Source organism: Microbispora sp. KK1-11 (genome assembly GCF_006874435.1).
Lineage (GTDB): Bacteria > Actinomycetota > Actinomycetes > Streptosporangiales > Streptosporangiaceae > Microbispora > Microbispora catharanthi.
In genome coordinates this window covers 57672-171813 of record NZ_VIRJ01000013.1, presented here as the reverse complement: position 1 = coordinate 171813, position 114142 = coordinate 57672, and the positions used below count along the sequence as shown (strand labels likewise).

The 114142-nt window shown below is 72.3% G+C and carries 102 protein-coding genes (2 of these 102 only partly in view); 61 read left to right on the top strand and 41 right to left on the bottom strand.

The window, feature by feature from the left end:
- The 3 genes in view from FLW16_RS20320 to eccCa are tightly spaced (at most 20 nt apart) and all read right to left on the bottom strand, a layout consistent with a single transcriptional unit that may run on beyond the window.
- Positions 1 to 527, bottom strand: partial view of a WXG100 family type VII secretion target gene (locus tag FLW16_RS20320; RefSeq protein WP_142561672.1) — the 5' end (the start) only. It extends 601 nt beyond the left edge of the window; 527 of the gene's 1128 nt are visible here — the first part of the coding sequence; it begins with the start codon at positions 525 to 527; its stop codon lies off the left edge, out of view.
- On the bottom strand, positions 524 to 829 hold the full coding sequence (locus tag FLW16_RS20315; protein ID WP_142561671.1) for a hypothetical protein: 306 nt from the start codon (positions 827 to 829) through the stop codon (positions 524 to 526). The genes FLW16_RS20320 and FLW16_RS20315 overlap by 4 nt, the downstream gene beginning before the upstream one ends.
- 20 nt (positions 830 to 849) lie before the next feature.
- The gene (gene eccCa / locus FLW16_RS20310) at positions 850 to 4830 is read right to left on the bottom strand and encodes a type VII secretion protein EccCa (protein WP_142561670.1); all 3981 of its coding nucleotides are present in this window, start codon (positions 4828 to 4830) and stop codon (positions 850 to 852) included.
- 109 nt (positions 4831 to 4939) lie between these two features.
- On the opposite strand from eccCa, the gene eccD reads away from it, so the two are divergent.
- Entirely contained in the window at positions 4940 to 6382 is a 1443-nt protein-coding gene (gene eccD / locus FLW16_RS20305) for a type VII secretion integral membrane protein EccD (protein ID WP_142561669.1), read from the top strand.
- 48 nt (positions 6383 to 6430) lie between these two features.
- On the opposite strand, the gene FLW16_RS20300 is transcribed toward eccD, so the two are convergent.
- The 6 genes from FLW16_RS20300 to FLW16_RS43830 form a co-directional block, all read right to left on the bottom strand.
- On the bottom strand, positions 6431 to 7210 hold the full coding sequence (locus FLW16_RS20300) for an SGNH/GDSL hydrolase family protein (RefSeq protein WP_142561668.1): 780 nt from the start codon (positions 7208 to 7210) through the stop codon (positions 6431 to 6433).
- Entirely contained in the window at positions 7197 to 7838 is a 642-nt protein-coding gene (locus FLW16_RS20295) for a PadR family transcriptional regulator (RefSeq protein ID WP_142561667.1), read from the bottom strand. The genes FLW16_RS20300 and FLW16_RS20295 overlap by 14 nt, the downstream gene beginning before the upstream one ends.
- Before the next feature lie 142 nt (positions 7839 to 7980).
- Positions 7981 to 8358, bottom strand: a complete 378-nt coding sequence (locus FLW16_RS20290) for a YbaB/EbfC family nucleoid-associated protein (protein ID WP_260615423.1) — start codon at positions 8356 to 8358, stop codon at positions 7981 to 7983.
- Between the two features lie 11 nt (positions 8359 to 8369).
- On the bottom strand, positions 8370 to 8747 hold the full coding sequence (locus FLW16_RS20285) for a YbaB/EbfC family nucleoid-associated protein (RefSeq protein ID WP_185949513.1): 378 nt from the start codon (positions 8745 to 8747) through the stop codon (positions 8370 to 8372).
- The gene (locus FLW16_RS20280; protein WP_142561664.1) at positions 8744 to 9625 is read right to left on the bottom strand and encodes a hypothetical protein; all 882 of its coding nucleotides are present in this window, start codon (positions 9623 to 9625) and stop codon (positions 8744 to 8746) included. Before FLW16_RS20280 ends, FLW16_RS20285 begins: the two co-directional genes overlap by 4 nt.
- 10 nt (positions 9626 to 9635) lie before the next feature.
- The gene (locus FLW16_RS43830; protein ID WP_185949512.1) at positions 9636 to 9938 is read right to left on the bottom strand and encodes a hypothetical protein; all 303 of its coding nucleotides are present in this window, start codon (positions 9936 to 9938) and stop codon (positions 9636 to 9638) included.
- Between the two features lie 49 nt (positions 9939 to 9987).
- On the opposite strand from FLW16_RS43830, the gene FLW16_RS43825 reads away from it, so the two are divergent.
- Together FLW16_RS43825 and FLW16_RS20265 are read left to right on the top strand one after the other, a co-directional pair.
- Positions 9988 to 10338, top strand: a complete 351-nt coding sequence (locus FLW16_RS43825) for a hypothetical protein (RefSeq protein ID WP_185949511.1) — start codon at positions 9988 to 9990, stop codon at positions 10336 to 10338.
- Between the two features lie 182 nt (positions 10339 to 10520).
- Positions 10521 to 10961 (top strand): YbaB/EbfC family nucleoid-associated protein, encoded by a 441-nt coding sequence (locus FLW16_RS20265; RefSeq protein ID WP_142561661.1) that lies wholly within the window; start codon positions 10521 to 10523, stop codon positions 10959 to 10961.
- Positions 10962 to 11282: 321 nt separating this feature from the next.
- Here FLW16_RS20265 and FLW16_RS20260 read toward each other — a convergent pair whose 3' ends face one another.
- From FLW16_RS20260 to FLW16_RS20235, 6 genes are all read right to left on the bottom strand, one after another.
- Positions 11283 to 12629 (bottom strand): hypothetical protein, encoded by a 1347-nt coding sequence (locus FLW16_RS20260; RefSeq protein ID WP_142561660.1) that lies wholly within the window; start codon positions 12627 to 12629, stop codon positions 11283 to 11285.
- A gap of 26 nt (positions 12630 to 12655) precedes the next feature.
- Positions 12656 to 13081: a hypothetical protein gene (locus tag FLW16_RS20255; RefSeq protein WP_142561659.1), complete on the bottom strand. Its 426-nt coding sequence runs from the start codon at positions 13079 to 13081 to the stop codon at positions 12656 to 12658.
- A gap of 16 nt (positions 13082 to 13097) precedes the next feature.
- Positions 13098 to 14546 (bottom strand): WXG100 family type VII secretion target, encoded by a 1449-nt coding sequence (locus FLW16_RS20250; protein WP_142561658.1) that lies wholly within the window; start codon positions 14544 to 14546, stop codon positions 13098 to 13100.
- 30 nt (positions 14547 to 14576) lie between these two features.
- On the bottom strand, positions 14577 to 14933 hold the full coding sequence (locus FLW16_RS20245) for a hypothetical protein (RefSeq protein ID WP_142561657.1): 357 nt from the start codon (positions 14931 to 14933) through the stop codon (positions 14577 to 14579).
- A gap of 80 nt (positions 14934 to 15013) precedes the next feature.
- Positions 15014 to 15313 (bottom strand): WXG100 family type VII secretion target, encoded by a 300-nt coding sequence (locus tag FLW16_RS20240; RefSeq protein WP_079320191.1) that lies wholly within the window; start codon positions 15311 to 15313, stop codon positions 15014 to 15016.
- Between the two features lie 39 nt (positions 15314 to 15352).
- The gene (locus FLW16_RS20235; protein WP_142561656.1) at positions 15353 to 15703 is read right to left on the bottom strand and encodes a WXG100 family type VII secretion target; all 351 of its coding nucleotides are present in this window, start codon (positions 15701 to 15703) and stop codon (positions 15353 to 15355) included.
- Between the two features lie 239 nt (positions 15704 to 15942).
- On the opposite strand from FLW16_RS20235, the gene FLW16_RS43820 reads away from it, so the two are divergent.
- From FLW16_RS43820 to FLW16_RS20190, 9 genes are all read left to right on the top strand, one after another.
- Positions 15943 to 17070, top strand: a complete 1128-nt coding sequence (locus FLW16_RS43820) for a hypothetical protein (RefSeq protein WP_185949510.1) — start codon at positions 15943 to 15945, stop codon at positions 17068 to 17070.
- A 3-nt stretch (positions 17071 to 17073) separates the two neighbouring features.
- Positions 17074 to 17844 (top strand): hypothetical protein, encoded by a 771-nt coding sequence (locus FLW16_RS20225; protein ID WP_142561655.1) that lies wholly within the window; start codon positions 17074 to 17076, stop codon positions 17842 to 17844.
- The gene (locus FLW16_RS20220) at positions 17844 to 19115 is read left to right on the top strand and encodes an SseB family protein (RefSeq protein ID WP_260615416.1); all 1272 of its coding nucleotides are present in this window, start codon (positions 17844 to 17846) and stop codon (positions 19113 to 19115) included. Before FLW16_RS20225 ends, FLW16_RS20220 begins: the two co-directional genes overlap by 1 nt.
- A 35-nt stretch (positions 19116 to 19150) precedes the next feature.
- Positions 19151 to 19486 (top strand): hypothetical protein, encoded by a 336-nt coding sequence (locus FLW16_RS20215; RefSeq protein ID WP_142561654.1) that lies wholly within the window; start codon positions 19151 to 19153, stop codon positions 19484 to 19486.
- A 134-nt stretch (positions 19487 to 19620) separates the two neighbouring features.
- Positions 19621 to 20043 (top strand): YbaB/EbfC family nucleoid-associated protein, encoded by a 423-nt coding sequence (locus FLW16_RS20210; RefSeq protein ID WP_142561653.1) that lies wholly within the window; start codon positions 19621 to 19623, stop codon positions 20041 to 20043.
- Positions 20040 to 20390, top strand: a complete 351-nt coding sequence (locus tag FLW16_RS20205; protein WP_142561652.1) for a hypothetical protein — start codon at positions 20040 to 20042, stop codon at positions 20388 to 20390. The genes FLW16_RS20210 and FLW16_RS20205 overlap by 4 nt, the downstream gene beginning before the upstream one ends.
- Positions 20391 to 20392: 2 nt before the next feature.
- Complete coding sequence (locus tag FLW16_RS20200) at positions 20393 to 30166, top strand: hypothetical protein (RefSeq protein ID WP_142561651.1); 9774 nt, start codon at positions 20393 to 20395, stop codon at positions 30164 to 30166.
- The gene (locus tag FLW16_RS20195; RefSeq protein WP_079320180.1) at positions 30166 to 30675 is read left to right on the top strand and encodes a hypothetical protein; all 510 of its coding nucleotides are present in this window, start codon (positions 30166 to 30168) and stop codon (positions 30673 to 30675) included. Before FLW16_RS20200 ends, FLW16_RS20195 begins: the two co-directional genes overlap by 1 nt.
- Before the next feature lie 10 nt (positions 30676 to 30685).
- Entirely contained in the window at positions 30686 to 31228 is a 543-nt protein-coding gene (locus FLW16_RS20190; protein ID WP_221891176.1) for a hypothetical protein, read from the top strand.
- A 1-nt stretch (position 31229) separates the two neighbouring features.
- Here the strand turns inward: FLW16_RS20190 and eccB are convergent, their stop codons facing one another.
- Positions 31230 to 32642, bottom strand: coding sequence for a type VII secretion protein EccB (gene eccB, locus FLW16_RS20185; protein ID WP_142561650.1), 1413 nt, complete (start codon positions 32640 to 32642; stop codon positions 31230 to 31232).
- A 173-nt stretch (positions 32643 to 32815) separates the two neighbouring features.
- On the opposite strand from eccB, the gene FLW16_RS20180 reads away from it, so the two are divergent.
- Positions 32816 to 33565 carry an SDR family oxidoreductase gene (locus FLW16_RS20180; RefSeq protein WP_142561649.1) on the top strand — a complete coding sequence of 250 codons (750 nt, stop codon included), beginning with the start codon at positions 32816 to 32818 and terminating at the stop codon, positions 33563 to 33565.
- A 95-nt stretch (positions 33566 to 33660) separates the two neighbouring features.
- Here the strand turns inward: FLW16_RS20180 and FLW16_RS20175 are convergent, their stop codons facing one another.
- On the bottom strand, positions 33661 to 34098 hold the full coding sequence (locus FLW16_RS20175; protein WP_142561648.1) for an Rrf2 family transcriptional regulator: 438 nt from the start codon (positions 34096 to 34098) through the stop codon (positions 33661 to 33663).
- Between the two features lie 74 nt (positions 34099 to 34172).
- On the bottom strand, positions 34173 to 34841 hold the full coding sequence (locus FLW16_RS20170) for a TetR/AcrR family transcriptional regulator (protein ID WP_142561647.1): 669 nt from the start codon (positions 34839 to 34841) through the stop codon (positions 34173 to 34175).
- Positions 34842 to 34997: 156 nt separating this feature from the next.
- Between FLW16_RS20170 and FLW16_RS20165 the strand changes: the two genes are divergently transcribed.
- The 3 genes from FLW16_RS20165 (at position 34998) to FLW16_RS20155 (ending at position 37713) form a co-directional block, all read left to right on the top strand.
- Positions 34998 to 36560, top strand: a complete 1563-nt coding sequence (locus FLW16_RS20165; protein WP_142561646.1) for an FAD-dependent monooxygenase — start codon at positions 34998 to 35000, stop codon at positions 36558 to 36560.
- Between the two features lie 94 nt (positions 36561 to 36654).
- Entirely contained in the window at positions 36655 to 37287 is a 633-nt protein-coding gene (locus FLW16_RS20160; RefSeq protein WP_142561645.1) for a LysE family translocator, read from the top strand.
- A 153-nt stretch (positions 37288 to 37440) separates the two neighbouring features.
- Entirely contained in the window at positions 37441 to 37713 is a 273-nt protein-coding gene (locus tag FLW16_RS20155; protein ID WP_079320176.1) for a WXG100 family type VII secretion target, read from the top strand.
- Between the two features lie 63 nt (positions 37714 to 37776).
- Here FLW16_RS20155 and FLW16_RS20150 read toward each other — a convergent pair whose 3' ends face one another.
- Together FLW16_RS20150 and FLW16_RS20145 are read right to left on the bottom strand one after the other, a co-directional pair.
- On the bottom strand, positions 37777 to 38397 hold the full coding sequence (locus FLW16_RS20150) for a GNAT family N-acetyltransferase (protein ID WP_142561644.1): 621 nt from the start codon (positions 38395 to 38397) through the stop codon (positions 37777 to 37779).
- A 47-nt stretch (positions 38398 to 38444) separates the two neighbouring features.
- Positions 38445 to 43220, bottom strand: coding sequence for an FtsK/SpoIIIE domain-containing protein (locus tag FLW16_RS20145; protein WP_142561643.1), 4776 nt, complete (start codon positions 43218 to 43220; stop codon positions 38445 to 38447).
- Positions 43221 to 43724: 504 nt separating this feature from the next.
- On the opposite strand from FLW16_RS20145, the gene FLW16_RS20140 reads away from it, so the two are divergent.
- The 12 genes from FLW16_RS20140 (at position 43725) to FLW16_RS20085 (ending at position 55120) form a co-directional block, all read left to right on the top strand.
- On the top strand, positions 43725 to 44408 hold the full coding sequence (locus FLW16_RS20140; protein ID WP_142561642.1) for a hypothetical protein: 684 nt from the start codon (positions 43725 to 43727) through the stop codon (positions 44406 to 44408).
- Position 44409: 1 nt separating this feature from the next.
- A complete protein-coding gene (locus FLW16_RS20135) occupies positions 44410 to 45201 on the top strand; it encodes a hypothetical protein (protein ID WP_142561641.1) in 792 nt (263 codons plus the stop codon).
- Entirely contained in the window at positions 45198 to 46517 is a 1320-nt protein-coding gene (locus FLW16_RS20130; protein WP_142561640.1) for a CpaF family protein, read from the top strand. Before FLW16_RS20135 ends, FLW16_RS20130 begins: the two co-directional genes overlap by 4 nt.
- Positions 46514 to 47449: a type II secretion system F family protein gene (locus FLW16_RS20125; RefSeq protein ID WP_142561639.1), complete on the top strand. Its 936-nt coding sequence runs from the start codon at positions 46514 to 46516 to the stop codon at positions 47447 to 47449. The genes FLW16_RS20130 and FLW16_RS20125 overlap by 4 nt, the downstream gene beginning before the upstream one ends.
- Complete coding sequence (locus tag FLW16_RS20120) at positions 47446 to 48468, top strand: type II secretion system protein (RefSeq protein ID WP_142561638.1); 1023 nt, start codon at positions 47446 to 47448, stop codon at positions 48466 to 48468. The genes FLW16_RS20125 and FLW16_RS20120 overlap by 4 nt, the downstream gene beginning before the upstream one ends.
- A complete protein-coding gene (locus FLW16_RS20115; protein ID WP_142561637.1) occupies positions 48468 to 48710 on the top strand; it encodes a hypothetical protein in 243 nt (80 codons plus the stop codon). The genes FLW16_RS20120 and FLW16_RS20115 overlap by 1 nt, the downstream gene beginning before the upstream one ends.
- Positions 48711 to 48721: 11 nt before the next feature.
- Positions 48722 to 49156 (top strand): TadE/TadG family type IV pilus assembly protein, encoded by a 435-nt coding sequence (locus FLW16_RS20110; protein WP_260615413.1) that lies wholly within the window; start codon positions 48722 to 48724, stop codon positions 49154 to 49156.
- 20 nt (positions 49157 to 49176) lie between these two features.
- Positions 49177 to 49542, top strand: coding sequence for a TadE/TadG family type IV pilus assembly protein (locus FLW16_RS20105; protein WP_185949509.1), 366 nt, complete (start codon positions 49177 to 49179; stop codon positions 49540 to 49542).
- 143 nt (positions 49543 to 49685) lie between these two features.
- Entirely contained in the window at positions 49686 to 50087 is a 402-nt protein-coding gene (locus tag FLW16_RS20100; RefSeq protein ID WP_142561635.1) for a pilus assembly protein TadG-related protein, read from the top strand.
- Positions 50084 to 53374: a bacterial transcriptional activator domain-containing protein gene (locus tag FLW16_RS20095; RefSeq protein ID WP_260615412.1), complete on the top strand. Its 3291-nt coding sequence runs from the start codon at positions 50084 to 50086 to the stop codon at positions 53372 to 53374. The genes FLW16_RS20100 and FLW16_RS20095 overlap by 4 nt, the downstream gene beginning before the upstream one ends.
- 127 nt (positions 53375 to 53501) lie before the next feature.
- Positions 53502 to 54161 (top strand): hypothetical protein, encoded by a 660-nt coding sequence (locus FLW16_RS20090; RefSeq protein ID WP_142561634.1) that lies wholly within the window; start codon positions 53502 to 53504, stop codon positions 54159 to 54161.
- Positions 54158 to 55120, top strand: coding sequence for a hypothetical protein (locus FLW16_RS20085; protein ID WP_142561633.1), 963 nt, complete (start codon positions 54158 to 54160; stop codon positions 55118 to 55120). Before FLW16_RS20090 ends, FLW16_RS20085 begins: the two co-directional genes overlap by 4 nt.
- 96 nt (positions 55121 to 55216) lie before the next feature.
- On the opposite strand, the gene FLW16_RS20080 is transcribed toward FLW16_RS20085, so the two are convergent.
- The 5 genes from FLW16_RS20080 to FLW16_RS20060 all read right to left on the bottom strand — a co-directional run bounded on the left by FLW16_RS20080 (position 55217) and on the right by FLW16_RS20060 (position 60293).
- Complete coding sequence (locus tag FLW16_RS20080; RefSeq protein ID WP_142561632.1) at positions 55217 to 55711, bottom strand: methylated-DNA--[protein]-cysteine S-methyltransferase; 495 nt, start codon at positions 55709 to 55711, stop codon at positions 55217 to 55219.
- Positions 55708 to 57231 carry a DNA-3-methyladenine glycosylase 2 family protein gene (locus FLW16_RS20075; RefSeq protein WP_142561631.1) on the bottom strand — a complete coding sequence of 508 codons (1524 nt, stop codon included), beginning with the start codon at positions 57229 to 57231 and terminating at the stop codon, positions 55708 to 55710. The genes FLW16_RS20080 and FLW16_RS20075 overlap by 4 nt, the downstream gene beginning before the upstream one ends.
- Positions 57232 to 57400: 169 nt before the next feature.
- Complete coding sequence (locus FLW16_RS20070; protein WP_240808809.1) at positions 57401 to 58285, bottom strand: NYN domain-containing protein; 885 nt, start codon at positions 58283 to 58285, stop codon at positions 57401 to 57403.
- Positions 58286 to 58482: 197 nt separating this feature from the next.
- A complete protein-coding gene (locus FLW16_RS20065) occupies positions 58483 to 58707 on the bottom strand; it encodes an acyl-CoA carboxylase epsilon subunit (RefSeq protein ID WP_142561630.1) in 225 nt (74 codons plus the stop codon).
- Positions 58704 to 60293: an acyl-CoA carboxylase subunit beta gene (locus FLW16_RS20060; protein WP_142561629.1), complete on the bottom strand. Its 1590-nt coding sequence runs from the start codon at positions 60291 to 60293 to the stop codon at positions 58704 to 58706. The genes FLW16_RS20065 and FLW16_RS20060 overlap by 4 nt, the downstream gene beginning before the upstream one ends.
- Before the next feature lie 223 nt (positions 60294 to 60516).
- Here FLW16_RS20060 and FLW16_RS20055 point away from each other — a divergent pair, with 223 nt between their 5' ends.
- From FLW16_RS20055 to FLW16_RS20035, 4 genes are all read left to right on the top strand, one after another.
- A complete protein-coding gene (locus FLW16_RS20055; protein WP_142561628.1) occupies positions 60517 to 61278 on the top strand; it encodes an ABC transporter ATP-binding protein in 762 nt (253 codons plus the stop codon).
- Positions 61257 to 62840, top strand: coding sequence for a hypothetical protein (locus FLW16_RS20050; RefSeq protein WP_260615410.1), 1584 nt, complete (start codon positions 61257 to 61259; stop codon positions 62838 to 62840). The genes FLW16_RS20055 and FLW16_RS20050 overlap by 22 nt, the downstream gene beginning before the upstream one ends.
- Positions 62841 to 63091: 251 nt before the next feature.
- Entirely contained in the window at positions 63092 to 63565 is a 474-nt protein-coding gene (locus tag FLW16_RS20040) for a hypothetical protein (protein ID WP_142561627.1), read from the top strand.
- Positions 63566 to 63643: 78 nt separating this feature from the next.
- Positions 63644 to 66280, top strand: a complete 2637-nt coding sequence (locus tag FLW16_RS20035; protein WP_142561626.1) for a phosphoenolpyruvate carboxylase — start codon at positions 63644 to 63646, stop codon at positions 66278 to 66280.
- A gap of 44 nt (positions 66281 to 66324) precedes the next feature.
- Here FLW16_RS20035 and fdhD read toward each other — a convergent pair whose 3' ends face one another.
- The 3 genes from fdhD to FLW16_RS20020 form a co-directional block, all read right to left on the bottom strand.
- Positions 66325 to 67227 (bottom strand): formate dehydrogenase accessory sulfurtransferase FdhD, encoded by a 903-nt coding sequence (gene fdhD / locus FLW16_RS20030; RefSeq protein ID WP_142561625.1) that lies wholly within the window; start codon positions 67225 to 67227, stop codon positions 66325 to 66327.
- An 80-nt stretch (positions 67228 to 67307) separates the two neighbouring features.
- Positions 67308 to 68426 (bottom strand): glycosyltransferase family 9 protein, encoded by a 1119-nt coding sequence (locus FLW16_RS20025; RefSeq protein ID WP_142561624.1) that lies wholly within the window; start codon positions 68424 to 68426, stop codon positions 67308 to 67310.
- Positions 68419 to 69630, bottom strand: coding sequence for a glycosyltransferase family 4 protein (locus FLW16_RS20020; RefSeq protein WP_185949508.1), 1212 nt, complete (start codon positions 69628 to 69630; stop codon positions 68419 to 68421). Before FLW16_RS20020 ends, FLW16_RS20025 begins: the two co-directional genes overlap by 8 nt.
- A gap of 107 nt (positions 69631 to 69737) precedes the next feature.
- Between FLW16_RS20020 and FLW16_RS20015 the strand changes: the two genes are divergently transcribed.
- The 9 genes from FLW16_RS20015 (at position 69738) to FLW16_RS19975 (ending at position 77614) form a co-directional block, all read left to right on the top strand.
- Positions 69738 to 70910 carry a glycosyltransferase family 9 protein gene (locus FLW16_RS20015; protein ID WP_142561622.1) on the top strand — a complete coding sequence of 391 codons (1173 nt, stop codon included), beginning with the start codon at positions 69738 to 69740 and terminating at the stop codon, positions 70908 to 70910.
- Between the two features lie 106 nt (positions 70911 to 71016).
- Positions 71017 to 71862, top strand: coding sequence for a biotin--[acetyl-CoA-carboxylase] ligase (locus FLW16_RS20010; RefSeq protein WP_142561621.1), 846 nt, complete (start codon positions 71017 to 71019; stop codon positions 71860 to 71862).
- Positions 71863 to 71906: 44 nt separating this feature from the next.
- On the top strand, positions 71907 to 72419 hold the full coding sequence (locus FLW16_RS20005; protein WP_142561620.1) for a PH domain-containing protein: 513 nt from the start codon (positions 71907 to 71909) through the stop codon (positions 72417 to 72419).
- Positions 72420 to 72457: 38 nt separating this feature from the next.
- Positions 72458 to 73459: an adenylate/guanylate cyclase domain-containing protein gene (locus tag FLW16_RS20000; RefSeq protein ID WP_260615408.1), complete on the top strand. Its 1002-nt coding sequence runs from the start codon at positions 72458 to 72460 to the stop codon at positions 73457 to 73459.
- A gap of 10 nt (positions 73460 to 73469) precedes the next feature.
- Complete coding sequence (locus tag FLW16_RS19995; protein WP_142561619.1) at positions 73470 to 74555, top strand: S-(hydroxymethyl)mycothiol dehydrogenase; 1086 nt, start codon at positions 73470 to 73472, stop codon at positions 74553 to 74555.
- A gap of 118 nt (positions 74556 to 74673) precedes the next feature.
- Positions 74674 to 74874: a bacterioferritin-associated ferredoxin gene (locus FLW16_RS19990; protein WP_306291692.1), complete on the top strand. Its 201-nt coding sequence runs from the start codon at positions 74674 to 74676 to the stop codon at positions 74872 to 74874.
- A gap of 13 nt (positions 74875 to 74887) precedes the next feature.
- Positions 74888 to 75370, top strand: a complete 483-nt coding sequence (gene bfr, locus FLW16_RS19985; RefSeq protein ID WP_142561618.1) for a bacterioferritin — start codon at positions 74888 to 74890, stop codon at positions 75368 to 75370.
- 271 nt (positions 75371 to 75641) lie between these two features.
- Positions 75642 to 76310, top strand: coding sequence for a response regulator transcription factor (locus FLW16_RS19980; RefSeq protein ID WP_030451323.1), 669 nt, complete (start codon positions 75642 to 75644; stop codon positions 76308 to 76310).
- A 35-nt stretch (positions 76311 to 76345) separates the two neighbouring features.
- Positions 76346 to 77614 (top strand): HAMP domain-containing histidine kinase, encoded by a 1269-nt coding sequence (locus FLW16_RS19975; RefSeq protein WP_185949506.1) that lies wholly within the window; start codon positions 76346 to 76348, stop codon positions 77612 to 77614.
- A 16-nt stretch (positions 77615 to 77630) separates the two neighbouring features.
- On the opposite strand, the gene FLW16_RS19970 is transcribed toward FLW16_RS19975, so the two are convergent.
- Positions 77631 to 78194 (bottom strand): GtrA family protein, encoded by a 564-nt coding sequence (locus tag FLW16_RS19970; RefSeq protein ID WP_260615407.1) that lies wholly within the window; start codon positions 78192 to 78194, stop codon positions 77631 to 77633.
- A gap of 233 nt (positions 78195 to 78427) precedes the next feature.
- Here FLW16_RS19970 and FLW16_RS19965 point away from each other — a divergent pair, with 233 nt between their 5' ends.
- Genes FLW16_RS19965 through purE form a run of 3 tightly spaced genes read left to right on the top strand, consistent with a single transcriptional unit; the run spans position 78428 to position 81100 of the window.
- Positions 78428 to 79402, top strand: coding sequence for a hypothetical protein (locus FLW16_RS19965; protein ID WP_142561617.1), 975 nt, complete (start codon positions 78428 to 78430; stop codon positions 79400 to 79402).
- 35 nt (positions 79403 to 79437) lie between these two features.
- Positions 79438 to 80604: a 5-(carboxyamino)imidazole ribonucleotide synthase gene (locus FLW16_RS19960; protein ID WP_142561616.1), complete on the top strand. Its 1167-nt coding sequence runs from the start codon at positions 79438 to 79440 to the stop codon at positions 80602 to 80604.
- Positions 80597 to 81100, top strand: coding sequence for a 5-(carboxyamino)imidazole ribonucleotide mutase (gene purE, locus FLW16_RS19955; protein ID WP_142561615.1), 504 nt, complete (start codon positions 80597 to 80599; stop codon positions 81098 to 81100). The genes FLW16_RS19960 and purE overlap by 8 nt, the downstream gene beginning before the upstream one ends.
- A gap of 27 nt (positions 81101 to 81127) precedes the next feature.
- Here the strand turns inward: purE and FLW16_RS19950 are convergent, their stop codons facing one another.
- Positions 81128 to 82555, bottom strand: a complete 1428-nt coding sequence (locus tag FLW16_RS19950) for an MDR family MFS transporter (protein WP_221891175.1) — start codon at positions 82553 to 82555, stop codon at positions 81128 to 81130.
- A 96-nt stretch (positions 82556 to 82651) separates the two neighbouring features.
- Between FLW16_RS19950 and FLW16_RS19945 the strand changes: the two genes are divergently transcribed.
- The gene (locus FLW16_RS19945) at positions 82652 to 83251 is read left to right on the top strand and encodes a TetR/AcrR family transcriptional regulator (RefSeq protein ID WP_142561614.1); all 600 of its coding nucleotides are present in this window, start codon (positions 82652 to 82654) and stop codon (positions 83249 to 83251) included.
- Between the two features lie 63 nt (positions 83252 to 83314).
- Here the strand turns inward: FLW16_RS19945 and FLW16_RS19940 are convergent, their stop codons facing one another.
- Positions 83315 to 84628 carry a UDP-glucose/GDP-mannose dehydrogenase family protein gene (locus FLW16_RS19940; protein ID WP_142561613.1) on the bottom strand — a complete coding sequence of 438 codons (1314 nt, stop codon included), beginning with the start codon at positions 84626 to 84628 and terminating at the stop codon, positions 83315 to 83317.
- Between the two features lie 226 nt (positions 84629 to 84854).
- Here FLW16_RS19940 and FLW16_RS19935 point away from each other — a divergent pair, with 226 nt between their 5' ends.
- Both FLW16_RS19935 and FLW16_RS19930 read left to right on the top strand, forming a co-directional pair.
- Positions 84855 to 86018: an acyl-CoA dehydrogenase family protein gene (locus FLW16_RS19935; protein WP_142561612.1), complete on the top strand. Its 1164-nt coding sequence runs from the start codon at positions 84855 to 84857 to the stop codon at positions 86016 to 86018.
- Positions 86019 to 86474: 456 nt separating this feature from the next.
- The gene (locus FLW16_RS19930) at positions 86475 to 88067 is read left to right on the top strand and encodes a glycoside hydrolase family 44 protein (RefSeq protein WP_221891173.1); all 1593 of its coding nucleotides are present in this window, start codon (positions 86475 to 86477) and stop codon (positions 88065 to 88067) included.
- On the opposite strand, the gene FLW16_RS44545 is transcribed toward FLW16_RS19930, so the two are convergent.
- The 3 genes from FLW16_RS44545 to FLW16_RS19920 all read right to left on the bottom strand — a co-directional run bounded on the left by FLW16_RS44545 (position 88033) and on the right by FLW16_RS19920 (position 89363).
- The gene (locus FLW16_RS44545; RefSeq protein WP_221891172.1) at positions 88033 to 88380 is read right to left on the bottom strand and encodes a hypothetical protein; all 348 of its coding nucleotides are present in this window, start codon (positions 88378 to 88380) and stop codon (positions 88033 to 88035) included. The two genes, FLW16_RS19930 and FLW16_RS44545, sit on opposite strands and share 35 nt — an antisense overlap.
- A complete protein-coding gene (locus FLW16_RS19925; RefSeq protein WP_221891171.1) occupies positions 88352 to 88642 on the bottom strand; it encodes an alcohol dehydrogenase catalytic domain-containing protein in 291 nt (96 codons plus the stop codon). Before FLW16_RS19925 ends, FLW16_RS44545 begins: the two co-directional genes overlap by 29 nt.
- 82 nt (positions 88643 to 88724) lie before the next feature.
- Complete coding sequence (locus tag FLW16_RS19920) at positions 88725 to 89363, bottom strand: HD domain-containing protein (protein ID WP_142561611.1); 639 nt, start codon at positions 89361 to 89363, stop codon at positions 88725 to 88727.
- A 355-nt stretch (positions 89364 to 89718) separates the two neighbouring features.
- Here FLW16_RS19920 and FLW16_RS19915 point away from each other — a divergent pair, with 355 nt between their 5' ends.
- Together FLW16_RS19915 and FLW16_RS19910 are read left to right on the top strand one after the other, a co-directional pair.
- Positions 89719 to 90696, top strand: a complete 978-nt coding sequence (locus FLW16_RS19915) for a GlxA family transcriptional regulator (protein ID WP_185949505.1) — start codon at positions 89719 to 89721, stop codon at positions 90694 to 90696.
- 162 nt (positions 90697 to 90858) lie between these two features.
- A complete protein-coding gene (locus FLW16_RS19910) occupies positions 90859 to 91932 on the top strand; it encodes an aromatic acid exporter family protein (RefSeq protein WP_260615406.1) in 1074 nt (357 codons plus the stop codon).
- Between the two features lie 263 nt (positions 91933 to 92195).
- On the opposite strand, the gene FLW16_RS19905 is transcribed toward FLW16_RS19910, so the two are convergent.
- Together FLW16_RS19905 and FLW16_RS19900 are read right to left on the bottom strand one after the other, a co-directional pair.
- Entirely contained in the window at positions 92196 to 93803 is a 1608-nt protein-coding gene (locus FLW16_RS19905; RefSeq protein ID WP_142561609.1) for an ABC-F family ATP-binding cassette domain-containing protein, read from the bottom strand.
- Positions 93804 to 94442: 639 nt separating this feature from the next.
- The gene (locus FLW16_RS19900; RefSeq protein WP_142561608.1) at positions 94443 to 95780 is read right to left on the bottom strand and encodes a hypothetical protein; all 1338 of its coding nucleotides are present in this window, start codon (positions 95778 to 95780) and stop codon (positions 94443 to 94445) included.
- A gap of 491 nt (positions 95781 to 96271) precedes the next feature.
- On the opposite strand from FLW16_RS19900, the gene FLW16_RS19895 reads away from it, so the two are divergent.
- The 5 genes from FLW16_RS19895 to FLW16_RS43810 all read left to right on the top strand — a co-directional run bounded on the left by FLW16_RS19895 (position 96272) and on the right by FLW16_RS43810 (position 100001).
- Positions 96272 to 96802 carry a MauE/DoxX family redox-associated membrane protein gene (locus FLW16_RS19895; RefSeq protein WP_185949504.1) on the top strand — a complete coding sequence of 177 codons (531 nt, stop codon included), beginning with the start codon at positions 96272 to 96274 and terminating at the stop codon, positions 96800 to 96802.
- A gap of 15 nt (positions 96803 to 96817) precedes the next feature.
- On the top strand, positions 96818 to 97360 hold the full coding sequence (locus FLW16_RS19890) for a hypothetical protein (protein WP_142561606.1): 543 nt from the start codon (positions 96818 to 96820) through the stop codon (positions 97358 to 97360).
- Complete coding sequence (locus FLW16_RS19885) at positions 97357 to 99273, top strand: ABC transporter ATP-binding protein (protein WP_260615403.1); 1917 nt, start codon at positions 97357 to 97359, stop codon at positions 99271 to 99273. The genes FLW16_RS19890 and FLW16_RS19885 overlap by 4 nt, the downstream gene beginning before the upstream one ends.
- Positions 99270 to 99716 carry a S26 family signal peptidase gene (locus tag FLW16_RS19880; RefSeq protein WP_142561605.1) on the top strand — a complete coding sequence of 149 codons (447 nt, stop codon included), beginning with the start codon at positions 99270 to 99272 and terminating at the stop codon, positions 99714 to 99716. Before FLW16_RS19885 ends, FLW16_RS19880 begins: the two co-directional genes overlap by 4 nt.
- Before the next feature lie 108 nt (positions 99717 to 99824).
- Positions 99825 to 100001 (top strand): hypothetical protein, encoded by a 177-nt coding sequence (locus FLW16_RS43810; protein ID WP_156081009.1) that lies wholly within the window; start codon positions 99825 to 99827, stop codon positions 99999 to 100001.
- 58 nt (positions 100002 to 100059) lie between these two features.
- Here FLW16_RS43810 and FLW16_RS19875 read toward each other — a convergent pair whose 3' ends face one another.
- Positions 100060 to 101928: a BTAD domain-containing putative transcriptional regulator gene (locus tag FLW16_RS19875; RefSeq protein ID WP_185949503.1), complete on the bottom strand. Its 1869-nt coding sequence runs from the start codon at positions 101926 to 101928 to the stop codon at positions 100060 to 100062.
- Positions 101929 to 102139: 211 nt separating this feature from the next.
- Here FLW16_RS19875 and FLW16_RS19870 point away from each other — a divergent pair, with 211 nt between their 5' ends.
- From FLW16_RS19870 to FLW16_RS19860, 3 genes are all read left to right on the top strand, one after another.
- Positions 102140 to 102793 (top strand): TetR/AcrR family transcriptional regulator, encoded by a 654-nt coding sequence (locus FLW16_RS19870; RefSeq protein WP_142561603.1) that lies wholly within the window; start codon positions 102140 to 102142, stop codon positions 102791 to 102793.
- 168 nt (positions 102794 to 102961) lie between these two features.
- The gene (locus FLW16_RS19865) at positions 102962 to 103339 is read left to right on the top strand and encodes a hypothetical protein (protein ID WP_142561602.1); all 378 of its coding nucleotides are present in this window, start codon (positions 102962 to 102964) and stop codon (positions 103337 to 103339) included.
- A 39-nt stretch (positions 103340 to 103378) separates the two neighbouring features.
- A complete protein-coding gene (locus FLW16_RS19860; protein ID WP_142561601.1) occupies positions 103379 to 104563 on the top strand; it encodes a serine hydrolase domain-containing protein in 1185 nt (394 codons plus the stop codon).
- A 34-nt stretch (positions 104564 to 104597) separates the two neighbouring features.
- Here the strand turns inward: FLW16_RS19860 and FLW16_RS19855 are convergent, their stop codons facing one another.
- A complete protein-coding gene (locus FLW16_RS19855; RefSeq protein WP_142561600.1) occupies positions 104598 to 106118 on the bottom strand; it encodes an LCP family protein in 1521 nt (506 codons plus the stop codon).
- Between the two features lie 54 nt (positions 106119 to 106172).
- On the opposite strand from FLW16_RS19855, the gene FLW16_RS19850 reads away from it, so the two are divergent.
- Entirely contained in the window at positions 106173 to 107231 is a 1059-nt protein-coding gene (locus FLW16_RS19850; RefSeq protein ID WP_142561599.1) for a glycosyltransferase family 2 protein, read from the top strand.
- Here FLW16_RS19850 and FLW16_RS19845 read toward each other — a convergent pair.
- From FLW16_RS19845 to FLW16_RS19835, 3 genes are read right to left on the bottom strand one after another with little or no spacing between them, the layout of a single operon-like run.
- Positions 107208 to 107819 (bottom strand): Uma2 family endonuclease, encoded by a 612-nt coding sequence (locus FLW16_RS19845; protein WP_142561598.1) that lies wholly within the window; start codon positions 107817 to 107819, stop codon positions 107208 to 107210. The two genes, FLW16_RS19850 and FLW16_RS19845, sit on opposite strands and share 24 nt — an antisense overlap.
- A gap of 19 nt (positions 107820 to 107838) precedes the next feature.
- Positions 107839 to 109689: a CDP-glycerol glycerophosphotransferase family protein gene (locus FLW16_RS19840; protein ID WP_142561597.1), complete on the bottom strand. Its 1851-nt coding sequence runs from the start codon at positions 109687 to 109689 to the stop codon at positions 107839 to 107841.
- 58 nt (positions 109690 to 109747) lie between these two features.
- Positions 109748 to 111154 (bottom strand): bifunctional cytidylyltransferase/SDR family oxidoreductase, encoded by a 1407-nt coding sequence (locus FLW16_RS19835; RefSeq protein WP_142561596.1) that lies wholly within the window; start codon positions 111152 to 111154, stop codon positions 109748 to 109750.
- A 169-nt stretch (positions 111155 to 111323) separates the two neighbouring features.
- Here FLW16_RS19835 and FLW16_RS19830 point away from each other — a divergent pair, with 169 nt between their 5' ends.
- The 3 genes from FLW16_RS19830 to FLW16_RS19820 form a co-directional block, all read left to right on the top strand.
- The gene (locus tag FLW16_RS19830; RefSeq protein WP_260615402.1) at positions 111324 to 112832 is read left to right on the top strand and encodes a CDP-alcohol phosphatidyltransferase family protein; all 1509 of its coding nucleotides are present in this window, start codon (positions 111324 to 111326) and stop codon (positions 112830 to 112832) included.
- A 200-nt stretch (positions 112833 to 113032) separates the two neighbouring features.
- The gene (locus tag FLW16_RS19825) at positions 113033 to 113698 is read left to right on the top strand and encodes a DUF5941 domain-containing protein (RefSeq protein WP_142561594.1); all 666 of its coding nucleotides are present in this window, start codon (positions 113033 to 113035) and stop codon (positions 113696 to 113698) included.
- Positions 113699 to 113791: 93 nt separating this feature from the next.
- On the top strand, positions 113792 to 114142 hold the start of the coding sequence (locus FLW16_RS19820) for a sugar phosphate nucleotidyltransferase (RefSeq protein WP_142561593.1). 381 nt of this gene lie beyond the right edge of the window; the window shows 351 of its 732 coding nt (coding positions 1–351); its start codon is at positions 113792 to 113794; the stop codon falls past the right edge of the window.

Genomic DNA, 114142 nt, shown 5'->3' with positions numbered 1-114142 from the left:
CCGTCGCGGTAGTCGGCGCCCAGCTGGGAGCCCAGCGTCTTCGCGGCGTCGCCGACGGCCGTGGTCACCTGCTCCAGGTGCGGCCGGGCGTCCTCGACGCCCCGGGAGACGATGGCCCGCAGCCCGTTTTCCAGCTCCGTGTCCGTGGCATCCCGGTTCCGGCTGCGGTAGGCCGCCGCCTCGGCGACCACATTGCCGCAGATGCCGTCGATCTTCGACTTGGCGCTCTCCAGCGCGGTGGCGACCTTCTCCAGCGCGCCCGCGCACGCGACCAGGGCGTCGTGAAGGCCGTCGGCCGCCTTGCCGTACCTGTTCATGTAGGTGACGAAGGCATCGGCGGAGCGGCCCTGCCACGCGGCGTCCACGGTGCGCACGGCCCGGCCCACACCGCCCGCGTAGTCCTGCGCGTCGCCGGCCGCGCCGCGCCACTTGCCGGCGATGCCACGGATCGCGCCGGGATCGCCGCTCACCTTCTCCGCCATGGCGGCCAGCTCGGCGCCACCCGGCAGGTCGGCGAGGCCACTCATACCTGCATCGAGGTGGACGTGGCCTTGTGGGCCGTCCGGACGTTGTCCTGCACGCTCTCCAGCGCCCGCTCCACGCCCTTCAGCTTGGTCCTCGCGTCGGCCGCCTCGGCGGTCAGCGCCGCGTAGGCCGTGTCGACGGCCGCCGCCAGCGCCGACGCGCCGTCCACGTGCCCGAAGGCGGCCGCCCGGGTGCCGGGCGTCTCGGGCAGGCCGCCATGCAGGCTCTCGTACTGGCCCCAGGCCTTGCTCACCGCCGTACGGCAGCTTTCGAGCGCCTGGAAGTGGATGTCGAAACCGGCCACGTACCGCTCCTCTCCGCCTGTCACTCTTCCCCGGGAGGAGGCAGGAACGCGGTCTGGGCGAGCCGCGCGCCGAACCTCCTGTCGACGTGGTAGCCCCGGCCGGGCGGCAGCGGATGCGCCCGGACGTTGCCGAACAGGTAGCCCTCGTCCTTGTTGCCGGACAGGATGACTGCGGGGCTGGCCATGTCTTTCAACTTCTGGATGACCGGGTCGTACATGGCCCGGCCGGCGCCGCCCATCTGACGCGACAGGACCAGGTGCAGCCCGATGTCCCGTGCCTGCGGCAACAGGTCCACCAGCGGCAGCAGCGGGTTGGACGAGGTGGCGACCAGGTCGTAGTCGTCCACGACGACGTAGACGTCCGAACCCTGCCACCAGCTCCTGTCCCGCAGCTGCTCGGGTGTCAGGTCCGCCGGAGGCAGCCGCTTGAGCAGGGCCCCGCGCACGTTGTTGATCAGCTCCTGGGCGGCGGTGCTCGACGCCGCGTAGCCGATGCGGTGGGCGGTGGCGGCCGAGTCGAGCAGCGACCTGCGGTAGTCGATCACGATCATCATCGCCTCGTGCGGCTGCCGCCTGGCCACCAGCCCCTCGGCGACGAGCCGCAGCAGGTTCGACTTGCCGCTCTCGGTGTCGCCCAGGACGACGAAGTGCGGGTCGGCGTCGAAGTCGAGGAGCACGGGCGAGAGCGTCGCCTCGTCGATGCCGATCGGGATCTTCGGTCCCGTCTCCTCGATGCCGGGCAGCGAGGCCGCGGGCAGCACCGGCGGCAGCAGCCGGATCGCCGGCGCGGGCGGCCCCTGCCAGGCGTCCCTGACCGCGTGCACCAGCCCGCGGACGCCCGCGGCGAGGTCCTCGGAGCTCTGTACGCCGTCGATCCGCGGCAGCGCGGACAGGAAGTGCAGCCCCTCCTTGGTGAGGCCGCGTCCCGGCACGCCCTCGGGGACCGCCAGCGACGCCTTCCTGTTCACCTCGGACTCGTAGGCGTCGCCGAGCTTGAGCTCGACCCTGGTGCCGAACAGGTCGCGGATGCTCGCCCGGAACTCCGACCACTTGTTGGTGGCCGCCACCACGTGGATGCCGTATCCGAGACCCCGGGCGGCGATGTCGGTGACGACGGGTTCGAGCGACTCGAACTCCTGCCTGAGCGTCAGCCAGCCGTCCACGATGAGGAACACGTCGCCCCAGCCGTCGCCGTCGCGGCCGGACTCGGCCCGCATCCGACGGTAGGCCGCGACCGACTCGATGCCGTGCTCGGCGAAGTCCGCCTCACGCCGCTCGAGGATCGTGGAGATCTCGGCGACCGTACGGCGGACGCGGTCGGCGTCGAGGCGGCTCGCGACGCCGCCCACGTGTGGCAGCGCCTCCAGCGAGGCCAGGGAGCCGCCGCCGAAGTCCAGGCAGTAGAACTGCACCTCGCGCGGCGTGTGCATCAGGGCCATGCTCGCGATCAGCGTGCGCAGCACCGTGCTCTTGCCGCTCTGCGTGCCGCCCGCGACGCCGACGTGGCCCGCGCCTCCCGACAGGTCCAGCCAGTAGGGGTCGCGGCGCTGCTCGAACGGCCGGTCGACGATGCCGACGACCGCGTGGAGCATCCCCCGGCCGCCCCAGCCCGCGGTGGTCAGGCCGAGTTCGGGGGTGACGGACAGTGGCGGCAGCAGGTGGGCCAGCGTCGGCGGCTCGGCCAGCGGGGGCAGCCAGATCCGGTGCGCCGGCGGGCCGTGGCCGGTGAGCCGGCCGACGACGACGTCGAGCAGGCTGTGCCGCGGGCCCCCGGGCTCCTCCGCGGGCGCCAGCTCCCTGGGCGTCTCGGTCACCTCCACGGGCGCGAAGGCGGTGCCGTACTCCACCACGTCGCGCACCGGCCGCCCGGCCTCGCCGGACGCGGACCGCGCGGGGTCGGCATGGTGCGGGCCGGACACGTAGGCGGCCTTGAACCGGGTCATCCCCGTGGTGTCGTACTTCAGGTAGCCGTTGCCCGGCGCGGGCGGCAGCTCGTAGGCGTCGGCGACGCCGAGCACGACCCGGCTCTCCATGGCCGAGAACGTGCGCAGGCCGATCCGGTACGACAGGTGGGTGTCGAGGCCGCGCAGCCGGCCCTCCTCCAGGCGCTGGGAGGCCAGCAGGAGGTGCACGCCGAGCGAGCGGCCGAGCCGTCCGATCATCACGAACAGGTCGATGAACTCGGGCTTGGCGGTGAGCAGCTCGCTGAACTCGTCGATCACGACGAACAGGGTCGGCATCGGCGTGAGATCCGCGCCCTGCTCCCTGGCCCGCTCGTAGTCGCGCAGCGAGGCGTAGTTGCCCGCGGCGCGCAGCAGCTCCTGGCGGCGCACCATCTCGCCGTGCAGCGCGTCGTGCATGCGGTCGACGAGCGGCAGCTCGTCCTCCAGGTTGGTGATGACCGCCGACACGTGGGAGAGGGACTCCAGGCCGAGGAACGTGGCGCCGCCCTTGAAGTCGACCAGCACGAAGTTGAGGATCTCGGAGGAGTGCGTGATGGCGAGGCCGAGCACCAGCGTGCGCAGCAGCTCGCTCTTGCCGGAGCCGGTCGCCCCGATGACCAGGCCGTGCGGCCCCATGCCGCCCTGCGCCGACTCCTTGATGTCGAGCTCGACCATCCGCCCGTCGGCGCCCAGGCCGATCGGCACCCGCAGCCGGTTGCGTCCGGCGCGGGGCTGCCAGATCACCGCGGGATCGAGATGGACGGGGTCGCCCACGCCGAGCAGGTCGGTGAGCGAGGTGTTGACGTTGAGCACGTCCTGCGCCTCGCCCTGGGAGCCCGCGGAGGCGCGCAGCGGCGCGAGCTGCCGGGCCAGCCCCTCCGCCTGGGCATAGCCGAGCCGGTCGGGGTCGCCGAGCCGGTTGCTCGACCGCCGTCCCGCGTGGTCGATCTTGACCATGTGGAAGCCGTCGGGCTGGACGTCCAGCCGGAGCGTGATCGCCTCGGGGGCCGGTCCGGTCACGCCGGACAGGTCGATCACGGTCACGCCCTGGATGGCGTCGGAGCCGAGCTGGCTGTCGTGCGGCACGTGCCCGCCGTCCACGATCACCACGTGGTACGGCAGGGCCTCGGCGGAGGCGCCGGGCCGGAACCTGGCCCGCTCCCTGAGCTCCTCCCCGACCAGCGCGTCGAGGTGGGTGAGGTTCTCCGCCATGAGCCTGACCTGGCCCGCGGCGTCGGCCTGCTCGGGGTGCAGGGCGTGCGGCAGCCACTTCACCCACTCCCAGTGGGGCATCCACTCCTTGCTCGCGCAGATCATGATCCGCATGTCGTCGGGGGAGTGGAAGACGACGAGCTGCGCGATCACGGCCCGGACCAGCTCGCGCACCGCGGTGGGGTCGCCGGTGAGGTGGATGCGGGCGAAGGAGTGCAGGGCGACCGCGACGGGCAGCTCCGACACCGTGGCATGCGCCCGGACGAACCGGCGCAGCGCCCCGGCCGACAGGGCGTCGAGGTCCTCCACCGGCTTGGTGTCCGGCGGGACGAGCTGGATGGCCAGCTTCTGCACGCCGGTGCCGAGCCGTACGGTCGCGAAGTCGTCGTCGCGCGGCCTGCGCTCCCACAGGCGCGGCCCCATCGCGATCCACCACAGCGAGTCGGGCGGCGGCCCGCTCCACTCCAGCGCCTCCCGCTGCTGCACCGCGGCCCTGCGGACCTTCTTGCGGATCTGCGACAGGTAGCGGAAGTAGTCGCGGCGCAGCCCGTTGAGCCGGTTCCTGCGCTCACCGGCGTTGCGGCCGAGCTGGCCGACGCTCATGCCGACCATGGAGACGGCGAACAGCCCGCTGGCCACGTACATGAGGGGGTTGCCGGTGCCGCCCGCCGTGAACATCAGCGCCATCGCGGCGCCGCCGGCCAGCATCGGCACGTACGTGAGCACGGACATCAGACCCTGCGGCTGGACCTCGGGAATCTCCGGCGGGGATTCCAGGAGGATCTCGCCACGGGGTGGCTTGGGGCCCGGGCGGCGCTCGGGACGCGAGACCACGACAATGCTCATCTGACTGACTTTTCTATCAGGTTTGCCGATATTTTCGGGCTGTCAGAGAGATCTTCGGGAGAGGATTCCCGCTGTGTCATCGCCGGCCCCCCTTCACGTCCAGCAGGGCATGGTTCAGCATGGCCCCGGTCAGCATGGCCCCGCTCAGCAGGGCGCGTTGCCACAGGCGACCGTGCCGCTGCCGCCCCTGTGCCACGTCACCGTGGTCGCCCCGCGCAGGAAGGCGGACCTCGCGCTGCCGTCGGACATCCCGTTGCCGCACGTCATGCCTGGACTGCTCCGGGCGGTCGGCGAGGCGGGAGGCGACGCGGCCGCGGCCCCCGGCTGGGTGCTCCAGCGTCTCGGCGGCCCGCCGCTCGACCTCGGCCAGAGCCTGGGCGCGCTGGGCGTCCTGGACGGGGAGGTCCTCTACCTGCGCCCGCGCGACGCGGTGCTGCCGCCCGCGGTGTACGACGACGTGGCCGACGTCGTCGCCACCGGGACCAAGGAAGGCGGCGGCAGGTGGGAGCCGCGGCACACGAGGCTGCTCGGCATGGGCGTGGCCGCCGGGCTGCTCGCGCTCGGCGCCGTCGTCCTCGCGCTGGCGGCGGCCCCGCCGCGGCTCACCGCCGGAGTGGCCGGAGCCGTCGCGGTGCTGCTCGTCGCCGCCGGTGCCGTGGTGTCCAGGGCCGTCGGCCGGCCCACCGCCGGCGCCCTCGTCGGCTACGCGGCCCTGCCGCACGCCTTCCTCGCCGGGCTGTTCACGCCCGGCGCGTCGGGCGCCGTGCTGGTGCTCGGGGCGCCGAACCTGCTGGCCGGGCTCGCGTACACCGCGCTGGTGGCGACCGTCGGCGGCGTGCTGATCGCCGACGGCGTGGCCGGCTTCCTCGGCGTCGCGGTCGCGTCCGTCGCCGGGGCCGTCGGAGCCGGGTGCGTGATGGTGTTCGGGGGATCGGGCGCCGGGGTGGCGGCCGTGGTCGCGACGGCCCTGCTGGCGCTGAGCCCGCTCATCCCCACGCTGTCGTTCCGGATGGCCAGGGTGCCGCTGCCGCCGCTGCCCACCAGCGCCGAGGAGCTGCGCAGCGACAACCAGCGGATCGACGGCCCGCTGGTGCTCCAGCGGACCGCGCAGGCCCACCGGTACGCCACCGGCATGGTCATCGCGATCGCGCTCGCCGGTGTCGCGGGGGAGCTGCTGCTCGTCCAGCACGGCGGCTGGGTCGCCCGCGCGACGGCGGCGACGCTGGCGCTGGCGCTGGCCATGCGGGCGAGGGTCTTCGCGGGGGTCGCCCAGCGGCTGTGGATGGTCCTCGCCGCCGCGGCCGGGGCCGCCGCCCTGGCGGTCGCGCTGGGCACGGGCGCCGACGCCGTCGCCGAGGTGGCCGTGACGATCGGGGTGCTGTGGACGGCCCTGCTCGTGCTCGGCCTCGGTCTCTGGCTGCCCACGGGCAGGCCCTCGCCGTTCTGGGGGCGGGCGGCCGACATCCTCGACGCGCTGCTGATCGTCGCGCTGGTCCCGCTCACGCTGGGCGTGCTCGACCTGTACGCCTGGGTGCGCGGCCTGTCGGGCTGACCCCCGGATCCCGTGACGGCACTTCCCGCATGCAGTGGTCGCCAGAGGTCACCCGGTCGGCCGCACGGGCAGCAGCGCGGGGCGCTTGGCGGTGCGACCGTCGCCGGACGACCTGCCGAGGAGGCGCCGCACCAGCCACGGGCCGAGGAACGTGCCCGCCCAGCGCAGCTCGGCGCCCAGAATCCGCCACCCTGCCGGATCCACGGGGGGATGCAGGGGCAGCGTCCAGCCGTCGTCGCTGCCGGGCAGGCCGAGGGCGTGGGCCACGGCCGCGGCGATGCGCTCGTGGCCGAGCGGACTCGCGTGCAGCCGGTCGGCGCTCCACAGCCGGGGGTCGGTGCAGACGGCATGAGGCGCCGTCTCGGCGACCACGACTCCATGGCGTGCCGCCGCCGCCCGGATGCGGTCGTTGAGTTCGAACACCCGTGACCGGAGCGGCCGGGCGATCGGCGCGATCTTCCCGACGTCCGGGAACGTGAGGGTCGCGACGCGGGCCCCTGTGGCCGTGAGAGCGGCGAACATCGCCTCCAGGTGCCCGGCCACCTCGGCGGCGTCGAAGCGGGGCCTGATCAGGTCGTTGACGCCCGCGACGACGGTGACCAGATGGGGGCGCAGGGCCAGGGCCGGCGCGAGCTGCTCGCCCCGCACCTCCCCGGCGAGCCGCCCGCGCACCGCCAGGTTGGCGTACGTCACCTCCGGGTCCACGGCCGTGAGCAGCTCGGCGAGCCGGTCGGCCCAGCCCCGCGGGTGGGCGGGGTCGCCGTCGCCGAGCCCTTCGGTCTGGCTGTCGCCGAGGGCGACGTAACGCAGGCGCTCACCGCTCGGCATGGGCCACCTCCGGGCTCCTGGGGGCCGCCGCGGTCCCCTCTCGTGTCATGGCCGCGGTTCCTTCGCCCGGCCCGGCCGCGGTCCTCTCCCGCAGGATCGCCGCGGTCCGCAGGCACCAGTCGCGGTTGCCCTCCTCGAAGGCCAGACCGCGCAGGCAGGTCAGATAGGGCCCCACGCGCCCGCCCGTGCGGAGGAACTCCTCCTCGCCCAGGCCGCCGCGCATCTTCCGCAGGATCCGCCGGAACAGGTCGATCTTGGCTTCGGCGATGGCGGCCCTCTCCTCGACCTGCCGGATCAGCGGCCCGGCGTCGACGTGGTCGGCCGCCTGCACCTTGACGAGCAGGTCGTCGCGGATGAACGACGGCTTCGACGCTGCCGCCGCGAACCGCTCCAGCTCGGCGAGCCCGGCGTCCGTGACGTGGAAGAGGCGCTTGGTGGGCCGGGTCTCCTGGACCACCTGCCGCCCCGCGACCAGCCCCTCCCGCTCCAGCCTGGTCAGCTCGGCGTACAGCTGCTGGGGCAGGGCGTGCCAGAAGTTCGCCACACCGACGTCGAACGCCTTGGCCAGCTGATAGCCGCTGAGCTCCCCGTCGAGCAGTGCCGCGAGGACGGCGTGCCGTAAGGCCATGGAACCGCTCCCTCCGCTCTTTCATAGTCAAGAATATGACTATTCAAGAAACTGAGCATCGGGAGACCTTCGAAGCGGGGTCCACGGCCGGGGCCTGGATTCGGCGAGGGGCCGCCGAGGGGGGAACCGGCGGTGTTCCCGGCTAGAGCCGATCGGCGCCTTCGGGCGACACCCGCTCGTCGAACGTGCGGCGGGCGTCGCCGAGGAGACCGGCCACGTGCGGCACCCCCGCGGCCTCCAGCCCGCCGCGCAGCATCTCCTCCTTCGCGGCCTCCGCGGCCGCCTCGGCCCGCCGTACGGCCTTCAGGACGGCCTCGGCGAGCGCGCGGCTGTCGAGCCTGCGCATGCTGAGCGGGTGGATGTCGACGGCGCGAAGCGTGCCGACGGCGTCGACGGTCGCCGTGATCCGGCCCTCGTCGGCCCTGCCGGCGTACTCCCGTGTGCTCCATTCGGTCGCGAGCTCGTCCATCAAGGCGGCCGCGGCCGCGAGCCGCTCCATGCGCGCCCGGAGCTCACGCATCTCGTCCACGGTCACTCCTCCCGCAGCAGGGCCTCGACATAGGGGGCGAGCGGGTCGCCGTGCGGGGGCGATTCCGCGAACTCCTCCATGGCCCTCGCCAGCCGCTCGCCCGTCTCGCCCCGCGCGGCGCCGACCGCGCCCTGGATCGCGGCGGACATCGCGACGTGGTCGAGGTCGCGCATCGCCCGCGGGTCGATGGTGAGCCCGAGCAGGCGGCCCGCTCCGGACACCCTGGCCACCACGACGCCCGTGGCGTCGGTCCCCTCGACCACCTCCTCGTTCAGCCCGTGGAGCAGGTCGGCGAGCGCGCCGACACGGCCCTGGACCTCCCGCACCAGGCCGGCGACGTCGCCTTCCCTGCCCTCGTTGAACGCGGCCGTGTTCTTCACTGATGGTCCTTGCTCGCCGGCTGCCAGTAGTCCAGGACGTGCGCTCGGTCCGCCACGTCGGGGGTGAGCGTGAGGTCGCGGCGGCCCCGCGCCGGGTCGCCCCCCTGGAAGAAGGCGGCCCGCAGGTCGTTGAGCTTCTGCTCCGCCTTGTTGAGGTCGCCCTCGGAGGCCATGTAGATGTCGGCGAACTGCTTGACGAGGTTGCCCAGCGCGCTCGCGAACACGCCCACCTGCGATATCAGCGCGACCCGCCCGGCCGGGTGCGCGCTCATCGCCGCCAGCGTACGGAGGATCGGCGCCGTGGCCGCGTAGAGGCCGAACACCGACAGGTCGTACTCCAGGACCTCCTTGAACTGGCTGTGCATCGCGCTGCTCATCTCGCCGGTGACCCCGTGGAGCTTCTCGTACAGGACCGTGGTGTTGAAGCGGACCCGCCGCCCGAGCAGGTCCGCCGCGTGGCCCTTCCAGTTGGGGCTGACGTCCTGGAAGTAGGAGAACCAGATGTCGGACCTGCCGCTCTCCAGCCGGCCTCCCATCTCCTTCCAGAGCTCCCGCCGGTCGTAGAAAAGGAAGGGGTTGCCGAGGTTCAGCGTGGCCGCCACGTCCAGGGCGAGGGCCGCGACTCCCAGCCCGGACATGGCCGCCGCCGTGCGCGTCTGCTGCCGCAGCGGGTTCAACCCCTTGACCAGGTTCCTGAAGAAGCCGGGATCGGTGCGGGTGGCGGCGGAGGCGGCGGCCGTGTCGGCCGTCTCGGCCGGTGCCACGGAAACGGCTCGCTGGACGTTGCCGCTCGAGTCCGTGACGTAGAACTCCTTGGGACCCGAGGTGGGCCGGCCGGGAACGAACAGCGTGCCCGGCTCGCTGGGCGGGGTCGACATGCGGATCCTCTCAGATGCGCGTCTTCTGGATGGCCGCCGTGCCGGCCTTCTCCGCCGCGACGTAGTTGTCGGCGGCCCTGACCAGCGTCTCGCCGTCCGTGTGGAGGGCGTCGCCGAGGACGCCGGCGGCGTTCGACCAGGTTTCGGAGACGGAGTTGAACCGGTGGACGAAGGTGAGCCCGACGATGGGGACCCCGGCGAGCGGAGCGAGGTTCCAGCCCTGGAAGCGGGGCGTGGCGTCCCTCAGCCGCCGGACGCCGTCTGCGGAGCCGCCCACCGCGCCGGCGAACTTCCTGATGAAGCTCGTGGCCACCTCGTAACCGGGCAGGCCGGACGACCCGCCGCCCGGGTCGGCGGAGTGCGTGGCCGGGGTCGCGGTCGGCTTCGAGGGCTGCGGCGTTCCCGGCTGCCGCCGCAGCGAGTCCGGGAGGCACGCGGGCGGTGGGCAGGGCGGGGTGTGCGGGCACGGGCTGACCATCGAGGGCACGGACGGAGCCGGGGAAGCGGGGGACGTCGCCGTCGCCGTGGGCACGCCGCTAGGCGACCCGGCGGAGGGCGCCGGGGAGGTGGGGTCGGACGTCGGCGGGGCGGTCGAGGCCGGCGGAGACGAAGAGGCCGACACGCTTGGCGCCGCGGTCACCGAGCCGGTCGGCGTCGCCGTCGCGGAGGTCGCCGGTGACTGGCTTGGCGAGGGTTCACCGTATGACACGTGATCTTCCCTATCACCGGGCTTCGCGCCCCTGCCACGCGCCAAGGCGACGTTTCCGCAGGTGGAAAGCGGAAATTAGACGGATGTTCACTGATATGTAACGGCTGAGCCCGTAGACCCCGTACGCCCCGGTTTGAATGCGTTAACTTGCCGGTGTTCCGGAAATCGCGGGGAAAAGGGGCTCAGATGGACGGCAGCGGATTCGACGACTTCGACATGGAGCGATTCAGGGAGCGCGCCGACGCCAGGATCGCGGCCGTCGAACGGCTCCAGGGCACCCTGTCCTCGCTCGTCGGCCGGGCGCGGGACGAGGACGGGCTGGTCAGTGTGGAGTTCTCCAGCAGGGGGCTGAGCGAGCTGGAGCTTCATCCCAAGGCGATGCGGCTGAGCTCGGGCGAACTGGCCGATCGGATCAAGGACACGATGCGCGCCGCGTCCGACGATCTGTACCGGCAGATGAACCGGGCCATGGCCGAGGTGCTCGGGGAGGACGGCGACCAGACGAGGTTCCTGGACGACCCGGAGGCCGTGCTCGCCCAGGTCAAAGAGGCGGAGTCCGCCTTCGACCGGACCGCGGAGGACGTGCTGGGAGAGCTCGACCGCATCAGCCGCAGGCTGGGCCTCTGACCCGCGGTCCGTTCCTGCGAACACGCGGCGTGAGGATGCCCGAGTCGCCCTGAGGGCCCGCGTGCCGCCGGGCGCGCGAACCGGCTCGATCAGGATGCCCGAGTCGCCCTGAGGGTCCGCGTGCCGCCGGGCGCGCGAACCGGCTCGATCAGGATGCCCGAAAGGGTCTGCGACCAGCCGTGAGCCCGCGCGGTGGAGATCCGCGGGCTCGCCGGAGTCCGGACCCCGTCTCGCTCGCCCGGCGGCGACGAGCCGCGTCAGCCGATCCGGCCCGCCATGGTGAGCCCTCGTCAGGGGATGTCGCCTGCGGACGGGCCTTCGTCAGCCGATGCGGTCGGGGCTGATGGTGTTCGTCACCCGCCAGACGTCCGGCTCGGGGTCGTAGATCTCCCGCTCGCGCTCCTCCCGGCCCTCCGATCCGGCAGCGCCTCCCGGGGCGTAGGGCATGAAAGAGGAGCCCGCACCGCCCTGTCCCGGCCGCAGCCCGCCGAGGACGGATTCACCCGCCTGGGCGCCGCCGACGCCGAATCCGGTCCCGAATCCGCCGCGCTGCCCGCCGTACGTGCCGATCACCCCGCCGGGCGGCAGCGTGGTGCCGGGCCCGGCCGTCGCGACGGGCATCCGCACGTCAGGGGAGGCGCCGGTGAGCGTGTACGGGCTCGTGCCGCCGGGGGCGTTGGTCACGGGATGCGTGTTCGCCAGGCTGGTCCGGTCGTCGGCGCCGATCACGGGCGGAGCCGTACCCTGTCCGTCGCCGGAGCCGTGCCCGCCGCCCGAAGCGCCGCCGGGATCCGTGGACGGTGGTGCCGTGCCGGGGGCGCCGGTTCCGCCGGACCCGTTCGAGCCGCCCGGATCGCCCGAGCCGCCGGAGCCGTTGGAGCCGTCCGAGCCGTTGGACCCGTTCGGCCCATTCGACCCGTCGGAGCCGCCGGACCCCGAGTGGCCGCCTCCCGTCGAGCCTGAGCCGCCGGTCGAGCCCGAGCCGCCTGTGGTGGACCCCGAACCGGTGTCGCCGCCGTGCCACACTCCGCCGGGATGGGTCGTGGGCGCGTTCGTGCCGCCTGGGTGGATGCGCGGCGACTGGGTGAGGTCGATGGTCATCGGCTCGATGGCGGGCAGTTCGAAGGCCAGCCCGTCGGCGAAGGCGTTGTTCGCCTGCTGGATGTCCTCGTTGAGCTTGCGGAAGTGGTTGCGCGCGGCCTCGTCCGCGTCGGTGGGCGGGCTTCCCGTGGTGCCGCCCCCGGCGCCCTCGCCGCTCGTGTCCGTGGCGGCGGGGAAGTTGGCCTGCGCCTCCTTCACCACGCTCGCGTACCAGGACATGGCGGCCCCGCTGGACGCCATGGCGTCGCCCAGCGCGCCCGCCGTGGCGTACAGCGCGCGCAGCGCCGACTGCACCTCGACCGCGGCCGGGCCGCGCCACACCTGGGCGAGCTCCTTGGCGGTCCTGCTCAGCGCGGCCTGGATGCCGGCCTCGGACGGGCCGTTGCCGCCGATCGTCCCGCCCACCAGGTTGGCGGCGTCGAGGAACGCCTGGCCGGCCTTGCCCACGTCGTCCGGCTTGGCGGCGTCGAGCTTCTGCTTGATCTGCTCCCGGGTCAGGTTGCCCGGGTCGAGCCCGTACAGGGTCTCGTAGATCTTGATCAGCTCCCAGCCGGAGTCGGATCCCATCGCGGTCTATCTCCCTGCCCTCTGGCTCACGCGCTGCTGCTCTTGTGGCCTTTTTCGTAGTTGGCGACCGCCCGCTCGACGGCGGTGACCAGCGCTTCGACCCGGTCGATCAGCAGCTGGTACTTGCCGCTGAGCACCTCGTGGGCTTGTTCGGCGTTCAGCCCGAAGTATCTGGCCGCGTTCCAGGGGCCGGCCTCGGCCGGGCCGACGTTGGTCAGGCCCTGGACCTCACCCGCGGTGCCCGGGCCGCTCCAGGTGGCGCTCATGCTCGCCGGAGCGCGACCGCGCAGGCTCCCGAGCTCCTCCCGCAGCCCCTTGAGGACCTGCAGGACCCGGGTGTGTTCGATGTACGGCCCGCCCGCCGCGCCGTCCGGGCTCCCGTCGAGACCCGGCCAGCCCTCGGGCAGCCGCAGCTTCGGCGGCGGCGAACCGCCGCCCGCGTCACGGGTCACGTCACACCTTTCTCGATCATGCCCTGTCGATGCGGGGGGAGGTGGTCGGCTGGTCGCTCATGAAGAAGTCCTCGTCCTCCAGCAACCAGGTGGTCCGCTCGCGCTCCTCGCGTTCTTCGCCCTTGCCCGCGCCGTGCGGCGCGACCGGCAGCATCGAGCCTCCGGCGGAGGGCCGCAGACCCGCCGCGTTCACGCCGGTGACGCCGCCGCTCCCGGACCCGGCGCCGCCGCCCGCTCCGGCTCCGTACCCGCCGCCGGCGCCGAAGCCGGTGCCGTAGCCCGTGCCCGGCCCACCGCTGCCGAGGCCGCCGGGTCCGCCGGGCTGCGGGGTATGGGCGGCCAGGCTGGTGCCCTGACCCGCGCCGTTCAGCCCGTCGCCGTTGCCGCCGAGGCCCGTGCCGTTCAGGCCGTTTCCGTTCAGCCCGGTCCCGTTCAGCCCCGAGCCGTCGAGTCCGTTAAGGCCCGTCCCGTTCGATCCGCCGTCGTCGAGTCCGTTCCCGTTGGGCCCGTCGCCGCCCAGCCCCGATCCGGCTCCGTCACCGATTCCGTACGGGGGGTAGCCGCCGTACCCGCCGACGTCGAAGCCGAGCCCGTCGCCCGAGGGGCCGGTCCCGAGGTCGCCGAGCGACTTGAGATCTCCCGGGCCGCCCACACCGGTGGGGACGCTACCGCTCGGGAGGCTCCCTCCTGGACCGGTGATCGGGTCGAACTTGGGCGGCGTCGTGTCGAACTTCGGCACGTCGGTGTCGAGCGAGGCGGGGAACAGGTCGTTGGCGGCCTGCGTCGCCTGGGTGAGCTTCTTGAGATGCTCCTCGGCCGCCTTCATGTCCTTCTCCTCCTTCGACTCTCCGAAGAGGTTGAGGAAGGGGCCGTCGCCGAAGATCGAGCCGATCGCGCCGCCGATGCCGCCGACGATGAACCCGCCCACGCCGCCGATGACCGCGCCGGGGATGGCTCCGACGCCCGCGAAGGGAGAGCCCGCGATGGCGCCGCCCGCGGCGCCGACCGCTCCGGCCTCCAGAGCCGCGTCGTACCAGTCGATGTCGCTCTTGGTGGGCTTCGGGACGTTCTCGCCCCTGAACTGGTTGAGCGAGCTGGCGTACACGTCCAGCGCGGGAACCACGCCGCCCGGTGTGGAGGGCGGTCCGGAGCGGCCGCCGGGGAGGGAGGTCTCCACGATCGCGTTCATCACCGCGACCGTGGAGGTCCTGAGCCGGCGGAGTTGCTCCTTCACCTGCTTGGCGTCGTCGCCCGTGGTCCAGTGCTTGTCGAGCGCGTCCAGATGCTTGTCGAGGGTGTCGACCACGGACTTCAGCTTGTCGTGCACACCCTTGAACTCACCCGACGCCGCTCTGATCAGCTCGGGGTCGGTCTTCCCGAGCGCGGTGCGCAGTGTGTCCAACATGACGACGCCCGGGTCGGACGCGTCGAACGCCGCCCTGATCGGCATCTTCCTCTCGGCCAAGACGCCTCCTTAACCGCTCCCCGTAAACGGCTAGACCTCCGCCGTGCCGGCCTGCTGCACGCCCGCCTGCTCGCCGGCGTCGAGGTTCCTGATCGCCAGCTCCAGACGCTCGGCGGCGATGCCCAGGGTCGCGGCGATCTCCGCGTAGATGGCGGTGACCGCGCCCTCCGCGCTGGTCAGGCTCGTGTGGAAACCGATGGCCGCGGGCCAGAACCCGCCGACCGCGTCACGCTGCGAGATCAGCTTCTTCACCGCGCCGCCCTCGGCGAAGGCGACCGGAGTCACCTCGCGCTTGGACGCCCCGGGCGCCAGCAGCTCGAGCGCCTCCTCGAAGTCCTTGCGGGCGTTCCTGAGGGCCGTACGGCTGACCTCCACGCCTCCGGACATGCGTCACCCTCCCGTTCACGGCCGAGGACGGCGCCGGCGGAGATCACCGGTGCCGCCGGCCGTACCGTCGGACGTCCGCTCTACTTGCCGTCGAACATGGCGGCGTTGATCCGCTCGACGTCCTGCATGTTCATGTTGGTGATGTTGATGTTCTTGGCGAGCAGGGACACGATGTCCGCCAGGCCCTTGGCCTCCTGCTGCCAGATCCGCCTGGTCTGGTCGTAGGCGTCCTTGGCGCTGCCCTGCCAGATCGCGGTCTTGGTGTTGAGCTTGTTCTCCAGGTTCTCCAGCTCCGTGACCAGCCTGTTGAAGGCGTTCTGGAACTCGGTCTCGCCCGTGTCGAGACCACTGAAGTTGACCTTTGTGATGTCGAAGTCCACCGTCGCGCTCTCCGTCCGTTCCTGGTGGTCGTCTCGGGCTCAGCGGCTGTACGAGGCGGGCGGGGCCTGGTTGATGAGCGCCTCGATCTTGTTGATCTCGGCGGTCGCGTGGGCGTTGAACTCGGCGTAGTTCTTGTTGTTCGCCTTGATGCTCTCCGCGAGGGTCTGCAGGCTGCCCAGGATGACGTCCATGCGCTCGTGCCACAGCAGGTGCACCTTGTCGAACGCGTGGTGCGACTCACCCTGCCAGTGGACCTTGAGGTTCTCGCCGGAGCTGTCCAGGTAGCGCTGGATGCCGCGGATGTTCTCGGCCGCGTCGCCGATCCAGGTGATCGCCTCGTCCAGGTCGTGCCGGCTCACTTGGGCCTGGCTTGCGCCAGAGTGCGACATGGTCACCTCCACTGATCCTGTCGAATTCCCCCGACCAGGAGGGTCGGGTGATGACCCAAAAGTCACAGTAATGGATCAGCGGGGGGCTTGCCGGGGCTGTCCGAGATTAAGATTTTGTCACGTCTCTTGTGATTTTGTCAGGCGGCCGGTTAGAGGATTTGTACGATTTGCGAACTTTGTGGCGACTCGGCCGTAAGTAGTTGAAAATCCAATCTGCCGGGAATCTGCTGGAGGGTGTTGTGACCGATACGAGCGGAGGCGCGACGAATCCTTTCGCCGGCCTCGCGACCTCGATGGGAGCAGGCGGCGCGGTGGACCCCCGCCTGGCGGATCCAGAGTTCAAGATGGACTACGGCGAGGTCGCGAAGTTCGGCAACGACGTGGCCGGCCGGGGGCAGGTCCTGGCGGACACGAGCGGCCGGGTCAAGAACATCCACCTTCCGATGCTGACCTTCGGAGTGATCGGCGGCAGCCTGAACGGCGTGCACAGCCAGGTGCGGAACACGACGGCCGACGCCGTGGCGAAGGGCAAGGAGGTCCTGGAGTCCTGGAAGACGGCCATCGACCAGGCGGTCAAGAACGCCAAGGAGGCCGAGAAGCAGAGCTCCGGCGGCCACGGGAAGGTCGACGTGCCGGGCGGACCGAAGGGCCCCGGGTTCGACCCCAAGAAGCTGGGACTCGGCGGCGGGGTGCCGAAGGTCGGCGCCGGTTCCGACCTCGGAAACGGCTGGAAGCTCCCGAAGGACAAGCTGGGCACCGACCTCGACGACAGTCTGAAGCACCCGGACCTGCCCGATCCGAGCAACCTGCCCGATCCCGGCGGGAACGGCACCGGCCTCGACCCGAGCGGCACCGGGCTCGACCCGAACGGCACCGGGCTCGACCCGAGCGGCACCGGGCTCGACCCGAGCGGCGCCGGGCTCGGCAAGACCGGCCTCGACGGGCTCGACCAGAACGGCCTGAACACCCAGGGGCTGACCGGCCCAGGCGGCACCTCTCTCTCGTCCTACAACCCGAACCCCGCGCCCGTCCCGACGGTCCCCAACCTCGGTACGACCGGCTACGGCCCGGGCGACTTCACCACGGGGAACTGGCCCGGCACCGGCGGCACCGGCACCGGCACGGGCGGGTACGGCTCCGGCGGGTACGGCACGGCCGGAGCCGCCGGCTCCGGGACCGCCGGCCGCACCGGCGTGGGGGCCGGCGGGATGGCCGGCATGCCGTACGCCCCGATGGCGGGCGCGGGCGCGGGAGGCAACGACGACAAGGAACGCACGCGGGGCCCGGCGGTGCCGGAGGACGAGAGCACCTGGTTCGGTGACGAGGACGTGGCACCTCCCGTCCTCGGGATGCAGGAGGACGTCTAGGCCATGTCGGACATCTGGAATGCGCGCAGCAACTTCATCACCGGCGCCGGCCTGGCGGCCATGGCCGCGACACTTGAGCCGAGCGCGCTGACGCTGGCGGCGCTGCTGGCCACGATGATCGCCGATCCCGACTCCATGTCGCGGGGCGCGCGAGAGTGGCGCAACGAGGGAGGCGAGAACGGCCAGGCACCCGCCGACATCGGACAGCTGCGCAAGGATCTGAACGGGCAGCTCGCCGCGCTCGAGTCGAACGAGCATCTGAAGGGGCGGATGCTGACCACGGTGAAGCAGAAGTTCGCCGAGCTGGACACTCAGCTCGACGGGCTGGACAAGGGGATGAAAGGCGTCGGCGACAGCCTCGACTCCGCGGCTCAGATCTACACCGTGGCGAGCTACATCTCGCTGTCGATCGGCGGGGCGGCGATGACGCTGGCGAGTGCCAGCGCCGCTGCCAAGGCCAACCCGGTCACGTTGGCCGCGATCCAGCCCGTTGTGACAGGGGCGATGGCCTCCCTGTCGAGGGTCGCGCAGAAGGTGTTCACGGTCCTGGGGAAGGTGAGCTGGAAGGTCGCCGCCATCTTCGCGGGGGTCGCCTACCTCACGGGCGGCGCCCAGCAGAAGTTCCCCGGCATGCAGGCGATCGCGATCCAGGCGCCCGACTTCACCAAGGCCAAGGTCGCCTTCGACGGGACCACCGGCGGTCTCACCGATCCCCTTCCGGACGTGAACGACATGCCGAAGACGCCGTCCTTCATGCCTCCGATGACCCTCTGATGGAGTGGGCCGCGAGCGCGTTCGAACGGCGGCTCGGGGCGGCGTACGAGGCGGGGGACCTCGCGGCCTGCCTTGGCATGCTCAGGGACACCGAGCTGGCGCTGCCCGCGCCGCCGGACGGCGAGGCCGCCTGGCCGACGATCACCGCGCCCGACCGGGTGTGGCTGCCCGCCTACACGTCGGTCGAGGCGATGCGGGCGGCCACGGGACTGCCGAGGGTCAGGATCACCTCGCTGGTCGAGCTGGCCGCCGGCTGGCCCGATCCCCGGTGGGGCCTCGCCGTCAACCCCGGCCTGCCGGTGCGCTTCCTGCTCGAACCGGGGACCGTCGCCAGGCTCGCGGTCCCCACCCTCGCGCAGGATCGCAGGGCGGAGCCCGAGCCCGCGCTGCCGGTCGTGCAGAAGCCGCTGACGCCGCACGACCTGCGGACCCACCTCGGCGAGGGGGAGTCGCGCGTCTCCGGCTACTGCCACCACGCCCTCGACGTCGCGCACGTGGCGACGCCGGCCGTGCTCGCCGACGCCCTCGGCCGGGGCGCCGACGACGGCCTGCTCAGCGGTGACGGCTCGCTGTTCCTGCTGCGGTGGCGCACGGTCGGGCTGAACCTCTACCGCACGCCGTACGGCGGGACCGACGAGGCGGGCATGGCGGCGATGGCGGGCTGGGTCATCGAGGAGCCGCCGTTCGCCGGCATGGGCCTCGCGCCGAACGTCGACTCCCTGGTCCGCGAGTACAAGGTGGACGCCGTACGGCTGCCGCACGGCTCGGAGATCGTCGAGCTGACCGCGGCGGGGACCGAGGTCGTGCGCGCGGTCTACGACGGCGACCTCGGCCGCTGGATGCCCGGCGAGCACCCGGCGCAGGCCCCGGCGAGCTCCTACCGGGCGCGCTGGCGGGGAGCCGACTTCCCGGCCAATCCTGATCCGGGACACGACGGGCTGCTGATCCGGCTGCTCGGCGACGGGCCGGCCGACGGGTTCGCGGAGCGGGCTCCGGGCCGCTTCGTGCGGCCGGTGCCCGCCGAGGAGTGCGAGGCCGTCTTCCACGTCACGCGGGTGTGCGAGTGGCGCGGCGCCCCCTGTCTCGTACGGGACGAGCGCGAAGGTGAGCTGCTGCTCGAATACACCGGCGGGCGGCTGCCGGTGGCACGGGCGCTCGGCATGGAGCGGATCGAGCGGGGCGTCCACCGGCGCTGGGTGGCCCGGGCCGAGGTGAGCGAGTTGCGCGAGCACGCCGAGCCCCTCGACCTGGGGCTCGGCGAACTAGCCTGATTCCGGGACGAGCCGGATCGAAGGGGCGGACGCAGATGAGCGAGACCGATGCGCACATCCACGTCGAGCAGAAGGTGGTGCAGGCCGGTGCCGCCTACCGCAATCTGATCGCCTCGTCGTTGGGGCGCGCGCCCGACGCGCCGAATGTCGTCACCGCCGGTTGCGGGCTCCGGGTGCCCTACGCGATGACCTCGACCCGTCCGGAAAGCGTCACCTGCCTCGCCTGCCGGGAACACGCGCACCGGGAGTACCTGCGCTACGCCGAGCAGGTGGAGCGCCTGAGCCGGATGCCCGGGTCGCCCGTCACCGGCGACCAGGGGGCGGAGGCCGCGCGACGGGCCCGGGACCTCGCGAAGAGGTTCTCCGGGTAGAGCGGTGACCCCGTGTCCGATCGGTGTCTCCGCCGCCTCTGCCGGCCATCACTAGCCGGATGTCAAAGCGAGGTGTGATAATCCCGCATATTGGACATAGATCATCATCGAGGTGAACGCGCTCGATCGGGGTGATGAACACGACCGGGGGAGAAGCGCCGGACGCCGCGGGGCTGCGGGCGTACGCCGAGGAACTGCGGGCCACGTTCATGCGCCTGCAGGAGGAGGCGCCCGCGCTGCACGAGAAGGCGCGTGCGGTGCAGGTGACGGAGAAGTCGCGTGACGGGCTCGTGGCGGCCACCGTCGGCGCGAACGGCGACCTCATCAGGCTCGACCTCGACCCGCGCATCTACCGGCGGCAGGACGCGCGCGGCCTGGCCGACGCCATCACGCGGACCATCCACGCCGCCGTGGCCAAGGCCCAGGACCGGGTCGTCGAGATCTTCGCGCCGCTCATCCCCGCCGAGCAGATGAGGGCGCACATCCACGGTGACCTCGACGCCGTGCTCGAACAGATGTCGTTGCAGATGCCGAAGCGGACACCGGAGAGCCAATGAGTGAGCTGTTCGAGGTGAACTACGTCGACATCCGCCCGCAGCAGCTCGCGAAGGGCCTGTCGCAGTGGCACGCAGCGTCGTCCGACGCGGAGAGCGGCTACGCCGCCAGCCTGCGGGAGATCCGGCGGCTCAACGCCGCCGAGCCGTGGGGGCACGACACGGCCGGGGCCGCCTTCCGCTCCGCCTACCTGCAGGGCGACGGGCCCGACACGCTGATGAAGCAGGGTGAGGAGCTCGCCGCGAAGGTGGTCGAGCTCGGCCCGACCGTACGGCGCAGCGCCGAGAACGCCCGGGGGATGGACGCCGAACGGGCCAGAGAGGTGCGCGAGATCCTGAAGCGGGTCTGACGATGACGCACTCCTCCACAACCGGTACGGGCTCCGGCGCCAAGCCGGCCACGACGACGAACGGCGACGTCAACTCGACCGGCGACGGGCTGCCCGAGTTCGCCGACGGCGGCGGCTCGGTCGTCGACGTCACCCCCGCTTGGAGCGAGTCACTGCCCGCCTGGGCAGACGACCTCATCGCCCTGCTCACGGCGGGCCAGACCTGGCCCGAGGCGAGCGAGAGCCTGCTGTGGCAGCTCGCCCGGGCCCACCGGTCCGCGACCGTGAGCGTCGTCCAGTCGATCGACCCGGTGGGAGCCGCGGCCTTCGCCGTGCTCAGCGGGATGCAGGGCCCGTCGACGCAGGCGTTCCTGGCGCGGCTCGGCGAGCACTACTCGGAACAGTCGGGCCTGCTCGGGGTGGCGAACAACCACTTCGCCTACGCCGTGCAGGCCGACAACTATGCCCGCGGGACCCAGCATTCGAAGTTGTCCAACAACGCGATGTTCTGGATCGCGCTGATCGCCACGTTCATCGCGCTCCTGGCGGCCTTCTACTCCGCCGGGGCCTCCACCCGGTTCGTCGGGCCGATCGCCGCCCGGGCCCGCGCCGAGATGGAGAAGATCCTCGAACAGCTCGCCCTCATCGCAGGCCGTCCCGCCGCGGCCCAGGCGCTCGCCAGAGGGACCGTGCTGGCCTCGGCCAGGGCAGGCCTGCTCGGCCGCATCCTCGCCAACCCCCTGGGCAGGGAGCTCGTCGAGGAGATCGGCGAGGAGGTCGTCGGCGACGGCATCGCCCAGCTCCAGCAGCGCAAGATGGGCACCCGGGACGGCTGGGACTTGAAGATGACGGGCGCCGCCGCCCTGGGCGCGGCGGGCGGCGCGGCCGTCGGCATGCGGGCCGCGCACCCTGTCAGCAACCTGGTCAACAGGACGCCCCTGCTCAGAAGGCTGAACACCGACGCCCCCGGCTTCGGCAACGCGTTCAAGCGCTTCCCCGGGCGGGCGCTGACGACCGGCCTGACCAACGTGATCGCCTCCCCGGCCGGAAGCGTCCTCGCCAACGGGCTCGTGTACGGCCAGTGGGAGATGCCCGACGGGGAGTCGCTGGTCGGGGCCGCTCTGTCGGGCGCCGCCCGTACGAACACGATCAGCCCGTTCAATCCGGACGTGATCGAGGCGGGCCTCAGCCCGCGTACGGCCCTGGCCTCGGCGTACGACACGAGCCTGCGCACCGACCTGGCCCGCGCCCTCTCCAGCACGTCACCGGCTCCCGCCGCCGGACAGCCTTCGGGCGGCGATCCGGGTTCCGCGAACGTGAATACGACCGGCGGCGGCCAGGCCGCGGGCAACGGCGGCAGCACGAGCACCGCGTTCGTCACAGGGCAGCCCTCCGGATCCACCCAGGCGGCGAGCACCGTGCCGTCCGGCCAGACGGCGGCCGCGACGCCGAGCGGATCCACCCAGGCAGCGAGCACCGCGCCGTCCGGCCAGGTGACGGCCGCCCCACCCGGCGGCTCCGGCCAGTCCGCCACCACCGGCCAGCCCACCACCGGGCCGTCTCCCGCACAGTCCGGCGCGATCACGACGAACCCCGGCACAGCCAGTACCGCCAACGCGGGCGGTGCCAACCCCGGCGCGTCCGGCAGTGCGTCGAACGCGGGCAACACGGCCAACACGGCCAACGCGACCGGCACGGCCAACGCGAACGCGGCGGGCTCGTCCGCCGCGAATCCCGGTCAGGCACAGGCGGCAGCGCAGAGCGCGTCCCCGTCGGCCACCGCCAATCCCGCCCCGGCGACGGCCGCGAGCGGCACCAACCCCGGCGCGGCCGGCTCAAGCACCACGGCTGGCACGGCGACCACGGGCGGCGCGGCGAACGCGACTGGTGCGAGCAGCGCGGCGGCGGCCACCCCCGCTGCTGCCGGCTCCGCGAACACGTCGGCCGCGTCCACAGGGACGTCGTCCGCCGCGGCGTCACCGGCCGCCTCGGCACCGGCGGCGTCCTCGGGGACGACCGGCGGCACCACTTCCGGCGGCGTCGCCGCGGCGCACGCTTCGGCTCGTACGGCGGTCTCCGACGTGCTGTTCACGATCGCGCCCGACGTGCTCTTCCTGCGCGACGGCCGGGGCGCCAGGATGACCGGTCCTGACGGAAGGCCGATGCAGCTGTCGGGCGAGGACATGAAGGCCCTCGCGGATCGGCTGACGACGCGTGCCGCCGAGGGTGTGGACACCCCTCGGCTTCGCGCGGAGGCGGCCGCCCTGCTGGGGGCGAGGATCGCCGAGGAGAGTCTGGGGCTCCCGGTCGAGGGGGCCCTCGACGCGCTCGCCCGGCTCGCCGACGCGACGCCGGACAGCCGCGCCGCCGCCGTCGAGGTGGCGGGCGAGGTGCTGGAGGACAACCCGCGCGGATGGCGGCCCGACCGGCTGAGCGACGTGGGGGCCGGACTGGTGGAGGAAGTGGCGGCGGTCCCGCCGCACGGACCCGACCACGCCCTTCGCGTCGGCCGCTCCTCCGACACCGCCGCGGACATCGTCCGGCGCGCCGAGAGCCTCGCCGGGATTCCGTCCACCTCCGGCACGAGCGGGACGGCCAATCCGGCGAGCGGAGGCCAGGCCGCCGCGGCCTCCTCCAGCACCGCGACCTCCTCCAACACGGGGCCTGCTCCGGCGACGAACTCCGCTCGGACGGCCAACCCGGCGCGGCCGGGACCGCGTACGACCCGGGGACGTGGGCAGGTGACCGCCCGGCCCATCGCGCGGAGCCTGTTCGTCGCCGACGGCAGGCCGCCGCACCTGGCCGACGTGTCGTCGCAGGAGGCGGAGCAGGGCTTCCTGTCGCTTCACGCGTCCGACGTGGGCCCGGACGTGACGGGACTGAGCACAGCCGGCGAGCGGACGGTCGTCGTGGACACGGGCCGGCTCGGCGCGCAGCACTTCCGGTTCGAGATCGGCCGGGTGCCCGACGGCCGTCTCGCCAGGACCAGGGTCCGCTCGGGCACGGCCGCGGACCCCCACGTCGTACGGCTGTCGCCGCGCCTGGCGAACGACATCCTGCCCCGGGTGTGGCTGCACGAGATCAGCGACGTCTTCCAGCGGATGTCCGGCCCCCGGCAGGGCGTGATCCGCTCCTTCCTGAGCCGTACGGCCGAGCCGGACGCCACGGCCTGCGTGACGGCCCGCTATCGCGAGCACGCGCTCCTGGACAGGCAGTGGAGGGCGGCCCCGGCGCAGGAACGCGCCGCCATCGCGCACGAGATCGAGCAACTGGGGCGTGAGATCGAGAGGCTCGGGCACGTCGCCCCGGAGACCCCCTGGTCGGCGCCCCGGCCACCCACCGCATCCCAGCCGGCGCCCGGCCCCGCGACACAGACCTCAACCGCCTCCACCGCGCAGAGCCCCACGGCGCCCGATCCGGTGGCGGACCTGCTCGGGCTGGCCCGCACCCAGCGGGAGACGCTGGCGAACGCCGCCGACGAACTGCTCACGGCGGTCAAGGAGAAGATCGGCAGCGCCAGGGCGGCCACGGCCGACGCGAAGAAGGCCGAGGAGGCCGCCGAGAAGGCGTCGCGGGAGGAGGACCTCGGCGCCGAGGAACGCCGCCGCAAGGCGCTGGCGGACCGCGAGGACCACCGGGCGACCGCCGAGCGCGCCCGCCGGAGCAAGGAGGCGTACGCGCGGGCGGTGCGGCAGGCGGTCGAGGCGCGCACGGCGTACGAGACGCTGGAGAACGCCCTGAACGCCCTCCCCACGGGCCGGAAGGGCCCGCTGCCGGCGGAGATCGCCCAGCTGGCCAGGGAGGCGGAGGCCGCCCACACCGCGTACAAGAAGGCGTTCGCGGACGCCCTGCCGTCGTCCGAGGTCCTGCCGGAGGCGACGCCCGCGGGCCGGCTGCCCCACCTCGAACGGCTCACCCAGGTCGTCAACGACATGCTCGAACGCGCCGGGATCGACCACCGCTACGCGCCCGACGAGCTGTCGCACGTGTTGCGGTCGAACTTCCGATGGCTCGTGTCGCAGGACGGGGTGGTGCTGCGGGTGGGCCGCGGCACGCGGGCCGAGCTGCGGTTGCGGCTGAAGGTCACGGACCTGGTCGAGGTCTTCGGCCATCCGGTGCGGCACTCCCAGTCGATGCTCGGCCAGCTGCCGCAGGGCGGCCGCTCGGCCTCCGCCACCGCCAACCGCGCGGTGCGCCTGGCGCCCAATCTCGACCTGAACGCCCTGACCAAGCCGTGGCAGGACACCCACTGGCTCGGGATGCTGATGAAGTTCGGCGTGTTCAAGGGCGGCGCCACCTTCGGCAGGAGCGAGTCGTTCAACGGCAACGCGTCGGATTTCGCGCTGGCCGGTGCGGTGCAGGACAACGCGGGCGAGGCGCTGGTGCTCGACGGGCTGGCCTCGGCGGAAGTCGAGCTGCGCACCGCGACCGGCACCGAGACGGCGCGCGTGGACAGCGGCACGGCCGGCGACGCCCGGAGCCTGCAGGTGTATCTGCCGCACACGCACGCGCAGCGGGGGCCGGCCGAGGTCACCCGGCTTCCGCGAAAGGAGCGGCAGCGCACGCCGTTCCCCGAGCACGCGGTCACCGGGCTGACCGGGCTGCAGGACCTCGCCGAGCGCACCGCGGAGCGGATCGGCCGCCCCGAGGTCGGAGGCATGACCCGCGACCAGATCCTCACGATCCTGACGAAGGAGCTGCCGGCCCGGCTCGGTGAGGCGATCAACGATCCCGAGGGGCTGCGCCGCCCGATCACGGTGAATGGGCGGGTGGTCGGCTATGTGCGGGTCAATACCCGGGTCGTGATGGACACGGCGCGGCCGGTCGGCACGCCGAGCAGGAAGCACCGCCTGGAACGGCTGCGCGTGGGGTTCTCGGGCGCGTCGGGCTCGCGCTCGGCCGGCCGGTCCTTCGAGATCAAGGGCACCGCGGGAGTCCAGCTTCCCGTCGGTGATCAGCACATGCTCGGCGCGGCCGGTCTCGACGGTTACAAGACCGCCACACCGCGCCTCACGGGCGGGCTCGGCCGCTCCTGGTCGCGGTCGCGGTCGATGAGCGCGGGCGGGACCGCCATCCGGCCGAGCGTGCAGCGCTGGGCGGGCCACACCCAGGCGTACGCGCTGGAGCTCGAGCACACGGTGACCGTGCAGCTGAACACCGACGACGCCCCGCATGCCCCTGTGAGCGGCCGGAGCACGGGCCTGTTCCGCATGCCGGAGCCCCACGCGTACCGCTACGGCCTTCCCGTCGACCGGTCGGCCGTACGGAAGGACGGCAGCCTCAGGGACGACCCGAAGCCCGGTGTGCCGAAGGGCCGCCTGCCCAGGCTGCCCGGCTGGTCGCACACCGGGGCCGGGCCGGCGCTCGTCCAGGCGAGCGAGCGGCCGGAGAGTGCCAGGAACTTCGACGAGGTGCGCGCGAAGGTCGAGGCGGCGTTGCGCGCGCGCGGCCTGCTGCCGGGCGAGAACGGCCGGCTGTCGCGTGACCCGCTGACCCGGGCGAGCCAGATCGCCAACATGATCGAGATTGCCGAGCAGTTCTCCCCGGCCCGTCTGCAAACCGCGTATGACCAGGCCATGCAGGATGGGATCTTCCTCGACCTGGTGACGCAGGGCATCGGCCGGGCCAGCCGGCATCTCACCGTGCGCATCCGGTTGAAGCAGTCCGGACAGGAGGAGTTCAGGGGCACCAGCGCCGCCGACGTCGTGACCGACCTCGACATCTCGTCGGAGACCTCCGGCCGCTCGACCGGCCGGTCGAGCGGTGGGGCCCGGGACATCGGCCCCGGCCTCGGCCTGGAGACGAAGCCGGGCGAGGCCGGCTCGACCGGCGGCGACGGGGGCTTCCACTGGAGCAAGGGGCGCACGGCAGGCACGACCCTCAACGACACGGGCAACCTGGTCACGCTGGCGGAGGGCACCACTCCGGCGGCGGTCTTCGAGGTTCCGCACACGCTGACCGTGGACCTGATCGAAAACGGGAAGGTCACGCCGCTGGCCCAGAGCGACGACGTGTGGATGCGGGTGCTGCTGCCCTCCGACCTCCTGCCCGAGGACCGGGCCGGGCTCTCGCCCAGCCACCCGACGTCCCCGGAGGCGCTGAGCCTGGCCACCCTGCTGCACGTGGACGGGACCGGCGTGCTCGACGCCCTCCGATCGGTGCTGCCGAAGGCGATGCGGCCGGGCTCGGTGTCGTTCCATCACCTCGCCGAGGCGTTCAACATGCGCAACCTCATCTCCCACCCGGAATGGCTGCTCGCCGACCCCGCCAGACCCGCCACGACGTACGGCACCGCCCTGGCCGTTCGCCCGCGCGGCCTGCGTGCGCACCGGGCGTCGGCGTGGATCACGGCCAAGCCGGGCGAGTCGGCGTTCGTGACCGCGGCCGAGCTGGTGATCGGCGACATCAACTTCACGATGGGCGCGCACACCACGCGGATGGAGACGCGCGGCGGACGGTCGGTGGACGCCTCGACCGGCGCGAACGAGGCCCTGCCCGGCCCGCTCGGGGGCAAGGAGGGGGTCGGCCTGTCCGGGGCGGGGAGCAAATCGTCCTCGATCTCCGACACGGCGATCTGGGGCAGGGAACGGCTGGCCATCGACACCGGCAAGCACTACGTGTTCGCGATGAAGACGGACATCACGGTTTCCGGTGACGAGGCGGGCAACCGGCGAGCCGACGCCGAGCCGCTGCGGGACAGGACGGTCGTCTACTCCCTCCCCGAGCGCGACGCGCTCGACCTCTACGGCAGGGGCGAGCTCAAGCTGCCTCTCGACCAGGTGGCCGACGCGGTGACGCGACTGCTGGACGGCAACCTCCAGCTCGACCCGCGTACGGCGGTGCCGCTGGTCCGCAGATACCTGGTCGACCGGGCGGTGGCGCGGAGGAACGCCCACCCCCGGCCCGACCTGGAGCAGAAGCACCCTCGCGACATGCTCACCGAACGGCTCGCCAAGGACTTCCCGATGAACCTGGCCACCGGGGGGAACCGGCTCAAGCTGATGCACGACAAGCTGCCGGACCTGGCCAGCCGTGTGGACGTCCCCGATCTGTACGAGGACTCCCTCGGCGAGAGCACCGTGAAGTCGGTTCAGCTCACGGCCCCGGGCGGCAAGCGGACGAAGCTGCTCGACCAGGTGCTCGACCAGATCGGCAAGGTGGCGCCCGGCGCGCTGAAGCGTGACCCGGTCCTGCTGCGCAGCCTGTTCGGCGACTTCGCCGGCAAACGCTGGTGGGGCAAGATCGACGACATGAGCGGGCCGGAGGGCTTCGTCAAGACGTACTCGCTCAAGATCGGTCCGCACCTCACCGAGGACGTGACGGTCAGGATCACGGCGGAGCTCCACGGCGACCAGGCGACGTATGGCGGAAACGTCCACAACTTCGGCCAGATCCTGCAGGACTACACGTACACGCAGGAGGACCGCGCCGAGTCGTCCGGCAAGACGTTCGGTGGCAACGCGAACGCCGGAGCGGGGCAGGACACCGGCAGCGGCGGCCGCGCGGCCGCCACCGACCGCTCGCACACCGGCACGGCCTTCACCAGCACCCAGCGGACCCGCATCCAGCGTGCGGCGGCGTTCCGCGGCGGGCAGCTCGTCGAGCATCCGGTGACCATCACGATCGAGGTCGAACGCACGTCGAGCCGCCTGCGCGGAGCCGTCGCCAGGACCACCGGCGTCCCCCGGACCAGCCACATCACGCTGCGCGGCACCATGACCCGGGTGCTGCCGGACGGCATGGTGGCGAAGGAGGGCACGGTGTCCGCGCGGCCGCCCGCCCGGCCCGACGTGCGGCGGGTCGTGCCGCCGGAGGTCTTCGTGACCGAGCGGCTCAAGGCCGACGACCTGCTGCGTGCCGTGTTCAACCGGCTCTCCCGGGAGGACCTGCTCGGCGGGGCCGCCACCATGGAGCACTACGCCGAGCTGGCCAAGGCGCTCACCGGGAACGGCCTCACGACCCGGCTGGAGCGGATGACCGGCCCCGACGGGCACCGGCTCATCCGGCTGCCCATGTCGGGCAGACCCGGCCAGGTGGTGGACGTGCGGATACACGCCGACCTCTCCGAGCCCGACCCGGTGGCCCTGGGCCTGAACGACACCGAGCTGGGGCAGGTCGACCGCGAGCAGAACACGGCCGGCACGGCCACCGACCGGGGGCAGATGGCGCCGCTCGGCCGCACGTACAGCGGGGGGCACGCCGCGGGCGTCGGCACCGACCTCGGCGCCGGCGACCAGACCGCGCAGTCGAGCTCGGGCAGCGGCGGCAACCGCGACGAGACCAGCGTCTTCGAGAAGGGCACCGGCGCCAAGGTGCGGTTCCGGGCCGACTTCGACCTCCGGTTCGAGGTGCGCCAGGTGGCGCGCGACGGCGCGGAGACGGTGCTGCGGACCGTGGACATCCCGCACGGCGCGACCGGTACGGCCCACCTGATCATGTTCCAGCACGCGCTGGAGGAGATGCTGGCACGCCGCGACGCCGGCGCCGCCCGGCCGCTGTGGGACTTCCACCGGCAGCGGGCGGCCGCGCCCGGCGTCTTCTTCTCCCACGACAGGGTGCGCGCGCTGGCCGAGAGGCAGCCGTCGTACGACCCGGCGGCACCCAGCAGAGCGGTGGCCGAGGTGCTCAGAGGACGGACGGGGACGCTGCCGGTGGGCATCGTCGCCGACATCGGCCAAGCGAGTGCGACGGCGCCGGGGCCGATGGCGCTCGTGGAGGAGGCGAGGCTGGTCGCCCGCGACCTCGGCGCCGACGTCCACCTCCACCTCAGGCGGCCCGACGGCACCGTCGAGCGCTACCATGCCACGCCCGCGGGCGAGCTGTCCGGCGAGTCCTTCGCCGAGGCGCTCGGCACGGTGCCGCCCGACCTGGTGGCGCTGGCCGAGGGGCACGGCCTCGACCTGCGTGACCTGTACGGCGGGCGGTCCGACGGGTTCGCCGACCGGATCGGCGAACGGCTCGACGCCCTCGGCGTCGCCCGGCCCGCGCCGGCCGACCCGGGCTGGCCGGTGCCCGAGACGGCCGCGGACGGCACCTGGGGCGGCACCCCCCTCGTCACCGCGGCCGGCAACGTGACGGCCGAACCCATCCCCAAAACCGCCTTCGTGGCCGACGGCCGGGCCCCGCACCTGCCCGACCTGTCGAACGCCGAGATCCCCGCGGCCGTCGCCGACCTGCGCCCGGCGGACTTCGGCCGTGGCGTCCACGCCGTGACCGCGACGCCGGACGGCAGGGTCGTCACCGTCGAGACCGCCAGGTTCGGCACGCAGCGCTTCGTCGTGCTGCCCGAGGACCCCGGCGGCGGACGCCCGGGCCGTACGGAGGTCAGCGCGGGCACCGGCCCGCATGTGATCCGGCTGGCGCCGAGGCTGGCCCCCGACGTGGTGGCCCGGGTGCTGCTGCACGAGATCAGCGACACGCTGCAGAAGCGGTCGGCGGCGGAGCAGGGGACGGTGCGCCGGTTCCTGAACGCCCTCGATCCCGGCTACGACGCCTGTGCCTCCGCCCGCTACAACGAGCACGCCTACCTGTCGCGCCGATGGAGGGCGACGACCTCGGACGAGGAGCGGGCGCGGCTGCGGCACGAGATCGAGGCGGTCGCCCGCGACCTCGGCGCGCGGGGCCAGGCGGCGCCCCCGCCGCCGTGGGTCACCGTGCCGCCCCAGGCGCCGGTCCCCGACCTGTGGGAGCGGATGCGCAGGCTCAGCAACACCTCCGGCTGGGAGCCGCCCGACGACGAGGACGAGACCGTCCCCGCACCGAAGGACACCGGACCGCGGAAGGTGAGGAACGTGTGATGCCCTATTCGATCGCCAGGAGCAGGGACGAGGCGCACCTCTATCTCGACCTGAACCCCTGCGCCTGCGGCTCGGCGGACACCGACTGGGACAGCGGCCTGGCGAGCGTCGAGGGGGAGCTGGTCACCTGTTACGAGGGGCGGTGCGCGGCGTGCGGCGCCGAGCGGGAGCACCTGTTCGGGCTCCCGGAACGGGAGGTGACGCCCACGGGCTTCCCGACGTTCGGCGGCGCGGAGCCGTCCGAGCTGCTGGACCCCGGCGAGTGGCTGTGGGTGGCCGACCTGACGGCGGGCAACGTCCCGGAGGGTGGGGAGCGGCAGGCGCTGTCGATCGCGCGGGCCGCGGTCGAGGAAGTGATCAAATTCGTCCCGCCCGGGCAGGACGAGGTGCCCGAGGACGCGTTCTGGTCGGAGCGGGGACGCGCCGTGCGCGCCGCCGAGCCGGGGCGGTTCCGCCTCGACCGGCTGCTCGTCGTACGCGACACCTACCGGGAGCTTGCCGGGGCCTAAAGTGACTGGAATGGAGCAGGCAGTGCCGATCCCGTACGCGCGGACGCTCGCGGAGGCCCGGTTGTATCTCGCGCTCACCGTGGACGAGGCCGCGCGCGAGGAGCCGCCGGTCGAGGGACCCGAGGCGTGGACGGTCCGGTCCGGCGGGGTCGAGGTGCTCGTGCCGTACGCGAGCGAGGCGGAGGCCAGGGACGAGGGGGAGCGGTTCGGCGTCGGCCTGTCCGAGCTGATCGACCCCGGCCAGTGGCGGCTCGCCGGTGCGGGGTACGCGCGCCGCGCGCTCGCCGACGACCTCGAATACACCGAGGAGCCGGGGGACGAGAGGCTCTTCCAGCGGGTGGTGAGCGGCTGGGAGACGGCCAGGGACGCGCTCGGGGAGGCGCTCAAGTTCATCCCGCCCGGTGAGGACGAGGTGCCCGCCGAGGCGTTCTGGACCGAGGAGGGGCTGGCCGCCCGCGAGGCGGAGCCCGACTGCTTCCTGCGCGACCGGCTGGCCGAGGACATCGCCTTCTACCAGCAGAATCTGGACGACTTCCGCCACCTCAACGGTTGACCTACTTGCCGAGCGGCACCGGCACGCGGGCGGCGGCCGGGTCGAGCGCCGGGCCCTCCGGGATGAGATGCAGCAGGTGTGCGGGCACCGGCGTCGCGTCGGAGGCGTCGTAGCCGAGCTTCGGCAGCAGGTCGGGCGAGGCGACGGCGAACCTGCGGCCCTGGTCCGTCACGAGGAAGTAGTTCGTGATCGACCCCAGTTGCCCCTCGCCCGGCAGCAGCCCGGCGACCGCCGCCATCCCTGGCGGGAGCAGCACCTGGTCGAAGGTCTCCTGGCCGCCCGGGGTCCTGGGCGTGGGGATCGCGATCGAGGCGCCGACGGTCAGGGTCGCCCGTGTCGAGCCGCCGCGGGTGCCGGAGTAGACCGCGCACAGCGGCGTGGTGGAGGCGGGGGAGGTCACCGCGGGCATCGTCTCGGGCATCCCGCCGCCCAGCACGCTCTGCTTGGAGAGTGAGGCGTTGGCCGTGGCCGCGTCGATCGTGACGGCCCGCGGGGGGCGCCTGCCGTACGCCGCCTTGATGGCCGGGTCGGCCAGCATGAGCGTGGCCTGGGTGAGGGTGATCGGCGCGAGGCCGTCGGACAGCAGGACATACCAGCGGGCGGGGGCACCCCCGATGCCGGGCACGGTGAAGACCTGTCCGACCGCCGCCGTGACCTTGCCGTCGGGCCCCCGGACCCTCCTGCCGAGGTTCCGCACCTTCGGGCCGCTGAAGTCGGTGCCTTCGGGGATGGCGTTGAGCCAGGTCGCGGGCACCTTCCTGGGCTGGGCGTTCAGGGCGCTCACCACACTGGAGCTGGCCCGCATCCGCCGGTCGCCCCAGACGACCCACTTCTGCCGGCCGTCGTCCACGACCATGGCGCCGCCGCCGAGGGGCCTGCCGCCGACGTCCACACCGCCCACCAAGGTGACGTACGGCCGCGGCGCCCCCGTGGCGTCGGGGCCGTCCACCACGCACACCGACCATGGCCCGTGCACCAGCTTGTCCTTGGCCGGCAGCGAGTCGGGCGCGCCGGGGATGCCCACGAGCGGCCCGCGCGGCAACTCGGCCAGGGAGGCGGCGGAGACGTCGCGCACCGTCACGTCGGCGGTGTCGAGCAGCAGCCGGGCGGAGACGTAGTTCGCCACGGGAAGCAGCACGCGCTCCTGCTGGCTGTAGACGTAGGTCGCGCCGGTGTCCTGCTCGACGAGGAGCTGGCCGGGCTCGGTGAGCTTGGTGGCGCCGCCCGGCTTGATCACACCCCAGATGCCGAAGACGGCGAGCAGGAGCACCGACAGCAGGACCCCGCAGAACGTGGCCAGGGTGTGCCGCCGCATGGGCGACTCCGCGACGTCCGGCTCGCCCTGCAGCAGCGCCTGGCCCAGACGCTGCTGCATCAGCCGGTATGCCTGGTAGAGGTCCTTCCGGGTCTGCACGTCACCTCTCCTCGGTCAGAGGGCACGGTGGTCAGCATATTGATCCGGCGGCCTCCCTGTGATCTCCAGTGTCCCGGCGGTCCCGCTTTGACGTAGGTCGTTGAAACTTGTACGGTTACAGCCATCGATGTAACACGAATGGTTACATCGGCCGGAATCGATGGAGGATCGACATGGGTCAGCTCTCGGGCAAGGTCGCGATCGTCACCGGCGGCACCACGGGCATCGGCCTCGCCGCCGCCAAGCGCTTCGCGGCCGAGGGCGCACAGGTGTACATCACCGGCCGCCGTAAACCGGAACTCGACAGCGCCGTCGAGGAGATCGGCTCGAACGTCATCGGGATTCAGGGGGACGTGGCCGACCTCGCCGACCTCGACCGGCTCTACGCGGCCGTCGCCCGGCACGGCGACCGGATCGACGTGCTGTTCGCCAACGCGGGCGGCGGCGAGTTCGCCCGGCTGGAGGAGGTCACGGAGGAGCACTTCGATCGGACCTTCGCCGTCAACGTCCGCGGTCTGTTCTTCACCGTCCAGAAGGCGCTGCCGCTGCTCAACGAGGGCGCTTCGGTGATCCTGACGGGTTCCACGGCCGCGACGACCGGAGCCGAGGCGTTCGGCGTGTACAGCTCGACCAAGGCCGCCGTCCGGTCCTTCGCCCGGACATGGGCCAACGAGCTCAAGGGGCGCGGCATCCGGGTCAACGTCATCGTCCCCGGGCCGGTCGACACCCCCGGAATCACCGGTCTGGCTCCGGACGAGGAGCGGGCCGGACAGCTCAAGGGCGCCCTGGCGAGCCAGGTGCCGCTGGGCCGCATGGGGCGGCCGGAGGAGATCGCCGGCGCGGTGCTCTTCCTGGCCTCGGACCAGAGCAGCTTCACCAACGGCGCCGAGCTCTACGCCGACGGCGGCATGAACCAGGTCTGAGCCGGCCTCCCGCTCCTGGCGCGAACCGCCGGGGCTCCTCCACCCGCCTCACCCCCCGGTGGCGGGGGGAGGGCGGCGGGCTCGTCGCCCGCCGCCTACCTCCTCTGCCGCGCCAGCACGTCCCGCAGCACGTCGGCGATGGTGGTGCCCGCCAGTTGCTTCCTCATGGCGTCTTCCAGGCCGTCGTACACCTGCTGCAGCGTCGGCTGGATTCCGAAGCCGACCGGGCACGACTGGTTCGGCTGCGCGTTGTGCATGCCGAACAGGGCGCCCTCGTCCAGGGCCTCGTACACGTCCAGCAACGTGATCGACTCGGGGTCGCGCGTGACGACCCAGCCCGCTCCGGTGCCCCGTCTGGCCTCCACGAGGCCCGCCTTCCGCAGGTCGCCCAGGCATCGCCGGATCACGACCGGATTCGTGTTGACGCTGCCGGCGATGCGTTCCGAGGTGGCCACTTCGCGCCCCTCCCGGCGGTCGAGCACCATCCACGTCAGCACGTGCACCGCGACCGTCAGCCTGCTGTTCGCACTCATCCGCTCGTCCTTCTCCTCCGTGTAACTCGTAAGGTTACAACGCTCATGCGAGGCCGGTCCGTCGCACGGACGGTTCACTGAGAGGGGCGGTGGCCCGCTTGTCTCTCGGCGGCTTGTCTCTCGGCGGCGTCGAGTGCGGGCGTGAGCGGTGCGAGCGTGCTGCGCAGCAGGTCCGGCAGGGATCCGGCCGGGAGGACGAGCCCGCTGGTCGTGGAGGACGCGACCGTCGTGTGCAGCCATTGCCGGAGAGCGAGGCGAACTGCGGCGGCCACGCTCGCCGCGAGCACGCGGGCGGTGTGCGGGTCGGTCTGGCCCAGGCGTCGGGCGATCGCGTCGCCGAGGGGATGTTCGATCGCGGCGGCGGCGTCGACGAACTCGTCGCGCAGTGCGGGGCGGGTTGTGATCAGCAGGAGCGCGTCGCGACCGGGTTCGCCGGGGTCGGTGTACTGGTCGACGATCGCGTCGACGACAGCCTCGGCGAGGGCGACGTCGGCGGGCCGTTCGGCCACGGCCGCCGCGACCCGTGCTTCCCGTTCGCCGGTGATGGCGGCCACGATCGCCTGTTCCCGGCTGGAGAAGTAGTTGTTGTAGGTCCGGGGGGAGACGCCGGCGGCCTCGGCGATGTCGTCCACGCGCACGTTGTCCGGTCCGCGCTCGAGAGCCAGCCGCAGTGCCGCCGTGCGCAATGCCTCTCGTGTGGCCTGTTTCTTCTGCTCGCGCAACCCGGTCGGTCGTGTCTCCACCGTCCCAGCCTCCCAGACTCGTTGCGTGGGCGCAAACTTGCGTGCGCGCAAGTTTTCTCCTTAGGCTGCCTCGCGGCAGGGAGGATGTCCCAGCGGCCAGACGCGCTTCAGCGCTCCATCCGTCCTGCTCTCGTCCGCGTGAGCAAGGGAGAACACGTGATCACAGATGTCGTCATCGCCGGCGGCGGCCCGAACGGGCTGATGCTGGCCTGCGAGCTGAGCCTGGCAGGGGCTCGGCCGGTCGTGCTGGAGCGGCTGCCGGAGACGAGCGAGGAACCGAAAGCCAACGGATTGCTCGGCCAGGTCGTGAGAATGCTCGACCACCGGGGGCTGCACGAACGTCTCAGCGACAGCCCCGCACCGCCGCGGCCGAACTCCGCATACTTCATGTTCGGCGCGCTGGGCCTGGACCTGAGCCTGCTGGAGGACAGTCCCGTCTACGCCCTGCCGGTGCCGCAGCGGCGCATCGTGCAGGTCCTGCAGGAGCGCGCCGTCGAACTGGGCGTGGAGATCCGGCGGGAGCACGAGGTCGTCGGCATGTCCCAGGACGACGACGCGGTCACCGTCGATGTCGCGACCCCCGGTGGGGCATACCGACTGCGGGCCCGGTACCTCGTCGGCGCGGACGGAGCACACAGCGCCACCCGCAAGCTCTCCGGCATCGGGTTCCCCGGCGTCACCTATGACCGGATGACCGTCTGCTCGGCGCACGTGAACCTTCCGGCGGACTGGGTCGATCCCGCGACCGGCGCACTGAACGTGCCCGGCTACGGCGCTGTTCTGCCGTTCCTGCCCCACCGCACGGAGCACGGCGGGTTCTCCTACGCGCCGATGCCCGGTCACCCGCCGCTGGTCAGCACCACAGAGTGGGACCTGCCCAGGACCGACGCCCCGATGACCCTTGAAGCGTTGCGGGCGAGCGTCCGCCGCGTGCTCGGCGTCGATGTGCCACTGGGTGCGCCCGACGGCCCAGGGCCGCACGTGCTGCGTCGCCTGACCGGCGGCAACACCCGAGTCGCCGACCGGTTCGCCGACGGCCGGGTATTCCTGATCGGTGACGCCGCTCACGTGTACGCCGCCACCGGGGGAGGACCCGGGCTCAACCTCGGCCTGCAGGACGCGGTCAACCTCGGCTGGAAACTTGCCGCCGTGATCGGCGGCAGCGCCCCGCCCGGACTGCTGAACAGCTACGAGGCCGAGCGGCGGCCCGCCGCCCACCGCATGATCGTGAACGCGCAGGCACAGTCGGCCCTGATCGCCCCCGGCGGCGACGTCACCGGACTGCGCGAACTGTTCACCGAGCTGCTCCGCGACCAGAGCACCGTGCAGCGCCTCGCCGAACTCATCGCAGGCGCCGACGTCCGCTACGACATGGGCGAACCCGAGGCGCATCCGCTGACCGGCCGGTTCGCGCCGGACATGGAACTGCACACCCCCGCCGGGCCGGTCCGGCTGGCCGAGCTGACCAGAACCGCACGCCCCCTGCTGCTCGACCTGACCGAACGAAATTCGCTGGCGCGGACGCTCGGCCTGCGGCACGACTACCTCGACATCGTCACCGCGCGCCCTCAGGTCGCGGCGCCCACCGCACTGCTCCTTCGCCCGGACTGCTACGTGGCCTGGGCGTCCGCATCACCCGAACCAGATCCCACGGAGATCGAAGCGCTTCTGGCAGCCGTGCGGCGGTGGTTCGGCGGCGACGATCCCGCCCGCGTCTGACGCCCCAGCCGCAGATCCTGATCACGGCTCGTGAAGGGCTTGCCGCCGGCAATCGCTGATCCGGGGCTCATGAAGCCGAGCATAGGGTGGCCCCATGGTCGTTGATCCCCACATCGTCGTCACGTTCTGCCTGGCGGCTCTCGTCGTCTCCCTCGTGCCCGGCCCCGACATGCTGTTCATCGCCGCCACCGGCCTGGCATCGGGGCCCCGGGCGGGCGTGCTCGCGGCGGTCGGCATGTCCACGGGATTGGCCGTGCACACGACGCTGGCGGCGCTGGGCCTGGGGGCGCTGCTGAGCGCCTTTCCCACGGTCTTCGACGTCATCCGCGTCGCCGGAGCCGCGTACCTGGTCTACCTGGCCGTCACGTCGTTCCTCGCCGCCCGCCGCGACCAGGACGTCCCCGGGCAGGAGCCCAGGGCGCCGCTGGGACGCGTGTACGGCAAGGCCGTGCTGACGAACCTCGCCAACCCCAAGGTGATCGCCTTCTACCTGGCGTTCTTCCCGCAGTTCGTCGACCCGGCCCGGGGCAGCGTGACCGCGCAGTTCTTCTTCCTCGGCGCGCTGTTCATCGTCGTGGGCCTGTCGGTCGACGCCTCCGCCGGATTGCTGGCCGGCCGCCTGGGCGACCTCGTCCGCGGGCGCCCTGCCGTCCAGAGGTGGCTTCACCGGATCTCCGGCACCGTCTTCGCCGCGCTCGCGGTGCGCCTGGCCACGGACGGCCGATAGTCGCCTTTCCGGGCGTTAGGAAAAAGGGGAATGGAGTGGCAGAAAAGCCAGATTCTCCCGGCCTTCGATATAACCGCTCGGCATAAGGGGTTCACAAGATTGACAAACGATTTACGGTGAGGGCGGCCCCTTTGTCGATGAAGGAGTGACTGAATGGGTAACAGCTTGCTCGGCGGCGACCCCGCGGAGATGCAGAGCATGGCCGCGCAGTTCAGCCAGCAGGCGGACCAGGTCCGCGCCACGATGGCCAACCTCGACCGTGAGGCGGCCAAGGTCGGCACCGCCTGGACCGGCCCCGGCGCGCAGCGCTTCCACGACGCCTGGCAGAGCTACCGGGCGGCGTTCCAGCGCATGGCGGAAGAGCTCAACGAGGCTTCCCGGGTCATCACGACCTACCGCGGCAACATCGAGTCCGCCACCCGCTGACCGGCACCCGCAGATCGCCGGCCGCCGGACCGCCATGAGTGCCATGGCGGTCCGGCGGTGTTCTCATGTCACCGGCGACTCGGTCGAGCGGCCGAGATAGGTGACCGGGCCGGGGTCGGGCACCGGGATCTCGTGGAAGCCCAGCCGGTCGTAGAAGGCGCGGGCGCGGGTGTTGACGGTGAGCATGCTCAGGTGCACGGCGGGCACGCCCTTCGCCGCGAGGGCGTGGAGGAAGGCCGTCATCAGGGCCCGCCCGTGCCCGGCGCGCTGGTAGCCGGGGAGCAGGTCGATGTGCAGGTGGGCGGGGTAGCCGGCCAGTTCGGGGAGGACCATCCGCTCGGGATCGTGCATCAGGGCGACCATCTCCTCCGTGGGCGAGGCCGGAGGGCGCCGCGGCGCCGGATAGCGGCCGGCCAGCGTCGGCAGCCACTCGTCGCGGTACGCCTTGACGAAGGCGGGCGTGTCGGCGGTGCCGACGATGTAGCCGACCGCCCGTTCGCCGTCGTCGGCGACGAAGGCCAGGTCCGGTTCCAGCCGGACGTACGGCGCGGCGAAGATGCTGGGCATCAAATCGAGATCGGGATAGATGTGGCGGGAGTCCTCACCCGCGTCGGCGGTGCGGACGCAGATGTCGTAGAGGTCGTCCCTGTCCGTGTCCTGGTAGGGCCTGATGCGCACGGTCATGCCGAGCAGGCTGGCAGGGTGGGAGCGCTCCCAACAAGCCCCGCGGCTCAATCCGGCACCGCGGCCTGGATCGGGGTCGCGGTGCCCGAGACGACCAGCAGGCCCCGCCCGGGAGGCCCGCCGACGGCGCCGCGCGGCAGCCGTACGGTGAACAGGTCCCCGTCGGCGGGGCTCTGCACGTTGAGCAGCAGGCCGGTCCTGCCCTTGCGCGCCTCGGCGGCGAATCCCCGGTAGGCCGTCGCCAGGTCGCCCGTGGCCCCCGCGACGAGCAGGCCGTGCTCGCCGTCCCGCCCGGTGCGCAGGATCTCGTCCAGGGCCAGGCCGAGGGCGGAGTCGGGGGAGATGAGCTCCGCGTCGTCCACGGCCACCACGTAGCGCTCGTGCCCGGCGACCAGGGCGAGCGGATCGAGGGCGCCCGGCAGGCCGCCGAAGTCGTCGGCGCCGCCCCCGGTCACGCTTCTGGCGTTGCCGTCCAGCACGGCGAGCACCCCCGGAGCCCCGGCGAGGTCGCGCAGCGGGCTGCGGCGCGGGGTCACGACGAGCACGGGCGTGCCCCGGTCGAGCAGCGAGCGCGCCGCCGTGACCAGCGCGGACGACCGTCCCGAGCGCGGCGGCCCGGCGATGACCGCGGCCGGTCCCTGGCCCTGCAGGTCCACGCCCATCGGGGTGAGGGCGTCGCCGCCCGCGCCGAGCAGCGCCCACAGGGCCGACGGCGGCTGGTGCGACGGCGCCAGGTCGAGCGCCTGGCTCGCCGTGATCCGCATCGGCAGCGCGTCCACCCGCAGCGGCGGCTCCGACGGCCAGGCCCACGTCCCGAGGGTGTCCGAGCCGCCGAACCGTGCCGCCGCCGTACGGGCGAGCTCCTGCAGGACGGCCACCTGCGCGGGGCCGGAGGGATCGTCGCACAGCAGCGCGATCTGGCTCTCCACCAGGCCGTGCTCGCCGACGGCCAGGGCCCTGCCCGGGGGCATGGCGCTCGGCAGGTCGCGCATCGGCAGCCCGGCGAGCCCGTAGTCGGCGGGATCGGCGAGCCGCAGCACGAGCCGGTCCTCGAAGACGGTGGAGATCTGCCCGAGCATGCCCGACCGGTCGGAGGTGACCACGGCCCGCAGCCCCACGGCCGGCCCCTCCCTCAGCAGTTGCAGCATGGCGTCGACCAGCCGCCCGTAGTCGTAGTTCTCGAACGCGGCGACGTACCCCTCCCAGCGGTCCACGAGCAGCACCAGCCAGGGCAGCGCGCCCACGCCGCTGCGGTCGCGGGCGGCCCGCGACCGGGCGGCGGCGCGGGCCTCTGCCAGTGAGGCGTACCCTGCCTCGGCCAGCAGGTGCTGACGGCGCCCGACCTCCGCGCGCAGGCGGGTCAGCAGGCGCTCCACCCGGTCGAGCTGGTCGCGGGTGACGACCGCCCCGCAGTGCGGCAGCGCGACCAGCGGCAGCAGCGCGCCCGACCCGCAGTCGACGGCGTGGACGTGGACGTCCTCGGGGGAGGCGCCGGCCGCGATCGAGCCCGCGATCGTCCGCAGCGCGCTGGACCTGCCGCTGCGTGCGCCGCCCGCGATCAGCAGGTGGCCGCCGTGCCGCGGGTCGAGCGTGAGCGGGCGCCGGCCCTGCTCCCACGGCAGGTCCGTCACGCCGAACGGCAGCGGCGGCACCTCCTCGGCCCCCGGCCGGTACGGCGCGGCGCCCGCGAGCAGGCCGCCGGGGGAGTCCGCGGCACCGACGTCGAGGACGACCTGATCGGGCAGCGGCGGCAGCCACGGGCTCGGCTGCCGGGGCATGTCGCTCCCGGCCTCCCGCAGCGCGTCCACGAGCAGGGCCAGGTCGGTGCCGCTCGCCGCCTGGGCGGGCGGGGCGGGCAGCGGGTGGCCGAGCGCCTGCCAGGGCAGGTCGAGGACGCGCACGTCCTCTCCCGCGTCGGCCGCCCGCGCGTCGCCCATCCTCGATGTGGGAGTGCGGCCGCCGATCCTGGCCGTCTGCACCGCCACGGGCGCTCCGGAGCCGGCCCGCACATAGCAGCGGCCGGGCGTCGTCCGCGAGATGTGGGCGGCGTCCGGCACGTCGATGACGTCGGCCGACTCGTTGGCGTCGGTGACACGCAGGGCGATCCTGAGCGAGGTGTTGGCCTGGATGTCGGCGGTCACCACGCCGCCGGGCCGCTGGGTGGCGAGGATCAGGTGGATGCCGAGCGAGCGGCCCCTTCGCGCGATGTCGACCAGCCCCTCGACGAAGTCGGGCAGTTCGGCGACCAGGGCGGCGAACTCGTCGATGATCAGCACGAGCCGGGGCAGCGGCGGCAGGTCCTTGCTCCCCGCGGTCTCCGGCACCGGGGCGGCGAAGATGCCGCCGCCGCGCGCCCGCCGGACGCCGCCCGCGCCGAGCACCCAGGTGGCGCCGCGCGCCCGCTGGTAGTCCTCGATGTCCTTGGCCCCCGCGTCCAGCAGCAGGCGCTCCCTGCGCCGGATCTCGGCGGCCAGCGACGACAGGGCCCGCTGGGTCAGGTGGCCGTCGAGGTCGCTCACCATGCCGACCGTGTGCGGGAGCCGTACGCACTCCTTGAAGGCCGCGCCGCCCTTGTAGTCGATGAGCACGAACGTCATCTCGTCGGGCCGGTTGGCCACCGCGAGCGAGCAGATCAGCGTCTGGAGCAGCTCCGACTTGCCCGCGCCGGTCGTGCCCGCGACCAGGGCGTGCGGCCCGTCCCTGCTCAGGTCGACCTCGAACGGGCCCTCGGGTCCCACGCCGATCAGCGCCCGGGTCGTACGGCCCTGCCGCTCGGCGAGCGCGGCGGGGTCGAGGGACACCTCCAGCAGATCGAGCAGGCGGACCGCGTCGGGCAGGGCGGCCGAGGGGTCGTCGCGGCTCACGTCGCGCAGCGGGGCCAGCGCGCGGGCCAGACGTTCGGCCCAGGACGGCGAGACCCGGTCGGCGCGGATGCCGGTGATCGGGTCGAGCCCGCCGCCGTGGAGGCGCACCCCGCCCTCGCGGCCGCAGGACACGACCGTCGCGCACTCCTCGGGCAGCAGCCGTTCGTCGTCGTCGATGGCGATCGTGTAGACCCCGGCGCGCGGGCCCTGCCGCAGCACCTGCGGCATGCCGGGCAGGCCGCGCAGCACCTGCGCGCCGTCGAGCACGACGAGCACGTCGAACGGCCGCTCGTCGTAGGTGGCGAAGGCCGGCTCGGCGGGCCGGTTGCCGCCCGCGCGCCCCAGGTCGTCCCAGCCGGCCGGGCCGCCGGACAGGCGGGTGCCGCGCGGCACCCCCGGATATGGCCCCGAGCCGTTCTCGGTGTCGAGCCGCTCGGTCACCAGGGCGGCGAGTTCGGCGACCCGGCGGGCGGCGGCCTCGGGGTCGGCGCCGACGAGCGCGGCGCAGTCGGACGACAGGGCGCCGCCACGGGCCGCGGCGTCGGGCGCGCAGTGCGGCAGCCAGCGCACCCAACCCCACTGCCCGGCGCCGTCCGCGTTGGCGGACAGCACCACGATGGCCAGGTCGCGCGGGCTGTGCAGGGCGGCGGCCTGCCCGACGAGCCAGCGGGCGCAGCCGAGCGCCACGTCTCTGGGACCGGTGAGCCCGGCCACGCCGAGACGCCGCATGACCAGCGCGACCGGGACGTCGTGGCAGGTGGGCGGCTCCCGGCGGGGCGCGTCCTGGGGCGTGCCGCTCTCGGGCTCGAACTCCAGGTCGGCGGGCAGGTCGGCCAGCCCCACGCGCAGCCGCAGCGCGTCGCGGTCGTGCACGCGGCGCTCCCACAGCCGGCGGCGCGGCCCGGTCGCGGTGAGCAGCACCTCGGCGGGATCGGGCGCGCCGCCGCGCCTGGCCTCCTCGTCCTGCCGCACCGCGCGGGCCACCTCCTCCTCGAAGGCGGCCATCCGCTCGCGGTACGCCTTGACCGCCCGGCGGTGCTTCTTCCTGCCGTGCCTGCGGTCGCTCACCCACTGGCCGATCATGATCAGCGGCGTCATGAACGCGATCAGCAGGTAGTACCACGTGTGGGTGACGGCGGCCATGACCACGCCGAGCACGGCGGGCAGCAGCGCGGCCAGCAACTGCAGCCGCATCCCCTCGCCCCGCTTGGGCTCGGCGGGGACGGTGAACCGCCGCTGCCGCTCGGGCCGCTGGAGGCGGGGCGGGCGGTTGTAGGCGAGCCCGCCGTCCGGCAGCGGGTCGAGGTGGGCGTCCGGCGGCAGGACCGGCCCCAGAGCGAACACCGAGCCGCCGCAGGTGAGCATGTCCCCGGCCGCCCACGGCGCCGCCTCCGTGAGCGGCTCGCCCGCAAGCCGGGCCACCGGCTCGCCCCCGGGGGCCGCCGGCTCCACGGTGGCCGTGCCGGGGGCCAGCCGCACCACCAGCGCGACCGGCGGCATCCCCGGGTCGGGTACGGAGACCGCGCACGCGGGGTCGGCGCCGATCGTGTGCGCGCCGAGCCCGATCCTGTGGACGGCCCCCGCGCCGGGGCCGCCCACGACGCGCAGCTCCGCCGGCCCGCCGGGCTCCTCGGTCACCGTCGCCGCGGCGGCGTGACCGTCCACGGCCACCAGGTCACCATCCCTGAGCAGGCCGAACACGGGCGCGTCCGGGTCGACGGGCCGGCCGTCGACCCACAGCTTCACCTCACCGGACGGCCGGGCCTGCCGGTCCCCACGATCCCCCCGGTCCAGGTCGTACGGCGCGCGGGCGTGCGGGAGCCGTACGACGTTGGCCGGGCGGGCGGCGGCGCCGCCGTCGAGCGCGGTGGCGAGGGCGGCGACCGTGGTGCTCTCGTCGCCCTCGACCAGCACGTCGCGGCGGCCGTCCTCGCCGACCACGGTGAGCGTTATCCGCATGCGCGAACTCCCAGAAGGCGGTTGTGCGGCGGCCTCGCGGAAAGCGTTTCATCCCGGGGCGTCCCCGTGAAGATCTCCGGGTATGCGGGCCGTGCGGCCCGAGGGGACACGCTAGCCGCGACTCCCGCGCTCATCCGGGCGTTACCCGAAATAGGTAAAGGCGCCTGTCATCCGTCCTTCGGCGACGCCGTCGTCACCGCCTTCCGCGTATGCCCGCCGTCCGCCCTGGCGCTAACAGTGTGAATGGTGTGACAACCGGGAAAGAAGTGTAAACGTACTATCACGAAATTTCGTGTCAGTAAAGCCTTGTATGGATATGGAGATAGATCCACTCCCGTTGACAGGCGTATTCCTAACGGATAAGCATGGGTCGCCGCTTCGCGGCACTTATGGCGGCGCAAGCTGGCCATAATGGAGTGAATTCGCAACAAAGGGCAAGACCGTAAACAGATTCGAGCGGCCCGAAAACAGATGGGCGCCCTCATCCCTGGGAGTCCCCCACCCATGAGGACCAGCGAGAAGACGTCGCAGGACGGCCGGGCACCCGCACGGCCGGGCCTGTCCGGGCCGGCCGCGCGCAAGCTGCCCGTTCCGCCGAGGGAGCGCAAGCCCGCGCTCGCCGCGCTCGCCGTCCTCCTCATCCTGGGCGGCGCGCTGGCCACCACGCTGCTGGTCATGCGCAGCGGTGACCGCGTCTCTGCCGTGCAGATCACCCAGCAGGTGGGGGCCGGGCAGCTCATCCCGCAGTCCGCGATGCGGGAGGTGCAGATCGCCGACACCGGCGTCGACTACGTCCCCTGGCGGTTCAAGGACCAGGTGGCCACGACGTACGCCGCGGTGACGCTGCTGCCGGGCACGCTGCTCACCCAGCGCATGACCGCCACGACGACCGACCAGGTCGGGCCGGGCAAGGCCAAGGTGGGCCTGTCGCTCAAGGCCGGCCAGATGCCCACCGACCTCAAATGGAGCGACATCGTCCAGGTGATCTACGTGCCGTCGGCGGGCCGGGGGTCGGGCACCGCCCAGCAGAAGGTGCTGGCGACCGCCGCCCGCGTCGAGAGCGCGTCCTCAGGGCGGTCTGGAGGCGGGCTGGTCACGATCGTCGTCGACACGTCGATCGCGCCCACCATCGCCCAGTACGCCTCCAGCGGCGAGATCGCCCTCGTCACGCTCCCGGGGGTCAAGTGACGTGGCGCTGATCGTGCTCGCCGCCGACAAGGGGGCGCCCGGCGTGACCACCGCGGCGACCGCCCTCGGCGCCGTGTGGCCCCGGCCCGTGCTGCTGGCCGAGTGCGATCCCTCCGGCGGCGACCTCGCCTACCGGCTGCCGGGCGACGACGGGAGCGTGCTGAACCCCGGGCGCGGCCTGCTGAGCCTTGGCGCGGTCGCACGGCGCGGGCTCCACGCCGACCTGATCTATGAGCACACGCAGCGACTCGTCGGCGGCCTCGACGTGCTGGCCGGCCTGACCAACGGCGAGCAGGCGGCCGGCCTCACCTGGCTGTGGGGCCCGCTCGGCCGGGCGTTCGCCGCCCTGCCTCAGGCCGACGTGCTCGCCGACTGCGGCAGGCTCGGGCTGCACCCCCAGATCGGCGACCTGGTGGCCGAGGCCGACCAGGTGGTGCTGTTCACCAGGGCCAGCCTCGACAACGTCGCCCACCTGCGCGAACGGCTGTCGCTCATCGGACGGAAGGTCGGGATCGTGGTGATCGCCGACCCCAGGTCGTACCGGTCGTCGCTGGAGGAGATCCGGCGCATCGTCTCCGGCTGGGACGTCGCCTTCGTCGGCGGTCTCGCGTACGACCCGAAGGGCGCGGAACTGCTGCGCGGCCAGTGGGGCGGGCGGCTCGACCGCAGCCTCCTGATCCGTACGGCCAGGGAGCTGGCCACGCGCCTGGCCGCGCAGCTGGCCGCGGGCGGCGAGACGGCGGCACCGCACGCCCTCAGACGGGCGAAGAGGGAGCCGGAGGTGCGGTCGTGAACTCCCAGCGGCGGCCTGTCGACCACGGCCTGGTGAAGCGCTTCCGGCAGGAGGTCGGCGACCGGCTGGCGCACCAGCGGCGGCTCGACCAGGCGAGCGGCGTGCCGCCGATGTCGGGGGAGGACGAGCGGCAGTTCGCCCGGGCGCTGATCGCGCAGGTGCTGGAGGAGCACGCGCGCAGTGAGATCGGCGTCGGGCGCACCCCGCCCACGGCCGAGGAGGAGGAGGCGCTGGCGGCGGGCATCCACGCCGCGCTGTTCGGCGTCGGCCGCCTCCAGCCGCTGCTCGACGACCCCGAGGTCGAGAACATCGACATCAACGGCTGCGACCGGGTCTTCGTCGGCTACGCCGACGGCCAGGAACTCATGCACGATCCCGTCGCGGAGAGCGACGAGGAGCTCATCGAGCTGATCCAGATCCTGGCGGCGTACTCCGGCCTGTCGTCGCGGCCGTTCGACACCGCCAACCCGCAGCTCGACCTGCGCCTGCCGGACGGCTCCCGGCTGTCGGCCGTCATGGACGTGACCGTGCGGCCGGCGCTGTCGATCCGCCGTGCCCGTCTCGGCAAGGTGTTCCTCAGCGACCTCGTCGGGAACGGCACGCTCACCCCGGAGCTGGGCCGGTTCCTCACCGCCGCCGTGGCCGCGCGCAAGAACATCATGATCGCGGGATCGACGAACGCGGGGAAGACGACGCTGCTGCGGGCGCTGGCCAACGAGATCCCGCCACACGAGCGGTTGATCACGGTGGAGCGGGCGCTGGAGCTCGGGCTGGACCAGTTCCCCGAGCTGCATCCGAACGCGGTGGCCTTCGAGCACCGCCTGCCCAACGCCGAGGGGCAGGGCGAGATCACGATGGCCGAGCTGGTGCGGCGGTCGCTGCGCATGAACCCCTCGCGGGTGATCGTCGGCGAGGTGCTGGGCGACGAGATCGTCACGATGCTCAACGCGATGACCCAGGGCAACGACGGGTCGCTGTCGACGATCCACGCCAACTCCAGCATGGAGGTGTTCAACCGCATCGCGACCTACGCGCTGCAGGCCGAGGAACGGCTGCCGATCGAGGCCACCCACATGCTCATCGCCGGGGCCATCGACTTCGTGGTGTTCATCGAGAAGCGCAACGACTACCACCGGGGAGGCACCCTGCGGCGCTACGTGTCCAGCGTGCGGGAGGTCACGGGCTGCGATGGGCGGGTGCTGTCCTCGGAGGTGTTCGCCATGGCGGGCGACTACCTGGTGCCGCACGCCCCGATCTCCTGCGCCGACGAGCTGGCCGCCCACGGGTACGACCCGGCGCGGGGAGCGTGGCGATGAGCGGCCTGCTGCCGGCGCTGCCTCCCGGTGTCCTCGACCCCCTGGTGCTGCTGGCCGGGGCCGCGGCGGGCGGCGGGCTCTTCCTGCTCGCCCTGGCCATTTACGGATTGCGCCCCCGCCCGGCCACGCCGGACGGGCGGGCCGAGCGGATGCGCCTGCTGCGCACCCTGTCCACGAGGTCGGCGATCGCCGCGGTGACGGGTGTCGTGGTGCTGGTGGTGACCGGCTGGCCGGTCATCGCGGCGGGAGCCGTACTGCTGGTCCTGGCCTGGCGGGGCTTCACCGGCGGCGCGGCGGAGGAGCGGGCCGCCATGCGGCGCCTCGAGGGCCTGGCGGCGTGGACGGAGTCGCTTCGCGACACGATCGCGGGCGCGGCCGGGCTCGAACAGGCCATCCCCTCCTCGATCCGGGCCGCGGCCCCCATGCTGCAACCGCACCTGCGGGCCCTGGTCGACCGGCTCCACACGCGGATGCCGCTCGCCGACGCGCTGCGGATGTTCGCCGACGAGCTCGACGACCCCTCGGCCGACCTCGTCGTGGCGGCGCTGATCCTCAACTCGCGGCTGCGCGGGCCGGGCCTGCGCGACGTGCTGTCGGCCCTGGCGGTCTCGGCCCGCGAGGAGCTGGACATGCGCCGGCGCGTGGAGGCCGAGCGCAGGTCCACGCGCAAGAGCGTGCAGATCGTGGTCGGCACCGCCCTCGCCTTCGCCGCCGCGCTGGTCGTCTTCAACCGCTCCTACGTCGAGGAGTACAACTCCGTGCTCGGCCAGGCCGTGCTCGTCGTGGTTGCGGGCCTGTTCGGCGCGGGGTTCGCCTGGATGCGGCGGCTCGCCCGCTTCGACAAGCCGGCCAGGATCCTCGCGCCCTACCACCGCCCGCGGTCCGCGGTGACCGCGCAGGCGCAGCCGCCGGCGGCGGAGGTGATCAGGTGATCGCGACGGTGCTCTGCGGAGCCGTGCTCGGCCTCGGGCTCTTCCTGCTGGTGCGGGCGCTGTTCCCGCCCCGGCCCGGCCTGACCGCCCGGCTCGCCGCGCTCGACCAGGCCCGTGACGGCAAGGGCGTGCCGCTGGCGCCGCTGATCGCGCCCGAGGAGGACGTCAGCGAGTTCCGCCGCATGCTCGGCCTGCGGCTCGCCCGGTTCTACGCGGCGCGCGGGTGGGAGGCACGGTCGGTCAAGGCCGACCTCGCGCTGCTCGGCAAGTCGTTCGAGGGGTTCCTCGCGACCAAGCTGCTGCTCGGGGTCTCGGGCCTGCTGGCGTTCCCGCTCCTCGTCGGCTGGCTCGCGCTGATGGGATGGGGCGTCTCGGTGCAGGTGCCGCTCTGGTCGGCCCTCGTCGTCTGCGTGATCTTCTTCCTGCTGCCCGACGCGCAGATCCGGCGGGACGCCGCCGTACGCCGCCGGGACTTCCGGCACGCCGTGGGCGCCTTCCTCGACCTCGTGTCGATGAACCTCGCAGGCGGCAGGGGCGTGCCCGAGGCGCTGATGATGGCGGTCGCCGTGGGCAGTCCCGTCACCACGCCCGGGGCGCTGAACGGCACGGTGAACGGCGCCGCGAACGGCGCCGCCTCCGCTGTCGCCACCGGGGCCGCGAACGGCGCGGGTCCCGCCCCCGACTCCAACTGGGCGATGGAACGCATCCGCGAGGCGCTGGCCAACGCCAGGATCGTCGGCATCACCCCCTGGCAGGCCCTCGGCCAGCTCGGCGACGAGATCAACGTGGACGAGCTGCGGGACCTGTCGGCCGCGCTCGGGCTCGTGGCCGACGACGGCGCCAAGGTCCGCGCCTCCCTCACGGCCCGCGCCGCCACTCTCCGCCGTCGCGAACTCGCGGAGGTCGAGGGCAAGGCGGGCGAACGGTCCCAGTCGATGCTCGTCGCCCAGCTCCTGCTGTGCGCGGGCTTCGTGATCTTCCTCTCTTATCCCGCAGCCATGAAGATGTTGGGGGCCTGATGCTCTGGTTCCACTATCTGATCGCCGTGCTCCACGTACGGCTGGACCGCGCGAGGAACGCCCCGTCCAGGGGAGCCTCCGCGGTCGAATGGGTGATCATCACCGCCATCATCGCCGGAGTCGCCCTCGGCCTGGCCACGCTGATCAAGCAGTTGGTCGAGCAGAAGCAGTCCGACATCCAGAACAGCTTCAGCGGCGGCGGCGGCGCGGGCGGCGGCGCCGGCGGGGGTAACGGGGAGTGACCGTACAGGGCGTGACCGGCCCCCACGCCGCGACTGCCGTGCGCCGCGAGCGGGGCGCCACGGTGATCGAGCTCGCCATGCTCATGCCGATCGTGCTCGCCGTCGTGCTGCTGATCGTCCAGGTCACGCTCTGGTTCCACGGCCGTCAGGTCGCCGACGCCGCCGCGCGGGAGGGCGCGCGGATCGCCCGCGCGGGCGGCGCCGACGGCTGGCAGGAGGCGGCCGAGGGCAAGGCGCGGCAGATCGTGCAGGCGATCGGACCGCAGTTGCTGAAGAACGCCCAGGCGCAGGCGTGGGAGCAGGGCGACCAGCGCGGCGTGGAGGTGACCGGCAGCGCCGTCCAGGTGGTGCCGCTGCTGCCCGCGATGACCTTCACGATCACGTCACGCTTCGGCGGGCCCATCGAGTGCTTCCGCCCCGACGACGGCTCGGACGGCTGCGAATGACCCGGTCGGAGCGCGGTTCGATGACGGCCGAGACGGTCATGCTGGCCCCGCTGTTCCTGCTCTTCCTGCTGTTCCTCGTCGGCGCGGGCCGGATCGTGGAGGCCCAGGGAGAGGTCAACGGGGCCGCGCGGGACGCCGCCCGGGCCGCCTCCGTGCAGCGCACCGAGGCGGAGGCCGAGTCGGCCGCGAAGGAGGCCGCCGAGGCATCGCTCTCCGGCGACTGCTCGCCCCAGGTGGACATGTCCGGCAGCGAGTGGAAGATGGACGGCTTCGTCCGGATGACGGTGACCTGCGAGCTGAACCTCGATTTCCTCGGGTTCGGCGCCGCCAAGCAGATGTCGGGCACCTCGGTCGTGCCGCTCGAACAGTATCGGAGGGTGAAGTGACCCCGCCGCGTCCGCGCCGCGGGTGTGGTTCGCGTGTCCGCGACCACCGGACCGCTCCGCGTCCCGCCCGGTCAACGGTGCCGTGCGCCCTCCTGAGGGTTCCGTCGCCCGTCCGAGGCGGGCGGGCGGGAGAGCGAGGCTCCATGTCGGTGTTCGTGGTCCTCTTCTCGGGGGTGGTGTTCCTGCTGGCCGGGTTGCTGGTGGACGGCGGGGCCGCCATGAACGCCCGCCTCAAGGCCGCCGACATCGCCGAGCAGGCCGCCCGCGCCGCCGCCGACCAGATCGACGTCGAGACGTTGCGGGCCACCGGCCAGGTGCGGCTGCTCGCCGACGAGAGCGCGGTGTGCGGCGAGGCCGAGAAGATCACGGCGGACCAGGGGGCCGACGGCGTACGCATGACCGAGTGCACCGTGGGCGGCGGCCAGGCGGACGTCACGGTGGCGGTGTCGGTGCACTGGGACGCCTTCTTCCTGGCCGCGCTGGGCTTCGCCGGCTCCGACATGGAGGCCGAGGCCACGGCCGCTCCTGATCCGGGGGAGGCGTGACAGGGACACGGCCGCCGGGCGGCCGGCGGGAGGAGTTCGGCCGCGAGCCCCAGAGGGGGCCCGGGCGGGGCCCGCGACCGCGCCCCGAGGGCCTGCCGTCGGTGCTGGGGCCGCAGCGGGCGCCCGAGCACTGGCACGACGACCGGGCCGTGCGGCCGCGGACCCGGCGTACGGCCGGGGACGTCCTCGCCGGCCTCGGGGCCCTGGTCGCGCTGGTGGGCCTGGTGGGCGGCGTGCCGTACGCGTTGCTCCGGCTGGCCGGTCCGCCCATCAGCGGTGACCTGCTGAACGCGGACCTGTTCACGAGCCAGGTCGGCCCCGAGACGATCATCGCGATCCTGATCCTCCTGGTGTGGCTGGCCTGGCTGCAGCTGTTCCTGTGCGTGGTGGTCGAGGTCTACGCCGCGCTGCGGAGGGTCGGCATGCCGGCCCGGGTGCCGTTGTCGGGCGGCACCCAGGCGCTCGCGAACCGCCTGGTCTCCGCCGTGCTGCTGCTGTTCACCGCGACCGCCGTGGCGATGCCCCTCGCCCGCGCGGGCGCCCCCGCCCCGATCCGGCCCCAGGTCGCGGCGCTGTCGGCGCCGGTGCCGCAGGCCGAGGCGGAGCGACCGGCCCTGCACGCCAGGGAGGTCAAGAAGGTCTACGTGGTCCAGCCCCCGCACGGGCGTCACCACGAGAGCCTGTGGGAGATCGCGGAGAAGTGCCTGGGGGACGGGCGCCGCTATCCGGAGATCTACCGGCTCAACCAGCACAAGGAGCAGCCCGACGGCAGCCGGCTGCACATGGCCGACCTCATCCGTCCCGGCTGGGTGCTCGACATGCCGGACGACGCCAGGAACGTCCACATCGTGCCGGTGGACGAGGACCGGCCGGAGACCCTGAAGGAGCACCGCCACGCGCCCGCCGAACTCGACGGCGACACCCGGTACGCCGGGGGAGGGGCGACCGGCGGCGACGCCCACGCCGACCGGCACGCGACGGAGGACCGGCACGCGACGCCCGACCCGCGTCCCACCGCCGGTTCGCACACCGGAGGCACAACGGGGAGTGAAGGCGACACCACCCGGCCCGACGGTGCCGGCGACCAGCAGGGGCCGGGCGAAGCAGGGAGGTCCGGCGACGCGGGCCACGCGCGGGGCAGGGTGACGCCCGAGCCGGGCAAGCCGGGGATCGTGCTGCCGCCGCCCGCGATGCCGCAGGACACCCCGTCGGAGCCGAAGGGCCGCACCGGCGATGCGAAGGACACGCCCGCCACCACCCGCGCCACGCCCACCCCGCGTCCGATCATCACGACCACCGTCCAGCCGGCGATCGCGCCCGCGGAAGCGGGTCACCAGAGCGTCGACGAGCAGCATGGCGGGCCGGTCCTCGCCGACTACCTGGCGGCCTCGTCGCTGGCGGCGGCCGGGCTGCTGGCCCTGCTCGGCCGCAGGCGGCGGGAGCAACTGTGGCGCCGGGCCTTCGGACGGCGCATCGCCAGGCCGCGCGGAGATGCCGCCGAGGCCGAGGTCGCCATCCGCCTCGGCGCCGACGCCCCCGGCAGCCGCATGCTCGACATCGGCCTGCGCCTGCTCGGCCGCCTGCTGGCCGACGCCGGCCGGCGCCCTCCGACGATCTACGCCGTCCACCTGTCCAACCGGGGCCTCGACCTGTGGATCCACCCGGCGGAACAGGACGCGCCCGAGCCGTGGGAGGCCTGCGACGACGGGCAGGTGTGGCGCCTTCCGGCCCACGAGGGACGCCGCATCGACGAGCAGGTGCTGGCCGGGGTGCCCGCGCCCTACCCCGGGCTGGTCTCGCTCGGCACCGGACAGGGCGGCCGGGTCCTGGCCGACCTGGAGGCCGCCCACGGCGTGATCGCGATCACCGGGGCGCACACCGTCGCCGCGCTGTCGGCGCTCGCCGTCGAACTGGCCACCAACCGGTGGTCCGACCAGATGCGCATCACGCTCGTCGGCTTCGGCGAGGAGCTGACCCTGCTCGCGCCCGAGCGGATCAGGACGGCGAGCAGCCTGGCCGAGGTGCTGCCGGAGTTCGAGGAGCGTGCCCGCTACGACGGCGACGTGCTGACCGGCCGGATCCACAGCCGCGTGGCCGACCCCGCGTACACCCCGCACTACCTCCTGTCGGCCATCCGCCCCGACGAGGACGAGGCGCGCCGTCTGGCGCTGCTCGGCAAGGGCACGCGTACGGCGAGTGGCTTCGTGATCGCGGGCGAGGTGCCGCACGCGACCTGGACGTGGGAGGTCACCGACGACGGCCGGGCCCGCGTGGACGCCCTGGGCCTGGACATCGAGGCCCACCTGCTGCCGCGCCGGCACTACGACGCCGTGATCGGCCTTTTCCGCACCGCGCGGCAGCAGGAGGGCGAGCCGCTCACGCCGGTGGTGGAGCGGCTGAGCGAGGAGCCGCCCTCCATCGAGGTGCGCGTCCTCGGCCCGATCGAGATCAGCCCGGTGAACCCGCTCGAAGAGGGCCGGGCGGCCCTCGCCCACGAACTCGTCGTCTATCTGGCCACCCATCCGGACGGAGTGCACCCGGCCGTGCTGACCGGCGTGCTGTGGCCGCGCGGCGTGCAGCTCGCGGTGCGCGACGCCACGATCGCCAGGGTCGCCGAGTGGCTCGGGCGCGACTCCGAGGGCCGCCCCCACCTGTTCCTCGACCGGTCCGGACGCCTGCGGCTCGGGCCGGAGATCCGTACGGACTGGCGGCTGTTCCAGGACCTCGTACGGCAGGCCGGCGAATGGGCCGACGCCGCCGGTGCCGCTGACGGCAGGCCCGGTGACATGGAGGCCGACCTGCTGGAGCGCGCGCTCACGCTGGTGCGCGGCCCGCTGCTGAACGGCAGGCCGCCCGACCGGTACGCCTGGCTGGCGGCCGACCCCCTGGAGTACGACGTGACGGCCTGGGTGGCGGACGCCGCCCACGCGCTGTGCGAGATACGGCTGGCCCGCCACGACCCGCACGGCGCGGTGGCGGCGGCCCGGGCCGGGCTGCTGCTCGCGGCCGACGACGAGGGGCTGTGGCGCGACCTGCTCCGGGCGGCGCACGCCACCGGGGAGCCCGTGCGGCTGCGGGCGGTCGTCGACGGGCTGCTGCGCCGCGCCACCTCCCATCCGTACGGCGGCGGGATGGCCCCGGAGACGGAGGCGCTGATCGACGAGTTGCTGCCCGACTGGCGCCGGACCGTCTCCCCGGACCTCAGAAACCCGAACCTCAGAAACCCGAACCCCGGAAATCCGAACCTCGGAAACCCGGCGGACCTCAGAACCTCACGTCTCGCCTGATCGGAGCCCCAATGCCAGGGACGTCCTCCTCCGAATCATGCCGATCCACGCATAGCGCTGGCTCGTCCCCGACGGCCGTTTCTAGGGTGACAGCGGCGGGGGATCGCGTACTGCGGAGGATCCGGTGATGCGTCCAGGGCTCGCCACGGCGTCGCTCGCCTCGGCCTGCGCGCTGCTCCTGTCGGCATGTACCGCGCCGGACGCGGACCGCGGCTTCACCCCGGGCGGCGGCGTGGAGCCGGCCGCGGCGACGGCCTCGGGGACGCCGGGCCCGCAGCCGGGCACCGAGACGGTCACGGCGGCGCCCGGACTGACGATCGAGATCGAGTGGCCGCTCGAGCCCGACCCGAAGCGGTCGGCCGTGATCAAGGCGTTCGCCGGCGACTTCACGGCGCAGTGGCGGGCCGTCGGCACTTCCGGCGGGGACCGCTCGTACGTGAAGGGGATCGATGCCGAGTCGTCCGCCTACATGGACGCCGTCACCTGGGTGCAGGGGTTCCTCAAGGACAGGCAGTCGGCCCGGGGCGTGGCCAGGCTCTACGCCCTGCGGGTGGCCTCCGTCATGGGACGCGGGGCGGAGGCCGACGGCTGCGTCGACCTGACCGGCGTGCGGCTGACCGACCAGGAGGGCACCCCGCTGGCCCGTCAGCCCGCCTGGCTCAAACGCCCGCGTGCGGTCTTCCTGCAGACGGCCGGCCTGGGGCATGGCGACGACGGCGTCTGGCGGATCCGGCTCTACCGCCACGCGGACTATCCGGACGAGCGCGCGAAGGAGTGCCTGCGATGAGGGCCATTGCTGTGACGTCCCTGCTGGCGGGGGCCTTGCTCGCGGTGTGCGTGCCACCCGCCGCCGCCGACCCGGACGTCGGGGCGCACGGCGAGGCGTTCCAGAAGGGCAACACGGCCGGCGTCAAGCTGACCAACTCCAAGATCGGTCTGTCGGGCAACGGGCTCGGCGGCAAGAGCGACGGCTACCGGATGCCCCGTCCCTGCTGGTACGAGCCGAACAGTTCGGCCGACGACATGCGCAACCTCCAGGCGCAGCAGAAGAAGCAGGCGGTGGAGGCGGGGTTGGACTACGACGTCGACCTCGGCAAGTTCGGCAGCAAGATCGGCGACAAGGGTCAGTGGTGGGGCGTCGCCTACGACGCCGGCAACCCGGACGGACCCTCGTGTGCCGCCGGACTCGAGCCGCTGGTCTGGGTGCCAGAAGGGACCACCCCCGCCGGAGGCATCACGCTGGAGCAGCTCATGCAGATCGCCCGGGCCGCGCTGACCGTGCCGGAGCCGAAGATCAAACTGAGCCCGGACGCCAAGAGCTACGTCAACCTGGGGACCTGGGTGTGGCTGGACGGAGCCGAGGCCGCACCCCGGTCCGTCACCGCCACGCTGCCCGGGGTCATGTCCGCCACCGTCACGGCGACGCCGGACCACCTCGAGATCAAATCCGGCACCGGCGACGATCGCGCCGAGGTGTACGACAAGGGATGCGGCGCCACCGGCAAGCCGTACGTGAAGGGCGCCGACAAGGACGGAGAGAGCAAGCCCGATTGCGGCGTCGTCTACCTGCACTCCTCGATCGACCAGCCGAACAAGGTCTACACGCTCACCGTGACGAGCGTCTGGAACGTCGCCGGCAACGGCAACCAGGGCGGCCAGGTCGTCCCGTTCGCGTACGACCCGATCCAGGTCGCGGCCACCAGGGACGTGCCCGTCGGCGAGGTCCAGAGCATCGTCAAGGATTGACCCGTCCGGCCGGCTCGTGTGCCGGTGAGCCGGCGCCTCGCCCCCTGCAGCCGGGGCGAGGCGAAAGCCAGCACCGTCGTTCACGCTCCTGCCAGGTCAGGCGCGGGACTCGTGGGCGACCAGCCACTCCTTGACCGGCGTGCCGTAGTAGTAACTGCCGTAACCGCCGGTCGAGGGCACCACGCGGTGGCACGGCACGAACGGCGCGATCAGGTTCTGCGCGCAGGCCGACCCCGCGGCCCGCGCGGCCGTCCTGGGCAGCCCCGCCTTCTCCGCGAGCTGCGCGTACGACACGGTCGTCCCGGCGGGCACGGCGCGCAGCGCCTCGTACAGGCGTTGCCTCGTGGGGGTGCCGGGCTGCTCGACGGGGATCCGGTCGAGCGCGTCGACCTTCCCGTCGAGGTACTCGCGCACGGCCTCGGCCGCGTCGCCGAGGTCGCCCTCCCGCAGGGGAAGCGCCCGCAGGGACGGCGAGAGCCGGGCGAACATCTCGCGGGGATCGGCGGTGAAACCGGCCGCGACGAGCACGCCGTCGCGGGCGAGCAGAGCGAGGGGGCCCACCGGGGTGGGCACGGTGTGCGTGATGATCATTTGTCGCGTCCTCGTGGTGTGGTGTCTGGATTGTCGGAGGCGTGGCTCCACAGGTGGAGCGCGGCGTACGCGCGCCAGGGCCGCCATCGCTCGGCCTCGCCCTCGGCGATGCCGAGCCGTTCCATCGTCCTGCGCAGCACGAGGTCGCCCTCGGGCCACGCGTCCGGGTCGCGCAGCGCGCGCAGCGCGATGTAACCGGCCGTCCACGGGCCGATCCCGGGGATCTCCAGCAGCCCGGCGGTGGTGTCGGCGGGGTCGCCCGCGCCGTCGAGGTCGATCGCGCCGGAGGACACCGCCTCGGCCAGCGCCCTGATCGTGGCGACCCTGCGGGTGGTGAGCCCGAGGCCGTCCAGGTCGGCCGCGGCGAGCCGGTCGGCCGTGGGGAACAGCAGCGGCACCTGGCCGGTCACGGCCGCGTCGGGGTGCCCGTTCTCGTCGGCAGAACGGTCGGAGACGGCGGGGACGCCGGCGCGGGCGGCGATGCGGCCCAGCAGGGTGCGGGCCCCGGCCACCGAGATCTGCTGTCCGACGACCGCCCGGACCGCCACCTCGAACCCGTCGTACGCTCCCGGCACGCGCAGCCCGGGACGGGCCGCGACCAGCGGCGCGAGCGACGTCGAGCCGAGGATCTCCCGCACCGCCCCGGGGTCGGCGTCGAGGTCGAGCAGGCGGCGGCAGCGGGCCACCAGCCGGGAGAGCAGGTGCGTCTCGGTGGTCCGCACCGTGAGCCGGACGTGACCGGCGGCGGGCCGCAGCGTGATCGAGCCGCCCGGCACGGCCCGCGTGTAGGCCGTCACGTCGTCCCCCGACAGGCAGACCGCCTCCACCGAGGGGATCGCCCGGGCGGCGAGGAAGCGCAGCACCGACTGCGCGTCGTACGGCTCCCGGTGGCCGAGCCGCAGGGTCAGCCCGGTCGTGAGGGCGACCGGAGCCCCCTTCTCGTGCATCGGCCCGTTGGTCCTGCGCAGTTCTCCCGGTGCGAAGCCGTACGACTCCTTCATGGCCGCGTTGAACTGCCGCACGCTGCCGAACCCGGCGGCGAACGCGACATCGGTGATCGGCAGGGTGGTCTCGGTGAGCAGTTGCTTGGCGAGCAGCAGCCGCCGGGTGCGGGCGACGGCGAGCGGCCCGGTGCCGAGTTCGGTGGCGAACAGGCGGTGCAGGTGCCGCTCGGTCACGTGCAGGCGCCGGGCCAGCCCGGCGACCCCGGACTCGTCGGCCACCCCGTCGTCGATCAGCCGCAGCGCGCGTCCGACCAGGTCGGCGCGTACGTCCCAGCCGGGGTCGCCGGGGCTGAGCTCCGGACGGCAGCGGCGGCAGGGCCGGAACCCGGCGGCCTCGGCCGCGGCGGCGTGCCGGTAGAAGCGGACGTTGCCCCGGGCGGGGGTGCGGGCGGGGCAGATCGGGCGGCAGTAGATGCCGGTGGTGGTGACAGCCGTGTAGAAACGCCCGTCGAAGCGGGAGTCCCGCGCGGAGACGGCGAGGTAGCACGCGTCGAAGTCGAGCTGTCGTGTGGTCACGCACACGACGTTATGCGCTGGCCACCGATGCGGGCTGGCGGAAATCGGACGCGGCCGTCAGGATGCACCGACAGTGCGGAGGGGTCTCGCGCGAGACCGGGCACGGAAGACGACCCTGTGCCGGGAGTGCTCCCGCGCGAGCTCGGACGCTGGGCCGGAACGCCCGGCGTCACTTGCTGGAGATGCCGACCCCGAGGTCGAACTCGCGGTAGACCCGGGCCCAGAAACCGTCGCGCAGCCACACGCGCGCCTCCGGATAGGGCCGCAGGGAGTGGCCGAGCTCCTTCTCGGCCTCGATGAGCAGTTCGGTGTCGATCACCGTGGGCAGCAGGGGACCCGGCAGCAGGTCGCGGATGTTGTCGCGGCCTCGTGTCAGTATCCATTTCTGCGCCACGTGCTCGCCGACCTCCTCCACGCGGGGCCGGCCAGGGCCCAGCTTGGCGACCTGGCCGACGGGCGTCTTCGGCGGCATCGGCTTGACCGTGCGGCCCGCGAACACCTGGGCGGGCGACGGCGTGGGCACGACGGGCACGGGCACCGGGGCGCGGGTGAAGAACGGACGCAGGAAGTCGGCGCTGATGATCTCGACGGTGTCCGACTCCCAGACGAGCCGCTCGGCCTGGTTGGTCCCGAACGGCGGCTCGACCCCCCACAGGTGGATGCGCACGCCGTACGCCTGTGCGGCCTCCACGGCGGGCACCATGTCCTCGTCTCCGGCGATCAGCACGGTGTCGCTCACGGCGTGGTGGCGGGCGAGGGCCTCGAGGTCGCTGCGGATCTGCGCGTCCACGCCCTTCTGCTGGCCACGGGCGTTCAGGTTGCCCAGCCTGACCTTGACCCAGGGCAGCTGGGCGATCACACGCTGGTCCACCGTGGGCACGCGGTCGCGGGCGGCGTCGTACCAGTAGACGCGCAGCAGCTCACCCGGGATGCGCTCGAGCGCGTGCTTCTGCAGCGCCTGGATCAGCTCGTCCGCGGCGACCCGGTACTCCTTACGCTCCTTGGCGCCTAAGAGAACTTCACCGGCGGCCGCGTAAAGGTAACCGACGTCCACGAGAACGGCATACTTTGCGGCAATGCCATGTGCGCTGAAGTCCGGGATGGCCATGGTGTCCTCCTGGACTCGTCACCAGTTGATCGGCTGACTATATTCCCCCGCTTTCTAGATAGTCCCAACTCTTGAGCCAGTTGACACCCTGTTCCGGCGATGTAATCGGTCCGTAGTCGTCGCGGATGGCGTCGGAAGACGTGTCACCCGCCGGGGAAGAAGGCCCCGCGCCAGGCACCCGGACCGTGCGGGAGTCCCAGGCGCAGCCGATGCGCCGGATTCCTCCAGTTGCCCGGGCTCGGTTCCGGTGCCGCCGGCCGGGCGGCGCGCGCCGCCGCCCGCGCCGCCAGCGCGGCGACGAGGGCGGCGGTCTCCTCGGGGGTGGCGTCCCCCCGGACGATGCTGAGGTACGGCTCGCGACTGGTCACAGCGGAATGTTCCCGTGCTTCTTCGGGGGCAGCGTGGCCCGCTTGTTGCGAAGGGCGCGCAGCGCGCGGACGACCTGGACCCGGGTGTCCGAGGGCCGGATGACCGCGTCCACGTAGCCGCGCTCGGCCGCGAGATACGGGTTGGCCAGCGTGTCCTCGTACTCGCTGATGAAACGGGCCCGCGCCGCGTCCGGGTCGTCGGCGGCGGCCAGCTCGCGCCGATAGAGGATGTTGACCGCGCCCTGCGCTCCCATCACGGCGATCTGGGCGGTGGGCCAGGCCAGGTTGACGTCCGCGCCGAGGTGCTTGGACCCCATGACGTCGTACGCCCCGCCGTACGCCTTGCGGGTGATGACGGTGACCAGCGGCACGGTCGCCTCGGCGTAGGCGTAGAGCAGCTTGGCGCCGCGCCGGATGATGCCGTTCCACTCCTGGTCGGTGCCCGGAAGGAAGCCCGGCACGTCGACGAAGGTCAGCACCGGGATGTTGAAGGCGTCGCAGGTGCGCACGAACCGGGCGGCCTTCTCGGAGGCGGCGATGTCGAGCGTCCCGGCGAAGCTCATCGGCTGGTTGGCGACGACGCCCACAGAACGCCCCTCGACCCGGCCGAAACCGACGACGATGTTCGGCGCGAAGCCCGCGTGGATCTCCAGGAACTCGCCGTCGTCGAGGACGTGCTCGATGACCGTGTGCATGTCGTACGGCTGGTTGGCCGAGTCGGGGATCAGCGTGTCGAGCTCGCGGTCCTCGTCGGTCGTCTCCAGGTCGGCCTCGACGTCGAAGGCGGGCGCGTCGTCCATGTTGTTGGACGGCAGATACGACAGCAGCGCCTTGGCGAAGTCGAGGCAGTCCTGTTCGTCGGACGCCTCGTAGTGGGCGACGCCGGAGCGCGAGTTGTGCGTGTGCGCGCCGCCCAGCTCCTCGAACGTCACCTCCTCGCCGGTCACGGTCTTGATGACGTCCGGCCCGGTGATGAACATGTGCGACTTCTCCTGCACCATCAGGACGAAGTCGGTCAGCGCGGGGGAGTACACGGCGCCGCCCGCGCACGGGCCCATGATCAGCGAGATCTGCGGGACCACGCCGGAGGCGTGCACGTTGCGCTTGAAGATCTCGGCGTACAGGCCGAGGGAGACCACGCCCTCCTGGATGCGCGCGCCGCCCGAGTCGTTGATGCCGATCACCGGGCAGCCGGTCTTCAGCGCGTGGTCCATCACCTTGACGATCTTCTCGCCGAAGACCTCGCCGAGCGAGCCGCCGAACACGGTGAAGTCCTGCGCGAACACCGCGACCGGCCGGCCGTCCACCGTGCCGTACCCGGTCACGACCCCGTCGCCGTACGGGCGCTCGCGGTCGAGGCCGAAGGCGGTCGCCCGGTGCCTGGCCAGCTCGTCGAACTCCACGAAGGAGCCCTCGTCCAGGAAGGCGGCCAGCCGCTCGCGGGCCGTCATCTTGCCCTTGGCGTGCTGTTTCTCCACCGAGCGTTGGGAGCCGGCGTGGGCCGCCTCGCTCCGGCGGCGCTCCAGGTCGGCGATCTTGCCGGCGGTGGTGTGGATGTCGATCTCGGGGGCGCGTTCGGCGCTCATCGCCCGCTCACCGTTCCTCGCATGCTCAGCGGCCCTCGGGTCCCGAACGCCGCTCCGGGTCGCGTCGAATCCATGGCCGACAGGTTAACCAGAGCGGCGCCACGCGGTCGCGCCGGGTCGCGCTCACCGGGATCGCCGTTGCCCGGGCGGGAACTCTCCACAGGAACGCGGCCCGTGTGCCGTTCGTTCGGCTTTACGACGGCTTTATACCAATGGGGGCTCCATGACGGACGCCGTACGCACGCAGGGGTTGTACAAGCGCTTCGGGCACCAGGTGGCGGTCGGCGGGGTCGACCTGGTCGTGCCGAGGGGCAGCTTCGCCGGCCTGGTCGGTCCCAACGGCGCGGGCAAGACGACGACGCTGAGCATGATCACCGGACTGCTGCGTCCGGACGGCGGGCGGATCGAGATCGACGGCCACGACGTGTGGGCCGACCCCGTCAGCGTCAAGGCGCACATCGGCGTGCTGCCCGAGGGCCTGCGGCTGTTCGAACGGCTGTCCGGCCGCGAACTGCTGATGTACGGCGGCCAGTTGCGCGGCATCCCCCTGGACGAGGTCGGCAGGCGCGCCGACGAGCTGCTCAAGGTCATGGACCTGGCCGAGGCGCAGGACAAGCTCGTGGTCGACTACTCCACCGGCATGCGCAAGAAGATCGGCCTCGCGGCGGCGCTGCTGCACAACCCGGGCGTGCTGTTCCTCGACGAGCCGTTCGAGGGCGTCGATCCCGTCTCCGCCAACACGCTGATCGAGGTGCTGCGCAGATACACCGCCTCGGGCTCCACCGTCGTCTTCTCGAGCCATGTGATGGACCTGGTCGAGCGGCTGTGCGACTGGGTGTCGGTGATGAACCGGGGCCTCGTCGTCGCGCAGGGCCCGCTCGACGACGTACGGCGGGGCCGCACGCTCAACGAGGCGTTCCTCGACCTCGTCGGCGTGCGCGGCAACGGGGAGGAGGGCCTGTCGTGGCTCGGGTCCCCGGCATGACCTGGCTGTTCGTCCGGCTGAAGCTCAGCCTGGTGCGCGGGGGCCTGCGCGGCGAGGTCGGCAAGCAGGTCGGTTTCGTCTTCTCGCTGGGCGCCGCCCTCCTCGCCGCCGTCGCGGGGTTCGCGCTGCTGTCCCTCATCCGGTTCGCGCCGTCCGACGTCGCCCTCGACCTCGTGGCGGCGGCGTTCGCGATGTTCGCCGTCGGGTGGATCGTCGTGCCGCTGATGGCCTTCGGCCTGGACGAGACGCTCGACCCGGCCCGGCTGGCCCTGTTCCCGCTGACCACCCGGCAGCTCGCGACCGGCATGCTGGCCGCGTCGGCGACCGGGGTGTGGCCGATCGCCTCGCTGGCCGCGCTGTCCGGCGGCGTGGTCGCGCTCGCCCACGGGCCGGGCGGGGTGCTGCTCGGGGTGCCCGCGGTGGTCCTCCAGTTCGCCTTCTGCCTCACGGCCTCCCGCCTGGTGACCACCGCGCTGTCGGGCGTGCTGCGCAGCCGCAGGGGACGCGACCTGCTCGCGGTCGCCGCCGTCTTCGGCGTGCTGCTCTTCCAGGTGCCCAACCTGCTGATCAACCGGGGGCTTTCCGGCGATCCCACGCGAATTCTGGCGTCGGCGGGGGACGTCCTGCGGTGGACGCCGCCGGGGCTGGCCGCGCACGCGATCGCGGACGGAGGTCTCATCGGCGTCGCCGACCTGATCGTCGTCGCGATGGCGGTCGTCGTGCTGGGGTGGCTGTGGATCGCCGCGCTGCGGCACGCGCTGGTGCGGCCCGACGCCTCCAGCCAGGGCGGCGGCTCCGTCCGGCGGTCCGGACGGGTCCCGCTCGGCCGGTTCCTGCCCGACGGCATGCTCGGCGCCGTCGTCACCAAGGAGCTGAAGTACGCCGCGAGGGAGCCCCGGGGCCGGGTGAACTGGATCGTCGCGCTCTTCGTGAGCGTGGTCATCATGTTCTCCCTGCGGGGGCCGGACGGCACCGGTGGGCCGCAGTTCGTGGTCGGGCCCGTCTGCCTGGCGGCCGTCGTGATCGGGCTGCAGGCGGCCAACTCCTTCGGCATCGACGGCAGGTCGCTGTGGATGAACGCGGTGGTGTTCTCCGCCCCGCGTGACCTGCGTACCGACCTGGCCGGCCGGCACCTGGCCATGGCGGTCATCGGGGTGCCGCTGCTGGCCGCGGTGTCGGTGATCGCCGCCCTGGTGGCGGGCGACGCCGCCTGGGCCCTCGCCGCGGCGCCGGTCGCGTGGGGCGTGCTAGGCGTCGCCATGGGCGTCGGCGCGATCACCAGCGTGACCGCGCCGTACACCTACCCCGACCGCCTGAACGCCTTCAGCGGCGCCGCTCCGGGGCAGGGCGGACAGGCGTTCGCGGCCTCCTTCGCCACGATGCTCGTCACCGGCGTGCTCACGCTGCCGATCGTGCTGCCGGTCCTGTTCGGCCTGGCCTGGTGGGCCGTGTTCGCCGTGCCGTACGGCGTGGCGGCCGCCTGGGCGGGCCGCCGGATCGCCGCCGGCGTCGGCTTCGCCCGCCTTCCCGAACTCCTCACCGCCGTCTCCCGCCCCACCTGACCGGTCGTCCGCCGCTCACCTGGACCCGGAGGTGATCTTGCATCGGGCTCCCGGGCTGCCCTTCACCGGCACGGGAACGTGGCATGCCGCCCGTTCTATTGGGACCCCGAAGCCGTCGCCGACGCCTGCCGGCCGCGTGAGGCCGATCGGTGACCCTCCCCCGGTAACAGAGCGGTCGCGAAGTCCTTGCGGTGATTGCGGGGGATTCGGCCCGCCCCTATAACCGTTTGGACCGTTCTAGGGGAGAAGTGATGCGGGAAAACAGGCGGCTGGGCCGTGTGATCTGGGCGCCGCTGGTGGCGGCGACACTGAGCGGACTGGTCATCGGGGGGCTGGCGCGCCTCCTGATGCGGGGCATCGCGCTGGCCGTCGACGGATCGACCGGCCTGTCCCTGGCGGGCACGGCCGGGATCCTCATCGTGTTCGTCGTGCTGGCCCTGCCGGCCGCGGTGACCGCGACCGCGCGTCCGGCGATCATGCACGCCGGTCGCTGGGTGACCGCCGCCCTCACGGGGCTGATGGCCGCGAGGACGGGGCTCAGCGACGCGAAGATCATCGTCCTGGCCGACGACGACCAGTTGACGCCGATCACCCTGCTGGTCGTCGCGTTCGCCGCGATCGTGGTGGCGCACGGGCAGCTCGTCCAGCACCTCACCCGCCGTTTCAGGGTGCTCAGGGAAGCCCCGGCCCAGGCGCTCCCCACCCCGGACGCGCGACCGGCCTGAGCTGCGCGTTCGAGTGGTCTAGTCCACTTGGTGAGACCGCCCTCGGGCTCCCGAGCGCGATTCGCTAGCCTTCCAAACATGGCCGCCATCGCTCCTGCCGAACGACACAACGCCGTAGCGGAGATGCCGGACGAACTCCGCGCTGACGTGCGCCTATTGGGTGGACTACTGGGTCAGGTGATCGCCGAGCACGGCGGCCCCGACCTCCTCGCCGACGTAGAACGGCTCCGGAAGGCGGTGATCGCGGCCCGGCGTCAGGAGACGACGGCCGACGAGGTCGCCACCCTGGTGGCCGAATGGCCCGTGGACCGCGCCGTGCAGATCGCCCGTGCCTTCACCTGCTACTTCCATCTCGCCAACCTCGCCGAGGAGCACTACCGCATCCGCATCCTGCGGCAGCGCGACAAGGACGACGTGCCGCTGCGCGAGTCCCTCGCGGAGGCCGTGCAACGGCTGCGCGGGGACGACCGGCTCCACGACCTGATCGACGGGCTGGAGTTCCGGCCCGTGCTGACCGCCCACCCCACGGAGGCGCGGCGGCGGGCGATCGTCACCGCCATCCAGCGGATCAGCGCCCAGCTCGACGCCTACAACACCCCCGGCCGGGGCACCGCCGAGCGGGAGGAGGCGCACCGGCGGCTGCTCGAGGAGATCGACATCCTGTGGCGGACCGCCCAGCTCCGCCACACCAAGCTCGACCCGCTGGACGAGGTCCGTACGGCGATGGCGGCGTTCGACGAGACGCTGTTCCGCACGGTGCCGCTGATCTACCGCTCGCTCGACGCGGCGCTCGGGTCCGGCACCGGGACGCGGGAGCCGCTGGCCAAGGCGTACATCCGCTACGGAAGCTGGATCGGCGGCGACCGCGACGGCAACCCCAACGTCACCGCCAAGGTGACCAGGGAGGCCATCCAGATCCAGGCCGAGCACGTGCTGATCGCGCTGGAGAACGCCACCACCCGGATCGGGAGGTCGCTCACCCTCGCCGGCGTCTACACGCCGCCGTCCGCCGAGCTGCGGGCCGCGCTCGCGCAGGCCGAGGACGACCACCCCGACCTGGTGTCGGAGATGGCCACCCGGTCGCCGCGGGAGCCGCACCGCCAGTGGCTGATGTTCGTGGCGGCCAGGATCGCCGCGACCCGCCGCCGCGACCTCGACCTCGCCTACCGCGCGCCCGCCGAGCTGCTGACCGACCTGCGGCTCACGCAGGACTCCCTGCGCGGGGCCGGCGCCGTACGGCAGGCGTACGGCGAGCTGCAGCACCTGATCTGGCAGGTCGAGACGTTCGGCTTCCACCTGGCGGAGCTGGAGGTGCGCCAGCACTCGGCGGTGCACGCGGCGGCGCTGAAGGAGATCGCCTCCGGCACGCCGTCGGAACGCACCGAGGAGGTCCTGGCCACGATCCGGGTGATCGGGTGGATCCAGGAGCGCTTCGGCGTGGCCGCCTGCTCCCGCTACGTCGTCTCGTTCACCCGCTCGTCCGACGACATCGCGGCGGTCTACGAGCTGGCCAGGCACGCCCTGGGCGACCGCGCTCCGGTGCTCGACGTGGTCCCCCTGTTCGAGTCTGGCGAGGACCTCGACAACTCCTCCGCGGTGCTGGAGGGCATGGTCAATTTGGAGCCCGTACGCCGGCGGCTCGCCGAGAACGGGCGGCGCATGGAGGTCATGCTCGGCTACTCCGACTCGGCCAAGGAACTCGGCCCGGCGGCGGCCACCCTGCGCCTGTACGACGCGCAGGCGGCGCTCACCGCCTGGGCCGCGGCCAACGACATCAGGCTGACGCTCTTCCACGGCCGCGGCGGTGCGCTCGGCCGGGGTGGCGGCCCGGCCAACCGCGCCGTGCTCGCCCAGGCCCCCGGCTCGGTCGCCGGCCGGTTCAAGGTCACCGAGCAGGGTGAGGTCATCTTCGCGCGGTACGGCCACTCGGCGATCGCCAAGCGGCACATCGAGCAGGTCACCAACGCCGTGCTGCTCGCGTCCACCTCGGCGGTGGAGTCGAGCACGGCCGCCGCGGCGGCGAAGTTCCGCCGGCTGGCCGACACCGTGGCCGCGGCCTCCGAGCGCGCCTATCGGGCGCTGACCGAGGCCCCGGGCTTCCCCGAGTGGTTCGCGCTGGTCAGCCCGCTCGAGGAGCTCGGCTCGCTGCGGCTCGGCTCCCGGCCCGCGCGGCGCGGCCTCGGCGCGCCGCGCTCCCTGGACGACCTGCGGGCCATCCCGTGGGTGTTCTCGTGGGCCCAGACGCGGGTCAACCTCCCCGGATGGTACGGCCTGGGCAGCGGCCTGGCCGCCGTGGTCACCGACGGCGGCATGGCCGAACTGCGCTCGGCCTACCAGGAGTGGCCGCTGTTCGCCGCGATGCTGGACAACGCGGAGATGTCGCTGGCCAAGACCGACCGCTCCATCGCGTCCCGCTACCTGGCCCTGGGCGGCCGGAGCGACTTCCCGGAGCAGGTCCTGGAGGAGTACGACCTGACGAGGCGGCTGGTGCTGGAGGTGACCGGCCACGCCCGCCTGCTGGAGAACCGGCGCGTGCTGTCGCGGGCCGTGCAGTTGCGCGACCCCTACGTGGACGCGCTCAGCCACCTCCAGCTGCGGGCGCTGTCGGCGCTGCGGGCGGCGGGCGACCTGTCGGAGGAGGAGCGCGAGCGCCTGTCCACGCTGCTGCTGCTCAGCGTGAACGGCGTCGCGGCCGGCCTGCAGAACACCGGCTGACGTGCGAACCGGCCGGGCGCCCGGAATCCGGGCGCCCGGCCGGATCACGGCGTCCCGGCCGCCTGCTCGACCTCGATCCGCCCGACCTCAATCCGCTCCGGGCAGGCGTAGATGTTGAAGCGCTCCTCGCGCAGGAACCCCACGAGCGTGATGCCGAACTCGCGCGCCAGATCGACGGCGAGCGAGGAGGGCGCGGACACGGCGCACACGATCTGGATCCCGGCGCTCGCGGCCTTCTGCATGATCTCGTAGCCGACCCGGCCGCTGACCAGCAGGACATGCCGGTCGAGGGGGGTCCGGCCGCCGAGCAGCGCCCAGCCGACCAGCTTGTCGACGGCGTTGTGCCGCCCCACGTCCTCCCGCACGGCCAGCGGTGTGCCGTCGGGGGTGAACAGCCCGGCGCCGTGCAGCCCGCCCGTCCTGCCGAACACCCCCTGGGCCTCCCGCAGCCGGTCGGGCAGTCCGTACAGGGTCGTGGCCGGCACGGCGACCGGCGGGCGCGCGGCCGGCACGGCGCAGCGGTCGCGCAGGGCGTCGAGGCTCGCCGTGCCGCAGACGCCGCACGCGCTCGACGTCAGGAAGTTCCGCGCCGTGGCGCCGAGGTCGGGGAGCCGGGAGGCGGCGAGCCGCACGGTCACGGTGTTGTAGCGCGCCTCGGGGTCCAGGTCCTCGTCCGTGCAGTAGCCGATGGCGGCGATGTCGCCGGGTCCGGCGATCCCCTCACCGTGCAGGAACCCCGCCGCGAGCTCGAAGTCCGCGCCCGGCGTCCGCATCGTGATCGCCACCGTACGGCTCTCGCCCCCGGCCAGGAGCCGGATCTCCAGCGGTTCCTCCGTGGCGAGGTCGTCACGCCGGTCGCGTACGGCCGATCCGGACACCCTCCGGACGCGTGATCGCGTGACGGGCCCCAAACGGGCAGTGGGCCGCGCCGCGCCGTCCCGTTCCATCAGCTTCCTCCTAGCGGCATGGCTGCCGTTCTATCCCGTACGCAGCCTGCCACGCCACGGTCAGTATGGGTCAGCACGGGTCAGCGGTCGTCCGCCGGGTGGCACGCGGGGAGATCGGGGAGACCGGGGAGACCGGCGCACAGGCGGGTCACGGCGCGCACGACGGCCGCCACGGGGATGTCGGCCATGCAGGCGGGGCCCGCCGGGGAAAGCGGGCATTCGGCCGTCCACCAGCACGGCTGTTCGGTGATGGCCGTGGGCCTGCGGTGCGGGCAGCCGGGCAGCCCCTGCAGGTCGGCCCCCTTCAGTTCGGCGGAGCCCGCCCCATCCCCGGAGCCGATGCCGTACCGGCCGGCCCAGGTGGGCCCGAACAACCCGACGGTGGCCGCTCCGGCCGCCGCGGCCAGCCGCAGCGGCCCGGTGTCTGCGCCCACCACCACGCCGCCGCGGCGCGCCACGGCGGCGAAGCACGCGGCGAGCCCGCGCAGGCCGCACCCCGGCAGGACGGCCACCTCGCGGCCGAAAACGGCGCCCTCCGCAGCGCCCCCCGCGGGGCCCCGCTTGGGCGGCGCGTCGGGCGTGAGCAGGGGATGGCCGCGCCGGGCCAGCAGCGCGGCGAGTCCGCGCCAGCGCCCGGCGGGCCACCGCTTCACGTCCATGCCCGCGTCCGTGATCAGCACGACAGGGGGCCGCGCCGCGACGGCCGGAACGCGGCGGGCGAGCGTGCGCTCGCCGTACGCGATCTCGGCCGGCGTCAGGCGCACGGCAGGACGGGCGCGGGCGTCCTCGGGCCGCAGCAGGCCCTCGGCGAGCAGGATGCGCAGGTAGCGCTCGCCGACCGGCTCGTCGGGGGGCGGGCGGCGCCACAGGTCGGTGACGCAGCGGGCGCCCGAGGCGGCGAGGAGATCCGGAATGCCGTCGTAGCGGGTGGTGGTGATCGCGAGATCCGGACGCCGGGCGGCCAGCGCCTCGGCCACCGCCTCACGCTCCGCGCCCGCGCCGCCGTGGCAGGGGGTGAGCACCCGCGTGACGGCGGGGTCGCCGCGCAGGAGGGCCGCTCCGGGCTCGTGGGTGAGCACGCGCACCGCCCCGCCGGGGTTTCTGCGAGCCAGGCCGTGCACGACGGGCAGGAGCATGATCAGGTCGCCGATCCCGCCGAGCAGGTCGATGACCAGGATCTCCCGGTACGGCTCACGCATCCGGGCGGCCGAGCGGACGGCGCGGGCCGGCGAGCGTCTCGTACAGCGCGCGGTGGGCGGCGGCGACCCGGGACCAGGAGTGGCGGGCGGCGAGCCGCCGGGCCGCCCCGCCCATGCGCCGCCCCGCCCCGGGGTCGTCGAGCAGCGGCGCGACGGCGTCCGCGATGGCGGCGGCGTCGCGGCGGGCCCTGATCACGGCCACGGCCTCTCCGAGCGGGAGGGCGGGGTCGGGCTCGTCCGGCACGGTGACCGCGGTCGGCAGCCCGTGCGCCAGCATCGTGAGCAGCGCGCCGCTCTTGGTCGTCACCCCGGCGGTGAAGGGCAGCACGCCCGCGTCCGCGGCGTGCAGGAACTCCGACACCCGGGCGGCGGGCAGGTGCCCGGTGAACGTCACCGCGTCCGCGACGCCGTGCCGCGCCGCCAGCGCCTCCAGTTCCGCCAGGAAGGCCCGGGCCTCGGCCTCCGGCAGCGCCTGGGAGGTGAAGCCGCCCACGACCAGCAGGCGCAGGCGGGGGCGGGCGGCGCGCAGCGCGGGCAGGGCCTCGACGAGCTGCCGCACGCCCTTCACGGGATGCACGAACCCGAAGAAGGCGAGCAGCGGGTCGTGCGGCCCCATGCCGAGCCGGTCCCGCACCCCCACGCGCGCCTGCCGTCCGCCGCCGTGGTCCACGACGTTCGGGGCCAGCGGCACCTCCACGGCGGCCCTTCCTACGCGCCACCTGACCTGGCGGGCGTGGGAGGCGTTCGTCACGACCACGAGGGCGCTTGCGGGCACCAGCCGCCCGGTCTCCCTGTCCCACAGGCGGGCGCGTTCCAGGGGCCGCCAGACGGGGCCGGGCACCCATCCGGGAGCCGCCCACCAGCCGTACTCGTGCAGGGTGGTCACCAGCGGCGCGCCGGGCGGCAGCAGGGGCGGCAGCAGTCCGGGGAGCCCGGAGAACCGGTAGGCCGAAGGGGCGAACTGCACGTGGACCACGTCCGGGCGCAGCCGCCGCACCCGGCGGGCGGCGTCGAGCGTGGCCGGCAGCCAGTGCCAGGGGGAGCGGGCCCCCGGTGACCCCACGGGCACCCCCACCGCCTCGACTCCGGCGTCGCCGAGCGCGCGGACGAGCCGTTCGACGTAGTCGCCGACGCCGTCGCGGTCGGCGGGCCCGGGACCGTGGACCATGGCCACGCGGATCCGGCCACCCTCGGTCACGGTCACGCCTCCCCTCCTCGGCGTCGCTGCCGGGGAGGTGCCCGAGGGGCTTTCAGGGCAAACCATGCACTTATGGGGTCTTATGTGCCGTTTTCGAGGGGTACGCGCAGGAGATGGAGCATCCCGCGGCGCTCGCAGGCCCACCGGTCCCGTGGCGGGGGCTCGCCCGCGTGCTCGTGATCCGACCCGACAACCTCGGCGACGTCGTGATGGCGGGCCCGGCGCTGCGGGCGCTGCGGCGGGCCGCTCCCCGCGCCCGGCTCGACCTCCTGGCCGCCCCCGCGGGCGCCGCCGCGGCCGCGCTGCTCCCGGAGGTGGACGGCGTGCTCACCGCCTCGGTGTCGTGGCAGAAGACGGGCGGGGAGGACGTCCCGGTCACCGACGACCTGGATCTCGTCGAGCGGATCGGGTGGGGCGGCTACGAGGCGGCGGTGATCCTGACCTCGTTCTCCCAGGCGCCCTGGCCGGCCGCGTACCTCTGCCGGCTCGCCGGGGTGCCCGTACGGGTCGGCATGTCCAAGGAGTTCGGCGGAGCGGGGCTGACCCACTGGGTGCCCTCGCCGCCGGACGAGACCCACCAGGTGGATCGCGCGCTGCACATGCTCGAACGGGCGGGCGTCCCTCCGGTCGAGGGCAGGCTGCGCGTGCGCGTGCCCGCCGAGGCGGCCCTTGCGGCCCGCCGCCTGCTAGACGGCGGACCCGGAGTGGACGGCCGCGGGGACGGCCACACGGACGGTCGCGCGGACGGTCGCGGAAGGCGGCCGTGCGCGCTGATCCTCCCCGGGGCCTCCTGCTCCGCCCGGCGCTACCCCGCCGACCGGTTCGCCCGGGTGGCCGGGCTGCTCACGGCCGCCGGGCTACGGGTCCTCGTGGCGGGCACGGCCAGGGAGGCGCCTCTCGTCGAGGCCACCGGCGCCGGTGTGCCCGGCGCGGTCCTGCTGCCGGGCCGGTTCGACGTACCGGTCCTGGCGGCGCTCGTCGACGCCGTCGACGTGGTCGTGTGCAACAACAGCGGCGGGGCCCACCTGGCCAGCGCGCTCGGCACGCCCGTGGTCGTGCTGTTCGCCGGCACCGAGCAGGTGGAGCAGTATCGGCCGCGGTTCGGCCCGGCGTCGATCCTCACGGTGCCCACCGCGTGCTCGCCCTGCCGCCAGTTCGCCTGCCCCTTCGCCCTCGACTGCCTCGACATCCCGCCCGAGCAGGTCGCCGCCGAGGCGCTGCGCCTGGCCGACGAGCGCGGCGGTCCCTGGTGGCGGACCCCGGCGGGGACGCGGGACGCCCGATGACGACGGCCCCGAGAGCGGCGCGACGATCGCGGCGACGGGCAGATCGCACAACCTGCCGGTGGACGAATCCGGCGGGGGCCGTCCCGGGGGCCGATAGCCTGGGTGCGTGCCCGACTCGCCGTACGCCGATCTCGACCGGCCCCCGCTGTCCGAGACCGCGCTGACCAGGGCGCTGGTGCGCCCAGGCTCGCTGTGGTCGTCCGTACGCGTCGTCGAGCGGACCGGGTCCACCAACGCCGACCTGGCCAGGACCGTGCGCGAGAGCCCGGCAGAGGGCGCCGTGCTGGTCGCGGAGTCGCAGTTCGCCGGCCGGGGCAGGCTCGGGCGCCCGTGGACCGCGCCGCCGCGCTCGGGGCTGACGTTCTCGATGCTGCTGCGGCCGGAGGTGCCGCTCGCCCGGCAGGGCTGGCTGGCGCTGCTGGTCGGTCTCGCCGCCGCCTCGGCCGTACGGCGGGTCGCGGAGGTCGACGTGCGGCTCAAGTGGCCCAACGACCTCATGGTGGGGGAGCGCAAGCTCGCCGGGATCCTGGCCGAGCGGGTGGACCGCATGGTGATCGTCGGCATGGGGCTCAACGTCTCGCTGCGGCCGGAGGAACTGCCCGTCGAACGGGCCACGTCCCTCGCCGTCGAGAACGCCGCCTGCACCGACCGCGACCCGCTGCTGCGCGCGATCCTGCGCGAGGTCGAGTCGCACTACCGCGAGTGGAAGGCCGCCGACGGCGACGCGGACGCCTCGGGCCTGCGTGCCGCCTACCTCGCCCGGTCGTCCACCGTGGGGCAGGAGGTCAGGATCGAACTGCCCGGCGAGCGGGTGCTGACCGGCCTGGCGACCGGCGTCGACGCGTCCGGCCACCTGCTCGTACGCGCCGAGGACGGAGAGCACACGCTCAGCGCGGGCGACGTCGTCCACGTCCGCCGCGACACGTCCCGGGAGAACGGCGCCGCGGGCTGAGCGAACGCATGCAATCCACCGGCGATCGTGTCACGATTTGCGCCATGGGTCTTCCCGATCAATACCTGGCCGACGGCGAGCGGGTCGTTCTATCGTTCCATCCGCACTGGAAGCGGCTGATCCTTCCGGTCCTCGCCCTCATCGTCGTGCTGGCCGCCGCCGTCGCGGCCTTCGTCTTCATCCCCGGCGACTACGAGTACGCGGGGTACGCCCGCGGCGCGGTGGCCGTGGTCGCCTTCGTGGCGCTGGTCCTGTGGACGATCATCCCCTATCTGCGCTGGGTGACGACGTCCTACACGCTGACCTCGCACCGCTTCGCGATCAGCACGGGAGTGCTGAACAAGTCGGAGGACGACATCCCGCTGGCCAAGGTGAGCAGCGTGAGCTCCGACCAGCGGCTCGTGGAGCGCATCCTGGGATGCGGCACGCTCCGGGTCGAGTCGGCGTCGGAGAAGGGCGACATCGACTACCGCGACATCCCCCAGATCCAGCGGGTACGGCACGAGCTGTTCCGGCTGGTGGAGGACGCCGCGGACGGGAACATCGACGGGGAATGAACGCGGCGCGCCCCACGCGCCGTGCGGGGGAGGGGGACGTGGACAGTAGCGGGCGGCCCGGCGCCGACGACATGCGGCGGCTGTTCCTGGGGCCGGCGCCGGCCTACACCCGGAGGCAGGTCGCCGAGGCGGCAGGCATCCCGCAGGACCTGGCGGCGCGAATCTGGCGGGCCCTCGGCTTCGCCACGTTCGCCGACGACGCCGTGGCGTTCACCGAGGCCGACCTGGCGGCCCTGCACCGCATCCGCGACCTGCTCGACACGGAGAGGCTCGACGAGCGGACCGTCATCCGCATGGCCAGGGCCCTCGGCCGTACGACCGCGCGGCTCGCCCAGTGGCAGGCCGAGATCATGGTCGACGCGTTGATCGAGCCCGGCGCGCGGGCGGGGGAGGACGCGCTGCGGCAGGTGATGGACACGGTCAGCCGCCTGCTGCCGGACTTCGAGCAGACGCTGGTGCACGTCTGGCGCTCCCAGCTCGCCGCGACCGCGAGCCGGCTGGTCTCCCTCGCCGAGCCCGGCGAGGACGTCTCGCCGACCCGGCCGAGGCTCGGGGTCGGGTTCGCCGACCTCGTCGCCTTCACCCGCGTGTCCCGGGAGCTGGACGAGCTGGCGCTGGCCGATCTGGTCGAGGGGTTCGAGTCGCGGGCCTCCGACGTGATCGCCGCCCACGACGGCCGGCTGGTCAAGACGCTCGGCGACGAGGTGCTCTTCACCGCCGCCGACCCGAGGACCGCGGCCCTCATCGCGCTCGACCTGCTCGACGAGCTCAAACGGGACGCCGAGGGGCCCGACGTGCGGGTCGGGCTGGCGTACGGCCCGGTGCTCCCGGCGATGGGCGACGTCTTCGGCACGACCGTCAACCTGGCGGCCCGGCTGACGGCCATCGCCAGGCCCGGCACGATCCTGGCCGACAGCGAGCTGGCCGCGGGCCTCGCCGGGGCGCCCGGCGTCGACCTGGTCAAACTCCGCCGCCGTCCCGCCCGTGGGCTCGGCGTGGTGGAGCCGTATGTTCTGAGGAGATCCAGCCGAGAAAGTTGAGGTGCAGGACATGCCGTACGAAGTCCAGGGCGTGGTGGCGCGCGGCAAGGGAGAGGCGGTGACGCTGGAGACGGTCGTCGTGCCGGACCCGGGGCCGGGCGAGGCGGTCGTGAACGTGCAGGCCTGCGGGGTCTGCCACACCGACCTCCACTACCGGGAGGGCGGCATCAACGACGAGTTCCCGTTCCTGCTGGGCCACGAGGCCGCGGGCGTCGTCGAGGCGGTCGGCGAGGGCGTGACCGAGGTCGAGCCCGGCGACTACGTGATCCTCAACTGGCGGGCGGTGTGCGGGCAGTGCCGCGCGTGCCTGCGGGGCCGGCCGTGGTACTGCTTCAACACCCACAACGCGGCGCAGAAGATGACCCTGGCCGACGGCACCGTGCTCAGCCCCGCGCTCGGCATCGGGGCCTTCCTGGAGAAGACCCTGGTCGCGGCCGGGCAGTGCACGAAGGTCAACCCGGCGGCCAAGCCCGCCGTCGCCGGCCTGCTCGGCTGCGGCGTGATGGCGGGCCTCGGGGCCGCGATCAACACCGGCGGCGTGACCCGGGGCGACACGGTCGCGGTGATCGGCTGCGGCGGCGTGGGCAACGCCGCCATCGCGGGCGCGCACCTCGCCGGAGCCCGGACGATCGTCGCGGTCGACGTGGACGACCGCAAGCTCGACTGGGCCCGGGGCTTCGGCGCCACGCACACCGTCAACTCGCGCGATACCGACCCGGTGGAGGCCGTCCGCGAGCTGACCGGCGGGTTCGGCGCCGACGTCGTGATCGAGGCGGTGGGCCGTCCCGAGACGTACAAGCAGGCCTTCTACGCCCGCGACCTGGCCGGGACCGTCGTGCTCGTCGGCGTGCCGACGCCGGAGATGCAGCTGGAACTGCCGCTGCTCGACGTCTTCGGCCGCGGCGGCGCGCTCAAGTCCTCCTGGTACGGCGACTGCCTGCCCAGCCGTGACTTCCCCATGCTGATCGACCTCTACCTGCAGGGACGGCTCGACCTCGACGGGTTCGTCTCCGAGACCATCGGCCTCGACCAGGTCGAGGAGGCGTTCGGCAAGATGCACCGCGGGGAGGTGCTGAGGTCGGTCGTGGTGCTCTGACGCTCACACGAGGGGTGGCGCTTCCATCGCGGAGTGCCGCCCCTTCTCTTTCTGTGCCTTGGATCACATAGGCAAGCCTTACCAAAGTGGGTTATCTTAGGTATGCCTAACCTTCCTCATGATCCCTGAGAGGCGACCCATGTACGTCTGCATCTGCCGCGCTGTCACCGAGAGCGAGGTGCACGACTGCATCGCCGAGGGGGCGAGGACGGCCCGCCAGGTGCGGGACGCCACCGGTGCAGGGGGGGACTGCGCGTCCTGCGTCCGGAAGATCTGTGCGATCCTGAAACGGTCAGAGGACCTGGTCACCAGCGCATAGATCGAGGAAGCTTATGCAGGGCGACAAAGAGATCATCGCGCTGCTCAACGAGCAGCTCACCTCCGAGCTGACCGCCATCAACCAGTACTTCCTGCACGCCAAGCTGCAGGAGAACTGGGGATATACGAAGCTCGCCGCCATCACGCGGGCGGAGTCCATCGACGAGATGCGGCACGCGGAGGAACTCACCGACCGGATCCTGTTCCTGGAGGGTCTGCCGAACTATCAGAAGCTGAACACCCTGCACATCGGCCAGACCGTCAGGGAGCAGCTTCAGGCCGACCTGGAGCTGGAGCTGGGCGTGGTCAAGCGCCTGCGGCCCGGCATCGCCCTCATGCGGGAGCGGGGGGACATCACCTCGGCCACGCTCTTCGAGCGCATCCTGGCCGACGAGGAGCACCACATCGACTACCTGGAGACCGAGCTGGGCCTCCTGGAGAGCCTGGGCGAGCAGCTGTACCTCCAGCGGTACGCGGAGCCGCCGTCGCCCTCCTGAGCCGGCGCTCTCCCGGCCGTCGCTCCCGGCGACGCGGGAAATCAGATGGACAACGCCCGTCGTCATCGTTTCGGCGGGCGTTTTTCGTGCCATTATCCACTTTCCAGCGACGAAGTTCGGAATGGTCGAAATTAAGGCGGAAGATCACGTCGCTTGCGTGCTGACTATCCCGGATTTATCAGTGTTTGCCCAGGTCAATTGATGAGTCAACGACAAGTCAAAAGGCGCGCTGTAGCCGGGAAACGATCGCACAAGGTCCTACGATCGCACCATGACCTGCGTACTTCTCGCCGAGGATGACACCTCGATTTCCGAGCCGCTGGCGCGAGCCCTGCGCCGGGAGGGCTATCAGGTGGAGGTGAGCCCCGATGGCCCGCAGGCCCTGGAGAGGGCCTTGTCGGGGGGCGTCGACCTGATTGTTCTCGACCTCGGCCTTCCAGAGATGGACGGGCTGGAGGTCGCTCGCCGCATTCGCGCGGAGGGACACGGGACTCCGGTCCTGATCCTCACCGCCCGTGTCGACGAAGTCGACACCGTCGTCGGTCTCGATGCCGGGGCCGACGACTACGTCACCAAGCCGTTCCGCCTCGCAGAACTGCTCGCCCGCGTGCGGGCACTGCTCCGGCGCGGAACATCGGAGACCCCGGTGGTGCAAGGCGTCCGCATCGACGCCGACTCCCGCCGGGCCTGGATGGGAGACAAGGAACTGCACCTGACCACCAAGGAGTTCGATTTGCTGCGCGTGCTCGTACGGGACGCGGGCAAGGTCGTCACCCGCGAGCAGATCATGCGCGAGGTGTGGGACACGAACTGGTGGGGGTCGACGAAGACACTGGACATGCACATCTCGTGGCTGCGCCGCAAGCTCGGCGACGACGCGGCCAAGCCGCGCTACATCACGACCGTCCGAGGGGTCGGCTTCCGTTTCGAGCGCGAGTAGCCGTCGTGGGGCGGTTGCGGGGGAGGGGCTAGCACGTGCGCCGGCGCCTGCTTTCCTCCATGCTGCTCGTCGCGGTCATCGCGGTACTGCTGTTAGGCGTGCCCCTGGGTGTGGTCGTCGTGCGCTTGATCAGCGACGAGGTCGCCCAGGAGCTCAGAACGGACGCGAGCCGGCTGCTGCTGGGAGTGGAGTACTCCCTCAGCCAGGGGCAGGGGATCAGTCCGGACCAGCTCGCGCGGAACTACCCGGACCGATACCTCCAGGTGTTCGTCCGCGGGAAACCGCCGATCGTCGTGGGCTCGCCTCCGCCGGCCGGCCGTGATCTGACCGAGGAGGCGCGCTCCGAGAACGGTTACGTACGCGTCAGCCGCGACGCGGCCCAGATCCATCAGGACACCCAGGCGCGGCTGGTGCTCATCATCGCGCTCGCCGTCGTGGCCCTCGGGGCCGCGATCGGGCTGGCCACCGTCACCTCGCGTCGCCTGAGCCTGCCGCTCCAAGATCTCACCAGGATCGCCGAGCGGCTGGGCTCGGGCGACGCGAGGCCGAGCAGGCACCGCTACGGGATCCCTGAGCTGGATCTCGTGGCCGAGGTGCTGGACCGCAGCGCGCTGCGGATCTCCGACCTGCTCGCGCGGGAGCGCGAGTTCGCGACCGACGCCTCCCATCAGCTGCGTACGCCGCTGACCGGGCTGAGCATGCGCCTGGAGGAGATCGTCGCGGCGGCCGACCAGCCCGAGGTGGTCCGGGAGGAGGGCGAGGCCGCGGTCGTGCAGGTCGAGCGGCTGACCGCCGTGATCGACGAACTGCTGGCCGCCGCCCGCCGCCAGCGTCACGCGCAGGCGGAGCCGGTCGACGTGGACGACGTGGTGGGGCAGCAGATCACCGAGTGGGAGCCGGCGTTCCGCCGGGCCCACCGGTCGCTGGTGCTCGCAGGAGACCGGGGCCTCAGCGCGCTCGGCACGACCGGCGGGCTCAGCCAGGTGCTGTCCACCCTGTTGGAGAACTCACTCAAGCACGGCGACGGCGTGCTGACGATCAACACATCGAGTACGGGCAGGTCTGTGGTGATCGAGGTGGCCGACGAGGGCCCGGGCATCCCGGAGGCCCTCGGCCACCGGGTGTTCGAGCGTAGCGTGAGCGGGGGAGGCGGCACGGGCCTCGGGCTCACCCTCGCCCGCGCCCTGGTGGCGGCCGACGGCGGGCGGCTGGAGCTGGTCAAGCGCCGCCCGGCGACCTTCGCCATCTTCTTACGTCACACCCGCGACAGCGGCCGTCACCGCGTGGTGAGCGGCCCCGCCTGACGGCTCGGCGGAGGGGTCAGCTGGTGGTGAGGGGGTCGGGCTGTGCCTTCACGTCGGAGTGAGGCCGCGCGCCGACCCTCTCGACGGCTCCCTCTGCGGTCCCCGCAGCGGCTCCCACGGTGGGCTCCTCGGCCAGCTCAGGGGCCGCGAGGAACACCCACTTCTTGTACGACCACAGCCGGAACAGGGTGCCGAGCCCCACGCCGACGAACTGGGCGATGTTGTAGCTCACCGCGTCGTGCAGGCCCAGCGAGTAGGTCACGAAGCCGATGAGGAGCAGCGGGGGCAGCAACCCGAAGCCGTTCAGCACGAAGAACAGGACGTACTCACGCGCCAGGCCGCTCTGCTCCCGATGACGGTAGGTCCAGAAGCGGTTTCCCAGGTACGCGAACGTGGCGGCGACGATCGTGGCCACGACCTTCGAGAACAGCGGGCCCATGCCGACGCCGAACCGCAGCACGTTCGTGCCGCCGAAGTCGATGACGAACGCGATCGCGCCCACCAGGCCAAACTTGATCAACTCGTGGATGAGCGCGGCGAACCGCTCGTAGGCACGTCGTAGCAACTGCACGTCCCGCACGGTCCTTCCTGATCGGCGGCCATGGTCGGCGGCGAAGTCTTCTCAGGCTACCGGTAGCACGCACAAATCGGGGTCTTGCCGCAACCTTCGCCCGCTTCGTCCCAGGTCATCAAAGAACATTTCAAGAAAAATACTGCTATCTGGGATGAGTGGGCCCTCTTCGCACTACGCTCTCGCCCGACCAGGATCACTTCGGTCGGGGACGCACGCGTTCTGGAGGGGTGGCCTTTCTCGTGTTGCGCAGACTCACGGCCCTCGGTCTCGGCCTCGTCCTGCTCGCGGGGTGTGGGACCGAGGGCCTGCGCGAGACCCCGGCCGAGCCGGGCGCCACGTCCCCGGCGACGGTCGAGATCACCACGGCCGACGCGCAGGCGGCCTTCGACGGCCTCGGCGACCTGTCCGGTGCCTGGAAGGACCGGGACTGCGCCGAGATCGAGCAGCTCACGACCGGTGTGGAGAGCACCGTCGGGAGCCGTGTCTGCGCGGCCGCCCGCGAGGGCCGCCCGGCGCCCGCCTTCCGGGCCTATCGGGATCCGGAGTTCCTGCTGCCCGCCCGGCAGGACGGCGAGGACGGCGCCTGGTTCGCCGTGCTGGCCCGCAAGCCCGAGCCGGCCTACTTCGTCTTCGTGCGGGCGGACGGCCGATGGCGGCTCGGCGCCGGGCCGATCCCGCTCGTCGGCAAGGCGCCCGAGGTGGAGGGCGGCGGGGACGGCGAGGCGATCGACGCCGCGGCCGACCCGGACGCGGCCGTCGGGGCGCGGCTCGCGCCCACCCGGCACGTCGCGTTCCTGACCGATCCCGGCGGAGTGAACGGGGACGGGGTCAGCGGCGTGCGCTTCGCCTCCGGCGATCCCATGCGCCGCCTTCTCGCGGAACTGGTCCGCGCCTCCGGCAGGGTCCGTCCCGATCACCTGTCCACCGACGTCCGCATCGAGGGACCGGCCCGCGCGCTCGCGCTGCCCGGAGGCGGGTCGCTGGTGTTCCACGCGCTGCGCGTCGTCTTCACCCAGAGGCCGGGCTCGGGCCGTCACTCCCTCGCGCATCCCCGCTATCGAGCCGCCGACGTACGCGCCTTCACGGGCGGCGCGGCCACGACCGTCACCGGCAGCGAGATCCTGGTGCTGGCCACCAGGGTGGCGAAGGACAGCAGGATGACGACGGTCGGCATGCGCCGGGTCCTCGCCGACCTCGCCGAGGGCTCCGACTGACGGTTCTTCGCGCGCAATAGGTAGGCTGACGTGTCGTGAACAGCCCGAACGTTCCCCCTCCCACGCCCGTGACCGCGCCCGTGGTGGGCATGGTCGGCGCGGGCCAGCTGGCGAGGATGACGCAGCAGGCCGCGATCGCGCTCGGCATCGACCTGCGCGTGCTCGCGAACACCCGTGACGAGAGCGCCGCCAAGGTGATCGTGGACACCCGGCTCGGCGACTACCGCGACCTCGCCGATCTCCGGGAGTTCGCGAAGGGGTGCGACGCCGTCACCTTCGACCACGAGCACGTGCCGACCGAGCACATCCGGGCCCTGGCCGCCGACGGTCACGCCGTGCACCCCGGGGCGGACGCCCTGGTCCACGCGCAGGACAAGGCGGTCATGCGGGAGCGGCTCACCGCGATCGGCGCGCCCTGCCCGGCCTGGGCCCGCGTCGAGGACCTGGCCGGTGTGGAGACGTTCGCCGAGGAGCACGGCTGGCCGGTCGTGCTGAAGGCCGTGCGCGGCGGCTACGACGGCCGGGGCGTGTGGGTCTGCGAGACCCCCGACGAGGCGCGCGAGGTGCTCGGCGCCGGAGTGGCCCTGCTGGCCGAGGCGTTCGTCCCGTTCGAGCGGGAGGTCGCCGTGCTGGTGGCCCGCTCCCCGCACGGCCAGGGCGTCAGCTATCCCGTGGTCGAGACCGTGCAGAAGGACGGCATCTGCGTCGAGGTCATCGCTCCCGCGCCCGGCCTGGGCGAGGAGGAGGCGGCGGACGCCCAGCGTGTCGCGCTCACGATCGCCCGCGACCTCGGCGTGACCGGGCTCCTCGCGGTCGAGATGTTCGTCACCAAGTCCGGGTTCGTGGTCAACGAGCTGGCCATGCGCCCGCACAACAGCGGCCACTGGACGATCGAGGGCGCCCGCACCTCGCAGTTCGAGCAGCACCTGCGGGCCGTGCTCAACCTGCCGCTCGGGTCGCCGTCGATGACCGCGCCGGTCGTCGTCATGGCCAACCTGCTCGGCGGGCCCGACCCCGACGTGTACTCCCGGTATGAGCACGTGATGGCCAACGACCCGGGCATCAGGATTCACTTCTACGGCAAGGACGTCCGGCCCGGCCGCAAGATCGGGCACGTCACCGCACTCGGCACCGACCTCGACGAGGTGCGGGCCCGTGCTCACCACGCCGTCACCTGCCTGAGAGGACCTGTGGATGCCTGACGTCGGGATCGTCATGGGGAGCGACTCGGACTGGCCGGTGATGCGGCAGGCCGCCGAGGCGGTCGCGGAGTTCGGCGTGTCCTTCGAGGCCGACGTGGTGTCGGCGCACCGCATGCCCGCGGAGATGATCGAGTACGGCTCCCGCGCCGCCGGGCGCGGGCTGAAGGTGATCATCGCGGGTGCGGGCGGCGCGGCCCACCTGCCGGGCATGCTGGCCTCGGTCACCCCGCTGCCCGTGATCGGCGTCCCGGTGCCGCTGAAGTATCTGGACGGCATGGACTCGCTGTTGTCGATCGTCCAGATGCCGGCCGGGGTGCCCGTGGCGACCGTCGCCGTCGGCGGGGCCCGCAACGCGGGGCTGCTCGCCGTACGGATCCTGGCGGCGTCGGACGAGGGGCTGCGCCGGCGGATGGAGGAGTTCCAGGTCACCCTGCGGGACCAGGCGCACGCCAAGGGCGAGCGCCTGCGCGCCGAGGCGGCCCAGCTCGGTCAGTAGGCCCGGCTCGGAAAGCAGGCCCGGCGGTCAGCGGCCCGTCGCGCGGCGGGTGAGCCGGGAGGGCAGCCACGCCGACACGGCCAGCGCGAGCACGGTGAAGCCGACGGACCACCAGAACGTGTGGCCGAAGGCCGCCGCGGTGTCCGGCCGCCCGCCGGGATGACGGGCGAGCTCGCTGTCGAGGACCACGGCCAGCACGGCGGTGCCGAACGAGCCGCCGATCTGCTGCGTGGTCCTCGTGATCACGCTGGCGTGCGGCACCCGGTCACGAGCGAGTCCCTCGTACGCGCTGGTCATGATGGGAATCGTCACGGCGCCGAGGCCGATGCCGCGCACGACCAGCGCGGCGATGAGCCACCACGTCCCGGTGCCAGGTCCGGCCCAGGCGAACGGCAGCGTCCCGAGTGCCGTGACCGTCAGGCCCGCGGCGGTGATCGGGCGCGCGCCCAGGCGGTCGGTGAGCGTGCCGGCCGGTCCCCTGCTCAGCAGCACGCCGATGCCCTGCGGGGCGAGCAGGAGGCCGGCCGTGAGCGCGTCCCTGCCGCCCACCTGCTGGAAATAGAGCGGGATCAGCAGCATCGCGCCGTACAGGACGAAGCCCGACAGGAACATCAGCGCGCTCGCCGCGCTGAACGAGGAGCTCCGCAGCAGTCGCACGTCGACGAGCGGGGTGCCGTCCGTCCTGAGTGCTCGTACGGCGAAGCAGGCGACGAGCGCGGCGCCCGCGACGAGCGGCAGGAGCACCCCGGCGTGGCCGAAGCCGCCGCCTGCGCCGACCCGGGAGAGCCCGAAGATGATCCCGGCGATGCCGGGGCACAGCAGGGCGAGGCCGACCCAGTCGAGCGCCGCGCCGCGGTCGCGTTCCCCCGAGGGCATGAACCGCCAGGCCAGCGCGAGCCCGGCCAGGCAGAACGGCACGTTGACCCAGAAGATCCAGCGCCACGTGAGGTGCTGGACGATCAGGCCGCCGACGACAGGGCCGAGCACCGGACCCAACAGGGCGGGCAGCGCGATGACAGCGGTGGCGCGGCCGAGTGAACGCCCGTTCGCTGCCTGGACCAGGAGCGTCTGCATGACGGGCAGCATGAGACCGCCGCCCGCGCCCTGCACCACCCGGAAGGCGATCAGCGTCGCCGCGTCCGGGGCGAGGCTCGCGCCGACGGATCCGGCCAGGAAGAGCGCCAGCGCGGACAGCCAGACGTTCTTGCCGCCGAAACGGCCGGTCAGCCAGTTCGTCGTCGGCACCGCCATGCCGAGGGCGAGCAGGTAGCCCGTGGTGATCCACTGGACGGTCGAGACCGGCACGCGCAGTTGCCGCCCCAAGGTCTCCAGTGCGATGTTGACGATCGTCGTGTCGAAGACGACGGCGAGGGCGCCGGTCATCATGACGAGCGAGAGCCGGACGAATCCCGGGTCGAGGTGGTCCCGGGCGGCGGGCGGCCGCAGAGTGCTCACGTTGACCTCCGGACAGTGATTAGATGCACTTGTGTATCTAATCCGCCGGGCATCGCACCGTCAATAAGATGCGCTCGTGTATCTTGAGGGGGAGTCGTGCCAGAGAAGACCGCAAGCCGGCGGCGCGGGGCCGAGCTGGAGGAGGCGTTGCTGGACGCCGCCTGGGACGAGCTGGTGAGCCTCGGCTATGGCGGCTTCACGTTCGAGGGCGTGGCCGCGCGTGCCCAGACCAGCCGGCCGGTCGTCCACCGGCGCTGGACCAGCCGGGCGGATTTGGCGATAGCCGCGATCAGTCACTACGGCCGGAAGAACCCGTTCACGGCGCCCGACACCGGATCTCTCCGCGACGATCTCGTGGCCCTGCTGCGCTGGCTGTCGGAGCGGCGCGTCGAGTTGGCGGTGGTGATGAGCATGCAGATGAGCGAATACTTCGCGGAGACCGACTCCACCTTGGCCGACCTGCGGGAGCGGCTCCTGGCGGAACGCGGGGGACCCCGCCTTATGGAGCAGGTCCTCGACCGCGCCGCCGCGCGCGGGGAGATCGACCCTCGGCGCATCACCGCGCGGCTGGCGGACCTGCCGGTCGACCTGATCCGTCACGAACTCCTGATGACCGGGCGGCCGGTCTCCGAGGAGGTCATCGCCGAGATCGTCGACGACGTCTTCCTGCCCCTCGTCCGTCTCAGGACAGGGTGACGGCGCTCCTCGGCCGCTCCGGCCGTACCCGGACGAGAACGGCCGGCGGGGCCGGCGGGGAGATCAGGGGCGGCCGAGGGCGCGGTAGTCCCAGCCGGCTTCGCGCCAGGTGTCCGCGTCGAGCGCGTTGCGGCCGTCGACGATGGTGCGGGCGGTGACGACCGCGCCAAGCTCCTCGGGGTCGAGGGCGACGAACTCCTGCCACTCGGTGAGCAACAGCACGACCTCGGCCCCCTGAGCGGCCTCCAGGGCCGACCCGGCGTACCCGAGATGGGGGTGGGCCGCCCGCGCGTTCGACAGGGCGGCCGGGTCGTAGACCGTGACCTGCCCGCCCAGCTCGGCGATCTTCACGGCCACGTCGAGCGCCGGCGAGTCGCGGATGTCGTCGGAGTTGGGTTTGAACGCCGCTCCCAGCACCGCGACCCTGCGGCCGTCGAACGCCCCGCCCAGGAGGTCGCGGGTGAGGTCGACCGTCCGGGCGCGGCGGCGCAGGTTGATCTCGTCGACCTCGCGGAGGAAGGCGAGCGCCTGGTGGGCGCCGAGCTCGTCGGCCCTGGCCGTGAACGCCCTGATGTCCTTGGGCAGGCAGCCGCCGCCGAAGCCGAGCCCGGCGTTGAGGTATCTGCCGCCGATCCGCTCGTCGTACGACAGCGCCTGCGACAACTGGGTGACGTCGCCGCCGGCGGCCTCGCAGACCTCGGCCATGGCGTTGATGAACGAGATCTTCGTGGCCAGGAACGCGTTCGCGGCCGACTTCACCAGCTCGGCCGTGGGGAAGTCGGTCACCACGATCGGCACCTCGCCCAGGGGCGCGTAGACGTCCCGCAGGACCTTCTCGGCCCGCTCGGAGGCGACCCCGAGCACGATCCGGTCGGGACGGAGCGTGTCCTGCACGGCGAAGCCCTCACGCAGGAACTCGGGGTTCCAGGCCAGCTCGACCTGCATCCCGGCGGGCGCGAGCCGTACGAGCTTGTCCGCGAGGCGCTCGGCGGTGCCGACCGGCACCGTGGACTTGCCCACGACCAGGCACTCGCGGTCGAGGTGGGGGGCCAGCGACTCGACGACCGCGTCGAGGAAGGAGACGTCGGCGGCCTGCTCGCCCTTCTTCTGGGGCGTGCCCACACAGATGAAGTGGACGTCGCCGAACTGCGCCGCCTCCTCGTAGGAGGTGGTGAAACGCAGCCTGCCCGAGTCGAGGTTGCGGCGGAGGAGCTCCTGCAGGCCGGGCTCGTGAATCGGCAGCTCGCCGCGCTGCAGTCGTTCGATCTTGCTCTGATCCACGTCCAGACCGAGCACTTCGAAGCCCAGTTCGGCCATGCACGCCGCGTGCGTAGCACCCAGGTATCCGGTCCCCAGCACAGTGAGGCGGTACGGCACGGCATGCTCCCCTCTTACCGACTCTTTGTGATCTGGCATGGTACCGGCCCAGTCAACTGCCCTGTGAGCCACCTGGGCAAACCGGCGCCTTTGGCCCCACGGTACGGCTCCGGACGTGCCCGGTCGACGCCAGGCGGCCACTTCCTCGCCCCTGTCAGGGTGTCGTGTCAAGGACGGGGTCGTACTGACTGGTAACTTTCTAGTCGGACGTCCTAGTATCGGCGCTATGAGCTTCCCTCTCTACGCCCCCGCTGAGGAGCACGAGATGCTCCGCGAGACGGTCCGGGCCCTCGCCGACGAGAAGATCGCCCCGCGTGCCGCGGCGGCCGATGAGAACGAGGAGTTCCCCTGGGAGGTCTACAAGGACCTCGTCGCGGCCGATCTGCACGCCGTCCACATCCCCGAGGCGTACGGCGGGGCGGGCGCCGACGCGCTCGCGACCGTGATCGTCATCGAGGAGGTCGCCCGCGCGTGCGCCTCGTCCTCGCTGATCCCGGCCGTCAACAAGCTGGGCACCGTGCCGCTGCTGCTGTCGGCGTCCGAGGAGCTCAAGCAGCGCTACCTGACGCCGGTCGCGCGCGGGGAGGCCATGTTCTCCTACGCCCTGTCGGAGCCGGAGGCCGGCTCCGACGCCGCCGCGATGAAGACCAGGGCCGAGCGCGACGGCGACCACTACGTGCTCAACGGCACCAAGATGTGGATTACCAACGCGGGCGTCTCGGAGTACTACACCGTCATGGCCGTGACCGACCCCTCGGCCGGCGCCCGCGGCATCTCGGCGTTCGTGGTGGAGAAGGACGACGAGGGCGTCTCGTTCGGGGCCAAGGAGAAGAAGCTCGGCATCAAGGGCTCGCCCACCCGTCAGGTCATCCTGGAGAACGTCCGCATCCCGGCCTCGCGGATGATCGGCGAGCCGGGCACCGGGTTCAAGACCGCCCTGGCCACGCTCGACCACACCCGCATCACGATCGCCGCGCAGGCGCTCGGCATCGCCCAGGGCGCGCTCGACTACGCGCTCGGCTACGTCAAGGAGCGCAAGCAGTTCGGCAAGCCGATCGCCGACTTCCAGGGCCTGCAGTTCATGCTCGCCGACATGGCGATGAAGCTGGAGGCCGCCCGCCAGCTCACCTACGCCGCCGCCGCCAAGTCGGAGCTGGCCATGAACGGCACCCCGGTCAAGGACCTCACGTTCTTCTCCAGCGCCGCCAAGTGCGCCGCATCCGACGCCGCCATGGAGATCACCGTCGACGCCGTCCAGCTGCTGGGCGGGTACGGCTACACGCGGGACTTCCCGGTCGAGCGCATGATGCGCGACGCCAAGATCACCCAGATTTACGAGGGCACCAACCAGATCCAGCGCATGGTCATGGCCCGCCAGCTCCTCAAGTAGTCCTTGACGTGGGAGAACCCGGTCCGTTGGTGCTTTGCGGACCGGGTTCCGGTTGTGGTCGCCTCAGCGGCCCACTGAAGGAGCGGCACGACGCGTTCCCGGTCGTTCTTCGGCAGCGCGTGGACGTGGTCGGCGCCCGGCTTCTCGATCTGTCGGCGTGGCCGCATTCGTGGGCTGTGTGTGGAACTTTCAGGTTGTCCTCCTGAACCGCGGCCGGGTCGTCACGGGGCGGCCAATGCTTGACCTGGAGACGCACCAAGTCAGGGGGGCCAAGTTTCTTCGGTTCCGCCTGGCCGCCCGCCTCCGCGCGACTGCGGCGCCTTGACTCGGGTGAAGCGTCCGGTCAGGCTCCTCGGTTGTTGACCGACGGATCGATTGACGGGAGCGTCGATGATGGGTGCTCAACGGCGGCGGAAGCTGCGATCGGCCACGACGCTCGGCGTAGCGGTGTCCTTCGTGGCGGGGACATTGACCACCCAGGCGGCCCTGGACCCGGCTGCGGCGGCAGCGGGTCCTACGTTGTCGGTGGACCTGTCCGCCGCCCGGCACCCGATCAGTCCGGACATCTACGGCATGAACGGCGCCGACCCGGCGTTCGCCGCCGAGATCGGCCTGCCGGTGGCGCGCTGGGGCGGCAACGCGACCACGCGTTACAACTTCAAGAACCACACCTACAACACGGGAAGCGACTGGTACTTCGAGAACATCGTCGCCGGGCCCGACAACACGGTCGAGGCGTTCGTCAAGACCAACCAGGACCGCGGCAGCAAACAGGTCGTCACCGTGCCGATGAGCGGGTGGGTGGCCAAGGACTCGCCCGCCCAGCACCCGTTCGCCTGCGGATTCCCGGCCAGCCGGTTCCCCGCTCAGGACGGATTCGACCAGTGGGACGCCGGCTGCGGCAACGGCAGGCTCAACAACGCGAACCTCACCGGGGCGGTGCCTGAGGACACCTCGATCCCGGTGGACGCCTCGTTCGACGGCGAGATGGTGTCGCATCTCGTGAGCCAGTTCGGTACGGCGGCGCGCGGCGGCGTGTCGATCTACGAGCTCGACAACGAGCCGGTGTTGTGGAACTCCACGCATCGCGACGTGCACCCCGAGGCGGTCTCGTACGACGAGCTGGGCAGCAAGAGCACCGCGACCGCCGCGGCCATCAAGGCCGCGGACCCGAGCGCGGCGGTGCTCGGCCCGTCCGGATGGGGATACTGCGAGTGGGTCGCGTCCGGGGTGGACGGATGTGCGCCGGGCGCCGACGCGGCCGCGCACGGCGGGCTCAACCTGTCGCAGTGGTTCCTGAAGAACATGAAGGACTACAGCGACGCGCACGGCGGCAAGCGCATGCTCAACTACTTCGACCAGCACTACTACCCCCAGATCAACGGCGGGAAGGACCCCGAGTCCAACGCGTGGCGGCTGCGGTCCACGCGTTCGCTGTGGGACCCGACGTACGTCGAGGAGTCCTGGATCGGCCCCACGGGCGTGAACGCGCCGCCGCTGCAGTTCATCCGCAAGATGAAGGAGTGGGTCGCGCAGTACTACCCCGGCACGAAGACCGCGATCACCGAGTACAACTGGGGCGCGCTGGACGACATCAACGGCGCCCTGGCGCAGGCCGACGTTCTCGGCATCTTCGGGCGTGAGGGTCTCGACCTCGCGACCATCTGGGGCGAACCTCAGCCGACGCAGCCCGGCGCCTACGCGTTCCGGATGTACCGCAACTATGACGGCGCGGGGAGCCGGTTCGGCGACGTGAGCGTGTCGGCGGCCAGCAGCGATCAAGGGCAGCTGGCGGTGTACGGGGCGCAGCGCTCGCGCGACAAGGCGTTGACCCTGATGGTCATCAACAAGACCGGCGGTGAGCTGACCTCACCGTTGTCGATCGCCGGACTGCACGGCAACGCCAGGGCGCAGCGGTTCACCTACAGCCCGGCCGATCTCGACTCGATCGTGCGCGGTGACGATCTCATGGTGCACCAGGGCCGGGTCACTGCGACGTACCCGGCTAATTCGATCACCCTGCTGGTCTTGCCAGGGCATCGGCGTTGATGGTTCCCGGGAGGGAGCGGCGCAGTCGGCCCAGGTGGGCCAAGAGCACGTCGCAGAACACCCGGATCTGCGAGGGCACCGACCGGATCCAGCGCATGGTTACGGCCCGCCGGCTCCTCACGTAGCGGCTCGGTGTGCGAAACCCCGTCTGCCGTTCAGGGCGGGCGGGGTCGGCCTGCATCGGCCCGAGCACGAGCCGCGCGGCGGCCACGGTGTGGTCGATGCCGGCCGCGAGGGGGGCGAGGTTGCGAGCCTCCACGGTGGTGTATTCGGCCAGGGATCCGTCACGGGTCCAGTCGGTCGGTCCGAACACCCGCTGGCCCACGGTTGAGGCCGGTCGTTCCGTAGCCCAGCTCGACCACGACTCCGGACAGCTCGTGCCCGGGGATGCCGGGTGTCCGGTCGCGGCCGGCGCGATCGGACCACGTTGCCGGCCAGTCGAGCTCTCCGGGGGTGAACCCCGCGGCGTGCACGCGCACGATGACGTCGTTCTCCGCGGGGTGGGGGTAAGGCATGTCGGTCAGGGTGAGGCCGCCGACGTCCGCGTCACGATCTCGTACGGTGATCGCTCGCATGCTCGAATCCTTTCAAGAACGTTCCTGGATCGGGACGGCACGCTCGCGGTCGCCGTTCATCGCGTGGCCTCGTGATGTCCGGTCAACTCGGCCAGGGTGAGCCGACGATGAGCTCGACCGTCTTCATGCGCTGGAAGCCGGGGATGAAGTGCTCGAGCACGTCGGAGTTCACGGTGCCGTTCGTGGTTTCCGGGCGGTTCTTGAGCCCGTCGACGTAGGTTCGCAGGAACTCGTTCTTGAAGTCCCCTCGTGGGTGAACGGCGAGGATCGCGCTCAGCTGATCGTGTTCCAGTCCGTCCAGGCCGAAGCCGATCACGTCGGTCAGGACGCCGAGGTGCGTGCACGCGATTTCCGGGGCCATCCGGTCAGGGATGCCCGGCGTGGTGTGGAGCGCGATCGCCGTCCAGACGGTCTCGGCTGCGGCCGTCGAGAAGCCCCGGTCGAGGAGGAACTTGCGCGCATGGTCGGCGCCGTCCACTTCGAAGCGCTGCTCGACCTCGGGGAAGGGAGTCAGGAGGCCGCTGTCGTGGAACATGGCCGCCAAGTAGAGCAGCTCCGGATCCGGTTCCACATCGAGCTTGTGCGCGTGAATCAGGCCGAAGAAGAAGACCCGCCGGGAGTGGTGGTAGATGAGGGGGCTGGTCGTCTCCTGGACGAGCCTGGTCGCTTCGGCGACCGCCGCTGTCTCAGGAATCTCCAACCCCGCGATGACCTCTGGCATGACCCCTGACCTTCCGGGAAGTATGTCGGGCTGTGTATCGTGTGTCCGATTTCAATGCTTCCCGTCGATCGGCGTGCGGCGCCGCCTTCGTCCGGCCAGGAATCACCTATATCCGGACAGGACGAAATCTCAGCCGGGTGCTCCACCGCGCCCGGCACCACGTCACGTAGCCGGGTCCGGCGCGTGGCCTCGACGCCCGCTGCAGGTTGAGGACCCAGGAGGATCCCCGTGATCTCCGATGACGGTGTGCTACCAATGAACCGTGTCCATGCCTCCCGCGTCGCCGGCCCGACAACGGTCAGTGCCGGTGGCGTACGGCCGGTCGCCGAGTGGATCCGGCTCCGGTGAGGCCGGGGTGGCGGACGCTGCTCCCCGTCGCGTCGCGATCCTCGTCTACGACGGAGTGACGTTGCTGGACGTCGCCGGTCCCGCGGAGGTGTTCAAGGAGGCGAACCGGGTCGGTGCCGACTACCGGATCGTGCTGCTGTCGCCGACCGGTGCGGACGTCACGTCGAACCTCGGGGTCCGGATCGCGGTGGACGGCGCCGTCTCCTCGGAGACGGCTCTCGACACGTTGCTGGTGGCCGGGTCCGATCTCTATCCGCGCGCCCGTGTCCCCGGCGACCTGGCGGACGCCGCGCGGATATCGGCGGCTGCGGCCGGCCGGGTCGCGTCGATCTGCACCGGGGCGTTCGTCCTCGCCGCCGCCGGCCTCCTCGACGGCAAGCGCGCGACCACCCACTGGAAGGTCGCGCACGAGCTCGCCGCCCGGTGTCCGGCGTGCCGCGTCGAGCCCGACGCGATCTACGTTCGTGACGGCACCACGTACACGTCGGCAGGAGTGGCGGCCGGCATCGATCTGGCGCTCGCCCTCGTCGAAGAGGACCACGGGCCCGACCTCGCACGCGACGTCGCCCGCGCCTTGGTGGTGTACATGCAGCGTGCGGGTGGCCAGTCCCAGTTCTCGGCACCGCTGCAAGGACCGCCGCCCCGCTCGTCGGCTCTGCGTGAAGTCACGGACCTGGTGACGGCGAACCCCTGCGGGGACCACTCACTCGGTGAGCTCGCGAAGCACCTCAACGTGAGCACCCGGCACCTCACCCGACTTTTCCGCGACGAGCTGTCCACGACACCGGCCCGCTACGTGGAGAACATCCGATTCGACATGGCCAGGGCGCTGCTCGATCAAGGACACACCGCGACGCAGGCCGCGGCCCTCGCCGGGTTCCCCAGTTACGAAAGCATGCGACGGGTCTTCGCCAGGAAGCTGTCGATCAGCCCCGCCGCCTACCAACGCCGGTTCAGCACGGCCCGCCGCGTCGACGCGGGTTAGGCGCGAGCCGGGTGGCGCCGCCGCATCGGTCGGCGACGACGTCCGCCTGAGATGCCTGGCCTCCACTGAATGGGTCGAATCAGAAGAATTCGGGGCAAATGTGATCTCAATGTCATAAAGATCCGCGATCGTGGAGGAGTGCGAAGGTGGCTCGGTGATCAGGTGAGGAAGCGGCTGGGCACGTTCGGTCTGATCGGGCCTTCTATCGCGCAGTGTGCCGTGGGCGCCGCGCTGGCCTGGATCGTCGCCGTTCATCTGCTCGGCCACGCCCACCCTCTCTTCGCGCCCATCTCTGTGATGATCTGCGTGGGCGTCGGGCTGGGGCAGCGGCTGCGCAGGGTGGCCGAGCTGGTGATCGGTGTCAGTCTGGGCGTGGGCATCGGCGACCTGCTGGTGTCCTGGATCGGCTCGGGCCCCTGGCAGCTGGCGCTCGTGATCGCGCTGGCGATGACCGTCGCGTGGGTACTGAACAGCGGCGAGCTGTTCGTGTCGCAGGCCGGGTCGTCCGCGGTGCTGGTCGCCATGCTGGTGCCGGGCGAGGACGGCGGCGGGCTGGACCGGATGGCCGATGCGCTCACCGGCGGCATCGTCGGCATCGTCGCGGTCGCACTGCTGCCCGCCAGTCCCCTCGCCATCGCGGGCAGACATCTGTCCGGCGTGCTCGACGCCTTCTCCACCGTGCTGGAACAGACGGCGGAGGCGATCGAAAAGGGAGATATGGATCTGGCCGCCGAAGCACTGGAGTGCGGACGCAGGACCCAGACCGCGGTCGAGGATTTCGCGGCGGCGCTGGAGAACAGCAAGGAGATCATCAGGATCTCGCCGCTGCGCTGGCATCACAGGGCCAGACTGGCCAGGTACACGACCGTCGCCCTACCGGTGGATCTGGCGCTGCGCAACGCACGCGTTCTGGTCCGCCGCACACTCGCGGCGATGGGGGAGGCGAGCCCGCCACCGCTCGCCCTGGCCGAGTTGCTGCGCGAGGTCTCGGAGGCGGCGCTGCTGCTCCAGCTCGAACTGGGGGCTGGGCGCGAACCGATGTTGGCCAGGCAGGCGTTGCTCGCCGTCGCCGCACGGGAGCGGCCCAAGACCCTGGGCTTCTCGGCGAACGTCATCATCGCGCAGTTGCGCTCCATCGCCGTCGATCTGCTGGAGGCGACCGGGATGGATCACGACGAGGCCTCGGCCACGCTGACCCCGCTGAACGAGCTGAGCGACGAGAGCATGCGCGGCTGAGGTCGAACGCCCTCGGGCTCCTCGACGTGGCCGAAATGTCCGCTGTGCCCAGGTGTCGCGGGCAGCCAGGGCCGGACGAGCCGGTATCGCCGATGCCCCGTCAGAGTGGTCCACATCGGCGACGGTGAAGGCCGCGGAAGAACTCCCCGCACGCGGGGAATGGCCTGCATGTCCGGGAACCATCCGCGGCCACGTGCTCGCCCGTCCCTGCCCTGCGTCATCCGGTCCGTGGTCGTGCGCGCTCTACGTGTCAGTCCACGGTGTCAGACGTTCAGGTCGGGACGTTGGCGCATGCGCCCGTCCGCGCCGAGTTCGAGGACCGTGTCGATGCCGATCCGTTCGAGGAACGTGAAGTCGTGGCTGACGACGAGGAGGGCTCCGCGGTAGGCGTCGAGCGCTTCTGCGAGTTGCTCGACGCTCGCGATGTCGAGGTTGTTGGTGGGTTCGTCGAGGATCAACAGCTGGGCGGGCGGCTCGGCCAGAAGGAGTTTCGCGAGCGAGACCCGGAAGCGTTCGCCGCCCGAGAGGGTGCTGACGGGACGGTCGACGCTGTCCCCGCGGAGGAGCAGACGGGCGAGCTGGTTGCGGATCGTTCCGGCCGTTGTGCCGGGAGCGACCGACTGCACGTTCGCCATGGCGCTCGCGTCTTCATCGAGTCCGTCGAGGCGCTGGGGCAGGTAACCGATGAGATCGGTCAGGAGCCTCCCGTGCGCTCGGCCCGGAGCCGGCGTTCCGCCCTGGACGAGCTGCTCGACCAACGTCGACTTCCCGGCCCCGTTCGGCCCGACGAGGGCCACCCGCTCCGGTCCCTGGATGACCACGGTGCGGTCTTCGTCGTGGAGCTCGGCGAGGCGACGGCCACGCGGTACGTCGGGATCGGGAAGCGTGAGGTTGATGTGCGCGTCCTCGCGGACGCGTGCGTCGGCGGCGTCCACGGCGGCCTGAGCGGCCTGGACCTTGTCGTCGAGGGTGGAGCGCAGCGATCCGGCGGATGCCTGCGCCTTGCTGGCGCGGTTGCCGGCCAGGATCTTCGGGATGCCTCCGTCCTTCTGTGTCTTCTTGGCGGTGCGCTCTCTGCGGGCGAGCTTGGTCTCGGCCTCGACCCGCTGGCGTTTTTCGACCTTGAGCGCCTGCTGGGCCGAACGGGCGGCCTGAACGGCGGCGGCCTGCTCCTGCTCCAGGTGCTCCTTCCACGCGCTGTAGGGGCCACCGAAGGTGTCGAGGTTTCCGGCGTGGAGCTCGGCGGTGTTCTCCATGTGCTCAAGAAGTTCGAGGTCGTGGCTGACGACGACGAGGGTCCCGGGCCATTCGTCCACGAACTCGGCGAGCTTGGCTCGGGTGGGCCGGTCAAGGTTGTTGGTGGGCTCGTCGAGCAGCGTGATCGCAGTGCGGCGGATGCGCAGGCCGGTGATGGCGATGAGCATCGCCTCCCCGCCGGAGACCTCGGCGATCCGGCGGTCCAGATCCTTGGCGGTGAAGCCGATCTGGTGCAGCGCCTCGTCGGCTCGTGCCTCGATGTCCCAGTCGTCGCCGATGGTGTCGAAGTGCCGCTGGTCGACGTCGCCGGCCTCGATCGCCTTCATCGCCGCGAGGACGCCGTCGATGCCGAGGAGCCCGGCGATGGTCGTCTCCTGATGGAGGGTGAGCGTCTGCGGCAGGTAGCCGACCTCGCCGATCGTGTCGATCCGGCCGGCTGTCGGGGTCAGGATTCCGGCGATCAGCCGCAGCAGGGTCGACTTCCCGGCGCCGTTGCGGCCGATGAGGCCGGTGCGGCCGGTCGTGAACGTGCCGTTGACGCCGGAGAGCGCGACGCTGCCGTCGGGCCATTCGAACGTCAGGTCGCGGAGGGTGATGGCGGATTTGGTGGACATCGCTGGTGGTTCTCTTCTTTCTGCCCGTCACCGCGGACGGGTGTGATGGGGATCAGTGCTCACAGCGAGGTGATGAGGCGCCGGGACCGGAATGCGAGGGCCGGCACGCCTGTCTTCCATCGCGCGACGACGACGGGTACGGGTGGCCAGGTGCCGGTGCGGCAACGGAGTCGATCACGGCAACGGAAGCCCGCCGACATGCGACAACGGGCGGGCCCGCTGTCGGAGCGAAGAGAAGCCGGAGAGACGGCGAGATCGACATCAGGTGCGTTCGCGGGCACGGACTCGTAACCGAGGTCGGTGCGGTGCGAACGTGCCGGTGAGGTTCACGCAGGAAGGTCAACGCCATGAATCGGCGGACCGACGGCCCTGCGGGGAGTGAATAGTCGTCACCGATGAGGGAGCGACGCTCCCCACAGGTGAAAGCCACCGGCAGTTCGGTGGCTAGATTCTGTCGACCTCAATCTCCATGGGCCGGATCCTACCAGTCGTGAGGGTCCTCTCTTTTCCTGTCGCGACAGGAGGCGGCCGAGGCTCTTCGGCATCGGGGCACACCTGCGCGGGCTGATGAACGCCCAGCGACGGGCCGTGAGCGCCGAGCGGAGCCGCGCGGACCGGGGCGAGCCTGGACGGCGACGGTCAGCTCGGGCAGGCGTCGCGGCAGCCGCCGAAGCGCTCGGCGTCCGGCCGGGTGAAGCGGGTCTCCTGCGTCCCCCGCACCGCCTCGGTCATCGTCTTCTTCCAGATCAGGCCGGGAACCGACGTGCCGTCCACGTGTGAGTAGCGGCGGCCGCCGATGGTGACGTCGATCAACGGGTAGCGGATCGTGCTGCGAGAGTCGCCGAGGCTGACGGCCGAGGCCAGGCCGGGGGTGTAGCCGGCGTACCAGGCGGTGCTGAAGATGTCGCCGTCGCCGGGCATGCCCGCCGCCTCGCGGCCGATGCCCTTGAGCGCGCTCTTGGCCAGAACGTCCTTCAGCACGCCGGTGACCGCGTCGGCGACCGCCGGGTCCAGGACCTGCGCGCAGTGCGCAGGGAAGGTACGTGCGGCGCCCGAGCCGTCCCGGATCTCCGTGATCACCCTCGGCTCGCAGAAGCGCCCGCGGGCGGCGAGGCTCGCGTACGAGTTGGCCACCGAGACGGGATCGGCCTCGGTAACGCCCAGGGGGAAGGTCTCGAACTCCTGGAGCGGCTTCCCGTCGAAGCTTTTGAGCCCGAGCCGCTGGGCCATCTGGACGGTCTCGCACAGGCCCACCTTCTCCTGAAGTCGCATGAAGAAGGTGTTCACCGCGTCCCGGGTGCCCGACCGCAAGGTGACGAGCCGGACTCCGCCCTTCTTCCGGTTGTGGATGCTGTGGTACGGATCTGCGACAGGCCGGCCCGCGCAGTTCTTGAACTTAGCGAAGATCGAGGGGCGGTACTCGTCCGAGACCACGAACCCGTCGTCGTACCGGAAACCGGCGGCGAGCGCGGCGGCCAGGGCGTAAGGCATTGCCGTCGTGCCCTGGTGGAGGCCCGGCCCGTCGGCGGGATCACGGCTGGTGACCATGGCCTTGACGGTCCCCTCGCCCGGAGTGATCATGACCTGCGTGGCGATCTGCGGGTCGTCGCGGTGGACGTAGGCGTCGACGGCCCGTTGCGCCGCCCGCTGGAGCCGCTGGTCGATCGTCGTCTGAATCGTCAGACCGTCGCGGGTGAGCAGTCCCGGGTCCTCGGCGACAATCCGCTCTCTGACATACCGGCAGAGGTAGGCATATCCGCTGTCCGTGCAGTCGCCGGAGAACTCCTCGATGACGGCGCCCTCGGCGTCCAGCAGCACGCTTTTCCGGGCCACGGGGGAAGCGGAGGCCGCGGCGGTGGAAACGGAGGCGACGGGCTTCTCGTCGACACCGCCACCCGCCGGGTTCCGCAACAGCAGGAGAACCACGATCACCGCACCCGCCGCGGCGACGCCCAGGAAAACCAGAAATGCCTTCATCGTCGCCCTTCGGTCGCCCAAGGCCGCGTTTCCGCCACGCTCCGATTGCCTCGCCGGCCCGAACGTCCATCCATGATGCAGTCCCTGCACCACGCCGGCAAAATTCGCGCGGGCACCATGGTGGTCCATTCCTTGGCCAGGTGATTCCGCTGATGACGACCGCAGGCGGCGCGTCATTACAGGGACATAGGTTTTCGGCCCTGCCGATGAACGATTCAAGCGGCCGATCGATCCGCCGGGCGGGAATTCGCGCCACCAGCCTCGGGCGGAACAATGTGACAGGCGTCTACTGCCTGCCGGTGCTGCCCTCCTACCAGACCACGTATCAGTGGGGCCGGGAGTTACGGCGCAGTGGTCAGCGCATTCTTGTGGCCGTTCACTTCCGTTCGTCCCCGATACATCGGAGCGTGTAGCCGTCGTGTATCCGGCGTCCCGCGGCGGTTCCTAGCGTGATGGGCGACCCGCCCGCCCGACCGGGGATGAGGACGCCCGTGGCCTATCTCTTCGCCTTCTGCCGGCTGCTCACGGGGATCGTCTTCCTCACGTCCGCCATGAGCAAGCTGCGCGGGCGGGCGGCGTACGAGGAGTTCACGGTGGCCACTCGCGCCCTCACGCGGCTGCCGGCCCGGCCCGTCGCGGTCCTCGTCGTCGCCGCCGAGGTCGCCGTCGCGCCGCTGCTGGCCTGGCCGCCCACCATGCTCGCCGGCTTCTGCGTCGCGCTCGGGCTGCTCGTGGCCTTCACCGTGGCCATCGTGGTCGCCCTGGGGCGCGGCAGGCGGGTTCCCTGCCGCTGCTTCGGCGCCTCCGCCGTTCCGGTGGGCCCCGGTCATCTCGCGCGCAACGCCGTGCTCATCGTGGCAGCGGCGGCCGGAGCGATCCAGGCCGGGACCGGAGTCGTCCCCGTGGGCCTCGGGGCGGCCGGGCTCGCCGGGGTCGCCGGGGTCGCCCTTGCGGCCGGAGCCGCGGCGGTCCTGCTTTCCGCGATCGGCGAGATCGCCGGTCTCTTCACCAGTTCACCCTGACGGAGGTAGTCCCTCATGCCGTTTCTGACAGCGCTCGTCCTGGGCGTCGGCGTCCTGTGCCTGATCGACCTGGTGCTGACGGTCGGGGTGATCCGGCGGTTGCGGGCGCACGAGGAGATGCTGTCGGAGAGGCCGGTGGTGTCCCCGTCGATCGTGCTCCCACCCGGGGCGATGATCGGCGGCTTCTCCGCGGTGAGCACCGACGGCGTCCACGTCTCCGACGAGACGCTGACCGAGCCGGTCCTCGTCGGCGTCTTCTCGCCCGGCTGCTCGGCCTGCCACGACCGCCTGCCGCAGTTCGCCGAGCGCGCGCGATCCTTCCCCGGAGGACGCGGCAACGTGCTCGCCGTGCTCGTCGGTACGGAGGAGGAGGTGGCGGACGAACGGCGGACGCTGGAGCCGGTCGCCCTGGTGCTGATCGAGGAGTACGGCACCGGCCTCACGAAGGCGTTGCAGGTGAACGGCTTCCCGTCCCTCGCCCTGGTCGACGTGCGCGGAAGGGTCGTCGCCAGCGGGACCACTCTCGAGGACCTCGACAAGATTCCCGTACACGCGTGACGGCGCGGGTGCGGGGCCTCGCCGGAGCGCGGGGGGTGGTCACCGCTCTCGGCATGGCCTGGCGGGCGAGCAGGGGGCTGACCATCGCCTTCGCCGTCCTCAGCATGCTCATGGCCGTCCTGCCGGTGACGATCGCCTGGTGCACCAAGCTGGTCCTCGACGAGATCGCCGGCGGCCGGCCCGGGGCCGGTGTGACGGCGGCGCTGGGCGCCGTGCTCGCCGGGTGCGGGCTGCTGACGGCGCTCGGGCCGCAGATCGTCCAGTACGTAAGGGACGAGAGCGGGCGCAGGATCGGGCTCGTCGCCCAGGACAGCCTCTTCAGGGCCACCGAGCGGTTCGTCGGCCTCGCCAGGTTCGAGGACCCCGCGTTCCTCGACCGGATCCGCATGGCCCAGCAGTACGGCGGGGCGACCCCGGGCATGGTGGTCTCCGCCGCCCTGGGCGCCGCCAGAACGGTGATGACCGGTGCCGGGTTCCTCGTCTCCCTCGTGACGATAAGCCCGTGGATGGCCGCCCTCGTGGTCGGCGCCGCGGCGCCGTCTCTGGCCGCGGAGCTCTGGCTGTCCCGGCGGCGTGCCGCGATGCTGTGGGGCATCGGCCCGGTCGAGCGCCGCGAGTTCTTCTTCGGGGAGCTTCTCGTCAACGTCCAGGCGGCCAAGGAGCTGAGGCTCTTCGGCATCGGGGCGCACCTGCGCGGGCTGATGAACGCCCAGCGGCGGGCCGCGAACGCCGAGCGGAGCCGCACCGACCGGCGCGAGCTGGGCGTCCAGGCCGTCACCGGGACCACGGCGGCGCTGGCGGCCGGGGGCGGCCTGCTGTGGGTTCTCGTCTCCGCGGCGAACGGCACGGGCGGGGTCGGCGACGTCGCGCTGTTCGTCGCCGCCGTCGCCGGAGTCCAGGCGGCGGCGAGCGGCCTCGTCGTCGAACTCGTCACCGCGCATCAGCAGGTGCTGTTGTTCGGCCACTACCTCGCCGTCCTGGACGCCGAGCCGGACCTGCCGGTCCCGGCCCGGCCCCGGCGGGCCGGCCCGCTGCGCCGGGGGATCGAGCTGAAGGACGTGTGGTTCCGCTACTCGCCCGGCCATCCCTGGGCCCTGCGCGGCGTCAGCCTGACCATCCCGTACGGCAGCGCGGTGGCGCTCGCCGGGAGGAACGGCGCGGGCAAGAGCACGGTGGTCAAGCTCCTGTGCCGGATGTACGACCCGGAACGCGGCTCGGTCCTGTGGGACGGGATCGATCTCAGAGAGCTGGACCCGGCGGAGCTTCGCGCCCGGATCGGGGCGGTGTTCCAGGACTACATGGAGTACGACATGACCGCGGCCGAGAACATCGGCCTGGGCGATCTCGCCGCGCTGGACGACCGGGGGAGGATCGAGGCGGCGGCGCGGCGGGCGGGCGTGCACGGCGTCGTGAGCGGCCTGCCCGGGGGGTACGACACCATGCTGTCCCGCATCTTCGCCGGCACCGCCGAGAACGGCACCGCCGAGAACGGCACCGCGGAGGACGGTCTCTCGGAGGACGGCGGCGGCGTGGGCGTCCACCTGTCGGGCGGGCAGTGGCAGCGGCTCGCCCTCGCCCGCGCCTACCTGCGGGGCGAGCGGGACCTGCTGATCCTGGACGAGCCCAGCTCGGGCCTCGACGCCGAGGCGGAGCACGAGATCCATCAGGGCCTGCGGGAGCACCGCCGCGGCCGTACGAGCCTGCTGATCAGCCATCGGCTCGGCGCCGTGCGCGACGCGGACCACATCGTGGTCCTCGACGGCGGACAGGTCGCCGAGCAGGGCACGCACATTGGGCTGCTCGCGTGCGGCGGGATCTACGCCCACCTGTTCGCCCTGCAGGCGGAGGGATACCGGCAGCGGGAGGACCGGGACGCCGGCGCCCCGCGCGACCGGCTCTCGGGGGCGCGATGACACCCGTCCTGCTCGTCCTGCTCGCATCGGCGCTCGGAGGCGGCGTCGTGATGGCGGCCAGGCGGACCCTGCGCGTCGTCGAGGTGCACGGGGAGAGCATGGCGCCCGGTCTGCGGCCCGGTGACCGGGTTCTCGTACGCAGGCTGCGACAGGGCCGACCCGGCCGGCGCGTCCGGCGCGGGGACATCGTGGTCATCTCCCGCGTGGGCCCGGGGGAGGGCGTCGCGCTCGGCGGCGGCACGAACCTGGTGATCAAGCGGGCCGCGGCCGTGGCAGGGGATCCGATCCCTCCGGGATTCGAGGCGTTGGGAGAGGCCCGGGTGCCGCCGGGGCGGCTGCTCGTCCTCGGGGACAACCCGTCGCGCAGCACCGACTCCCGGCAGTGGGGGCTCCTCCCGGAAAGCAGGATCACGGGTGTCGTGCTCCGGCGGATGAACGCGTGAACCAGGCGAAGCCGATACAGGAATTCGTGTATCTGAGTCGTACGTCCGTGAGCGAAGCCGCTCCTAATGTCGGTCACCGAAAAGGAGTCCTTCAGAAGGAGGAACTGAATGACACGGACGATTCAGCGGCTGGCGGACCGGATGGTCGCCCGGCTGGTCCCGGCCACCCGCGCGGAGGCGGTCAACTGCTGGTACGAGTACTCGGGGACCTGCGTCCGCCGCTACTGCTGCACCGGGTCGGGCATCCCCAGTGGCTACTGCACTCCGTGGCAATACACCTGCTGAACGGGTACAGCGGAGCGCCCTGTTTACGCAAAGGGCGCTCCGCTCTCGCGTCGCCACCCTAAATCAATACCGCCGAATTCCCGCTCTCGTGTTTTCCCGCGGTTCTGGCGATCTCCATGGCGTACAGGCGGGTGAGGTCGTTCATCCGGTAGTGGTCGGGAGCGACCGACTTCATCAGGCGGAGATCGGCCAGCCTGCCGAGCGCCGCCCACGCCGTGCGCCGGTCGCACCCGAGGAGCCCTGCCGCGGTCGCCGACCCGCAGTCGGCCATCCCTCGCTCGCCGAGGCGGTGGAACAGGGCGAGCGCGCTGCCGTCCGCCGTCCCCCCGCACTGCCGCAGGGCCTGGTAGTCGAGGTCGAGGGCGCTCCGCACGGAAAGGTCACCGCAGGTCAGGAGGTCGAGCCGGTGCTCCTCGTCGGCCAGCATGTCGGCGAACGCCGCCAGCGTCCACTCCTGCCTGACCGCCAGTCGCTTGCCCGCGATCCGCAGCGCGAGCGGCAGGTTGTCGCAGAGCCGGGCCACCCTCCTCACCTGCTCGGGATCGAGCCGGTCCCGGCCGCAGAGCCGGGACAGCAGCTCGTACGCCGCATCGTCCGTCAGGGGAGCGAGCGGCAGATGGTCGACATCGTCGAGCGCCGCGAGCACCCTCCTGCTGGTGATGACGAACCGGCAGTCCGGGCAGGCGCCGATCAGAGAACGCAATTGCCCCTCGTCGGTCACGTTGTCGAGGAGGACGAGCACGCGCCTGTCGGTCGTGGCGGTCCTGAACTGGAGCACCGCGTCGTCGAGGTCCGGAGCGATCTGCTCGCCCGCCGGCCCCAGCAGGCTCAGCAGCCGCGCCAGCGTCTCGTACGCGCCGGGCCGGGGAAGGGACCGCAGATCGACGTGGAGCACGCCGCCGGGGAAATCCGGCGCCGCCATCCGGACGGCATGCAGGGCCAGGGCCGACTTGCCCACCCCCGCGGGGCCGTGAACGGCGACGGGCCGCGGGGGAGAGGCGGCGATCGCGGCCACGAGCTCATCCAGCTCCAGGTCCCGGCCCACGAGACTCACGAGACTTCCGGGACCCGTGACCGGCGTCGGCGCCGCCTTCGGCCCCGCTTCCGGCCCTGCTTCCGGCCCTGCTTCCTGCGGGGGCGCCGGGCGGGAGGGGCCGGGGGCGGGGAGCAGAGGAACCGCGCAGAGCGCGGGGTCCCGGTTGAGTATGCTCCGGTGCAGCTCGGCCAGCTCCGGCCCGGGCTCGACGCCCAGTTCCTCCGCCAGGAACGTGCGCGCCTGCCCATAGGCGGACAGCGCGGCCGCGGAGTCGCCGGTGCGATACAACGCGAGCATGAGGCTGCCCCACAGCCGCTCCCTGGTGGGATGAGCGGCCACCGTCTCACGGAGCTCCGGCACCGCGTCGGCGTGCTCGCCCAGCATGAGCCGGGCCTCGGCCTGTGCCTCCAGAGCCAGGCAGCGCTGCTCGGCGAGCGCGTCCAGGCGCGGGCCGAGCGCCGCCGACCTGGGCACGTCCTCGGCCGGCGCGCCCCGCCACCGGGTGAGGGCCGCCGACAGGTGCCGAAGCGCCGCCTCCGCCCGCCCGGCGGACAGGGCCTTCCTGCCCTGCCGCAGGGCATCGGCGAACTCGGTCACGTCGAGCTCGCCGGCGTGCACGGTGAGGACGTAGCCGGGCGGCCGGGCCGCCAGCCGGTCGCCTTCGCCGAGCGTGCCCCGCAGCCGGTTGACGTAGGTGCGGACGTTGGCGACGGCGGAGCGCGGCGGCTCCTCGTCCCACACGGCCGTGACCAGCCGGTCGATCGACACGACCCGGTTGGGTTCGAGCAGCAGCGCGGTCAGCAGGGCGCGCTGCTTGGGCGAGCCGAGTGGGACCGGCCTGCCGTTCCTCCTGACCTCGACCGGGCCCAGCACCCCGAACCGGAGGCTCAATCCGCCCTCCGCAAGCCCGAGGGGGCGGACGTACGCGTCCAACCGCATGATCGGTGCACGAGGGGACCTCCATAGGCGTCGGGATCCCCATGAAGATCCCTGCCCGTCGCGAACCCACACAAGGTCGGCGAGCGTCCGGAACAGTTCCGGATCGCGCCTACCGGGGGCAAGTGCGTGATTAGGGGGGAACCAGGCGGGAACCGACTACCGCATGACGGGTACGGGCGACGGGGGCCTGTCCGACCGCGTTCTCCAGGTGGCGACCCGCCTGTTCGCCGGGCTGGGTTACGACGGCACGGACATGCGGCAGATCGCCGACGCCGCGGGCGCGGATGTGGCCTACGTCAGGCGGCAGTTCGGCGACAAGCGGGAGATCTACCTCGAGGTCATGGACCGCATGAACAGCGCGCACAACGCCGTCCTGGAAAAAGGGATCAAGGACATCGTCGGTGCCCCGCCCGAGCAGAAGATCGTCGCCCTGCACCGGCTCCTCGACCTATACGTCGACTTCTGCTGCCGCCAGCCGGAGTATCCGGCGCTCTACACCCACAGGTGGCTCTCCGACGCCACCGACATCCCCGAGCTGGAGCCGATGTACGCCGCGCCGGCGGCGCAGTTCGTGATCGACACCATCACTCCCCTGGTGACCGCCCCGGACGTGGACGTGGACTACACCATCAACTCGGTGATCTGGTGCGTGCACAGCTTCGTGCAGAGCGGCGTCTACGACCGGTCGGGCCGCCGCTACGACCACGACCATCCCGGCGCGCTGTGGCGCTTCCGCAGTTACCTGCATCAGATGGTCCACCGCACGCTCCGCCTGCCGGGGGAGCCCCCGCCGATGCAGCGCCCCTCTCGCAGGTGAGACGGAGATCGTCTCCTTCGCGTGACCTCCGATCAGGGGAAACCCCTGTTGACGAGTTCCGCCTCCTGGTCTAACTTCGTCTCTGTAAGGGACGAAGTTAGTCCGTCGTCATGGGCGTGGTAGTAATGAGAACCGCGGAGGAGGCCGTACAGACAGAGTTGGTGCACCATGACCGAGCGCTACCTCGGCGTCGTCGGCGTCGGCGAGGCGCTGGGCGTGAGCAGGCACGCGGTGCACAAGTGGCGCTCCCGCTATCCAGGCGATTCGGAGCACCCGTTCCCCGAGCCCGATGTCGAGGTCGACGGCACGCCCGGCTGGCGGCCTGACCGCCTGGCGGAGATCATCGAGTGGCGCAACGGCCTGCCGGGCCGTGGCGCCGGCGGCGGACGTCCTACCGCCGCACGACAGGAATACCTGAAAGAAGCGGCGGCGCGAGGCATGGACCGGGACGAAGCGCTGCGCGCGCTCGTCACGTTGTCCGAAGAGTTTCCCGAGATGACCGAGCCGGAAATCTGCGCCTGGCTCATCGGGCACTGGCGGAGATAGCACTCCCCCCGATCAATCCCATCACGAAGGCGATGACGCATGCCCGAAATCGGCGGCGAGACCGCACCCGGATTCGAAGCGGTACGTGAGGCGTTCGCGGCCAACCTGGCCGGCGGACAGGAAGTGGGCGCCGCTGTCGCCGTCTACCTGCACGGCCGGAAGGTCGTCGACCTGTGGGGCGGGATCGCCGACCCCGGGACCGGCCGCCCCTGGGAGCGCGACACCCTGCAGGTGGTGTTCTCCACCACCAAGGGCGTCACCGCCGCCTGCGCGCACCTGCTCGCCGAGCGCGGCGAACTGGACCTGGACGCACCCGTCGCCGACTACTGGCCGGAGTTCGCGGCATGCGGAAAGGACCGGATCCCGGTCCGCTGGCTGCTCACCCATCAGGCCGGGCTGCCCGCGCTCGATCACCCGATCACTCCGGCGGAGGCGATCGCCTGGGACCCCATGGTGACCGCACTGGCCGCCCAGCGGCCGTTCTGGGAGCCGGGCACCGATCACGGCTACCACGCCCACACGTACGGCTGGCTGGTCGGCGAAGTCGTCCGCCGGGTGACCGGCCGCAGTCTCGGCACGTTCCTCGCCGAGGAGATCGCGGCACCGCTCGGCCTGGACCTGTGGATCGGGCTGCCGGAATCCGAGCAGGACCGGGTCAGCCGGATCGTCGCCGCCCCGATCGACCTCGGCGCGTTGGCCGGGATCGATCTGGACGCCCTGCCCGAGCCCGCGCGCGAGGTGATGAGGGCCTACGCCGATCCCACGTCGCTGACGATGCGGGCGATGACCGTCGTCACGCCGATGCTGAACCACGACGACCCCGCCGAGCAGCTCGCGGAGATGCCGTCCACCAACGGCATCTGCACCGCCCGCGCGCTGGCCCGCTTCTACGCCGCGCTCATCGGCGAGGTCGACGGGCATCGCGTCCTCTCACCCGCGACTCTGACGGCGGCGACCGCCGAGCAGGTGAGCGGTGTGGACCGCGTCCTGCGCGTGCCCGTCCGGATCGCCACCGGTTTCGGCCTGCCGACACCCGACGCCTTCTGGCACAGCCCGACCGCCTTCGGATTCCCCGGCTACGGCGGCTCGCTCGGCTTCGCCGACCCGGAGACCGGCCTGGCCTTCGGCTACGTCATGAACCACATCCGGGAAGGCGTACCGGACCGGAGGGCCGCCACGCTCCTCGACGCGGTCCGCGACGCGATCAGGGCCGGAGCTCGGTAGCCGCGGGGTCCGAGGCCGCCGCGGGCCGGGGCGGTCACTTCTTGCAGATGTTCTGCGTGGCGGTGCGGGCGGAGGGGGTCGCCTGCGGCGTGGGCGTCGCCGGCGTGGCGGAGCCCTCCGGCGCGGCCACCGTCACCTTCTTCACGTCGTGGTTCTTCTGGCCCACGACGACCTCGATGCCGGTCACGTCGGGTTGCTCGCGCAACTCGGCCCCCGGGATGGCGGCGGCCACCGTACGCGCCGAGTCCTCGCGGCCGGGCGGGTAGCGGATGACCGTGGTGACGAAGTCGCGGCGGGCCGTGTCGCCCGGGGCCGACGGCACCATGAACCCGGCCTCGACGAGGCGGGCCTTCGTGGTCGCGCCCAGGCCGGTGACGAGCGTGCCGTTGAGCACCTTGACCGAGATGCGGCCCGGCGGGATCGTCAGCGCCGTGGGAGAGGCCGTGGGCCCTGCCGAGGGGGAGGCGCTCGCCGACGCCGCGGGGCCGCCCGAAGGAGACGCCGAGGCCTTGGCGGACGGCTTGACGAGGGGCTGGTCGGCGTCGATCCGCTGGAACAGGTCACGGGCGGACGCCTTGTCCCACAGCACCGCGGACTCGCCCGTGGGCGTGTGGTAGTTCACGTCGGCCAGCGGCACGGTCGCGAACGAGACGTCGTCGGTCGAGACGTCCTTGAACTGGTTCACCATGCCGAGCAGGTCCTTCTGCAGGGCCGCGTCCACGGTGAGCGTCTTGAACGTGGAGTCGAGGAATCCGGCGAGCTTGGCCGGGTTGGCCAGCGTGCCACCGCTGAGCGCCTTGCCGAGCAGTGCGGAGACGACCTGCTGCTGCCGGTCGATCCGGTCGAGGTCGGAGCGCGCGGTGGCCCTCGTGCGGGCGTACGCGAGCGCGTTGACGCCGTCCAGCGTGTACGTCCCCGGCTGCAGGTTCAGCTTGGTCTTCGGGTCGTCGATGGGCACCGGCGTGCAGACGGTGACGCCGCCCAGCGACTCCACCACGTCGATGAACCCGAGCACGTTGACCTCGACGTAGTGGTTGATGCTCAGGCCCGTCGCCTGCTCCACCGTCTTCACGGCCAGCTTGGCGCCGCCGAACTGGTACGCCGAGTTGATCTTGTGCTCGCCCTGGCCGGGGATCGTCGTCCACGTGTCCCGCGGCAGGCTGACCACGGTCACCCTGCGGTGGTCCTCCGACAGGTGGATCACCATCATCGTGTCGGTGCGCTGCCCGACGTCGCGGCCGAGATGGAGCTGGTTCTGCTGGCGCTTGGTCAGGTTGTCGCGCTTGTCCACGCCCACCAGCAGGATGTTCATCGCGCCCGTGGATTCGGCCTGGCTCGTTCCGGCGTCCACCGAGTGGATCCGGTTGAGCGCGTAGTTCGGCGCCAGCCACGCGACGCCCGAGCCGATCAGCACGACTCCGGACAGCGAGCCCGAAATGACCAGGGATCGGAGGTTCGTCCTCCGCCGGCGGACGCGTTGCGCCGTCAGCCTCACCCCGCCGTACCCGTCGCCCCCTACGCGGACGCCGGAGTCCTCCTCATGGTCGCCGGGCATTCCCGTCCTCCGGTTGCCGTCTCCACCCCTCCGTACAGTAGCGTGAGCGCCGCCATGAAGCCCTTTCCCGACTCGCGACAGTCGAGCCAGAATCCCGCGCGGCCCTGGCCGCCGGTTTCGGTGATCATGCCGGTGCTCAACGAGGAGCGGCACCTGCGCGACGCTGTACGGCAGGTCCTCGAACAGGACTACGAGGGCCCTCTCGAGGTCGTCATCAGCGTGGGCCCCTCCCATGACCGCACGCAGGAGGTCGCGGACGCCATCGCGGCCGAGGACCGCCGTGTCGTCGTCGTGCCCAACCCCACGGGCCGCACCCCCAACGCGCTGAACGCCGCCATCGCGGCGTCCCGCAACCCCATCATCGCGCGGGTCGACGGGCACGCCATCCTGCCCCGCGACTACCTCCGTACGGCCGTGGAGACGCTGGAGCAGACCGGCGCCGACAACGTCGGCGGCATCATGGCCGCCGAGGGGATCACGCCGTTCGAGCAGGCGGTGGCCTGCGCCATGACCTCGAAGATCGGCGTGGGCAACGCGCGGTTCCACACGGGTGGGGAGGCGGGCCCGGCCGACACCGTCTACCTGGGCGTCTTCCGCCGCAGCGCCCTCGACCGGGTGGGCGGCTACGACGAGCACTTCCTGCGCGCGCAGGACTGGGAGATGAACCACCGCATCCGGGAGACCGGCGGGCTGGTGTGGTTCCAGCCGAGGATGCGCGTCACCTACCGTCCCCGGCCCAACGTGCGCGCCCTGGCCAAGCAGTACTTCCACTACGGCCGCTGGCGGCGGGTCGTCTCCCGCACCCACCAGGGCACGATCAACCTGCGCTACCTCGCCCCGCCCGCCGCCGTGGCGGCGATGGCGCTGGGCCTGGTGGTCTCGCCCTTCTTCTGGCCGGGCCTGATCATCCCCGGGGGCTATCTCGTGGCGATCCTCGCGGGCTCGGTCCTCACCGGTCGCGGGCTGCCCGGCGCCGCGCTCGTACGCCTGCCGGTGGTGTACGCCACCATGCACGTCTCGTGGGGGACGGGCTTCCTGACCAGCCCTCCGAAGCTCAGCAAGCCCCGTCCCAAGCCCGAACGGGCGAGGTTAGAGGACCTCTTCGAAGACTGAGGTGTCCAGCGTGAAGCCGATCGGGTGGGGGACGTGGATCTCCCGCCCGAACGGCACCGTCGAGGTCACCTGATACCGGCCCTCCTTGGGGTCGCTGTAGACCGTGACCGACGCGGGCCTCGTCAGCGGGTCCACGAGGAGCATCACCGGGACCCCGCCCCCGGCGTAGATCGCCGGCTTCTTGAGGCGGTCGTCCTCCGCGCTCCCCTTCGAGACCACCTCGGCCACCAGCAGCAGCCCCGAGGAGAGCAGCTCACGCTCCTCCCAAAGAGGACAACCTCCCGGGGCGAGCACGAGATCCGGCACCACCGGCTCGTTGGTCCCGTCGAGGCACACGCCCACGTTTCCCGCCCATCCCTGACAGCCACGGCCGTCCATGAGCGGCAGGAGTGCCTCGAACAACCGCATCGCCGCCGACGCGTGTTCGGGAGCGTCCCGTAGGCGGGTGACGAGCCGTCCGTCGATCACCTCTGTCCGCAGGCCGGGCAGCGGAGGCAGCGCATCGAACAGTTCGCGCGGGGTTCTGGGCAGCGGCCGGCCGGGCACCGGCGCCAGAGCAGGCCTGGGCGGTGCTTCGGCGGCATCCATAGGGCTCTCCTCGGCGTGTTCAGTCACGGGCGGAAGGGGCGAGGGCTTCGAGGCCGAGGGAGCGGGCGCGGGCCTCGGCGCGGGCGGCGGCACGCCGTACGGCCTCCTCGAAGCGGGCCAGCGGATCGGGGTGGTCGGCGCCGAGCAGGTAGGCGCGCAGGGCCCGCCGGGCCGCGGCCATGTCGTCCTCTCCGGGCACGTCGAGGCGGCGCAGGATGTCGGGAAGCTCCGCCAGGTCTGGCCCCAGCAGGTACGCCGCCCCCGCGGCCGGGTAGCGCTCGCGGAACCGGTCCGCGGGAAGGCCCGCCACGTTGGCCACGACGTACGGCTTGCCGCTGGCCACGAAGTCCGACACCACGCTGGAGATGTCGGAGACCAGCACGTCGGCCTCGTTGAAGCACTCGTACAGCGACGGCTTCCGGCCGGTCACGACGACGTGGGACATCCCCGCGCTCTCCTGCAGCAGGGCCGTGATCTTGCGGTGCGCCGCCCTGGCCGCCGGCGAGCGGTGACCGGTGAGCGGGTGGGGCTTGTAGATCACCCGCACCCGTCGGTCGAGCAGGGCGCGCACGATCGCGGGTCCCATGGCGACGAGCGAGCTGTGGAACAGGTCGTCGCTCCACCCCTCCCATGTCGGCGCGTACAGGACGGTCCGGTGCGGCGCCGCCCCCTCGGCGTACGGGCTGGTGCGCGACACCTCGGCGAGCTGGGGGCGGCCGACCTCCTCGACGGCCTCGTCCCGCACGCCCACCTGGGCGCGCAGGTAGCGGTCCCGCCCGGCGGGCCCGGCCACCCAGACCTCGTCGTACACCTTCGTGTACGGGTTGAAGGACGCCTCCTTGTCGCTGTCGCCGTGGCCGATGAACACGCTCCGCACGCCCGGCACCCGGAGCATGTGGATGTTGTTGCCGACGTTGGCGGGGAACAGCGCGACCCGCACGCCGTCGAGCGCGCGGAAGTTCATGAGGTCGACCGACGAGGGGATGCACACCACCGGCAGCGTCGTCGTGCCGAGGGCGGTGGCCAGCGGCCGGTCACGCAGCACCACCAGCGTCCTCGGTGTGATCCGCTCCAGCGTGCCGAGCCACATGGTGGCCTGGTAGACCGCCGTGACCGGCCCCGAGAAGTACATGACGACCTCGGGCCGGTAGGCCGCGACCCAGTCGTCCACGGCGGCGAGGACCCGCCGCCGGTCGCCCAGGTGCCTGGCCCGCCTCGCGTGGGCCAGCAGCGCGACCACGGCGGTGATCTCCAGCACCAGGGCCGCGACGGCGCCCGCCACGCCCGTCCAGCCCAGGCCCAGGGGCGCCGTCGCCGCCGCGGGCACGACCGCGAGCGCGTCGAGGTGGAGCAGCCGGGCGCCCCGCCAGGTGAGCAGCGCGCGGGGCGGCGCGGGCGGGATCCGCAGCGCGGGCAGCTCGATGTTGCGGGTCACCACCGGCATCTGGTTGTGCCGGCGGTCGACGTGCTCGGCGAGCCACGTCTGCACGGCCCGCAGGCCGTGGAACAGGAACAGCCCGGCCGCGAGCGCCGCGAACCACAGTGGCCGGCCCGGAGCCAGCCGCGCCAGCAGCACGACGGCGGCCGTCTCACGCGACAGGAAGCGGACCGTGGCCCCGAGGTGGGCCCGGCTCAGCGCCCCCGCCGCCCGGCCGGGCAGCGCGGCCTCCGCGGCGTACGACAGCGGCACGAGCACCGCGAAGGTCGCGGGCAGCGGCCACACGGCGGCCGCGAGCAGGGCCGGGTACGACGCGAGCGTGAGCGCGGTGAACGCGCCCCTGCGCCCACCGGCCAGGTTTCTCAGGGCCGGCCGCCGGGCCAGTGCGACCAGTGTGTTCGGGGCGCTGCGCCCCTTGATGTTTCCCCCCATGGGCGAGCGCCCGTCCCTCCGTGTAGTCGCGGGTGCCATCGCGACGTGCTGGTTGCGTTCATCGGCTGAGCCGTACGTCCACGACCTGTCCCGTGAGGCGGGACAGCAGCACGTCGATGCTGGTGCGGGCGACGGCGGTGGGGGAGAGAAGCGTTCCGGCGGGTTCCTCGCCGAACGCGCGCAGCCGCATGGGGGTGGCGGTGCGCTCGGGGTTGACGCAGTTGACGCGGACACCCTGGCAGGCCCACTCGTCGGCGAGCGCCTGGGTGAGGTTGACGACGGCGGCCTTCGTGGAGGAGTAGAGGCTGTAGTCGGCCCGGCCGCGGGTGTAGGACGAGGAGGTGTAGAGGAGCAGGTGGCCGCGGGTCTCCATCAGGTACTTCACGGAGGCGCGGGCGATGTTGACCGGTCCGAGGTAGTTGACGCCGATGGTCTCCTCGATCGTGTGCTGCCCGGCCTCGCCGAGCTTGCCCATGTGCAGCACGCCCGCCGTGTTGACCACGTAGTCGATCCGGCCGGTCTCGGCGTACACCCGGGCGAGCGCGTCCTCCACGGCGGCGACGTCCTCGACGCGCACGCCGTTCTGGCTGCGGGAGAACGAGTGGACGCTCGCGCCGTATCTGCCGGCCAGCGCGACGATGTCCGCGCCGATGCCGTAGCTGCCGCCGAAGACCACGAGCGTGCGGCCCTCGAGCCCGGCCCGGTAGGCCTCCTCGTCCAGCGCGGGCGCCGTGTTCTCGGCGAGCTGGAAGAGCTTGTCGGCGATGAAGACGTCGACCGGATGGGTGACCTTCATGTTGTGTTCGCTGCCGGGCACGATGTAGATCGGCACGTCGGGCAGGTAGCGCAGCACGACGCCGCAGTCGTCCGTCGTGGGCAGCGAGGGGAACTCCGGGTCGGCCAGGGCCCGCTCGTACGCCGCCCGGATCACCGACAGCCGGAAGCACTGCGGGGTCTGCCCCCGGCGCAGCCGGGAACGGTCGGGGATGTCGCGGATGATCTCGCCTCGCGGGCCGGGAGCGGCCACCACGATCGTGTCGGAGGAGGGGATCGCCACCTCGACCGCCTCGTAGCGTTCGAGCGCGGCCACGCACTCGCTGATGATGCGGGGCTCGATCAGCGGCCGTACGGCGTCGTGCAGCAGCACGTCGCACTCCTGCTCGCCGAGCGCGCACAGCGCCCGCCAGGTCGTCTCGGTGCGGCTCGCGCCTCCTTCGAGCACCCGGCCGACCTTGGTGTAGCCGTTCCTCCTGACGAGCTCCTCGGCCTCGACGACGAAGCCGGGGGCCATCAGGACGACGACCTCGTCGATCTCCGGGTGGCCGTCGAACACGTCGAGGGTGTGCTCCAGAATCGTCTTCCCGGCGATCTTCAGAAGCTGTTTCGGGGTGTTGAGGCCCACGCGCTGACCGACTCCGCCGGCCAGCACCACCCCCACCCTGCGCAGACGCGATTCGGCGATCATGATGTCCTCCCCGGAGGAGACCATACCCGTGCCGGAAGCCGGAGAAGGTGATTGCCACCTAGTGATCACTCGGTTACTTTGCGAGGTGAGCACGTGCGGTCGACGTGAAGCGGGTTTCCATATGGGGGCGGATCCGAGCAAGCCCGGTACGTCACGGGACACAGAGACGGTGGCGGTCGTCCTCGCGACCTCGCCGGCCGCCGGGCTGCCCTGGTCCGACGGCGCCCGGTCCGACGGCAGCCTCCTGGAGCGGCTCACCGCCCAGCTCCTCACGCTGCCGGTCCGCGAGGTGCTGGTCGTGGTGCGGAGCCAGGACGCCCAGGCAGGAGGGTGGGAGAAGGGCGCGGAGAGCGGCCCGCGGCATCAGATCTGCGTCAGCGACGGGCTCGCCGAGGACCTGCGGATCGTGGCCAAGACGGCCCGCGCCTCGACCTCGCCGGTCGCCGTGCTGGCGGCCGACGTGGTCGCGCACACCGAGGCGCTGTCGCTGCTGCTCGAACATCCCGCGCGCCCGACCGGCGCGATCGTCGCCAGCGGCGACCCGGCCCCGCTGCGGCCGCCCGTACGGACCGAGTGGGGCCGCGTCGTGTCCGCGGGCACGTCCTTCCACGAGGTCGAGTGGGCCAACGGCACGTTCCGCGGCGTCCTCCAGGTCGGGGAGGCCCACCTGGCCGGGCTGGCCGACATCGCCGAGGAGCTGGCCGACCTTGCCCAGCGCCGCCACCTCGGGCGGGTCGGCGACGGCGAGGTTCCCGAGCTGCTGCTCACGGGCCTGGTGCGGGCGGGCGTGCAGGTGCACGCCGTCGCGCTGAACTCCCTGCACTGCGGGCGGGCCGGCACGCGCCCGGCCGCCGAGCGGGCGGTGCGCGAGCTGGCCGACGTCGACGAGGCGCAGGCCAGGCTCGACGCCGCGGTGAAGAGCGGCGACGGCTTCTTCACCACTTACTGCGTCAGCTCGTGGTCGCGTCATCTCATCCGTCCGGCCGCCCGTCTCGGCCTGACCCCGAACACGGTCACCGGCATCTCGGTCGGGTTCGCCGCCATCGCCGCGATCTGGTTCTCCGACGGCCGCCGGGCGGGGCTCGTGGTCGGCGCCGTCGCGCTCTACCTGTCGTTCGTGCTCGACTGCCTGGACGGGCAGCTCGCCCGGTACACGCGTCGCTTCTCCCCGCTCGGGAGCTGGCTCGACGCGATCTGCGACCGGCTCAAGGAATACCTGGTGTACGTCGGCCTGGCGGCCGGATACCTGGCCGGCTCCCGGGAGCCGTGGGAGATCTGGGCCCTGGCGGTGGGCGCGATGGTCCTCCAGACGATCCGCCACATGGTCGACTTCTCCTACGCGGGAGCGGTGGCCGACCGGGCCAGGGCGGCGGGCCTGAGGGCGGCCGCTCCGCGTCCGATGGGCGTGCCCTGGGACGAGGCGCCCGCGGCGGCCGCCGCGAAGGGCACCGGATCGGTGCTGGCACTGTCGCGGCGGCTCGACGCGCTGAGCGGCGCGAGGGGCGTGGCCTACTGGGCGAAGAAGATGATCGTCCTGCCGATTGGGGAGCGCATGGCGCTGATCTCGGTGACGGCCGCGCTGTTCGACGCGCGGGTGACGTTCCTCGCGCTGCTGGGCTGGGGCGCGGTGGCCCTGGCCTACACGGCCGCCGGGCGGATGGCGAGGTCCTTCGCATGAGCGAGCGTAGCGAATCGGTGAACACAGCGTCTGGCGAGGTGCTGACTTGCGCGCCTCCGGCACGACCCAGCTCCGAGCCGAGGGTGAGGAGGTGGCATGAGCGAGCGTAGCGAGCGAATCAGTGAACACAGCGTCTGGCGAGGTGCTGACTTGCGCGCCTCCGGCACGACCCAGCTCCGAGCCGAAGGCGAGGAGGTGGCATGAGCCGGCGCCCGCGCGAGGCCGGCGGGAAGTCCCGGGGCGCGATCTCCGTGCACATGACCCCGGTGCCGCGCAGCGCCGTGGTGGCCTACCGCGACGACGGCCCGCTGTCGAAGGCGATGGGGCTGCTCGTGGCCGGGCAGCTCCCGCCGCTGCCGCCCGCGGTCGCGGGCGCCTTCGTGACCGCCGTGCTGCTGGTGCTCGGCATCGCCGGGGCCGACGACTTCGCGGTCTTCGCCCCGGCGGTCGCCCTGCTGCTGGCCGGCGCGGGCAGCGCCCACCGGCACGACGGCCGGCTCGACTGGCTGGCGCCCCCGATCCTGCGGCTGACCGAGTATGGCTTCATCGCCTCGGCCGGGTTCGCCCGCTCCGTCCCGCCGGCGCTCGTCGTCGCGCTGCTCGGCGCGATGGCCTTCCACCACTACGACACGGTCTACCGGCTGCGCCAGCACGTGTATCCGCCGCCGTGGCTGGCGACGGCCGGGCTGGGCTGGGACGGCCGGATGCTCGTCGTCGCCCTCGGCGGCCTGCTCGACGTGATGACCGCCGTGTTCGTGCTCCTCGCGCTCTATCTCTGGGGCCTGTTCGGCTGGGAGAGCCTGACCTGCTGGCTCGCCGCCCCCCGCACGCCCGACGAGGCCGTGGAACCGGCACCCCAGGATTAACGTCAGACCAACGGTGGATTACCCAACCGGGGTGCCGAGCCAACTAACCTTTGGGGTTACTGTCTGACGCTCGACCTCAAGGAGTGCGGGAAATTGCTCGGAATGGTGCTGGCCGCCGGAGCCGGACGTCGCCTGCGGCCGTACACCGACACGCTGCCGAAGGCGCTGGTGCCGGTCGACGGTGAGACCACGATCCTCGACATCGCCCTGCGTAACCTGGCGGCCGTGGACCTCCGCGAGGTCGTGGTGATCGTCGGCTACCAGGCCCAGGCCGTAAGGGAACGGCAGGCCGACCTGGAGCGGCGCCACGGGGTGAAGCTCACGCTTGTCCACAACGACAAGGCCGAGGAGTGGAACAACGCCTACTCGCTGTGGTGCGCCCGCGACTACTTCTCCCAGGGCGCGCTGCTGGTCAACGGCGACACCGTCCACCCCGTGTCGGTG

Bases quoted from the DNA above. Each gene is read 5' to 3' on its own strand.
- bfr (WP_142561618.1), top strand. From the start codon at position 74,888: ATGCAGGGCGACAAAGAGATCATCGCGCTGCTCAACGAGCAGCTCACC.
- FLW16_RS43810 (WP_156081009.1), top strand. From the start codon at position 99,825: ATGACACGGACGATTCAGCGGCTGGCGGACCGGATGGTCGCCCGGCTG.
- FLW16_RS19850 (WP_142561599.1), top strand. From the start codon at position 106,173: ATGAAGCCCTTTCCCGACTCGCGACAGTCGAGCCAGAATCCCGCGCGG.
- FLW16_RS20175 (WP_142561648.1), bottom strand. From the start codon at position 34,098: ATGAGTGCGAACAGCAGGCTGACGGTCGCGGTGCACGTGCTGACGTGG.
- FLW16_RS20155 (WP_079320176.1), top strand. From the start codon at position 37,441: ATGGGTAACAGCTTGCTCGGCGGCGACCCCGCGGAGATGCAGAGCATG.
- FLW16_RS20210 (WP_142561653.1), top strand. From the start codon at position 19,621: ATGAACACGACCGGGGGAGAAGCGCCGGACGCCGCGGGGCTGCGGGCG.
- FLW16_RS20195 (WP_079320180.1), top strand. From the start codon at position 30,166: ATGCCCTATTCGATCGCCAGGAGCAGGGACGAGGCGCACCTCTATCTC.
- FLW16_RS20105 (WP_185949509.1), top strand. From the start codon at position 49,177: ATGACGGCCGAGACGGTCATGCTGGCCCCGCTGTTCCTGCTCTTCCTG.
- FLW16_RS19880 (WP_142561605.1), top strand. From the start codon at position 99,270: ATGACACCCGTCCTGCTCGTCCTGCTCGCATCGGCGCTCGGAGGCGGC.
- FLW16_RS20265 (WP_142561661.1), top strand. From the start codon at position 10,521: ATGGACGGCAGCGGATTCGACGACTTCGACATGGAGCGATTCAGGGAG.
- FLW16_RS20180 (WP_142561649.1), top strand. From the start codon at position 32,816: ATGGGTCAGCTCTCGGGCAAGGTCGCGATCGTCACCGGCGGCACCACG.
- FLW16_RS20295 (WP_142561667.1), bottom strand. From the start codon at position 7,838: ATGGCCTTACGGCACGCCGTCCTCGCGGCACTGCTCGACGGGGAGCTC.
- FLW16_RS20220 (WP_260615416.1), top strand. From the start codon at position 17,844: ATGGAGTGGGCCGCGAGCGCGTTCGAACGGCGGCTCGGGGCGGCGTAC.
- FLW16_RS20025 (WP_142561624.1), bottom strand. From the start codon at position 68,426: ATGCGTGAGCCGTACCGGGAGATCCTGGTCATCGACCTGCTCGGCGGG.
- FLW16_RS19980 (WP_030451323.1), top strand. From the start codon at position 75,642: ATGACCTGCGTACTTCTCGCCGAGGATGACACCTCGATTTCCGAGCCG.
- FLW16_RS20040 (WP_142561627.1), top strand. From the start codon at position 63,092: ATGCGGGAAAACAGGCGGCTGGGCCGTGTGATCTGGGCGCCGCTGGTG.
- FLW16_RS20080 (WP_142561632.1), bottom strand. From the start codon at position 55,711: ATGATCATCACGCACACCGTGCCCACCCCGGTGGGCCCCCTCGCTCTG.
- FLW16_RS20200 (WP_142561651.1), top strand. From the start codon at position 20,393: ATGACGCACTCCTCCACAACCGGTACGGGCTCCGGCGCCAAGCCGGCC.
- FLW16_RS19890 (WP_142561606.1), top strand. From the start codon at position 96,818: ATGCCGTTTCTGACAGCGCTCGTCCTGGGCGTCGGCGTCCTGTGCCTG.
- FLW16_RS19995 (WP_142561619.1), top strand. From the start codon at position 73,470: ATGCCGTACGAAGTCCAGGGCGTGGTGGCGCGCGGCAAGGGAGAGGCG.
- FLW16_RS19840 (WP_142561597.1), bottom strand. From the start codon at position 109,689: ATGGGGGGAAACATCAAGGGGCGCAGCGCCCCGAACACACTGGTCGCA.
- FLW16_RS19870 (WP_142561603.1), top strand. From the start codon at position 102,140: ATGACGGGTACGGGCGACGGGGGCCTGTCCGACCGCGTTCTCCAGGTG.
- FLW16_RS19935 (WP_142561612.1), top strand. From the start codon at position 84,855: ATGAGCTTCCCTCTCTACGCCCCCGCTGAGGAGCACGAGATGCTCCGC.
- FLW16_RS20085 (WP_142561633.1), top strand. From the start codon at position 54,158: ATGAGGGCCATTGCTGTGACGTCCCTGCTGGCGGGGGCCTTGCTCGCG.
- FLW16_RS20140 (WP_142561642.1), top strand. From the start codon at position 43,725: ATGAGGACCAGCGAGAAGACGTCGCAGGACGGCCGGGCACCCGCACGG.
- FLW16_RS20125 (WP_142561639.1), top strand. From the start codon at position 46,514: ATGAGCGGCCTGCTGCCGGCGCTGCCTCCCGGTGTCCTCGACCCCCTG.
- FLW16_RS20190 (WP_221891176.1), top strand. From the start codon at position 30,686: ATGGAGCAGGCAGTGCCGATCCCGTACGCGCGGACGCTCGCGGAGGCC.
- eccD (WP_142561669.1), top strand. From the start codon at position 4,940: ATGGTTCAGCATGGCCCCGGTCAGCATGGCCCCGCTCAGCAGGGCGCG.
- FLW16_RS20060 (WP_142561629.1), bottom strand. From the start codon at position 60,293: ATGAGCGCCGAACGCGCCCCCGAGATCGACATCCACACCACCGCCGGC.
- FLW16_RS19865 (WP_142561602.1), top strand. From the start codon at position 102,962: ATGACCGAGCGCTACCTCGGCGTCGTCGGCGTCGGCGAGGCGCTGGGC.
- FLW16_RS19905 (WP_142561609.1), bottom strand. From the start codon at position 93,803: ATGTCCACCAAATCCGCCATCACCCTCCGCGACCTGACGTTCGAATGG.
- FLW16_RS20205 (WP_142561652.1), top strand. From the start codon at position 20,040: ATGAGTGAGCTGTTCGAGGTGAACTACGTCGACATCCGCCCGCAGCAG.
- FLW16_RS20260 (WP_142561660.1), bottom strand. From the start codon at position 12,629: ATGGGATCCGACTCCGGCTGGGAGCTGATCAAGATCTACGAGACCCTG.
- purE (WP_142561615.1), top strand. From the start codon at position 80,597: ATGCCTGACGTCGGGATCGTCATGGGGAGCGACTCGGACTGGCCGGTG.
- FLW16_RS20290 (WP_260615423.1), bottom strand. From the start codon at position 8,358: ATGCGTGAGCTCCGGGCGCGCATGGAGCGGCTCGCGGCCGCGGCCGCC.
- FLW16_RS19855 (WP_142561600.1), bottom strand. From the start codon at position 106,118: ATGCCCGGCGACCATGAGGAGGACTCCGGCGTCCGCGTAGGGGGCGAC.
- FLW16_RS20005 (WP_142561620.1), top strand. From the start codon at position 71,907: ATGGGTCTTCCCGATCAATACCTGGCCGACGGCGAGCGGGTCGTTCTA.
- FLW16_RS19835 (WP_142561596.1), bottom strand. From the start codon at position 111,154: ATGATCGCCGAATCGCGTCTGCGCAGGGTGGGGGTGGTGCTGGCCGGC.
- FLW16_RS19900 (WP_142561608.1), bottom strand. From the start codon at position 95,780: ATGAAGGCATTTCTGGTTTTCCTGGGCGTCGCCGCGGCGGGTGCGGTG.
- eccCa (WP_142561670.1), bottom strand. From the start codon at position 4,830: ATGAGCATTGTCGTGGTCTCGCGTCCCGAGCGCCGCCCGGGCCCCAAG.
- FLW16_RS20235 (WP_142561656.1), bottom strand. From the start codon at position 15,703: ATGTCGCACTCTGGCGCAAGCCAGGCCCAAGTGAGCCGGCACGACCTG.
- FLW16_RS20035 (WP_142561626.1), top strand. From the start codon at position 63,644: ATGGCCGCCATCGCTCCTGCCGAACGACACAACGCCGTAGCGGAGATG.
- FLW16_RS20100 (WP_142561635.1), top strand. From the start codon at position 49,686: ATGTCGGTGTTCGTGGTCCTCTTCTCGGGGGTGGTGTTCCTGCTGGCC.
- FLW16_RS20055 (WP_142561628.1), top strand. From the start codon at position 60,517: ATGACGGACGCCGTACGCACGCAGGGGTTGTACAAGCGCTTCGGGCAC.
- FLW16_RS20150 (WP_142561644.1), bottom strand. From the start codon at position 38,397: ATGACCGTGCGCATCAGGCCCTACCAGGACACGGACAGGGACGACCTC.
- FLW16_RS20215 (WP_142561654.1), top strand. From the start codon at position 19,151: ATGAGCGAGACCGATGCGCACATCCACGTCGAGCAGAAGGTGGTGCAG.
- FLW16_RS20115 (WP_142561637.1), top strand. From the start codon at position 48,468: ATGCTCTGGTTCCACTATCTGATCGCCGTGCTCCACGTACGGCTGGAC.
- FLW16_RS20015 (WP_142561622.1), top strand. From the start codon at position 69,738: ATGGAGCATCCCGCGGCGCTCGCAGGCCCACCGGTCCCGTGGCGGGGG.
- FLW16_RS19825 (WP_142561594.1), top strand. From the start codon at position 113,033: ATGAGCCGGCGCCCGCGCGAGGCCGGCGGGAAGTCCCGGGGCGCGATC.
- FLW16_RS19920 (WP_142561611.1), bottom strand. From the start codon at position 89,363: ATGCCAGAGGTCATCGCGGGGTTGGAGATTCCTGAGACAGCGGCGGTC.
- FLW16_RS19925 (WP_221891171.1), bottom strand. From the start codon at position 88,642: ATGCGAGCGATCACCGTACGAGATCGTGACGCGGACGTCGGCGGCCTC.
- FLW16_RS20245 (WP_142561657.1), bottom strand. From the start codon at position 14,933: ATGTCCGGAGGCGTGGAGGTCAGCCGTACGGCCCTCAGGAACGCCCGC.
- FLW16_RS20280 (WP_142561664.1), bottom strand. From the start codon at position 9,625: ATGTCGACCCCGCCCAGCGAGCCGGGCACGCTGTTCGTTCCCGGCCGG.
- FLW16_RS19990 (WP_306291692.1), top strand. From the start codon at position 74,674: ATGATCCCTGAGAGGCGACCCATGTACGTCTGCATCTGCCGCGCTGTC.
- FLW16_RS20145 (WP_142561643.1), bottom strand. From the start codon at position 43,220: ATGCGGATAACGCTCACCGTGGTCGGCGAGGACGGCCGCCGCGACGTG.
- FLW16_RS20300 (WP_142561668.1), bottom strand. From the start codon at position 7,210: ATGCCGAGCGGTGAGCGCCTGCGTTACGTCGCCCTCGGCGACAGCCAG.
- fdhD (WP_142561625.1), bottom strand. From the start codon at position 67,227: ATGGAACGGGACGGCGCGGCGCGGCCCACTGCCCGTTTGGGGCCCGTC.
- FLW16_RS19845 (WP_142561598.1), bottom strand. From the start codon at position 107,819: ATGGATGCCGCCGAAGCACCGCCCAGGCCTGCTCTGGCGCCGGTGCCC.
- FLW16_RS20090 (WP_142561634.1), top strand. From the start codon at position 53,502: ATGCGTCCAGGGCTCGCCACGGCGTCGCTCGCCTCGGCCTGCGCGCTG.
- FLW16_RS20160 (WP_142561645.1), top strand. From the start codon at position 36,655: ATGGTCGTTGATCCCCACATCGTCGTCACGTTCTGCCTGGCGGCTCTC.
- FLW16_RS20225 (WP_142561655.1), top strand. From the start codon at position 17,074: ATGTCGGACATCTGGAATGCGCGCAGCAACTTCATCACCGGCGCCGGC.
- FLW16_RS19860 (WP_142561601.1), top strand. From the start codon at position 103,379: ATGCCCGAAATCGGCGGCGAGACCGCACCCGGATTCGAAGCGGTACGT.